The organism is Actinomadura sp. NPDC023710 (assembly GCF_040639875.1).
Classification (GTDB): Bacteria; Actinomycetota; Actinomycetes; order Streptosporangiales; family Streptosporangiaceae; genus Spirillospora; species Spirillospora citrea.
The window spans coordinates 1-113,571 of the sequence record NZ_JBFAGB010000015.1 but is presented as its reverse complement, the minus strand read 5'-3'; the positions used below and the strand labels follow the sequence as shown (position 1 = coordinate 113,571).

Annotated in this window: 110 protein-coding genes, 4 tRNA genes and 1 pseudogene (1 of these 115 only partly in view); 70 read left to right on the top strand and 45 right to left on the bottom strand. The window is 69.2% G+C overall.

Annotated features, from left to right (window positions below):
- A protein-coding gene (gene rarD / locus AB0H37_RS19320) for an EamA family transporter RarD (RefSeq protein WP_360614115.1) crosses the window boundary here: on the bottom strand, positions 1–678 show its 5' portion. 213 nt of this gene lie to the left of the window's left edge; only the first 678 of its 891 coding nucleotides appear in the window; it begins with the start codon at positions 676–678; its stop codon lies off the left edge, out of view.
- Between the two features lie 73 nt (positions 679–751).
- Between rarD and msrA the strand changes: the two genes are divergently transcribed.
- From msrA to AB0H37_RS19305, 3 genes are read left to right on the top strand one after another with little or no spacing between them, the layout of a single operon-like run.
- Positions 752–1,402, top strand: coding sequence for a peptide-methionine (S)-S-oxide reductase MsrA (gene msrA, locus AB0H37_RS19315; protein WP_360614113.1), 651 nt, complete (start codon positions 752–754; stop codon positions 1,400–1,402).
- Between the two features lie 45 nt (positions 1,403–1,447).
- Positions 1,448–1,759, top strand: coding sequence for a hypothetical protein (locus AB0H37_RS19310; protein ID WP_329085014.1), 312 nt, complete (start codon positions 1,448–1,450; stop codon positions 1,757–1,759).
- Positions 1,735–2,151 carry a PIN domain-containing protein gene (locus tag AB0H37_RS19305; RefSeq protein ID WP_329085016.1) on the top strand — a complete coding sequence of 139 codons (417 nt, stop codon included), beginning with the start codon at positions 1,735–1,737 and terminating at the stop codon, positions 2,149–2,151. The genes AB0H37_RS19310 and AB0H37_RS19305 overlap by 25 nt, the downstream gene beginning before the upstream one ends.
- A 186-nt stretch (positions 2,152–2,337) precedes the next feature.
- Here the strand turns inward: AB0H37_RS19305 and AB0H37_RS19300 are convergent, their stop codons facing one another.
- The 4 genes from AB0H37_RS19300 to AB0H37_RS19285 form a co-directional block, all read right to left on the bottom strand.
- Positions 2,338–2,808: an NUDIX domain-containing protein gene (locus tag AB0H37_RS19300; protein ID WP_329085018.1), complete on the bottom strand. Its 471-nt coding sequence runs from the start codon at positions 2,806–2,808 to the stop codon at positions 2,338–2,340.
- A gap of 3 nt (positions 2,809–2,811) precedes the next feature.
- Positions 2,812–3,558: a helix-turn-helix transcriptional regulator gene (locus AB0H37_RS19295; protein WP_360614110.1), complete on the bottom strand. Its 747-nt coding sequence runs from the start codon at positions 3,556–3,558 to the stop codon at positions 2,812–2,814.
- A gap of 1,129 nt (positions 3,559–4,687) precedes the next feature.
- On the bottom strand, positions 4,688–5,311 hold the full coding sequence (locus AB0H37_RS19290) for a maleylpyruvate isomerase N-terminal domain-containing protein (RefSeq protein ID WP_360614108.1): 624 nt from the start codon (positions 5,309–5,311) through the stop codon (positions 4,688–4,690).
- Positions 5,308–6,195, bottom strand: a complete 888-nt coding sequence (locus AB0H37_RS19285) for an NAD(P)-binding domain-containing protein (RefSeq protein ID WP_360614106.1) — start codon at positions 6,193–6,195, stop codon at positions 5,308–5,310. Before AB0H37_RS19285 ends, AB0H37_RS19290 begins: the two co-directional genes overlap by 4 nt.
- Positions 6,196–6,313: 118 nt before the next feature.
- On the opposite strand from AB0H37_RS19285, the gene AB0H37_RS19280 reads away from it, so the two are divergent.
- Positions 6,314–7,327, top strand: coding sequence for a helix-turn-helix domain-containing protein (locus tag AB0H37_RS19280; protein WP_360614104.1), 1,014 nt, complete (start codon positions 6,314–6,316; stop codon positions 7,325–7,327).
- Between the two features lie 145 nt (positions 7,328–7,472).
- Complete coding sequence (locus AB0H37_RS19275; RefSeq protein WP_360614103.1) at positions 7,473–8,570, top strand: hypothetical protein; 1,098 nt, start codon at positions 7,473–7,475, stop codon at positions 8,568–8,570.
- A 307-nt stretch (positions 8,571–8,877) separates the two neighbouring features.
- On the opposite strand, the gene AB0H37_RS19270 is transcribed toward AB0H37_RS19275, so the two are convergent.
- Positions 8,878–9,369 carry a hypothetical protein gene (locus tag AB0H37_RS19270; RefSeq protein ID WP_360614101.1) on the bottom strand — a complete coding sequence of 164 codons (492 nt, stop codon included), beginning with the start codon at positions 9,367–9,369 and terminating at the stop codon, positions 8,878–8,880.
- Between the two features lie 462 nt (positions 9,370–9,831).
- On the opposite strand from AB0H37_RS19270, the gene AB0H37_RS19265 reads away from it, so the two are divergent.
- Both AB0H37_RS19265 and AB0H37_RS19260 read left to right on the top strand, forming a co-directional pair.
- Entirely contained in the window at positions 9,832–10,461 is a 630-nt protein-coding gene (locus tag AB0H37_RS19265) for a hypothetical protein (protein ID WP_360614099.1), read from the top strand.
- Positions 10,462–10,579: 118 nt separating this feature from the next.
- Positions 10,580–11,134: a flavoprotein gene (locus tag AB0H37_RS19260; RefSeq protein ID WP_360614097.1), complete on the top strand. Its 555-nt coding sequence runs from the start codon at positions 10,580–10,582 to the stop codon at positions 11,132–11,134.
- Positions 11,135–11,157: 23 nt separating this feature from the next.
- Here AB0H37_RS19260 and AB0H37_RS19255 read toward each other — a convergent pair whose 3' ends face one another.
- Positions 11,158–11,802: a Type 1 glutamine amidotransferase-like domain-containing protein gene (locus tag AB0H37_RS19255; protein ID WP_360614193.1), complete on the bottom strand. Its 645-nt coding sequence runs from the start codon at positions 11,800–11,802 to the stop codon at positions 11,158–11,160.
- Positions 11,803–11,935: 133 nt separating this feature from the next.
- On the opposite strand from AB0H37_RS19255, the gene AB0H37_RS19250 reads away from it, so the two are divergent.
- The 3 genes from AB0H37_RS19250 (at position 11,936) to AB0H37_RS19240 (ending at position 14,163) form a co-directional block, all read left to right on the top strand.
- Complete coding sequence (locus tag AB0H37_RS19250; RefSeq protein ID WP_360614095.1) at positions 11,936–12,472, top strand: DUF2716 domain-containing protein; 537 nt, start codon at positions 11,936–11,938, stop codon at positions 12,470–12,472.
- 362 nt (positions 12,473–12,834) lie between these two features.
- Positions 12,835–13,686 (top strand): helix-turn-helix transcriptional regulator, encoded by an 852-nt coding sequence (locus AB0H37_RS19245; RefSeq protein WP_329085037.1) that lies wholly within the window; start codon positions 12,835–12,837, stop codon positions 13,684–13,686.
- A gap of 102 nt (positions 13,687–13,788) precedes the next feature.
- Positions 13,789–14,163 (top strand): DUF397 domain-containing protein, encoded by a 375-nt coding sequence (locus AB0H37_RS19240; RefSeq protein ID WP_360614093.1) that lies wholly within the window; start codon positions 13,789–13,791, stop codon positions 14,161–14,163.
- Between the two features lie 6 nt (positions 14,164–14,169).
- On the opposite strand, the gene AB0H37_RS19235 is transcribed toward AB0H37_RS19240, so the two are convergent.
- Positions 14,170–14,805: a hypothetical protein gene (locus tag AB0H37_RS19235; protein ID WP_329085039.1), complete on the bottom strand. Its 636-nt coding sequence runs from the start codon at positions 14,803–14,805 to the stop codon at positions 14,170–14,172.
- A gap of 303 nt (positions 14,806–15,108) precedes the next feature.
- Here AB0H37_RS19235 and AB0H37_RS19230 point away from each other — a divergent pair, with 303 nt between their 5' ends.
- Positions 15,109–15,261, top strand: coding sequence for a hypothetical protein (locus tag AB0H37_RS19230; protein ID WP_360614091.1), 153 nt, complete (start codon positions 15,109–15,111; stop codon positions 15,259–15,261).
- A 282-nt stretch (positions 15,262–15,543) separates the two neighbouring features.
- Here AB0H37_RS19230 and AB0H37_RS19225 read toward each other — a convergent pair whose 3' ends face one another.
- The 3 genes from AB0H37_RS19225 to AB0H37_RS19215 all read right to left on the bottom strand — a co-directional run bounded on the left by AB0H37_RS19225 (position 15,544) and on the right by AB0H37_RS19215 (position 19,543).
- Complete coding sequence (locus tag AB0H37_RS19225) at positions 15,544–16,374, bottom strand: ABC transporter permease subunit (RefSeq protein ID WP_179837764.1); 831 nt, start codon at positions 16,372–16,374, stop codon at positions 15,544–15,546.
- Positions 16,371–18,845: an alpha/beta fold hydrolase gene (locus tag AB0H37_RS19220; RefSeq protein WP_360614089.1), complete on the bottom strand. Its 2,475-nt coding sequence runs from the start codon at positions 18,843–18,845 to the stop codon at positions 16,371–16,373. Before AB0H37_RS19220 ends, AB0H37_RS19225 begins: the two co-directional genes overlap by 4 nt.
- 89 nt (positions 18,846–18,934) lie before the next feature.
- Positions 18,935–19,543 (bottom strand): TetR/AcrR family transcriptional regulator, encoded by a 609-nt coding sequence (locus AB0H37_RS19215; RefSeq protein WP_179837762.1) that lies wholly within the window; start codon positions 19,541–19,543, stop codon positions 18,935–18,937.
- A 120-nt stretch (positions 19,544–19,663) separates the two neighbouring features.
- On the opposite strand from AB0H37_RS19215, the gene AB0H37_RS19210 reads away from it, so the two are divergent.
- Positions 19,664–22,267 (top strand): MFS transporter, encoded by a 2,604-nt coding sequence (locus AB0H37_RS19210; protein ID WP_360614087.1) that lies wholly within the window; start codon positions 19,664–19,666, stop codon positions 22,265–22,267.
- 70 nt (positions 22,268–22,337) lie between these two features.
- Positions 22,338–23,159 carry a YceI family protein gene (locus tag AB0H37_RS19205; protein ID WP_329085051.1) on the top strand — a complete coding sequence of 274 codons (822 nt, stop codon included), beginning with the start codon at positions 22,338–22,340 and terminating at the stop codon, positions 23,157–23,159.
- Between the two features lie 214 nt (positions 23,160–23,373).
- Here AB0H37_RS19205 and AB0H37_RS19200 read toward each other — a convergent pair whose 3' ends face one another.
- The 5 genes from AB0H37_RS19200 to AB0H37_RS19180 all read right to left on the bottom strand — a co-directional run bounded on the left by AB0H37_RS19200 (position 23,374) and on the right by AB0H37_RS19180 (position 30,874).
- Positions 23,374–24,408: a hypothetical protein gene (locus AB0H37_RS19200; RefSeq protein ID WP_360614085.1), complete on the bottom strand. Its 1,035-nt coding sequence runs from the start codon at positions 24,406–24,408 to the stop codon at positions 23,374–23,376.
- Positions 24,409–24,592: 184 nt separating this feature from the next.
- A complete protein-coding gene (locus tag AB0H37_RS19195; RefSeq protein ID WP_329085055.1) occupies positions 24,593–25,696 on the bottom strand; it encodes a 2-oxoacid:ferredoxin oxidoreductase subunit beta in 1,104 nt (367 codons plus the stop codon).
- On the bottom strand, positions 25,689–27,530 hold the full coding sequence (locus tag AB0H37_RS19190) for a 2-oxoacid:acceptor oxidoreductase subunit alpha (RefSeq protein WP_179837759.1): 1,842 nt from the start codon (positions 27,528–27,530) through the stop codon (positions 25,689–25,691). The genes AB0H37_RS19195 and AB0H37_RS19190 overlap by 8 nt, the downstream gene beginning before the upstream one ends.
- 424 nt (positions 27,531–27,954) lie before the next feature.
- On the bottom strand, positions 27,955–29,136 hold the full coding sequence (locus AB0H37_RS19185) for a hypothetical protein (protein ID WP_360614082.1): 1,182 nt from the start codon (positions 29,134–29,136) through the stop codon (positions 27,955–27,957).
- A gap of 670 nt (positions 29,137–29,806) precedes the next feature.
- Positions 29,807–30,874 (bottom strand): hypothetical protein, encoded by a 1,068-nt coding sequence (locus AB0H37_RS19180; RefSeq protein ID WP_229810609.1) that lies wholly within the window; start codon positions 30,872–30,874, stop codon positions 29,807–29,809.
- A 356-nt stretch (positions 30,875–31,230) separates the two neighbouring features.
- Here AB0H37_RS19180 and AB0H37_RS19175 point away from each other — a divergent pair, with 356 nt between their 5' ends.
- The 4 genes and pseudogenes from AB0H37_RS19175 (at position 31,231) to AB0H37_RS19160 (ending at position 34,335) form a co-directional block, all read left to right on the top strand.
- Positions 31,231–31,602 carry an NADH-quinone oxidoreductase subunit A gene (locus AB0H37_RS19175; RefSeq protein WP_329085062.1) on the top strand — a complete coding sequence of 124 codons (372 nt, stop codon included), beginning with the start codon at positions 31,231–31,233 and terminating at the stop codon, positions 31,600–31,602.
- 66 nt (positions 31,603–31,668) lie between these two features.
- A pseudogene (locus AB0H37_RS19170) lies at positions 31,669–32,112 on the top strand (NADH-quinone oxidoreductase subunit B family protein); the annotation flags it as partial.
- Between the two features lie 710 nt (positions 32,113–32,822).
- Positions 32,823–33,389, top strand: coding sequence for an NADH-quinone oxidoreductase subunit C (locus AB0H37_RS19165; protein ID WP_179837754.1), 567 nt, complete (start codon positions 32,823–32,825; stop codon positions 33,387–33,389).
- Positions 33,382–34,335, top strand: coding sequence for a complex I subunit 1 family protein (locus AB0H37_RS19160; RefSeq protein ID WP_179837753.1), 954 nt, complete (start codon positions 33,382–33,384; stop codon positions 34,333–34,335). The genes AB0H37_RS19165 and AB0H37_RS19160 overlap by 8 nt, the downstream gene beginning before the upstream one ends.
- A 62-nt stretch (positions 34,336–34,397) precedes the next feature.
- Here AB0H37_RS19160 and AB0H37_RS19155 read toward each other — a convergent pair whose 3' ends face one another.
- A complete protein-coding gene (locus tag AB0H37_RS19155; RefSeq protein ID WP_329085069.1) occupies positions 34,398–34,994 on the bottom strand; it encodes a helix-hairpin-helix domain-containing protein in 597 nt (198 codons plus the stop codon).
- 333 nt (positions 34,995–35,327) lie between these two features.
- On the opposite strand from AB0H37_RS19155, the gene AB0H37_RS19150 reads away from it, so the two are divergent.
- The 7 genes from AB0H37_RS19150 to htpX all read left to right on the top strand — a co-directional run bounded on the left by AB0H37_RS19150 (position 35,328) and on the right by htpX (position 42,653).
- Positions 35,328–35,897: an NADH-quinone oxidoreductase subunit I gene (locus AB0H37_RS19150; protein WP_360614079.1), complete on the top strand. Its 570-nt coding sequence runs from the start codon at positions 35,328–35,330 to the stop codon at positions 35,895–35,897.
- Positions 35,894–36,451: an NADH-quinone oxidoreductase subunit J gene (locus AB0H37_RS19145; protein WP_360614077.1), complete on the top strand. Its 558-nt coding sequence runs from the start codon at positions 35,894–35,896 to the stop codon at positions 36,449–36,451. Before AB0H37_RS19150 ends, AB0H37_RS19145 begins: the two co-directional genes overlap by 4 nt.
- Entirely contained in the window at positions 36,451–36,852 is a 402-nt protein-coding gene (gene nuoK / locus AB0H37_RS19140) for an NADH-quinone oxidoreductase subunit NuoK (protein WP_329085074.1), read from the top strand. Before AB0H37_RS19145 ends, nuoK begins: the two co-directional genes overlap by 1 nt.
- Positions 36,849–38,729, top strand: a complete 1,881-nt coding sequence (locus tag AB0H37_RS19135) for an NADH-quinone oxidoreductase subunit L (protein ID WP_360614074.1) — start codon at positions 36,849–36,851, stop codon at positions 38,727–38,729. The genes nuoK and AB0H37_RS19135 overlap by 4 nt, the downstream gene beginning before the upstream one ends.
- Positions 38,726–40,234, top strand: coding sequence for an NADH-quinone oxidoreductase subunit M (locus AB0H37_RS19130; RefSeq protein WP_360614072.1), 1,509 nt, complete (start codon positions 38,726–38,728; stop codon positions 40,232–40,234). Before AB0H37_RS19135 ends, AB0H37_RS19130 begins: the two co-directional genes overlap by 4 nt.
- Positions 40,234–41,721, top strand: a complete 1,488-nt coding sequence (locus AB0H37_RS19125) for an NADH-quinone oxidoreductase subunit N (protein WP_179837748.1) — start codon at positions 40,234–40,236, stop codon at positions 41,719–41,721. Before AB0H37_RS19130 ends, AB0H37_RS19125 begins: the two co-directional genes overlap by 1 nt.
- Before the next feature lie 77 nt (positions 41,722–41,798).
- On the top strand, positions 41,799–42,653 hold the full coding sequence (htpX, locus tag AB0H37_RS19120) for a zinc metalloprotease HtpX (RefSeq protein ID WP_229810623.1): 855 nt from the start codon (positions 41,799–41,801) through the stop codon (positions 42,651–42,653).
- Positions 42,654–42,759: 106 nt separating this feature from the next.
- Here htpX and AB0H37_RS19115 read toward each other — a convergent pair whose 3' ends face one another.
- Positions 42,760–43,248, bottom strand: coding sequence for a YajQ family cyclic di-GMP-binding protein (locus AB0H37_RS19115; protein ID WP_179837746.1), 489 nt, complete (start codon positions 43,246–43,248; stop codon positions 42,760–42,762).
- A gap of 127 nt (positions 43,249–43,375) precedes the next feature.
- On the opposite strand from AB0H37_RS19115, the gene AB0H37_RS19110 reads away from it, so the two are divergent.
- A tRNA-Tyr gene (locus AB0H37_RS19110) sits at positions 43,376–43,457 on the top strand.
- Between the two features lie 360 nt (positions 43,458–43,817).
- Positions 43,818–44,405: a hypothetical protein gene (locus AB0H37_RS19105; RefSeq protein WP_360614070.1), complete on the top strand. Its 588-nt coding sequence runs from the start codon at positions 43,818–43,820 to the stop codon at positions 44,403–44,405.
- 99 nt (positions 44,406–44,504) lie between these two features.
- Here AB0H37_RS19105 and AB0H37_RS19100 read toward each other — a convergent pair whose 3' ends face one another.
- The 13 genes from AB0H37_RS19100 to AB0H37_RS19040 form a co-directional block, all read right to left on the bottom strand.
- Positions 44,505–45,896: a tyrosine-type recombinase/integrase gene (locus AB0H37_RS19100; RefSeq protein ID WP_360614068.1), complete on the bottom strand. Its 1,392-nt coding sequence runs from the start codon at positions 45,894–45,896 to the stop codon at positions 44,505–44,507.
- Positions 45,896–46,084, bottom strand: a complete 189-nt coding sequence (locus AB0H37_RS19095; RefSeq protein ID WP_360614191.1) for a helix-turn-helix domain-containing protein — start codon at positions 46,082–46,084, stop codon at positions 45,896–45,898. The genes AB0H37_RS19100 and AB0H37_RS19095 overlap by 1 nt, the downstream gene beginning before the upstream one ends.
- Positions 46,085–46,109: 25 nt before the next feature.
- Entirely contained in the window at positions 46,110–47,504 is a 1,395-nt protein-coding gene (locus AB0H37_RS19090) for a replication initiator (protein WP_360614066.1), read from the bottom strand.
- Positions 47,505–47,601: 97 nt separating this feature from the next.
- Positions 47,602–47,757, bottom strand: coding sequence for a hypothetical protein (locus AB0H37_RS19085; RefSeq protein ID WP_360614064.1), 156 nt, complete (start codon positions 47,755–47,757; stop codon positions 47,602–47,604).
- A 139-nt stretch (positions 47,758–47,896) separates the two neighbouring features.
- Positions 47,897–48,307 carry a hypothetical protein gene (locus AB0H37_RS19080; protein ID WP_360614062.1) on the bottom strand — a complete coding sequence of 137 codons (411 nt, stop codon included), beginning with the start codon at positions 48,305–48,307 and terminating at the stop codon, positions 47,897–47,899.
- A 19-nt stretch (positions 48,308–48,326) separates the two neighbouring features.
- Positions 48,327–49,169 carry a DUF2637 domain-containing protein gene (locus AB0H37_RS19075; protein ID WP_360614061.1) on the bottom strand — a complete coding sequence of 281 codons (843 nt, stop codon included), beginning with the start codon at positions 49,167–49,169 and terminating at the stop codon, positions 48,327–48,329.
- A complete protein-coding gene (locus AB0H37_RS19070; RefSeq protein WP_360614060.1) occupies positions 49,166–49,459 on the bottom strand; it encodes a hypothetical protein in 294 nt (97 codons plus the stop codon). The genes AB0H37_RS19075 and AB0H37_RS19070 overlap by 4 nt, the downstream gene beginning before the upstream one ends.
- 95 nt (positions 49,460–49,554) lie before the next feature.
- Positions 49,555–50,895 carry an FtsK/SpoIIIE domain-containing protein gene (locus AB0H37_RS19065; RefSeq protein ID WP_360614058.1) on the bottom strand — a complete coding sequence of 447 codons (1,341 nt, stop codon included), beginning with the start codon at positions 50,893–50,895 and terminating at the stop codon, positions 49,555–49,557.
- Between the two features lie 14 nt (positions 50,896–50,909).
- The gene (locus tag AB0H37_RS19060) at positions 50,910–51,272 is read right to left on the bottom strand and encodes a hypothetical protein (RefSeq protein WP_360614056.1); all 363 of its coding nucleotides are present in this window, start codon (positions 51,270–51,272) and stop codon (positions 50,910–50,912) included.
- A gap of 136 nt (positions 51,273–51,408) precedes the next feature.
- Positions 51,409–52,233 carry an integrase gene (locus AB0H37_RS19055; RefSeq protein WP_360614054.1) on the bottom strand — a complete coding sequence of 275 codons (825 nt, stop codon included), beginning with the start codon at positions 52,231–52,233 and terminating at the stop codon, positions 51,409–51,411.
- 10 nt (positions 52,234–52,243) lie between these two features.
- Positions 52,244–53,089: a sigma-70 family RNA polymerase sigma factor gene (locus AB0H37_RS19050; RefSeq protein ID WP_360614052.1), complete on the bottom strand. Its 846-nt coding sequence runs from the start codon at positions 53,087–53,089 to the stop codon at positions 52,244–52,246.
- A 122-nt stretch (positions 53,090–53,211) separates the two neighbouring features.
- Positions 53,212–53,625: an ATP-binding protein gene (locus tag AB0H37_RS19045; protein WP_360614050.1), complete on the bottom strand. Its 414-nt coding sequence runs from the start codon at positions 53,623–53,625 to the stop codon at positions 53,212–53,214.
- A 73-nt stretch (positions 53,626–53,698) separates the two neighbouring features.
- Positions 53,699–54,484: a Scr1 family TA system antitoxin-like transcriptional regulator gene (locus AB0H37_RS19040; protein ID WP_360614048.1), complete on the bottom strand. Its 786-nt coding sequence runs from the start codon at positions 54,482–54,484 to the stop codon at positions 53,699–53,701.
- A 180-nt stretch (positions 54,485–54,664) separates the two neighbouring features.
- On the opposite strand from AB0H37_RS19040, the gene AB0H37_RS19035 reads away from it, so the two are divergent.
- The 3 genes from AB0H37_RS19035 (at position 54,665) to AB0H37_RS19025 (ending at position 59,222) form a co-directional block, all read left to right on the top strand.
- Positions 54,665–55,243 (top strand): dienelactone hydrolase family protein, encoded by a 579-nt coding sequence (locus tag AB0H37_RS19035; protein WP_360614046.1) that lies wholly within the window; start codon positions 54,665–54,667, stop codon positions 55,241–55,243.
- Positions 55,244–56,456: 1,213 nt separating this feature from the next.
- Positions 56,457–57,797, top strand: a complete 1,341-nt coding sequence (locus AB0H37_RS19030) for a serine/threonine-protein kinase (RefSeq protein ID WP_360614045.1) — start codon at positions 56,457–56,459, stop codon at positions 57,795–57,797.
- A 66-nt stretch (positions 57,798–57,863) separates the two neighbouring features.
- Positions 57,864–59,222 (top strand): DNA methyltransferase, encoded by a 1,359-nt coding sequence (locus tag AB0H37_RS19025; protein ID WP_360614043.1) that lies wholly within the window; start codon positions 57,864–57,866, stop codon positions 59,220–59,222.
- 6 nt (positions 59,223–59,228) lie between these two features.
- Here AB0H37_RS19025 and AB0H37_RS19020 read toward each other — a convergent pair whose 3' ends face one another.
- From AB0H37_RS19020 to AB0H37_RS19010, 3 genes are all read right to left on the bottom strand, one after another.
- Entirely contained in the window at positions 59,229–60,017 is a 789-nt protein-coding gene (locus tag AB0H37_RS19020; protein ID WP_360614042.1) for a hypothetical protein, read from the bottom strand.
- 215 nt (positions 60,018–60,232) lie between these two features.
- Positions 60,233–62,605 carry a hypothetical protein gene (locus tag AB0H37_RS19015; RefSeq protein ID WP_360614040.1) on the bottom strand — a complete coding sequence of 791 codons (2,373 nt, stop codon included), beginning with the start codon at positions 62,603–62,605 and terminating at the stop codon, positions 60,233–60,235.
- Entirely contained in the window at positions 62,586–62,831 is a 246-nt protein-coding gene (locus AB0H37_RS19010; protein WP_360614038.1) for a hypothetical protein, read from the bottom strand. Before AB0H37_RS19010 ends, AB0H37_RS19015 begins: the two co-directional genes overlap by 20 nt.
- Positions 62,832–63,329: 498 nt before the next feature.
- Between AB0H37_RS19010 and AB0H37_RS19005 the strand changes: the two genes are divergently transcribed.
- Positions 63,330–63,896, top strand: coding sequence for a helix-turn-helix transcriptional regulator (locus tag AB0H37_RS19005; RefSeq protein WP_360614036.1), 567 nt, complete (start codon positions 63,330–63,332; stop codon positions 63,894–63,896).
- A gap of 725 nt (positions 63,897–64,621) precedes the next feature.
- Here AB0H37_RS19005 and AB0H37_RS19000 read toward each other — a convergent pair.
- The 6 genes from AB0H37_RS19000 to AB0H37_RS18975 form a co-directional block, all read right to left on the bottom strand.
- Positions 64,622–65,119, bottom strand: coding sequence for a hypothetical protein (locus tag AB0H37_RS19000; protein ID WP_360614035.1), 498 nt, complete (start codon positions 65,117–65,119; stop codon positions 64,622–64,624).
- A 152-nt stretch (positions 65,120–65,271) separates the two neighbouring features.
- On the bottom strand, positions 65,272–66,486 hold the full coding sequence (locus AB0H37_RS18995) for a tyrosine-type recombinase/integrase (RefSeq protein WP_360614033.1): 1,215 nt from the start codon (positions 66,484–66,486) through the stop codon (positions 65,272–65,274).
- Positions 66,487–66,809: 323 nt separating this feature from the next.
- A complete protein-coding gene (locus AB0H37_RS18990) occupies positions 66,810–67,373 on the bottom strand; it encodes a dihydrofolate reductase family protein (RefSeq protein WP_360614031.1) in 564 nt (187 codons plus the stop codon).
- Between the two features lie 610 nt (positions 67,374–67,983).
- A complete protein-coding gene (locus AB0H37_RS18985; protein WP_360614029.1) occupies positions 67,984–68,550 on the bottom strand; it encodes a peroxidase-related enzyme in 567 nt (188 codons plus the stop codon).
- Between the two features lie 344 nt (positions 68,551–68,894).
- A complete protein-coding gene (locus AB0H37_RS18980; protein ID WP_360614027.1) occupies positions 68,895–69,074 on the bottom strand; it encodes a hypothetical protein in 180 nt (59 codons plus the stop codon).
- Between the two features lie 250 nt (positions 69,075–69,324).
- On the bottom strand, positions 69,325–69,687 hold the full coding sequence (locus AB0H37_RS18975) for a hypothetical protein (protein ID WP_360614025.1): 363 nt from the start codon (positions 69,685–69,687) through the stop codon (positions 69,325–69,327).
- 528 nt (positions 69,688–70,215) lie between these two features.
- Between AB0H37_RS18975 and AB0H37_RS18970 the strand changes: the two genes are divergently transcribed.
- From AB0H37_RS18970 to AB0H37_RS18960, 3 genes are all read left to right on the top strand, one after another.
- Positions 70,216–70,644 (top strand): hypothetical protein, encoded by a 429-nt coding sequence (locus AB0H37_RS18970; RefSeq protein ID WP_360614024.1) that lies wholly within the window; start codon positions 70,216–70,218, stop codon positions 70,642–70,644.
- 503 nt (positions 70,645–71,147) lie between these two features.
- Complete coding sequence (locus tag AB0H37_RS18965) at positions 71,148–71,945, top strand: GNAT family N-acetyltransferase (RefSeq protein WP_360614022.1); 798 nt, start codon at positions 71,148–71,150, stop codon at positions 71,943–71,945.
- A gap of 1,907 nt (positions 71,946–73,852) precedes the next feature.
- Positions 73,853–74,014, top strand: coding sequence for a hypothetical protein (locus AB0H37_RS18960; RefSeq protein WP_329085139.1), 162 nt, complete (start codon positions 73,853–73,855; stop codon positions 74,012–74,014).
- 217 nt (positions 74,015–74,231) lie between these two features.
- Here AB0H37_RS18960 and AB0H37_RS18955 read toward each other — a convergent pair whose 3' ends face one another.
- Positions 74,232–74,840 carry a cadmium resistance transporter gene (locus AB0H37_RS18955; protein ID WP_329085141.1) on the bottom strand — a complete coding sequence of 203 codons (609 nt, stop codon included), beginning with the start codon at positions 74,838–74,840 and terminating at the stop codon, positions 74,232–74,234.
- Positions 74,841–75,730: 890 nt separating this feature from the next.
- On the opposite strand from AB0H37_RS18955, the gene AB0H37_RS18950 reads away from it, so the two are divergent.
- On the top strand, positions 75,731–76,459 hold the full coding sequence (locus AB0H37_RS18950; RefSeq protein ID WP_360614019.1) for a hypothetical protein: 729 nt from the start codon (positions 75,731–75,733) through the stop codon (positions 76,457–76,459).
- A 41-nt stretch (positions 76,460–76,500) separates the two neighbouring features.
- On the opposite strand, the gene AB0H37_RS18945 is transcribed toward AB0H37_RS18950, so the two are convergent.
- On the bottom strand, positions 76,501–77,532 hold the full coding sequence (locus AB0H37_RS18945) for a hypothetical protein (RefSeq protein WP_360614017.1): 1,032 nt from the start codon (positions 77,530–77,532) through the stop codon (positions 76,501–76,503).
- 79 nt (positions 77,533–77,611) lie between these two features.
- On the opposite strand from AB0H37_RS18945, the gene AB0H37_RS18940 reads away from it, so the two are divergent.
- The 4 genes from AB0H37_RS18940 (at position 77,612) to rpmG (ending at position 79,541) form a co-directional block, all read left to right on the top strand.
- Positions 77,612–78,739, top strand: coding sequence for an acyl-CoA dehydrogenase family protein (locus tag AB0H37_RS18940; protein ID WP_179837734.1), 1,128 nt, complete (start codon positions 77,612–77,614; stop codon positions 78,737–78,739).
- 80 nt (positions 78,740–78,819) lie between these two features.
- Positions 78,820–78,892: transfer RNA gene (locus tag AB0H37_RS18935), tRNA-Thr, on the top strand.
- Between the two features lie 293 nt (positions 78,893–79,185).
- Positions 79,186–79,259, top strand: a tRNA-Met gene (locus AB0H37_RS18930).
- Positions 79,260–79,376: 117 nt separating this feature from the next.
- On the top strand, positions 79,377–79,541 hold the full coding sequence (gene rpmG, locus AB0H37_RS18925; protein ID WP_067812252.1) for a 50S ribosomal protein L33: 165 nt from the start codon (positions 79,377–79,379) through the stop codon (positions 79,539–79,541).
- A gap of 418 nt (positions 79,542–79,959) precedes the next feature.
- Here rpmG and AB0H37_RS18920 read toward each other — a convergent pair whose 3' ends face one another.
- Entirely contained in the window at positions 79,960–80,532 is a 573-nt protein-coding gene (locus AB0H37_RS18920; protein ID WP_360614015.1) for an NUDIX hydrolase, read from the bottom strand.
- Between the two features lie 320 nt (positions 80,533–80,852).
- On the opposite strand from AB0H37_RS18920, the gene AB0H37_RS18915 reads away from it, so the two are divergent.
- From AB0H37_RS18915 to AB0H37_RS18890, 6 genes are all read left to right on the top strand, one after another.
- On the top strand, positions 80,853–81,575 hold the full coding sequence (locus AB0H37_RS18915; RefSeq protein WP_360614013.1) for a TIGR00730 family Rossman fold protein: 723 nt from the start codon (positions 80,853–80,855) through the stop codon (positions 81,573–81,575).
- A gap of 393 nt (positions 81,576–81,968) precedes the next feature.
- Positions 81,969–82,406 (top strand): MaoC family dehydratase N-terminal domain-containing protein, encoded by a 438-nt coding sequence (locus tag AB0H37_RS18910; protein ID WP_179837730.1) that lies wholly within the window; start codon positions 81,969–81,971, stop codon positions 82,404–82,406.
- Complete coding sequence (locus AB0H37_RS18905; protein WP_179837729.1) at positions 82,406–82,831, top strand: MaoC family dehydratase; 426 nt, start codon at positions 82,406–82,408, stop codon at positions 82,829–82,831. The genes AB0H37_RS18910 and AB0H37_RS18905 overlap by 1 nt, the downstream gene beginning before the upstream one ends.
- A 104-nt stretch (positions 82,832–82,935) precedes the next feature.
- Positions 82,936–84,003 (top strand): UDP-N-acetylmuramate dehydrogenase, encoded by a 1,068-nt coding sequence (locus AB0H37_RS18900; RefSeq protein WP_179837728.1) that lies wholly within the window; start codon positions 82,936–82,938, stop codon positions 84,001–84,003.
- Between the two features lie 238 nt (positions 84,004–84,241).
- On the top strand, positions 84,242–84,823 hold the full coding sequence (locus AB0H37_RS18895) for a TMEM165/GDT1 family protein (RefSeq protein ID WP_360614010.1): 582 nt from the start codon (positions 84,242–84,244) through the stop codon (positions 84,821–84,823).
- An 80-nt stretch (positions 84,824–84,903) separates the two neighbouring features.
- Positions 84,904–85,605, top strand: coding sequence for a GntR family transcriptional regulator (locus AB0H37_RS18890; RefSeq protein ID WP_360614009.1), 702 nt, complete (start codon positions 84,904–84,906; stop codon positions 85,603–85,605).
- A gap of 69 nt (positions 85,606–85,674) precedes the next feature.
- Here the strand turns inward: AB0H37_RS18890 and AB0H37_RS18885 are convergent, their stop codons facing one another.
- A complete protein-coding gene (locus AB0H37_RS18885; protein WP_360614189.1) occupies positions 85,675–86,736 on the bottom strand; it encodes an adenosine deaminase in 1,062 nt (353 codons plus the stop codon).
- 269 nt (positions 86,737–87,005) lie between these two features.
- Between AB0H37_RS18885 and AB0H37_RS18880 the strand changes: the two genes are divergently transcribed.
- The 3 genes from AB0H37_RS18880 to AB0H37_RS18870 all read left to right on the top strand — a co-directional run bounded on the left by AB0H37_RS18880 (position 87,006) and on the right by AB0H37_RS18870 (position 89,387).
- The gene (locus AB0H37_RS18880) at positions 87,006–87,992 is read left to right on the top strand and encodes a hypothetical protein (protein WP_360614007.1); all 987 of its coding nucleotides are present in this window, start codon (positions 87,006–87,008) and stop codon (positions 87,990–87,992) included.
- A gap of 132 nt (positions 87,993–88,124) precedes the next feature.
- Complete coding sequence (locus AB0H37_RS18875; protein ID WP_329085168.1) at positions 88,125–88,634, top strand: SigE family RNA polymerase sigma factor; 510 nt, start codon at positions 88,125–88,127, stop codon at positions 88,632–88,634.
- A 3-nt stretch (positions 88,635–88,637) separates the two neighbouring features.
- The gene (locus tag AB0H37_RS18870; RefSeq protein WP_179837723.1) at positions 88,638–89,387 is read left to right on the top strand and encodes a hypothetical protein; all 750 of its coding nucleotides are present in this window, start codon (positions 88,638–88,640) and stop codon (positions 89,385–89,387) included.
- A 175-nt stretch (positions 89,388–89,562) separates the two neighbouring features.
- Here AB0H37_RS18870 and AB0H37_RS18865 read toward each other — a convergent pair whose 3' ends face one another.
- The gene (locus AB0H37_RS18865; RefSeq protein WP_360614004.1) at positions 89,563–90,774 is read right to left on the bottom strand and encodes a pyridoxal phosphate-dependent aminotransferase; all 1,212 of its coding nucleotides are present in this window, start codon (positions 90,772–90,774) and stop codon (positions 89,563–89,565) included.
- Between the two features lie 256 nt (positions 90,775–91,030).
- On the opposite strand from AB0H37_RS18865, the gene AB0H37_RS18860 reads away from it, so the two are divergent.
- The 23 genes from AB0H37_RS18860 to AB0H37_RS18750 form a co-directional block, all read left to right on the top strand.
- A tRNA-Trp gene (locus AB0H37_RS18860) sits at positions 91,031–91,103 on the top strand.
- 122 nt (positions 91,104–91,225) lie between these two features.
- A complete protein-coding gene (gene secE, locus AB0H37_RS18855; RefSeq protein ID WP_089315420.1) occupies positions 91,226–91,480 on the top strand; it encodes a preprotein translocase subunit SecE in 255 nt (84 codons plus the stop codon).
- 80 nt (positions 91,481–91,560) lie between these two features.
- The gene (gene nusG, locus AB0H37_RS18850; RefSeq protein ID WP_360614002.1) at positions 91,561–92,466 is read left to right on the top strand and encodes a transcription termination/antitermination protein NusG; all 906 of its coding nucleotides are present in this window, start codon (positions 91,561–91,563) and stop codon (positions 92,464–92,466) included.
- Between the two features lie 314 nt (positions 92,467–92,780).
- Positions 92,781–93,212 (top strand): 50S ribosomal protein L11, encoded by a 432-nt coding sequence (gene rplK / locus AB0H37_RS18845; RefSeq protein WP_179837720.1) that lies wholly within the window; start codon positions 92,781–92,783, stop codon positions 93,210–93,212.
- A gap of 60 nt (positions 93,213–93,272) precedes the next feature.
- Positions 93,273–93,989, top strand: a complete 717-nt coding sequence (gene rplA / locus AB0H37_RS18840) for a 50S ribosomal protein L1 (RefSeq protein ID WP_179837719.1) — start codon at positions 93,273–93,275, stop codon at positions 93,987–93,989.
- Between the two features lie 245 nt (positions 93,990–94,234).
- Complete coding sequence (locus AB0H37_RS18835) at positions 94,235–95,800, top strand: AMP-binding protein (RefSeq protein ID WP_360613999.1); 1,566 nt, start codon at positions 94,235–94,237, stop codon at positions 95,798–95,800.
- 91 nt (positions 95,801–95,891) lie between these two features.
- Positions 95,892–96,764 (top strand): hypothetical protein, encoded by an 873-nt coding sequence (locus tag AB0H37_RS18830; protein WP_360613997.1) that lies wholly within the window; start codon positions 95,892–95,894, stop codon positions 96,762–96,764.
- Positions 96,765–96,927: 163 nt separating this feature from the next.
- Positions 96,928–97,779, top strand: a complete 852-nt coding sequence (locus tag AB0H37_RS18825; RefSeq protein WP_218935421.1) for a hypothetical protein — start codon at positions 96,928–96,930, stop codon at positions 97,777–97,779.
- Positions 97,780–97,868: 89 nt separating this feature from the next.
- A complete protein-coding gene (locus AB0H37_RS18820; RefSeq protein ID WP_329085185.1) occupies positions 97,869–98,747 on the top strand; it encodes an LppX_LprAFG lipoprotein in 879 nt (292 codons plus the stop codon).
- Positions 98,748–99,070: 323 nt separating this feature from the next.
- A complete protein-coding gene (rplJ, locus tag AB0H37_RS18815; RefSeq protein WP_179837715.1) occupies positions 99,071–99,637 on the top strand; it encodes a 50S ribosomal protein L10 in 567 nt (188 codons plus the stop codon).
- A gap of 54 nt (positions 99,638–99,691) precedes the next feature.
- On the top strand, positions 99,692–100,081 hold the full coding sequence (rplL, locus tag AB0H37_RS18810) for a 50S ribosomal protein L7/L12 (protein WP_329085187.1): 390 nt from the start codon (positions 99,692–99,694) through the stop codon (positions 100,079–100,081).
- A gap of 610 nt (positions 100,082–100,691) precedes the next feature.
- Positions 100,692–101,816 (top strand): ABC transporter ATP-binding protein, encoded by a 1,125-nt coding sequence (locus tag AB0H37_RS18805; RefSeq protein WP_229810605.1) that lies wholly within the window; start codon positions 100,692–100,694, stop codon positions 101,814–101,816.
- 152 nt (positions 101,817–101,968) lie between these two features.
- Positions 101,969–102,667 carry an ABC transporter permease gene (locus tag AB0H37_RS18800; RefSeq protein WP_229810621.1) on the top strand — a complete coding sequence of 233 codons (699 nt, stop codon included), beginning with the start codon at positions 101,969–101,971 and terminating at the stop codon, positions 102,665–102,667.
- On the top strand, positions 102,668–103,516 hold the full coding sequence (locus AB0H37_RS18795; protein WP_089315409.1) for an ABC transporter permease: 849 nt from the start codon (positions 102,668–102,670) through the stop codon (positions 103,514–103,516).
- A gap of 4 nt (positions 103,517–103,520) precedes the next feature.
- Positions 103,521–104,825, top strand: coding sequence for an MCE family protein (locus AB0H37_RS18790; RefSeq protein ID WP_179837713.1), 1,305 nt, complete (start codon positions 103,521–103,523; stop codon positions 104,823–104,825).
- The gene (locus AB0H37_RS18785; RefSeq protein WP_329085190.1) at positions 104,822–105,853 is read left to right on the top strand and encodes an MCE family protein; all 1,032 of its coding nucleotides are present in this window, start codon (positions 104,822–104,824) and stop codon (positions 105,851–105,853) included. The genes AB0H37_RS18790 and AB0H37_RS18785 overlap by 4 nt, the downstream gene beginning before the upstream one ends.
- Positions 105,854–106,930, top strand: a complete 1,077-nt coding sequence (locus AB0H37_RS18780; RefSeq protein WP_329085192.1) for an MCE family protein — start codon at positions 105,854–105,856, stop codon at positions 106,928–106,930.
- Between the two features lie 15 nt (positions 106,931–106,945).
- Complete coding sequence (locus AB0H37_RS18775; protein WP_360613994.1) at positions 106,946–108,223, top strand: MCE family protein; 1,278 nt, start codon at positions 106,946–106,948, stop codon at positions 108,221–108,223.
- Positions 108,220–109,572, top strand: a complete 1,353-nt coding sequence (locus AB0H37_RS18770; RefSeq protein WP_360613992.1) for an MCE family protein — start codon at positions 108,220–108,222, stop codon at positions 109,570–109,572. Before AB0H37_RS18775 ends, AB0H37_RS18770 begins: the two co-directional genes overlap by 4 nt.
- Positions 109,569–111,053: an MlaD family protein gene (locus AB0H37_RS18765; RefSeq protein ID WP_360613990.1), complete on the top strand. Its 1,485-nt coding sequence runs from the start codon at positions 109,569–109,571 to the stop codon at positions 111,051–111,053. The genes AB0H37_RS18770 and AB0H37_RS18765 overlap by 4 nt, the downstream gene beginning before the upstream one ends.
- A 10-nt stretch (positions 111,054–111,063) precedes the next feature.
- Positions 111,064–111,552: a nuclear transport factor 2 family protein gene (locus tag AB0H37_RS18760; RefSeq protein ID WP_179837707.1), complete on the top strand. Its 489-nt coding sequence runs from the start codon at positions 111,064–111,066 to the stop codon at positions 111,550–111,552.
- The gene (locus AB0H37_RS18755; protein WP_360613988.1) at positions 111,549–112,694 is read left to right on the top strand and encodes a hypothetical protein; all 1,146 of its coding nucleotides are present in this window, start codon (positions 111,549–111,551) and stop codon (positions 112,692–112,694) included. The genes AB0H37_RS18760 and AB0H37_RS18755 overlap by 4 nt, the downstream gene beginning before the upstream one ends.
- A gap of 597 nt (positions 112,695–113,291) precedes the next feature.
- Positions 113,292–113,571 (top strand): hypothetical protein (locus AB0H37_RS18750; RefSeq protein WP_143227393.1); only part of this gene is annotated, 280 nt, incomplete at its 3' end.

Below are 113,571 nucleotides of genomic sequence, written 5' to 3'. Positions count from 1 at the left end.
CGCAGTGTTGAACAGCATCAACGGCACGGCCGTCACGATCCCGGCCCCGGCCAGGAGCACCGCGTGCCCCACGCCGTGATGCCCGAAGGCCGCGTCGCCCCGTCCCTCCAGCAGCAGCACGAACCCCAGCGCCGGCAGGAACGTCACGGTCGTCTCGACCGCCAGGCTCTCGGCCGAAGGCATGTCGGCGAACTTCTTCAGCAGGCCGTACACCGCGAACGCGAACGCCAGTACCAGTGCGATCCAGGGAGGCCGACCGTAGTCGACCGTCAGCGCGACCACCGCGGCCGCCCCCATCCCGACCGCCGCCCATTGCCACCGCCGCAGCCGCTCCTGGAAGATCACCACACCGAACACAACGCTGATCAGCGGGTTGATGAAGTACCCCAGCGCGCACTCGATCGTGTGCCCGCTGTTGACGGCGTAGATGTACGTCCCCCAGTTGACGCTGATCACCAGCGCCGCCAGCGCCAGCAGCGCGCCCCGCCGCCATCCCAACGTCCGCAGCCACCCCCGGCTCCGCCGCACGGCCAGCACCGCGACCACCGCGACCAGCGACCACATGATCCGGTGCGCGAGGATCTCCCCGGCCCCCGCCGGCTTGAGCAGCGGCCAGTAGAGCGGAAACAGCCCCCACATCACGTACGCCGCGACCCCGCACACCATGCCCCGCTTCACAATGGCAACATATCAACAGGTAATCAACCAAAGGGAACAACGGTGCTGACAGGCGGCCGAGTAGCCTGGACGCATGTTCGGCTTTGCGAAGACCCAGATGGTCGCTCCGGAAAAGGCACTCCCCGGCAGGGACGAGCCCATCCCGGTGCCGCCGCGCCACGAGGTCCTCGACGCCCCCCTCGCGCCGCCCTACCCCGACGGCGCCGAGATCGCCGAGTTCGCCCTCGGCTGCTTCTGGGGCGCTGAACGCAAGTTCTGGGAGACCCCCGGCGTCGTTTCCACCTCGGTCGGCTACGAGGGCGGCTACACCCCGAACCCCACCTATGAAGAGGTCTGCAGCGGCCTGACCGGCCACACCGAGACCGTCCGCGTCGTCCACGACCCCGCCAAGGTCACCTACGACGACCTGCTCCGCGTCTTCTGGGAAGCCCACGACCCCACCCAGGGCATGCGCCAGGGCAACGACACCGGCAGCCAGTACCGCTCAGCGATCTTCCCCCGCACCGACGTCCAGCAGAAGGCCGCCGAAGCCTCCCGAGACGCCTACCAGCAGATCCTCACCAACGCCGGCTACGGCCCCATCACCACCGAAATCACCACCGCCCCCGACTTCTACTTCGCCGAGGACTACCACCAGCAGTACCTCCACAAGGCCCCCGGCGGCTACTGCGGCACAGGCGGCACAGGCCTCTCCTGCCCCGTAGGCGTAGCCCCCGCCGAGTAGCGGCCACGACTGAAGTTTTGCTACTTGAGGTAGTAAACTGCGGGCATGACTGCGGAGGAGAAGGAGTTCGGGCTGGGTGAAGGCCCGGCGGTGAAGGCGAGCGTCTCACTGAGAGCAGGAAACATCCGTGCTGTCCGTGAACGGGTGGGGGCCCGCGGCTTCTCCGCCTACGTCGACGCCGCCGTCGAGCGTCAGATAGAGCGGGACCTGCTCGAAGAGGCGCTGCAGGCCAATGAGAACGCCTCGGGGCCGATCCCGCAGGCGCTTCGCGACGAGGCCGCAGATCTCTTCCGTGCGGTCAAGGCGGCACCCGAGTTGCAGGAGGGCGCCGAGTGGGCCGGACACGAAGCAGGCTGAGTGCGGGGACGCTCGTCCTCGACTGCGAGGGCCTGGTCAAGTGGTGCGGGGCCGATCAACGCGTCACCGCTCTGGTCCGCGAAGCCCAGGACAACGACTTCCGCGTGGTGATCAGTGCGCTCACTCCGATCGAAGCCCAGGACGTCCGGACCAAGCCGGACAGGCTCCGTTGGTACCTGTCCAGGCTCCGCATCGAACCGGTCACCGAGGAGATCAGCCTGGCGGCCGTCGACCTCCTTCGTGCTCACCGCCTTCACGGGCATAAATACGCGATCGACGCGGTCGTCGCCTCGACCGCGCTCCAGGCTCCCAAACCCGTCGTCCTGCTGACCTCCGACGAGGACGACATGACGACCCTCTGCGGAAAGGCCATCAAGGTAGTAGCCGTATGACCCGCCCCGCCCCCCAGCCCCGGCTCATGTGCACTGACGGCTACCACCAGCAGTACCTCTCGGACAATAAAACCCCGGAGGCCACTGCGGCATAGGAGGCACGGGCCTCTCCTGCCCCGTAGGCGTCGCCCCCGCCGAGTGGCGCCTGACCTGCAAAACGCGCCGGGCTAGGGATGGCTCGCCGCCTTAGCCGAGGTGAGGTGAACCGCGATGCTCGCGGTAGTGGCGCACCCTCAGCCGCTGCGTGTGATGCATGGGCAAGTCGTCCAGCTCGGCGGCTGGCACCCATCGGACCTCTAGAGACTCGTCGCTGACGTGCAGCTCGCCGCCGAGTAGCCGGGCCGTGAAACAGACGTTGAACTGTCGGCGTACCTCGCCGTCTGAGTACGCGATGATGTGCCGGGGGTCGGTGTAAGTGCCGACCAAGCCCGTGATCTCGATGTCGTATCCGGTCTCTTCCTTGACTTCCCGGACCGCTGTGTCCGGGAGAGACTCGTCCAGGTTCATCCCCCCGCCGGGCAGAGCCCAGAGCCCGGAGTCGGCTCGTCTCTGCATGAGCACTTCGCCGTGCTCGTTGGTGACGACTGCGGAGGCAGCGACGACCATGGAGTTCGGGGCCGGTGCGGAGGGATCGTCGTAGTACTCGGTACGCGCCACGGCTCACTCCTTGACGGCCTGGCGGGAAAGTGCCCACACCGCCTCAAAACTCTCGGCGTAGCGGTCGAACACACCACCCTCCGGCTCTCGGCGTAGATGCCAGACTGGCGCGGCGTAGGCGTTCAAACCGAACACGTGCGTGTTGACGAGCATCTGGTCGTCACCGCGATAGATCGAGTTATAGAGGGTCGTCGTGTGCTGATGCACCTCGACCCCCGGTGTGCCGATCAGCGGGGCGTAGTGCATGACGGCCACACGGCAACGACTCTCGATGCCGTGCCCGTACCTCTCCTCGTCGCCGCGCTCGCTGACCGCTGGCGCGTCGGCATCGCCTAAAAGGATGCGCACACAGCATCCTGCGGCGGCCTTCTCGCGCAGGAGGTCATTGAAGTCGGGCCACTGCTCATGAATGAAGACACCGGCGTAAACGAGGATCTCGATCCGTTCGCGGGCCTTGGTGAAGAGGGTTCGCCATAGGTCGAAAGGGGCGTCGGCGCGGGTGTCGTGTAGGGCGATCAGTTCGGGGTGGAGTCCCCGCCTGCGGCGGCCCTGTTCCAGAGATGGCCATAGATAGGCCATGTCCTCGCGGAGAGCGCGTGCGGCCTTGTAGGCGGTGGTCCGGTGTGGAGTCCTGCCCGTGCTGACCCATCGCTCGGCGGTCTTGGGGTCCACGCCTACGGCTTCGGCGAACTGGGCGTAGTTGAGTCCGGCACGTACCAGGGCGGTGCGTAGTCGCTCGTTAACGGCCATGGGACGTTATATGTCACCAAGACGTCCCTAGGGTGCCCTTCTGCGAAGTTCTGGTGTCCCTATGTCCTGGCGAAGCCTTGACGTGCAACGACACCACGACGAAGGGACGACTCCCCATGGCAATGGAAGCTTCGGAGGTGACGGAGGCGCGGCGGTTGCGGGTCTGGGCGCTGGCGAAGGCGCTCAGGTCGCACGGGTACGCGGTGGAGATCGCTGAGTCACTTCCGCTGCTGGCGGTTTCGGCCGCGTGTGGGCCGCCGGTGGGGGTGCGTTGTGATCTGCGGGCGATCTGTGGGGGTGAGTTGTGGTTCGTCTTCGCTGGTGGTGGTGCGATCGCTCCGGCCGATGATGCGCACGTTCCTGACGCGGTGGTGGCAGTGAAGGGCCGGCTAGCCGCGCGAGCCGATGGGTAGGCACGCGTCGGCCGGTGCGGTCACCTGGTACGGACGCGCAACCGGGACATGGTGGGCTCTGGCCACCTCGCAAGATGGTGCGCGGCTGGTGGAAGCGGCCACCCCTGACGAATTGCGGGAAGCGCTGCGGAATCCGGCGGCCTGGCCGTGGCCTGTCCACAAGTTCGTTCCCGCATCTCAGCGCCAATCAAGCGCCTCCGGGAGGCCACAAGAGGGACGACTCTATGGGGCGGGCTCAGAAGTCGTCCCTCATTCATGGCGGTGACGCGCGGTCTTGAGCCGGGGAGCATGACCGTTGTTGTCGTCCGCCGCCCCGCCTCTCTGCCTTGCCCCCATGGCAGAGAGGCGGGGCCTTCTAAAGATCTGCTGCGACAAGTCGGGGCCGCGGCTTCCCTTTCGCGCTGACATGGTCGGCCGGTCGATGGCCGAAGGCCACCCGGAGGGGCGACCGAAGAGAGTCAGCCGGCGTCGTGTCGGCAATTCCGTCTCAAGCGTCGCCCGTCCTGGAAGCCGCTGCCCGGCACTTCATGCGGCGGGCCCTCGCGCGGGGCCTTCCTCAGCTTGGGCGGTGTGGTACGAGCGGGCCGTCCACGGTGGGGCGGTGAGGCGTCGCCACAGCTCGGGGGCGTGGGCGTTCCACAGCGCGGGGGCCTGCCGCGGGAGCACGGCGCCCCGCGAAGATTCGTGTCCTCGGTGAGCGCGGCGCCGCCAGCTGGTCAGCGCACGGTGCCGTTCCACTGCCAGTTCGCCTGCCGGGGCCGCTCCGGCAGCGGAACGCGGCCTGTGCACCACAGCAGGGCGTCGGATGGAGCGTGCGCCGTTGGCGCGTCGGGGAAGAGCCGGTCGAGGACGGCGGCGCTGGCCTCGTCGGGCGGTGTCCACCGTACGCCGAGGGCGTGGGCGATGTCGTAGGTGTGGCAGACCAGCTCCGTGATCCCCATGGCGGCGAACCCGGTGCGGTCGGAATGGCCCCAGGGATGCCAGGCGCGCGCATCGGCGGGCGTCTCCCGGACGGCGGAGGTGAGGAGGGAGGTGGCGATACCGATCCCTTCCAGGCAGGCGGGAATGGGGGCGCCGGCGTCGAGTGAGGCGAAGAGGGCGATGTAGCGGTCGCTGGGCCGGGCGATGAGCAGGCCGGCGTAGCCGATCAGCCCTAGGGCGAGGTGATCGAGCGTTTCGCGGCATGTCCAGTCCAGGTCGTGGGCCGGGCGTGTCCAGTCCGAGCCGGCAGCGCCGGACAGGAGGTCCAGGCACTCGTCGGCGGTTGCCCGCAACAGGCCCGTCCAGGGCGTCGTGGGTGCCGGGGCCGGACCGCTGTGTGCGGTCGGTGCCGTGGTCACTCGCCCTCCTCTTCTCGCGGCTTCAGGACCTCGATCACGCTGGCATAGCTGTCGAGGCCGTGGCCGGCCGCCTTGGTCTTCTCCATGAGGGTCTTCATCAGCTCGGGCAGGGCGTTGTCGACGCCTCGGGAATCGGCGGTGTGAATGAGATGGCCGATGGCCGCGATCTGCACGTCGACGGTGGCGTCGTCGCCCGGGTAGTGGCCGGCGTCCACCTGCGGCGCGTACGTGGTCAGGAACACCGACACGGTCCTCAGCCAGCGCAATGCGATGGAGGTGAAGTCGGTGGCCGCGACGCCGTCCGCGCCGACCAGCGCGGTGCCGTGCAGCCAGCCGGTCATCGTGGACCACATCAGGCCGAGCAGGGCGACGTCGTAGAGAGAGGCCAGCCCCGGGTTCTCCCCGAGGTGGAGGGGGTCGCCGAGGGCCGCCAGCGTCGGACGGTGTGACTGGAAGACGGCCTGGGGACCGCTGTACAGGAACATCACCTCGGCACCGCCGACGCCGGGCGGCGTGGTCATGATGGCGCCGTCGAGGTAGTCGGCGCCGCGCTCCCGGGCCCATCCGACCGCTTCGTGCGCCTGCTCCGGCGCGCCGGAGGTGAGATTGACCAGCGTCTTGCCCGCCAGCGCGCTCGCGTCCTGGTCGAGGACGCCGTACAGCGCGTCGTAGTCGAGTACGCAGGCGATGACGAGCGGGCTCGCCGCGACCGCCTCCCCGGGCGTCGCGGCAAGGAGCGCGCCGCGCTCCACCAAGGGAGCGGCCTTGTGCGGCGAACGGTTCCACACTGTGGTCGGGTGACCGCAGTCCAGCAGCGCGGCGGCGAGCGCCGAGCCCATCGACCCCAGCCCGATGACGGTCACGGCCTGCTTTTCGGAATCCATCTCACGCCCCTGGAGTGTCCTGGAAGAACATGTGTGGATCACGTTCGCAGGGAGCCTGGTACCGGACCAGTGACAGTAATGACGGGTGTCACCAAATTCCTGCCATAGCATTCGGGGCATGGGTGCCGGTTCTGTCGCTGTGGTCGTGACCGAGGACATCGACGTCCCCTCCTGGGACCTCTACGAGCTGAGCATCCCGTGCACCGTCTTCGGCAAGCCCCAGGCCGACCTGGCCGACCCCTGGTACGACCTGCGGCTGTGCGGGACCGGAACGCCGGACCGGGACGGCGCGGCGGCCGGCGCCGGGCTCGCGCTGCGGACCCGTTACGGGCTGGACGATCTCGCCGGCGCCGACACGGTCATCGTCCCCTCGGTGCCCGACGCCTGCGTCGAGGACGGCGCGCCGCTCAGTCCGGCGCTGATCGCGGCGCTGCGCCGCGCGTACGACGCGGGGGCTCGCATGGTCTCCCTGTGCACCGGCGCGTTCGCACTCGCCGAGGCCGGGCTGCTCGACGGCCGTCGAGCCACGGCCCACTGGATGCACGCCGCCCAATTGGCGGAGCGCTACCCGAAGGTCCAGGTCGACGCCTCGGTGCTGTACGTGGATGATGGTGACGTGCTGACCAGCGCGGGGCTGACCGCCGGTCTCGACCTGTGCCTGCACCTGGTCCGCCGCGACCTCGGCGCCCACGTCGCCAACCAGCTCGCCCGCCGGATGGTCGTAGCCGCCCACCGCGCCGGCGGCCAGGCGCAGTTCATCCCCATGTCCGTGGCCGGCACCGATGACGAGGGAGTCGGTCCCGTCCTCGACTGGGCCCGGGCCCGCCTGGACCGTCCGTTGACGGTCCAGGACCTGGCGCGGCGCGCCGCGATGAGCCCGCGGACCTTCTACCGTCGGCTCCAGGCCGCCACCGGGACGACCCCGGTCCAGTGGCTGCTCAACGAGCGCCTGGGACAGGCCCGGCACTTGCTGGAATCGACGGACCTTTCGGTCGAGCGGATCGGCGAGCTGACCGGCCTGGGCACGGCGAACAACCTCCGCCACCACTTCCTCAAGCATGTCGGGATCCCGCCCAGCGAGTACCGCCGGGCCTTCCCCCGCACGGTGCCTGAGCCGTCCGCCCGTCCCTGACACTCGTTGGCCTGGACGGTAGCTCATGTGAACGGATTTGTCTGTTTGAGCGGAGCGATCTTGGGATAGGTAGATCCCGATAGCTTGCCAGTAAATGGCGGCAAGATCGTCGCTAGGGTGCCGCCTAACCGCCCCGGGAGTATTCATGGCAGTACATCGAGTCCTCCGCGTCACCACTTGGGCCGCCGCCTTCTCCGGCCTGCTGCTCACGCCGTCCACCGCGGCTGCGGCACCCCTGGAATGGGAAAATGTGCCCACCCCGCCTCTCGACGGTCTCGGGGTGGTGACCGAGATCGCGGCGGCCGGGCCGCAGGCCGCGTGGGCGGCCGGGATCGAGGACGCGACGTCGAGCGGGAGACCCGTCATGCTGGCGTGGAACGGTCGGCAGTGGCAGCGCCAGGTGCTGCCGCCGGGCACGGGCCAGGTCGTCGACCTCGCCGCCGCCGGACCGCGGAACGCCTGGGGCATCTACCTGAACGAGGACGGCTCGCCGGCGCTGCATTGGAATGGCACCGCCTGGCGCAGGGTCGGTTACCCGGCCGGGGTCAAACCCACCATGCCGTCCCCTCTGCCCACGTATCTGCAGATCGTCTCGGCGGCGCGCGGCGGGCCGGCCTGGTCGCTCGGGTACGACTCACAGGCGAAGAAGGCCGTCGCCCTGCGCTTCCAGAACGGACGTTGGGTGCGCCGGAAGACTCCGGTGCCGATGGTCAGTGCTTCCACCGTCGCCGTCCGGTCGGCGAAGGACATCTGGATCGCCTGCACCTGTGACATCCCGGGGGACGGCCCGACCGAGGCCATGCTGCATTGGAACGGCACCAAGTGGAGCACGATCCGGTACCCGTCCAAAGAGCAGACCTACATCGCGAAGATCGTGCCGGTCTCGGCCACGAGCGTCTGGGCCTACCGTGCCAGCACCGGCTATGCGACCCCCGAGCTCATGCACTGGGACGGGAAGAGCTGGACGTCGACGACGATCCCCGCGTCCCCGTACGCCTACCACTTCCCCGCGCTCGCCGACGACGGCGACCAAGGCGCCTGGGTGTCGGTGAGCACGGTCGACGACGACAAGAGCTACCTGCACTACAGCGGCGGCCGCTGGACCGCCGAGAGCGGCGAGGGACGCCCCGGCACCGCCGTCTGGATCCGTGACCTGGCCCGGGTGCCGGGAACGCGCTCGATCTGGTCGACCGGCCTGCCCAGTTCCCTCGCCGGCCTCCCGTTCATCGAGCGCCGACGCTGACCGAGCGGCCAGCGTGCGATGGGCACCTCCGCAAGGTCCTGACGGCATAGGTGGCAGGGCCTTCGCCGTCCCGAGGTGTGATTTCCGCCGATGGGAACCAGGTCTCGGAGCCCGGCGTCCCGGCCGTTGCTCTCGTCCACTTCCCCGGAAAGACGTGCTGGCCTCCCTCTCCCGTTCCGGGTAGAGGGAGGCCAGCGGACTTCCAGGGGATCGATAGAACGATCCTTCGGGCGACGCGGAAGCGTCTCCCTTCCCGAGCGGGGCGCGGGAAGGGCCCTGAGAGCACAGGTGTGGCGCGGCTCTCTTGTCAGTCGAGCGAACCGACCCACACGGACGAGACGTAGTAGCGGTCCGTGGTGGTCAGGTGGTCGGGCATCCTGGTCTCCAGGTCCAGGAAGAAGTCGACCTGGACCTCTTCGTCCTCGCCGAAGACCTCGCGAACCCGAGCGTCCTGCAGCGCCTTCCGGGCGATCTCGTCCGGGCTGTCGCCGGTCACGTCATCGATCACCAGGAGCCGGCTGCAGGCCGTCTCCCGGTAGATCAGCGGGACGCATCCGAACGCCTTGTCGCCGTCGTGGGCGCTGACGCTCAGGTTGCCTTCCCAGTAGAGGTCGTCGGAGTTCAGCGCAGCGGGCGGATACTTCCACGGGCCGCCCATCGAGCCCCAGGTCTGGAGGCGGGTGTTCGGCGGGAAGGCCCCGCGCGCCGCGTCCAGTGCCCTCTTTCCGACCTCTTCCCAGCTGTTGCCGGTGATGTCGTGCACGCGGACCACGAACGGCCCGATGCGGTAAGGGTTCATGAGTGATTTCCCTCGTGTTCGGGACGACGGAGTCGTCCATGTCTGGTTTGCGCGTGATCTACAAAGGACGGTCCGAGCGCGTTCCACCTGTGCAAGCGGACTTAGGTCGGTGACCGTCCTGCGGTTGGCGTTCGTCGTGCGTGTGACGGCGTCCGAGAGCCCGGGCGCGGATGCCGTGCTCCGTCCTGGGACGGGCCGGTGACCGCGACGAAGGTGCTCGACGCGATCATGTGCGGGGCGAGTGACGCTTCGGCTCTGGGGCCTGGCCCTCCACGAAAAGGTCACCAGGTGAAGGTGGCCGCCGGGCGGTAGTCGCGCTTTCCTCATCCAGGCGTCGCCCGAATCTCTGGAATCGGTGCTCGACCAAGCTCTGACGGGTGAGAGCCGGTGGCTGGCGACGGTCATTCCCGGACGGTTCTCTCTGAAGCACGCCTAGGGCGTCATTACAAAGGAGAGATACCAATGAAGGTCATTACGCTGCTCATCGCTGTCCTGATGACGATTGCGGCCGCGTACGCCGCCCGCAAGATCGATTACCGGTTGGCCTACCGCATGCTCAGGAAAATGCGTGCGCGCCACATCGCCACCGGGGCCGCTGCGTTCGGCGTGACGTTCGCCGGCGTGGTCGTCTTCGAGGCACCGGGGTGGGACTTCCTCACCTGGAGCTGGTGGCAGGCCATCGGCGGAATCGGCAACCTCTCACTCGGGCTGACGCGCGGCACCGCCGTCGTGGGGATCGTGGTCAGCGTCGCGATGATCCTGGCATTCGTCGCGGCTCTTCCGGTCTTCGCGATGGTGGAGGAACTCCAGTTCCGCAACGGCGCGGAGAACCAGACGGCCGGAACGCGGATCCTCTTGGCGCTCGCCTTCGGATTCATGCACCTGGCCGCTGGTGTTCCGGTGGCCGGCGCACTCGCGCTCTCTCTCACCGGTGGGGTGCTCACCTGGGTGTACTTGCGCGGCGTTCGGCGCGCCGAGTCCACCGAACCGAAGTTCAGGTCCGCACACGGGTTGCTCGACTCGATCCTTGTGCACACCGTCCACAACGTCGTGGCCGTGATCGCGGTCGTGATCGCCCTGCCGCTCGCCTGAGCGCAGGAACACGGGGGTGTTCAGACCGGGCTCACGGCCTGGTCTGAACACCCTTATCTCGCCGTTTCCGCAGCCCCGCACAGACGGGACGGTTCGCTACCTGACGTAGTTTGCTGATGTGGATGCGGACGAGGAGCACGGATTCGGTGAACGGCCTGCGGCGAAGGTGCTCTACGCGATCGCGTGCGGGGCCGGTGCGGCGTCCGATCTGGAGAGCTTCGTGCGGCCGGCTCAGGGGGCGGGCTGGCATGTCCGGGTGATCGCGACCCCCATGGGCGCCAAGTTCCTGGACCTGGACCGGCTCGCGGCACTGACCGGTGGCCCGGTGCGGACCGCTTTCCGGCAGCCGCACGAGACGTCGAACGGCCTGCCGCCCGCGGATGCCGTGGTGGTGGCTCCGGCCACGTTCAACACGATCAACAAATGGGCGCTGGGCATCACGGACACGGTCGCCGTGGGCATGCTCTGCGAGCTCGTCGGGATGGGCGTGCCGACGCTGGCGGTCCCGCAGGTCAAGGCCGAGCTGGCCGGGCATGTGGCGTTCGGCCGGAATCTGGACGCACTCCGCTCGATGGGCGTCCACGTCCTCTTCGACCCTGCCGCTCCCGCGCACGCGCGCATGCCGGATTGGCAGGACGTTCTCACGGAGTTGAGCGGCATCCTCAACGGCTGAACCGGCGGCGTCCGGAGGGCGGGTCAGTGGACGGCGGTGGCATTGCCGTCGATCACGATGGTCTGGCCGTCGCGCAGCGTGCGGTGGGCGATGCCCTGCGAGCGGTAGTGGTCGGCGACCGTGCCGAGGATCTCGGATTCAGGATGTCCGGGGGAGTCGATGTGCGGTACCACGGCGTAGTCGATGACGGCCAGGCCGTCGAAGCGGGCCGGGGCTCCGTACGCGGTGTGGACGGCCTGGGGATCGTCGCACCGCTCCAGCCCGTGCAGGTCCGGGGCCAGGACGCAGGCGCCGGCGCTGTAACCGGCGTAAACGACGGCGTCCTGCTGCAACAACTCGGTTATCGCTCGGTCGGCGCCGCTTCTCGCCAGGGCCTGACGTAGGACGAAGACGTTGCCTCCCCGGACCCAGAGCAGGGGAAACGCGCGGAGCTCGGCCGCGACGCGGTTCTGATCCTGGTCGAAGAACGCACGCAGATCGACCTCCTCCGGCCGCAGTCCGAGGTCGGTGAGCGCGTGGATCTCGCGCTCGGCCGCGGCACGACGCTCGGCCAGGGGCAGGGCGTCGACGGCATTGGCGATCACTGCGGCCCGCGCCCCGCCGGGGCTCTCCAGCAGCCGCAGCATCCGCTCCGGATGCTTCCCGGTCCGCCACGAGGACAGATACATGCGCACCCGAGAACCCTAGGCCCGCCATAGATCACCAGTGCACCTTCACGGTGGGGGAAGATGGGGGCGACGGTGCCGCAGCGTGGACGACCGGTGCCGAGTGAGTGTGGCTGACCGAACCTGGGAGTGTCAGATGACGGATGGTCCGCCGACGTGGGCAGGGCTCTCCGACTCCGAGTCGTTCCAGGTATGGGACGCCTACGGGGAGTTCGCCTCGTTTGAGCGTACCTACGACTCCGGCCGGTGGCCGAGCATCCGTGAGCCCGTCCCGTCCGTCACGTGGGACCTTGCTCAGGAACGTCCCACATCTCCAACGGGGGCCTGGGGCCCCGCCGTAGAACCCGACGACGTCAACGCGCTGCTCAATGATGCCTTCAAGAGTTGCGTCGAACGGGAAGAGTGGCTCTACGCCCTGGACTGGCAGCATCCTTGCTACCGGTTCTGGCCTCATCGCATGACCGAGCCGGAGAACAAGAATTCCTGGGTCGTCCCCGTCTTTCCTGACGACGACTACTACATCTTCCTGGCGCAAGACTTCTCGTTCGGGACGTTCGGACATCCGTGGGAAGCCAGTCTCTGCGTTTACGGCGAACGGCTGCTGGAGGCTGTCGAGGCACGGAACAACAACGTCCTGAGCAGCGTCCTCCGTCGCGACGGCCGCATGCTCTGAAGGCATGGGCAGGGGGCAGCGCTGTCGTCGGCCCAACTGCTTGAAGGCGGCCGTGGCCTGGGCCCTGGAACGACGGCCTAACCGCACAAGGGAGCCCGGTCCGTGCCCGGCCGCGTGGAACCGGGGTGCGGACGGGATGCGGGTGGGTCGGCTGAGCCTGGATTGCGGGTACTTGGCAGTGTGGGTACTGGACGTGTCGCATGTGACGGTTTGTGTTCTTTTGTGGACGCCAAGTCTTCGAGGTTGGGCAAATCCTCGGGGCGTTCCCGCCCCGGGCGGCTATTGGTGCACTAGTCTTTGCGCCCTAGGCTCTTGGGAAGGTAGCTGTCTGCCTTCTGGCAGATCAGTGGAAGGTGTGGGGCATGCCGGACAGTCCGACTGTTCACCAGCGGCGCCTTCGGATCGAGCTGCGCAGGGCGCGCGAGGCCGCCGGGTTGACGCAGGAGCAGGCGGCGAAAGCCCTGGAATGGTCGCTTTCGAAGATCATTCGCATTGAGGGCGGAACGGTCAGGGTCGCCGTGAGCGACGTGCGCGTCATGCTCCAGCAGTACGCGGTGGCGTCGGAGCGGTTCGACGAGTTTCTCGGGCTGGCGCGGGCGGCACGTGAAACGGCCTGGTGGAACGCCTATCGCCGGGTGCTCAGCCCGCAGCTGGCGGAGCTGATCGGCTTCGAGTCGGCAGCGGGCGTCTGCCGGGAGTTCCAGCCTCTGATCATCCCGGGCCTGCTGCAGACCAGCGCCTATGCCGGCGAGATCCTTTCGAGCCTGCGCAGCGGGGACGCCCCCGAGCAGATCGCCGAACTGGTCGAGGTGCGCCTGCGCCGGCAGGAGATCTTCGAGGGCGACGCTCCTCCCCGGTTCTTCTTCGTCGTCGACGAGGCGGCCATCCGGCGGCTGGTCGGCGGCGCCGCCGTGATGCGCGCCCAGCTGTCGCACCTGCTCGACATGGCGAAGCGCCCCAATGTGACGATCGAGATCGTTCCATTCGGGAAGGGCGCCCATCCGGGGCTGAGCGGCCCGTTCAAGCTCATTGAGTTCCTCGAACCCGAAGATGACGACGTTCTCTACCTGGAAGGCGCGCAGGGGGAACTGATCGGCCGGGACTATCGCGAGGAAGTCGTCCGCTACCGCGAGAAGTTCGAGGTGCTGCGCCGCGACTCGCTCGGGCCGGAAGGTTCGGCGGTCCTGCTCAACACGGTCGCGGAATCACTGTGAATCGCGCCCGCGGTCACCGTTCGCGCGGGTGAGTAGTACTCCTATGGCCTGATCTTCGGCCAACACTTACACTCTGACCTTGACAGAGCACGACGCAGGACCGTGGTGCGCCTGGGATCGTGCGCCGAAGGGCATGGCCGAGCCAGAGGACGTTCACCCGAACGGAAGGTCGCCGTTCCGCAACCGGGTCGTCCTGCGGGAACTCCTCCACGGTTGTGCCCCGCAATTCTGGCGGCCGCGTCCGGCGGCAGGCGGTCGGAAGGGGCGGGTGTGGACGGGACGGAGGGCTCGCGGGTGATCTGGAGAAAGAGCAGTCGTAGCGGTGCGGGGGACTGCGTCGAGATCGCCTTTGACGGCGCCTGCGTTCTGATGCGCGATTCCAAGGACCGTCCCAGCGCCGTCCTGGCGCTCACGAAGGCGCAGTGGCTGCTCCTGCGGCGCTCGATCCGCAGGAGTCACGACGGTTCCCCGGACTGAGCGGCGTCACGCCGCGGACACCGGGAGCGCAAGCCGGTCCGGCGGCATGCGGTCGGCGTGGTGGATGTAACCGCTGTACGGCTTCTCCTTGACCGTTACTTCGAGCCGGAAGAACTCCGAGGGCTTCAGGGCGCAGAAGCCGCTTCCCACGACGTCCTTGTACAGGGTGTCGGACACCACCAGGGCGAGGTCGCGGTCCTGGTGCTCGCTGAGATGTTCGCGCAGCGGTGCCGCGTCCAGTAAGCGGGAGACCACGACGGGGGCGTCGCCGGCCGGGCCGAGCGGTCCCTCGATCACGGTGCCGTGGTGGAGGGCGAGCCGCATGCGCAGGCGGGTGGGCCTCTCCCTGTTGAGCTCGGCGAGCGCGCGTTCGAGGTCGGACGTGAAGGCGCCCACCACGTGGGGAATGTCGACGCCGGCGGGCATGACGACGAGTTCCCCGTCCCCGCCGGGCTGGCGGTACCAGCCGCCGGTGCGCAGCCCGGTCCGTCGCGCGCAGCCGTTGAGCAGCCTGCGGAGGTCCTTCTGAGCGGCGAGCTGCCGCTGCGCGTCCAGGTGACTGTACTTCTCCAGGTCCACGGCGAGGAGCAGGCGGTACACGAGCCCGCTACCACCGGTGGACCAGGGCCGTCGAAGCATCATCTGCCGTCCTCGAAGCCGCCGTCGGTTCGATTCTGCCCGATGCATCCTGCTATGTGCAGAGAAACATAGGTCGGTTAGCAACATGGCACTTCGCCGGTAGCTTACGCTACGGAGCGGCCGTCCACTTCTCAAACCTGTGACCTGCGAAGAAGGCTTCGCTCGTGGTGGGTCGTGATCTGGGGTGTGGCGTGAAGGAACCTTGCGCAACGCCACATGGCAGATTCATGCGGGGCCGTGAACGCCTCGGCTCAAGCACCCGCGCGCGGAGAGTCGACGAGGCGCCGGCTTGCGGCGGCTGGACGGGTGACCGTCACAGCGGAGTTCCAGGGCGTGGACGGAGCGCGCCTGGTCTTCGCCTTCGAGGCCCTCGACGACCTGGGCGCAGTCGTGGGAGACGGCCGCATCGAGCGGGCCGTCGTCGGGAGGGAGAGGTTCCTTTCGCGGTTCTCCAGGTGAGGGTCAGTACGGCAGGAGGCGGCCCGAAGGGGTCCGCAGGTCGGGTGGGCTCGGTTGACGTGGGGGCCTGGGGCGCTTGATGAGCTGCTGCCGTGCCATGGTGATCATCTCCCCCCGCCGGGCTGCCTTTAAAACCCGGGGATCGAGCCGTTTACCTCGTAAGACGCGGCCGGGCCGGACGAGGTTCGCTGAGCTTATGTCACCGACACTGCCTGTTCGACCGGTTTTCGGGGAGTAATGCTCCACGGTTCGCGTCCGGAGGACCGCGGAACGTGTCCGGGATCAGGAGACGATGTCGCGCGTCCGGAAGCGGCGGAAGGCCAGCGCGAACAGGACGGCGGCGTAGGAGACGGAGATGGCGGCGCCCTTGGCCATGCCCGCCCACTGGATCTCGGGCTGCAGGGCGTCCATCCAGGAGTACATCCAGTGCGTCGGGAGGAAGTCGCGCCAGGAGCCGAGCGCGGTGACGGCGTCCAGGATGTTGCTGACGATGACGAGCCCCACCGCGCCGCCGACCGCGCCGAGGGGGGAGTCCGTCGTCACCGAGAGCAGGAACGCCAGGGCGGCGACGACGAGCTGCGCGACGAGGGAGTAGCCGATGATGATCGCCATGCGGCCGAGCGCGGTGCTCACCGGGACGGTGCCGCCGGTCGGGAGCTCGACGTCGCCCCAGCCGAACCCGGCCGTCCCCGCGACGAGCGACATCAGCGGCAGGCTGACGACGGCGACGACCGCGTAGGAGAGGGCGACGATCAGTTTCTGGCGCAGCAGCCGGGCGCGCGGCACGGGCGCGGCGAGCAGGTAGCGCAGGGACGACCAGCCCGCCTCGCTCGCCACCGTGTCACCACAGAACAGGGCGACCGCGACCACCAGCAGGAAACCGGTCGAGACGAACAGGGCGAAGAGGGCGAAGTTCAGCGCGGACGACGTGGCGACGTCGACCAGGCTGGGGACGCCGTCCGGGCCCGGATCTCCGCCGATCTTGAACGCGCCGACCAGCACCCAGGGCAGGACGAGCAGGAACGCGAAGGCCACCAGCGTGCGGCGGCGCCGGAACTGCCGGACGGCCTCGACCCGCAGCGGGAGGGTGCGCCGGACGTGGTAGGCGGTCATGAGCCCTCCCCGATGATCTCCAGGAACGCGTCCTCCAGGCGGCGGCCGGACCCGGTGATCTCGGCGACCGGGCCGGCGGCGACGCGGCGGCCGCCCGCCATGACGACGGCGTGCGTGCAGGTCTGCTCGACCTCGGCGAGCAGGTGGCTGGAGACGATGACCGTCCGCCCGGCCGCCGCGTACCGGACGAGTACCTCCCGCATCTCGCGGATCTGGGGTGGGTCGAGGCCGTTGGTGGGCTCGTCCAGGACGAGGAGGTCCGGCAGCCCGAGCATGGCCTGCGCTATGGCGAGACGCTGTCGCATCCCCTGCGAGTACGTGCGGACGGCCCGGTCCAGTGCCGAACCCAGGTTGGCTATCTGCAGCGCCTCGTCCAAGTGGGCCTCGTCCAGGGGACGGCCGGTGGCGCGCCAGTAGAGGTCCAGGTTGTCGCGGCCCGAGAGGTGGGGCAGGAACCCGGGCCCCTCTACAAAGGAGCCAAGGCGGGACAGTACAGGTGCGCCCGGGTACACGCGGTGCCCGAAGATGCGGATCGAGCCGGAGTCTGGATGGATCAGGCCCATCAACATGCGCAGCGTCGTCGTCTTTCCTGCACCGTTCGGACCCAGGAGTCCCAGCACCTGGCCCTTCTCCACCCGGAACGACAGGCCGGAGACGGCGAGATGCCCGTTCTTGTACGCCTTCGTCAGCCCCGATATCTCCAGGGGCACGTCGCTGTCCGTTTCGACGTCGCGCCTACGGCGTCCAGGGAGAAGGATGGCGAGCGCCAATGCGACGGCGGCGACGGGCAGAGCCCACACCCAGACGGGCAGGGGCGCCGGCGCGGCCTTCAACGACGGGACGGACGGGACGGTCAGCGGCGACATCACCTGCACTTTGTAGGACGACGGCTCGGCAGGCGTCGCGAAGCCCATGTCGGTGGTGGCGACGACCAGCCGGAGCCGGTGCCCGCGGTCGAAGCGGTAGTCCATCGCCGGAAGCGTCACCGTGACCTCGCCGCCGGACACCCGGAACGGCGCTGCCAGTCGCCGCGCCGGAGCGGCGGCCCCGCCCGGCGAGACGTCGTAGAGCTTCGCGAACAGCGGCCCGTCCCCGCTGACCTTGAGCCGGACGGTCGGGGCGCCCGTCAGCCACAGCGGACGGTCCAGCGGATGGGTCTCGAACGTGGCGGTCTGCCCTGGCATGTCCGAAGGCAGCTGCCCGCCCAGGGAGCCTCCCAGCGACCCGCCCAGGGATCCGAGCGCCCCCAACCCCGGCAGAGCGGAGATCGACGCGGGTGATCCGCCCGCCGGATTGAAGATCGTCTGCTCGCGCCCGGTCAGCGGCTGGGCCGACGCACCACTGGAAAGCCCCGGATACCGCCCTGTCGACGCCTTGTCCACGACGACCGCCTGGGTGGAGGAGTCGAGGCCGCCCGCCCGTGTCACCGTGAACCCGTCCGAGGAAGGCTTCGACGACCGCATGAGCCGGGCGTCGAAGAAGTCGCGTACGAGCCCCTCGACCCGCGCGGTCTCCGGGTCGCCGCCGTCGTGCCCGCCCTGGAACCACACCACCGACACCGGCGCGCCGTTCCGCGCGATCGCCCGCGCGTTGGCGTCGGCCTGGTCGAGCGGGAACAGCGAGTCGGACTGCCCCTGGACGAGCAGCGTCGGCACCCTGATCCGGTCGGCGACGGATGCGGGGCTCGACCGCCGCAGCATCGCGATCGCCGATTCGGTGGGACGGCCCTTCTCCGCCACCTCCTGGTACATGTCGCACACGGACGGCAGGAAGCGCCCGCAGGCCGTTCGTTCCGCGCTGCCGGTGAAGAACAGCCCCGCCCACAGCTTCTTGAACACGCCGTCCGTCGGTTTCGCGCCGGAGGCGGCGTCGGGGAAGAGCGCGTCGGAGAGGCTGTTCCAGGTGATCTGCGGCGCGATGGCGTCCACCCGTCGGTCGTAGGCGGCGGTCATCAGCGCGATCGCGCCGCCGTAGGACTGGCCCGCCATCCCGACGCGGGGGTCGCCGGGGCCGTCGAGCCGGACCTCCGGCCGCCGCGCCAGCCAGTCGATCAGCTGCCGGGCGTCCTTCACCTCGTAGTCGGGCGAGTTGAGGGCGATCTCACCGGTCGAGCGCCCAAAACCCCGCGCCGACCAGGCCAGCACCGCGTACCCGGCGCGGGCGAGGTCGCGCGCCTCGCCGGCGACGTCCCGCTTGGTGCCGCCGAAGCCGTGCCCCAGCAGGACCGCCGGGCCCTTGGCCCGTCCGACCGGCTTGTAGAACGTCGTGTCGAGCGTGACGCGCTGGTCGTCCTTCGGCCCGTCGACGACGTTGACGCGCTGTTCGGAGGTCTGGACGCGGGCGTCGCCGTCGGCCGTCGCCCCCCAGGCAGCGGCCCCGCCCGCCAGTGCCACGGCGACCGCCGCCGACGCCCAGCGCGCGGGCCGTCCCGTCCTGTCCCACCGCGCCCTGAGCGCGCCCGCCCGCCCCATGACCAGAACCCTATGCGCGCCCCGCGCCCGCCCGCTCCGCCCCGAAGCCGATCTTGCCTGCTCCCACCGGGGTACGCGGCCCCCGGGAGCTACGTCTCGCGGTGGACGGGCGGGGCGAGGGCGGCGGTGAACATCGCGGTGAGGCGGTCGGTGAGATCGGCGGGGTCGGCGGCGCGCAGGTCGCCGAGGCCGACCAGGCGCCGCACCGGCCCGCCGCCCATGATGATCGTGGACGCGAGCAGCGCCCGCGCCCGCGCGTCGGGCCCCTCCAACTGCGCCACCATCGGCTGGACGATCACGTCCTCCAGGTAGCGGAGCAGGATCTCCTTGACCTCGGGGTGGCCCGCCGACCGGTCCAGTATCCGGGACATGGCGGTGACCGAGCGCTGGTCGACATGCCGGACGAAGTGCTCGGCGAGCCGGCGCGGCAGCCCCTCGGGGGCGCCCGCGATGACGCCGCGGATGACCGACTCCCCGGCCAGCACCTCGCCGAACAGCGCCGGCTTGGACCCGAAGTACCGGTGGACCAGCGCCGTGTTCGCCTCGGCGCGCGCGGCGATCATGCGGACGGTGACGCCGTCGTACCCGTGCTCCCCGAACAGGTCGCGGGCGGCGCCCAGGATGCGGCGCCGGGTGGCCTCCCGGTCGCGCTTGCGCCGCCGCGCGGCCGCGCCGCCGGCCTGTTCCTCGCCCCGCATTCCGCCAGCCCCCGGTCGCCGTTACAGTCAGTGTCCATTATGGCCTGAGTTGCAAGTAAACAAGCGTCTACATACAGTCTGTGCAAAGCACAGGTAATTCATCGGAGTTGTGGGGGCAGGGTGGCTCAAGCGAGCGTGGCGTCGCACGGCCCGGCGGCGCCAGAGCCAGCGAGACCGCAGTACACGCACCGTCAGATCCTGGAGATCCTCGCCGGCCTGATGATGGCGATGCTGACGTCGATGATCTCGACGTCGGTGGTCGCCACGGCGCTGCCGACGATCGTCGGGGACCTCGGCGGCCAGGAGAAGCTCTCCTGGGTCGCGAGCGCGTCGCTGCTGACCATGACCGCGTCCACGCCGCTGTGGGGCAAGCTGTCGGACATCGCCGGTCGCAAGCTCATGTTCCAGACCGCGCTGCTCATCTTCGTGGCGGCCTCGGTGGGCGCGGGGCTGTCGCAGAACATCGGCCAGCTCATCGCGGCCCGCGCGTTCCAGGGCCTCGGCGTCGGCGGCCTGTCGGCACTGGCCCAGGTCATCCTCGGGGACGTCGTCGAGCCCCGGCAGCGCGGCCGCTACGCCGGGTTCATGGGCGCGGTGTTCGGCGTCTCGACCGTCGCCGGGCCGCTGCTCGGCGGGTTCATCGTGGACGCCGACAGCCTCGGCTGGCGCTGGTGCTTCTACGTGTGCGTGCCGCTCGCGGTCGTCGCGTTCTTCGTCATCCAGAAGGTCCTCAAGCTCCCGAAGGTGCGCCGCGACACCCGCATCGACGTGTTCGGCGCGTTCACCATCACCGGCAGCGCCGCCGTGCTGATGCTGGTGCTGTCCATGGGCGGGACGGAGTTCGAGTGGAACTCCCAGTGGACCTACATCCTGCTCGGCGCCGCCGCCCTGCTGCTCGTGCTGGCGATCGTCGCCGAGCGCGTCGCGCGCGACCCGATCCTGCCGCCCCGGCTGTTCCGCAACCCCACGTTCCTGCTGACCTCGCTCGTCTCCGTCTGCGTCGGCATGGCGATGTTCGGCGTGATGATCTACATGCCGCAGTACCTGCAGATCGTCAAGGGGATGAGCCCGACGACGTCCGGCCTGATGACGCTGCCGCTGGTCGTCGGGATGCTCGTCACCTCCACCGGCTCCGGCCAGGTCGTCACCCGGACGGGCCGCTACAAGATCTTCCCGGTGGTCGGGCTGCTGTGCGTCGCCGGCGGGCTGTACCTGCTGTCGCTGCTGCACACCGACTCGCCCAAGGTCATCGTCGGCGCCGACCTGGCCGTCCTCGGCGTCGGAATGGGCCTCAGCCTGCAGATCCTCATCCTCGCCGCGCAGAACGCCGCCGCGCCCGCCGACCTCGCCTCGACGACGTCCGGCGTCTCGTTCTTCCGCAACCTCGGCGGCGCGATGGGCGTGGCCGCCTTCGGCGCGATCCTCACCAACCGGGTCGCGGACGAGATCACCAGCGGCTTCCGCTCGGCGGGCATTCCCGTGCCGGCCGGCGGCGGCGCGTCCGACCTCGGCTCGCCGGAGGAGATCAGCAAGCTTCCTCCGCAGGTCAGGAGCATCATCCAGGACGCCTTCACCGACTCCCTGGAGACCGTCTTCCTCGTCGGCATCCCCGTCGCCCTGGTCGGCTTCCTCGCGATGCTCGCGCTGAAGGAGCACCCGCTGCGCGGCTCGGCGCACCGCGGCAAGGACGCGCCGCCGCCCGAGGCGCCCCTGACCGACGTCCCCGCGGAGAGGGGCGTCGTGCGCCCGCCGTCGGCGGCGGTGCGGACGGGCGCGGCCGCCGCGGTCGGCGCCGGCCGGCACGCGCGCGGCAACGGCCACCTGGACGACGGCCGCTTCGCCCCCGCCGCCGCGCACCCGGGCCCGCCGGAGGCGCCCGCCCACGCGGCGGCGGCCCCGGCCGCCACGGAGCTGGCGGCCCAGGCGAAGCTCCTCGCCCAGCAGATCGAGCAGGACGCCAACGGCGGCGTCCCGGTGCGCGGCGTGGTGCGGACCCGCGACGGGGAGCCCGTCCCGTCCGCCGCCCTCACCCTCATCGGCGTCGACGGCCACCAGCTCGCCCGGGCGACCACGCGGGAGGACGGGCGGTACGCGCTGCCGACGCCGGGCCCCGGCAGCTACGTGCTGATCGCCGCCACCGGCGGGCACGAGCCGCAGGCCGCGACCCTCGTCGTCGGCGACCGGCCGATCGAGTTCGACCTGCTGCTGGCCGGCAGCGGCGGCCTCGCCGGAACGGTCCGCAGCGCCGACCGCGCCCCCATCGTGAACGCGATGGTCGTCATCACCGACGTGCGCGGCGACGTCGTCGGCACCGGCCGCAGCGACGCCGACGGCCGCTACACGTTCTCCGACCTCATGTCCGGCGCCTACACGCTCGCCGTCAGCGCCGCCGCGCACCGCCCGGTCGCGATGCCGGTGGAGGTGACGGGGAACGGCCAGACGCGGATGGACGTGGAGATGCCGCCCGGCGCCCGGATCCGCGGAACGGTCCGCAACGAGGCGGGCGAGCCGGTCGGCGAGGCGCGGGTCACGCTCGTCGACGCCGCCGGCAACGTCATCGCCATGGTCATCACCGGATCGGACGGCGAGTACGCCTTCACCGACCTCACCGGCGGCCAGTACACGATGATCGCGTCCGGATATCCTCCGGTCGCGACCGGTCTGTCGCTGTCCGGCGGCGGGCTGGACGATCACGACCTGAAGCTCGGCTACCCCGACGAGTGACCGACACGAGCGAGCCCGGGCCGCCGCAGGCGGCGGCCACGAGACACGGAACCTGGAGTGCGGGTCGTTGATGGACGCGAACCGAGGTCTGCGCGGAACGGTGCGGACGAAGGACGGCTGGGCGGTGCGGCACGCCATCGTCACGGTCATGAACCTGGCGGGCGACCAGGTCGCGCGCGAGCAGACCGGGGAGGACGGCGTGCTCGCCGCCGGCCCGCTGCCCGCCGGCACCTACACGGTGATCGTGACGGCCATGGGCTTCCATCCGGCCGCCGCCACGATGATCGTGTCCGGCGCGGGCACCGCCGACATCGGGAAGGTCGTGCTCGGCCGGGCGGGCGGCGCCGAGCTCCCGCCGCCCGGCATCTGGACGATCGACCCGGCGCACTCCAACATCGGCGCCGTCGCGCAGCACATCGGCCTGTCCAGCGTCCGCGGCCGGTTCGCCGCCTTCGAGGGACGCATCGAGATCACCGAGCCGGTGGAGAACTCCCGCGTGACCGCGCGCATCGAGGCGGCGTCCATCGAGACCGGCAACAAGATGCGCGATGACCACCTGCGCTCGGCCGACTTCCTGAACGCCGACGTCCACCCCGCCCTCACCTACGAGGGCCACGGCCTGACCAGCGTCGGACCCGACCGCTGGACGGTGCACGGCCACCTCACCCTCAACGGCATCACCCAGCCCGTCGACCTCGACATGACCTACCTCGGCACCGGCCCGGACCCGTGGGGCGGCACCCGCGCCGCCTTCCGTGCGACCGCCGAACTGCCCCGCAAGGACTTCGCCATCCGCTTCAACCAGATCGTGGAAGCGGGCATCTCCCTGGTAGGCGAGAGCCTGAAGGTCGAACTGGAGATCCAGGCCCTCCACGGAGAAGCGCTGCCGTAGGACGCCATCGCGGGTCCAAGCCGCGCTCTGACCTAAGCCACTACCGCGACCACGCGACAACTTCAACGGTCGCGATCGCGTCCGAAGGCAGATTCGAGCGAAGCAAGAATCTGATCGCGCAGCGAGCCCCAAGGCGAGTCGGAGCGATGCCAGCGATCGCCCGCGTTTCTCGACGATGGAGGGCCGCCAGGCCCGAAGGAGGAGAGAAACGCAATCAGCTCGCGCGGCCCTTGAGCTGGCGGACCAGGGCGTTCGCGGAGGTGCGGTCGGGGGAGCCGGTGACGACGACCTTTCCGTCGGTGATGGCCATGTCGACGCGCGGCAGCGTGACCAGGCGGTCGCGGACGACGAAGGCCAGGTCGCGGCCGACCGTCGCGCGGGTCAGCTCGGCGAACGCGCGGCGGTCCCCGGGCCGCAGCGTCACCGCCACGTCGTACCCGCCCGGCTTCACCCGCGACTTCTGCACGCGCAGGTCGGCGACCTTGTGGATCGCGATCCCCTGGGTGAGCCGGTAGCAGGTCAACCCGGTGGCGGCCTGTCCGGTGATGCCCTGCGTCCCGGCGGGGCACTGCCCCGGCAGCACCTGCGCGACCGGGTAGATGTGCAGCGGGGCGGCCAGCGTCACCGGGCGCGTCCGCATCGAGGACGCGATCATCCCGCCGGTCACCGCGACGGCCGCGATCAGCAGCCCCAGCGTGAGCACCATGACCAGCAGCGCCGACCGGTGCTGGTCGGCGGCCCTCGCGGGCGCGACCTCCCGGTACGCGCGGCCCTGCCGCCGCGCCGCCCGGCTCCGCTTCATCTCCGCGGCTTCCCGCTGCCGCTGCGCGGCCCGCGCCCGCCGCCTTTCGGCCTCCGTGCCCGGCGGTCGCGCGGCCGCGGGCAGAACGGCCGTCGTGGCCTGGGAGCGCCGGCCTCCGTCGCGCAGGCTCTCCTGACCCAACGCCTCGGCGGGGTCGCGGCCCGGCTCAGGCCCGGCCTTCAGGGGACGGGTGTCGCCGGGCGGGACGGTCTCGCCGGGCGGGACGGAGGCGGGAGTTCGAGGCCGCGTCGTCGGTTGGGGCCGCGTCGTCTCGGCGGCGTCTTCGGGGATGAGCGGGGAGGGCGGGGGCGGCCACGTCGAGCTCTTGGCCGGGGTCGCCGGTTCGGCGGACGAGGCGGGAGGCGCCGGGGCGGGTGCGGGTTCCTCGTCCCGTTGACGACCCCTGTTACGGCGCGGTATGACCCGCATCGTCACCTCCCGGTTCATGATCTCCTCAGTCTGTCAGGCGAGGACGCCGCCGCGCAGGACGTCCCGCCCGGAAGACCACCGCGGATCGCCGGACGGCCGGCACGTGAGGAAACGTGCCCCGTTCGGGGGCCTCCAAGCATGCGCAGGCCCGGCCCCCGGGTGACGCGGGGCCGGGCCTGCGGAGACGTCCGGGAGGACGCCGTCAGTCGATGCGCCAGGTGTCGCCGCTGCCGAGCAGGGCCGCGAGGTCGCCCTCGCCCTGGGCCTGGACGGCCTCGTCGAGCTGGGCCCGCATCAGCTCGTCGTAGGACGGGCGGTCGACGTCCCGGAAGATGCCGATCGGGGTGTGCTCGAACGCCGGCTGGTCCAGCCGCGAGAGAGCGAACGCCTGCGACGGGTCCGGGTTGTGGGCGTCGTGCACGGCGATCTCGGCCGGGTCCACGTCCGCGATGTTCACGACCTCGAACGACCCGGACGGGGCGCGGCGCAGCGCCTTGTCACGGTCCGCCCCGAACACGATGGGCTCGCCGTGCTCCAGCCGGACGGTGACGTCGTCGCGCACCGCAGGGTCCTTCAGCGGGTCGAACGCGCCGTCGTTGAAGATGTTGCAGTTCTGGTAGATCTCGACGAGCGCGGTGCCGCGGTGCTGCGCGGCGGCCCGCAGCACCGAATGCAGGTGCTTGCGGTCGGAGTCGATGGTGCGGGCGACGAACGTGCCCTCCGCGCCGATCGCGAGCGACAGCGGGTTGAAGGGGGCGTCGAGCGAGCCCATCGGCGTCGACTTGGTGATCTTGCCGAGCTCCGAGGTCGGCGAGTACTGGCCCTTCGTCAGCCCGTAGATCCGGTTGTTGAACAGCAGGATCTTGAGGTTGACGTTGCGGCGCAGCGCGTGGATCAGGTGGTTGCCGCCGATGGACAGCGAGTCGCCGTCCCCGGTCACCACCCACACCGACAGGTCGGGACGGGACGTGGCGAGGCCCGTCGCGATCGCGGGCGCGCGGCCGTGGATCGAGTGGAACCCGTAGGTGTTCATGTAGTACGGGAACCGCGACGAGCAGCCGATGCCGGAGACGAACGTGATGTTCTCGCGGCGCAGCCCGAGCTCGGGAAGGAACGACTGGACGGCCGCGAGGACCGCGTAGTCACCGCACCCGGGGCACCAGCGCACCTCCTGGTCGGTCTTGAAGTCCTTCATCGACTGCTTCCCGTCCGCCTTCGGGACGAGGGAGAGCAGGCTGCGGCCGTTCCCCGAGCCGTTGCCGTTGCCGTTGGCGGAACCGTTGCCGTTGGCCCCGTTGTCACTCACTGTCGATCACATCCTGGATGACGCCCTGGAGCTCTTCGGCCTTGAAGGGCAGGCCGCGGACCTGGTTGTAGCCGATCACGTCGATGAACAGCCGGCCGCGCAGCAGCAGCGCGAGCTGGCCGAGGTTGATCTCAGGGACGATCACCTTGTCGTAGGAGCGCAGCACCTCGGCCAGGTTCGCCGGGAACGGGTTGAGGTGCCGCAGGTGGGCCTGTGCGATGGGACGCCCGGACGCCCGGACGCGCCGGACGGCCGCGGAGATGGCCCCGAACGTCCCGCCCCAGCCCATCACCAGGACGCGGGCCGCGCCGGACGGGTCGTCCACGGCGAGCGGCTCGATGTCGCCCGCGATCCCGTCGACCTTGGCCTGGCGGAGCCGGACCATGCGGTCGTGGTTGGCGGGGTCGTAGGAGATGTTGCCGGTGACGTCGGCCTTCTCCAGCCCGCCGATCCGGTGCTCCAGCCCGGCGGTGCCGGGGACCGCCCACGGGCGGGCGAGGGTGGCCGGGTCGCGCTCGAACGGCTGGAACTCCTCCTGCGACGGCTCGGCGAAGTTCGGATCGATCTTCGGCAGCGTCGCCACGTCCGGCAGCCGCCACGGCTCGGAGCCGTTGGCGAGGTAGCCGTCCGAGAGCAGGATCACCGGTGTGCGGTACTTCACCGCGATCCGCGCCGCCTCGATCGTCGCGTCGAAGCAGTCCGACGGGGACTGCGGCGCGATCACCGGGACGGGCGCCTCGCCGTTGCGGCCGTACATGGCCTGCAGCAGGTCGGCCTGCTCGGTCTTGGTCGGCAGCCCGGTGGACGGGCCGGCCCGCTGCACGTCGATGACCAGCAGCGGAAGCTCGGTCGCGACGCCGAGGCCGATCGTCTCGCTCTTCAGCGCGATGCCGGGCCCCGACGTCGTGGTGACGCCGAGCGACCCGCCGAAGGAGGCGCCGAGCGCCGCGCCGACCGCGGCGATCTCGTCCTCGGCCTGGAAGGTGCGGACGCCGAACCGCTTGTGCTTGGAGATCTCGTGCAGGATGTCGGACGCCGGCGTGATCGGGTAGGAGCCGAGGAAGATCGGCAGCCCGCTCTGCACACCCGCCGCGACCAGCCCGTACGCCAGCGCCAGGTTCCCGGTGATGTTGCGGTAGAGCCCCGGCTCGTGCTCGGCCGGCTTGATCTCGTACTGCACCGAGAACGCCTCGGTGGTCTCGCCGTAGGACCAGCCCGCCTGGAAGGCCGCGATGTTGGCCTTCATGATCTCGGGCTTGCTGGCGAACTTGCGCTCCAGAAAGGCCAGTGTCCCCTCGGTGGGACGGTGGTACAGCCACGACAGCAGGCCGAGCGCGAACATGTTCTTCGCGCGCTCGGCGTCCTTCTTGGAGATGTCGAAGTCCTCGAGCGCCTTCACCGTCATCGAGGTCAGCGGCAGCGCGTGGACCCGGTACTCCGACAGCGAGTCGTCCTCGACGGGGCTGGCCGCGTAGCCGACCTTGGCGAGGTTGCGCTTGCTGAACTCGTCGGTGTTGACGATGAGGTCGGCGCCGTTCGGAAGATCCCCGACGTTCGCCTTGAGGGCGGCGGGGTTCATCGCGACCAGGACGTTGGGCGCGTCGCCCGGCGTCAGGATGTCGTGGTCGGCGAAGTGCAACTGGAAACTGGACACGCCGGGGAGGGTCCCGGCGGGGGCGCGGATTTCGGCCGGGAAGTTCGGCAACGTGGAAAGGTCGTTGCCGAACGCCGCGGTCTCCTGGGTGAAGCGGTCGCCGGTCAGCTGCATGCCGTCGCCGGAGTCTCCGGCGAAGCGGATGATGACGCGGTCGAGCTGCTGGACCTGTTTGGTCACAGAGGAAGACCTCCTCGACGCGCAGCATCCGTCCTGGGGGAGGCACCCAGGATCGTGATGCTACTTAGGCTTACCTTCATGGTATGTCCGGGACGGGATGGGTTGGCGGGGACGGGCCGCACACTGGGATGACCGCGCAGGAAGGACGCGCGTTCCTCGTCCGGTGCCGTTGGCCGCGCGTCATGGAGGCGAGCGACGGGCGGCGAACGCACCGCAGGTCCTATCGGGCGATACGACCTGGACGGGTCCCCGGGTTCATCCCGAACACAGGCAGCTGCGCTGGCGGCACAGGTCGACGTGCAGACGCCGGACCAGCAGCGCGGGACTCGTCGAGGAGCATCCGCTCCCCAGAGGTGTGGAGTTCACGACCCGAAGTGTAGACAGCCGGAATCCCGTTCGACCGCACCGCCCCTGAACGTGGGGTTCACGGTGCCCCTGGTGTCTGTGATGTGGCGATTTCTGGCCGCTCGGAGTGCTTGACCGACGGCTCGCCCGACACCGTCGGACCCGGCGTGCCCGGAGCCGCCTTCGTCACCGCCTCGCGCTCGCGGTCGACGCGGGCGAGGAGTTTCGGCACGTCGGCGACGTCGACGGCCTCGCCGACCACGCGCGCCTTCGCCTCGTAGGGGTAGGAGCCGGGGTTGTCGAGGGCGGCGCGCATCCAGTGCCGCCACAGTTTGCTCGTCACGGTGCAACGCAGGACGAGCGACCGGTTGGCCGGGACCGGTCCGGACCCCGTGCACATCCCGAGCGGCCTTCCCCTGGACGAGATCGCCGCCCGCAGCGCCGCGCGCGCGCCGTCCGGCACCGCCGCGGGTTCGGTGAGCGTGGCGGGCATGTTCACCGTGCAGCCGCTGGTGTTCTGGTCGCAGTTGCTGAACGCCAGCGTCCCCGGCGTGAAGCGCAGGCCGGGATCGGCCGCGCCGCCGAGCCGGGCCACCCGCGGACGCAGCTCGGCGAGCAGCGTCGCCGGGGCCGCCACGGGCGCGACGGTGAAGCGCTGCGCCGCCTGCCCGTCCGGCCGCACCGCCAGCAGCCGGTACGGGGCCTCCGCCGTGAGCACGTACTCCGCGCCGGACGCCTTGACCTTGAAGGCGCGGACGCCGTTCACGCTCTCCGTGGGCGGTTTCGCCGGGGCCTTCTTCAGCGACCTGGCGATCGCCTTGGGGCCGAGGACGTCCGGGACGTCGAAACCGGGCACCGACGCGGGCGCCTTGGACCAGCGTCCCGCGTAGTACTCCGGGTGCGCGACGCCGCTCGCGTAGGTCTGCCAGAACGCCGTCCCGGCCTTGATGTAGGTGTCGCCGCCGATCGCGACGACCTCCGCCGTCAGCACGCCCGCGGTGAGCGTGCCGCTCGCCGCCCCCGCCGGTGTCACGCGCAGCCGCGCCTGGACGGGCCGGCCGCTGATCGTCAGGGTGCCGTCGTAGCGCAGCCCCGTCCCGGAGCTGAGGGCCTGGCCGGCCGCGACCGTCCACGCGGGAGGCGGAGCCGCCACGGTCGCCTTCGGCTTCTTCTTCGGGGACTCCCCGCCCCCGGTGAGCGCCACGGCCGCCACCGCTCCGACCACGACCACGACGGCCGCCGCGCCGGCGACGACCACCACGCGCCGGCCCCGCGGCCCGCGCGGCCGTCCCGGCGGGACGGGGCCACTCGGCGAGAACGCCGTGCCCGGTTCGCCGGGAGGGCCCGCCAGAGGCGGGAAGTCAGCGCCGGGCGAAGCGGCGGAGGCCGGCCCCGGGGGGACGAAGGAGGGCGTACCGCGCGGGTCGGTGGGGGTCGCACCCGGATCCGACCCGGGGGGAGCCGTGCCGGCCGCGTCCGGACCGGCGGGGGAGCCCGCGCCGGGCGGGGCTTGGCCGCCGGCGACGCGTACGTCCCCGGGGTGGGGGCCCTGCGGGCCGGGGGCGCCCTGGTTCGGGCGGCCGTCCGGGCGGGGGGCGGCGCCCCCGGAATCGTCCGGGGACGGGGGTCGGGAAGAGGCCGTCGGTGACGGCTCGTCCTGTTCAGCGCTCACTCGGGGCTCACTCTGCTCACTTCCGGGGCCAGGTACCGGCCCGACCGTCAGACACAAAGCAAGGGATCATGGAGGCGTCCCCCGGTGGGTGCCGACGGGCTCGGGAACGTTCCGGGGGGAAGGGCGGCCGCCGGGCCCTGGAGGGGCCGTCCACCAAGAGCATAAGGGTGCCCGGCGGCGCGTCCTCCCGGAAGGGGAGGAGCGCCGCCGGGCACCCCTGCGGTCGAGGATCAGCGCGCGAGGCGCCTCACCTGCGGCGTCATTCGCTGTCGAGACCGTTCTGCAGACCGGACACCTCTTCGGAGGTGGCGCCGATCACCTTGTACTCCGCGTGCTTGTAGAAGGTGCCGCCGGTCGCCTTCGCCCAGCTCGTCCACGCGCTGCTGACGACCCGGCAGCTCGTCCACTGGGAGAGGCTGCTGGTGATCGTGACGTGGGCGGTGCAGTTGCCGAGGTCGCGGCCGGTCAGCGTGCCGGCGGTGAGCCGGAACCGCACGTCGATCGTGACGGGCTTCTCCACGTCGTACGGCGGCCGGATCTTGGCCTCGACCGTGCAGCCGGAGTTGCCGTTGCAGCCGCCCCTCTTCCACTCGTCGACCGTCGGCTTCGACGAGGCGTTGAAGGAGTCCTTCAGCTCGCCCATGCTGGTGCGCATGTCCGAGATCAGGGACGAGGCGTCGCTGGAGTCCTTCGGGGTGACGTCGAGCGCGACACGCGGCGTGGTGGCCTCGTAGCGCAGCAGCTCTGCGTCGTCCTCGTCGGTGATGTAGAGCGTGGAGGAGAAGGTGCTGAACTTGAGCGCCTTCTTGCCCATCCAGGTCGTCTCGATCGGCTTGACGCGCGACAGCCGGGCCGAGCGGATCTTGCTCGCCAGCGCCGTCGGCGACAGCTGCTCCTTGAAGTCGAGGTCGAGCTCGTCCGCGCCCAGCCGGCCCCACTGATCACCCGAGGTGAGGTAGTAGGGGGTGTCGGTGGAGGAGATCTGCCGCGTCCAGTAGCTCCGGTCGCCCTTCACGAACAGCTTGCCGTCGGCCGACAGCACGGTGACCTGGTCGCTGTTCCAGGTGACGGGCCCCATCGCGCGGCCGCCCTTGGTGACGTTCAGCTCGCCGCGCAGCGTCTCGCTGCCGCCGAACGTGCCCTTCAGCGAGACCGCGCGGGCGGCGTCCATGTTGGTCGCGGCCGCGGTCAGCTTCTCTTCGGGGGACTTGCCGCTGCCCTTGGCCACCACGAACACCACGACCGCGATGATCACAAGGAGGACGACGCCGCCGCCGACGAGGCCGATCACCAGGCCGCCGCCACCGCCGCGCCTCGGCGGCGGCATCGGCGGGCCCATCGGGGCGCCGGGGGGCGGGGGGAAGAAGGGGGGCGGTGTTCCGGGACCTCCGAAGCCGCCGGGCGGGGGCGGCCCGCCCGGACCGCCGGGTCCGCCGGGACCGGGCCCGCCCGGGCCCGCTGGCGGCGGCGGAGGCGGCCAGGAGGCCCCACCCGGGGATTCCCAGCCCGGGGGAGGCGGGGGGTTGCTCATCCGGTCACGTCCTTCCAGGTCAAAACCGACCCATGCGAATCTAGTGTGCAGCAAGAGCATGACACTGTGATCCTCCAGGGGGGAGGTACGAAGTCACACTCCTCGATGCTGCTTCGCGAGATACTGGATGTGACGCACGCGAGGAGGATCTGGTGCATAACTATTTCGACACATATGTCGTCCTGGCCGTCTTGCTCCTCGCGGGCGCCGCTCTCGTGGGGGGAGCGCTGGCGGCGAACCGGCTGCTGCGGCCTCATCGTCCCACGGTCGAGAAGTTGACGACGTACGAGTGCGGCGTCGACCCGGTCGGCGAGGGCTGGGCCCACTCCTACGTGCGCTACTACGTCTTCGCGTACCTCTACGTGGTGTTCGCGGTGGACGCGGTGTTCCTCTTCCCCTGGGCGACCGTCTTCTCCGCCCCGGGCTACGGGGCCACGACGCTCGGCGAGATGTTCGTCTTCCTGGCGTTCCTGGCCGCGGGGCTCGCGTACGCGGGCAAGAAGGGCGTCCTGTCCTGGGTCTGACGCCCCGAGCGCTGTAACAATGGCGTCGTGGGCACCATCGATCTTCCCCCGCCGAGCGTCGGGCCGCTGTCGCGGCTCGCGCCCAAGCCGATCAGGTTCGTGCTCAACTGGGGCCGCCGCTACTCACTCTGGGTCTTCAACTTCGGCCTGGCCTGCTGCGCCATCGAGTTCATCGCGACGTCGATGAGCAGGCACGACTTCATCCGGCTCGGCGTCATCCCGTTCGCGCCCGGTCCGCGGCAGGCCGACCTGATGGTCGTCTCGGGCACCGTCAGCGACAAGATGGCCCCCGCGGTGCGCCGCCTCTACGAGCAGATGCCCGAACCCAAGTACGTCATCTCCTTCGGCGCCTGCTCCAACTGCGGCGGCCCGTACTGGGACTCCTACTGCGTGACCAAGGGCGTCGACCAGATCATCCCGGTCGACGTCTACGTGCCCGGCTGCCCGCCCCGCCCGGAGGCGCTGCTGCAGGGCATCGTCCACCTCCAGGAGAAGATCGCGGCCGAGTCGCTCGGCGACCGCTACGGCGGGGCCGGCGACGGCGGGGAGCCCGTCGCCCCGCCGCCGGCGCCGCGGCCGATCCCGGCCACCGTCCTGCGCCGCCCGCTCCAGCCGCCGCCTCCGCCCGACCGGCACGAGACCTTCGAGCACTGGAACAGCCTGGAGGACGAAGGCCAGGAGGCCCCGGAGAACGCGGCGACGGAGCAAGAGCCGGCGGAGCAAGAGGCCGCGGAGCACGCGCTGACGGACCACGAGGCCACGGAGAACGAGACGCTGCCCGTCCGCCATCTCGGCGATGCGGAGGCCACGGCCGAGGCCCGGCCGGAGCCCGAGGCGGCGCCCGTCAAGCCGACGGACACCACGCAGCCGGTCCGGCACCTCACCGAGGCCGAGGCCGAGGCCGCGGCGAAGCCGGCACCTGAGCCTGGGCCGCCCGTCGAGCCTCCCGTCGATCCGACCGGCATCACCCAGCCCGTCTGGCACCTCGGCGAGGCCGACGCCTCGGCCGAGCCCGGACACGAACCGGAGCCGGAGGGCGCCACGCCTCCCGGCGGGCCGACCGACACCACGCAGCCCGTTCACATGGTCGAGGACCAGGACGTCACCGCGCCCGTCCCGGCGGTGGAGGACGACGATCCCGGCCCCGACCCCTCGCACGATCCTTCGATCATCCCCGGACTGGTGGAGGACGACCACGACGACCAGATCGGACGTGACCGATGAGCCCGCAGCCCCCGGGAGCGGAACTCGCGGACGCCTGGACGGGACGCTTCGGCGACGAGGTCACCACCGAGGAGACCTTCGGGGGGCTGGCCGTCGGGGTGGCGCCCGAACTCTGGGTGGACGCGCTCACCTTCGCGCGCGACGAGCTGGCCTGCGGTTTCTTCGACTGGCTGACCGGCGTGGACGAACTGGAAGAGGGCTTCGCGGTCGTCGTCCACGTGTACTCGCTGGAGCGCCGCCACCACCTGCTGGTCCGCACGCGCGTCACGAAGCGGGCGCCCGTGCTGGCGACGGCGACGGGCGTCTACCGGGGCGCCGCGTGGCACGAGCGGGAGACGTCGGAGATGTTCGGCATCCTGTTCGAGGGCCATCCGAACCTCGTCCCGCTGCTGCTGCCGGACGGGTTCGAGGGCCATCCGCTGCGCAAGGACTTCGTCCTCGCCGCCCGCGTCGCCAAGCCGTGGCCGGGCGCGAAGGAACCGGGCGAGTCCGGGCACGGCGCGCCGAGCCGCCGCCGCGTCCGTCCGCCCGGGGTCCCGGAGGGCTGGGGGCCCCATGCTTGAGATCGTGGTCAAGCTGGTGCTGGTCGCGGGCGCCTTCGCGGTGCTCCCGCTGCTGGTGGGGCAGGCCGAGCACAAGGTGATGGCGCACATGCAGGGCCGCCTCGGCCCCATGTACGCGGGCGGTTTCCACGGCTGGGCGCAGCTCGTCGCCGACGGCGTCAAGTTCGCCCAGAAGGAGGACGTGGTCCCGCGCGACGCCGACCGGTGGGTGTTCAAGCTGGCGCCGGGCGTGGCGATCGTCCCGTACCTGCTGGTGCTGCTGGTGGTCCCGGTCGGGCCCGGCGGGCAGGTCGCGCTCGACCTCGGCCCCGGGGTGTTCTTCGCGCTCGCCGTGATGGGCGTCGGCGTGATCGGCGCGATCATGGCGGGCTGGGCGAGCGCGAACAAGTACTCGCTCCTCGGCGGGATGCGGGTCGCGGCGCAGCTGATGTCCTACGAGCTGCCGATGGTGTTCGCGGCGTCGTCGGTGGCGATGGCGGCGGGAACGCTGTCACTCCAGGGCGTCGTGGAGGAGTGGCGCTGGTGGTGGCTGCCGTGGCAGGCGGTCGGCGGCGTCGTGTTCTTCGTCGCGGGCCTGGCGGAGCTGCGGCGCCCGCCGTTCGACATGCCGGTCGCCGACTCAGAGATCATCTTCGGTCCGTACACGGAGTACGGCGGGCTGCGCTTCGCGCTGTTCATCCTGGCGGAGTACGCCGGGATCGTCGTGCTGTGCGCGCTGACGACCGTGCTGTTCCTCGGCGGGTGGAAGGGCCCGTTCCTGAACACCGAGCTGGGCTGGCTCTGGACGCTGCTGAAGGTCGCCGTGCTGGCGTTCTGCGTGATCTGGCTGCGGGTCAGCTACCCGCGCATGCGCGAGGACCAGCTGCAGAAGCTCGCCTGGGCGTGGCTCGTCCCGCTGTCGCTGGCCCAGCTCGCGCTGACCGGCGTCCTCAGGGTCGCCCTCTGAGTCGCCCATCACCGAGCCGATCACCGAGCCGCCCATCACTGAGCGCCGCCGGCGCCCGGCCGTCACCTGAGGAAGATCGTGAAGTCGGCCAGCTGGGGGAGGACGTCCGGCGGGACGTCGGCGTCGACGGCCATCTCCTCGACGGAGACGAACCCGCCCGTCTGCGCGCGGCGGCGGACGATCCGGTCGGCGATGTCCGGGGTCATGCCGGGCAGCGCCTCGATGATCGCGCGGGGCACGTGGTTGACGTCCACGAGCCCGCCGTCGTCGTAGGTGCGCGGCACGTCGGGGCGGCCGATGCGCAGCTCGCGGGCGAGCGGCGGGTCCTCGGAGGCGAGCGCGCGGGCCTGCTCGCGCAGCGTCCGCCGGTACTTGGCGACCTCGATCGCGTGCTCGTTCAGCACGCTGCGGGGGATCTCGCGGGGGAAGACCGACGACCGGACGGCGAACGCGTGCCCCGTCCCGGCGATCCACAGCAGGAGCATCACGAACGAGCCGAAGACGATGAAGAACGGGTTGCCGGACTGGAGCATCATCAGCACGGCCGCCGTGCCGGCGCCGTAGCCGGCGGCTGTGCCCCCGAGCCCCAGGGACCGCCGGTGGACGGCCGCGTACAGGAACGAGACCGGCGTCCCGAATCCGAGAGTGATGAAGGGCACGAAAGCCCACAGGATGCCGTGGGCCGTCTGGGGGCTGGGCACCGGGATGGGCGACGGCAGGGGCGGCTGCGGAGGCACGGGCGGACCCGGATACGGGGGGCGCCAGCCGGGCGCCGCGGGCGGACGCCGCGGAGGCGGCGGCCGGCGGTGCGGGGAACGAGGCTGGTCAGACGCCGGTCGAGGGGGGTACTCGGGCTCAGGGTCGTAGGGATGCTCCGCGTGATGACCCACATGCCCTCCCCAGCCGTAAGCCTGCTCCGTGGCACACGACCTATACCTCGTTGGACGAACGCGGAACCCGCCGCGTTCCCCCCGCGCCGATCGTGCGCAATCATGGGGCGCGTGGGACGGCTACCAGGAGGCGGACTGGCCAAGGGGCTGGCGGTCACGTTGCGGACGATGACGCGGCGGTCCATAACGCGCCAGTACCCCGAAGTGCAACCGGATCTGCCGCCGCGCGGCAGGGGCGTCATCGCGCTGTTCGAGGAGAACTGCACGGTGTGCATGCTGTGCGCCCGCGAGTGTCCCGACTGGTGCATCTACATCGATTCGCACAAGGAGACGCTCCCCGCCGAAGGCGGCGGACGCCCCCGGACCCGTAACGTCCTCGACCGGTTCGCGATCGACTTCGCGCTGTGCATGTACTGCGGCATCTGCATCGAGGTGTGCCCGTTCGACGCCTTGTTCTGGTCGCCGGAGTTCGAGTACGCCGAGTACGACATCGCCGAGCTGACGCACGAGAAGGAACGGCTGCGGGAGTGGATGTGGACCGTCCCGCCGCCGCAGGCGCACGACCCGTCCGCCGAGCCGCCGAAGGAGGTGGCCGCGGCGGAGAAGGCCGCCGCGCGGGCCGCCCGGCCGCCCCGGACGGGACCGCCCCGCGAGCCGGGGGAGCGCGGATGAGCGGCCAGGAGATCGTGTTCACGCTGCTCGGCGTGGTGGCGGTCGGCTCCGCGATCCTCGTGGTCACGACGCGGCAGCTCGTCCACGCGGCGCTGTGGCTGGTGGTGTCGTTCGGCGCGCTCGCGGGCGGCTACCTCGTCCTCACCGCCGAGTTCGTCGCCTGGGTGCAGGTCCTCATCTACGTCGGCGCCGTCGTGGTGCTGCTGCTGTTCGGGGTCATGCTGACGCGGGCGCCGATCGGGGAGTCCGCCGACCTGGACTCGGGGAACCGGTGGGCCGCGCTGGCCGTCGCCGCCGCCACGGCCGCCGTCCTGGTCACCGTGATGGTCATGGGGTTCGGCGACGCGCGGACGCCGCTGCGCGCGGGAGGCGGATCGGCGGAGGAGCTCGGCGGCGCCGTGTTCCGGACATGGGTGCTGCCGTTCGAGGTCCTGTCGGTGCTGCTGCTGGCCTCGCTGGTCGGCGCGATCGTCCTGTCGCGGTCGGACATCCGGGCCCGTCCGGGCGCCGCCGCGAAGCCGAACGCGAAACCCGGCGGGAAGGGCGACGCCTGATGCATCTCGCCTACCCGACGGTCGTCGCCGCCCTGCTGTTCTCCGTCGGTGTGTACGGGGTGCTGGCGCGCCGCAACGCGATCCTCGTCCTGATGTCGGTCGAGCTGATGCTGAACGCGGTGAACCTCAACCTCGTCACGTTCGACGTCTGGTACCGGGACCGCCTGCACGGCGGCCAGGTCCTCACGCTGTTCACCATCGTGATCGCCGCGGCGGAGATCGGGCTCGGCCTCGCGATCGTGCTGCTGGTGTTCCGCAACCGGCAGATGATCGACGTCGACCGGCTCCGCGCCCTCTCCGAGGACGCGGAGGAGGCGCGGCCCCGTCCGGACGGGCTCGCGTCAGCGGGACGGGAAGCCGGCCCCGAAACGGCACCCGAGCGCGAGGAGGCGCCGTCGTGATCCTGCTCGCGTCGCTCGTCGCGCTGCCGCCGTTCCTCGCCGCGTTCGCCGGGATGCTGTCCGGCCCGTCCCTGACCCGGCTGCTGCGCGGCGCCCCCGCGGGCTCGCCGCCGCGCACGGGCTCGCCGCTGCGCAACGGCCCGGCGCTGATCGCGTGCGCGCCGGTCGCGGTGTCGCTCGTCCTGTCGGCGATCGTCGCGTTCGCCGTCTGGCGCGACCCGGGCGAGCGCACCGGCACCCTCACGCTGGTCGACACCGGCTCGGTGCCGATCGGCGTCGGCCTCCAGGTGGACGGCCTGGCCGCGGTCGTCGGCCTCATGGTCTGCTGCGTGGCGCTCGCCGTGCAGGTGTTCTCGGTCGCGTACATGTCCGGCGACCGCCGGTACTCCTCCTACGCCGCGTTCATCTCGCTGTTCACGTCCGCGATGCTGCTGGTCGTCTACTCCGGCGACCTGCTCGTCCTGTACGCGGGCTGGGAGGTCATGGGCATCTGCTCGTACTTCCTGATCGGGCACCACTGGGAGGAGCGGGCCAACTCGCGGGCGGCGGTCAAGGCGTTCCTCGTCACGCGGCTCGGCGACGTCGGCTTCCTCATCGGCGTGATCGTGCTCGGCGTGGGCGCCGGGACGTTCCAGATCGACCGGATCGTCCGGATGTCCGGCGACCTCCCGCAGTCCACGGTGACGGCGGCCGCGCTGCTGCTGCTCGCCGGGGTCGCGGGCAAGAGCGCCCAGTTCCCGCTGCACACCTGGCTCCCGGACGCGATGGCGGGCCCCACTCCGATCAGCGCCCTCATCCACGCGGCGACGATGGTCGCGGCGGGGATCTACGTCGTGGCGCGGCTGTACGGGGTGTTCCTCGCGGCACCGTCCGCGCTCGCCGTGCTGGGCGCCGTCGCGGTGGTCTCCATGGTCGGCTCGGCGTGCGCGGCCCTCGCCCAGGACGATCTGAAACGCGTCCTGGCGTACTCCACGATCAGCCAGCTCGCCGTCATGGCCGCGGGGCTCGCGGTGGGCGCGAAGTCGGCCGCGATCTTCCACCTGCTGACGCACGCGGCGTTCAAGGCGCTGCTGTTCCTGGCCGCCGGGTGCGTCATCGTCACCGCAGGGTCGAACATGCTCGCCCACTACGGCGGCCTACGGCGCGGCATGCCCCTCACGTTCTGGTCGATGACCGTGGGCTTCGCCGCCCTCGCGGGCGTCCCGCCGTTCAGCGGATGGTTCAGCAAGGACGCCGTCATAGAGGCCGCCCAGCACGCCGCCCTGCATGGCGGCGAGGTCACATCGGGTGGGATCGCGTGGCTGGTCTATGTCGGATTGCTCGTCACGGTCGTCCTGACGGCCGCCTATGCGATGCGTGCGTGGTTGATGACGTTCTTCGGTGAGCGACGCGGCACATACGAGATCCGCGACCCGGCACGCATCATGTCGTGGACCGTGGCGGCGCTGGCCGTCCCCGCCGCGATCCTCGGATTCTTCGGCCTCGGGGCTCCGGAGCTGCGTCCCCAACTCGGAGCATCGCTGCTCAGCGTGCTGCTGCTCGCCGTGGGGGCGGGCGGTGCGTTCCTTGTGTGGAACCGCGACCCGGCATTGGACCCCGCGCGCGCGCTCGGCCCCGTCCGTACCGTCTTCGCGCGGGCCTTCTTCGTGGACGAGCTCTATGCGGCGGCCATCGTCCGGCCCGTCCAGGCGCTGGCGCGTCACGTCGTCCTGTTCGACCAGCGACGCGTGGACGCCGCCGTCGTCGGCACCGGACGGGGCGCGGGCCGCCTGGGCGGCCTGGTCAGATTCGTCCAGAACGGAAACCCGCAGACCTACCTCACCGGCCTGCTCGCCGGTGTCGCCGCCATCGCGGCCGCGGTGGTGATCTTCCAGTGATCTTCGTGCTGATGATGGCGATCCCGCTGCTCGGGGCGCTGGCGATGCTCGTCCCGGCGAACCGGTTCCTGCGCACCGGCTTCGCCGTCCGCGCGTTCGGGACGGCCGTGTCCGCCGCCACCCTGCTCGTCGCGGTCTCGGCCATGTCGGCGTTCGACTTCGGCGACACGTCACGCATGCAACTGGAGGTCGACCGGCCCTGGGCGCCCGCCATCGGCCTGCGGTTCCACCTCGGCGTGGACGGCATCTCGCTGCCGCTCGTCGTGCTGACCGCCCTGCTGACGTTCCTGTGCTTCCTCTACACGCTGCGGCACCCGCCGGAAGGCGGCCGGATCCGGCTGCTCACCGCGCTGCTGCTCGTCCTGGAGGTCGGGATGCTCGGCACGTTCGTCGCGCTCGACCTCGTGCTGTTCTTCGTGTTCTTCGAGACCGTCCTGGTCCCCATGTACGCGGTGATCATGCTGTGGGGCGGGACGGGACGCCGTGCCGCGGCCACGAAGTTCATCCTCTACACGCTCCTCGGCTCCGGGCTCCTGCTCGCCGGGATGCTGCTCGTCGGCGCCAAGGCCGGCACGCTCGACATGACCGACCTGGCCGCCCGGCACGGGTCCGGCCTGTCGCACGGCCTCCAGGTCACGGCGTTCGCCCTGATGGGGATCGGGTTCGCGGTCAAGGCGCCGATGTGGCCGCTGCACACCTGGCTTCCGGACGCGCACACCGAGGCCCCGACGGTCGGGTCCGTCCTGCTGGCCGGGGTGCTGCTGAAGATGGGCACCTACGGCCTCGTCCGCGTCGCGCTCCCGCTCGCCCCGGACGGCGCGCGGGTCTGGGCGCCGTGGCTCGGCCTCCTCGCCGTCATCGGGATCGTCTACGGCGCGCTCGCCTGCCTCGCCCAGCGCGACCTGAAACGGATGATCGCCTACTCGTCCGTCGGGCACATGGGGTTCGTCCTGCTCGGCATCGCGACCCTCACCCCGGTCGGCATCAACGCCGCCCTGTTCGGCAACATCGCGCACGGCCTCATCACCGGCCTGCTGTTCTTCCTCGCCGGCTCGGTCAAGGAACGCTGGGGCACCGGCGACATGAACGCCCTCGGCGGCGGCATGCTCAGCACGTCCCCGCGGCTGGCCTCCATCCTGACCTTCGCGTCCGTCGCGTCCCTCGGGCTCCCCGGGCTCGCCGGCTTCTGGGGCGAGGTGCTCGCCCTGATCGGCGCGTACCGGCCGCACGCCGACCTGCCCCGCGAGACGTTCGTGACGTTCATGGCCGTCGCCGCGCTCGGCACCGTCCTGACCGCCGCCTACTTCCTGCGCATGCTCGCCAAGCTCACCCACGGGCCGTCCGACGCCGTCGCCGCCCCCCGCGGCCCGGTCGCGTCGGTCTCCCTCCAGGAGTACGCCGCCTGGGTGCCGCTGATCGCGCTGACGCTGCTGGTCGGCCTCTGGCCGAAGACCCTGCTGGACGTGACCACGGGTCCGGTCCGCGCGCTGCTCGGAGGCGGCTGATGATCCAGGACATCGACTACGCGGCGGTCGCGCCGCCGCTGGTCCTCGCCGTCGCCGCGATCGGGCTGCTGCTCGCCGACGCCTTCGACGCCCCCCGCCGCGTCCTGTCCCTGCTGTCCGGCGGGTCCCTCGCCACCGCGCTCGTCGCCGTGATCGCGCTGGCCGCCGGGGACCGCCGCGCCACCTTCTGCCTGCCGGACGGCCTGCGCTCCGGCGGCCCCGCCTCCTGCTCCTACGTCGCGGACGACTTCACCCTGCTCTTCCAGGGGATCATCCTCGGCGCCGCCGTCATCGTCGTGCTGCTGTCCCTCCAGGAGATCACCGACTCGAAGATCCCGGTGGGGGAGTACCACTTCCTGCTGCTCGCCGCCGTCATCGGCGCCCTCACCCTGGTCGCGGCCCGCGACCTCATCCTCCTGGTCGTCGCGCTGGAGACCCTCTCCCTCCCGGTGTTCGCGCTGGCCGCGCTGCGCCGCTACGACGGGACGTCCTCCGAGGCCGCGCTGAAGCTGTTCCTCGTCTCCGTCGTGTCCACCGCGGTCATGCTGTTCGGCATCAGCCTCGTGTACGGCGCGACCGGCGCCATGCACCTGGACCGGATCGCGCCCGCCCTCGCCCGGCTGCCCGCCGACCTCGACCCCGTCGCCGCGCTGGGCTCCGTGCTCGTCCTCGCCGGGTTCGCGTTCAAGGTCGCCGCCGTCCCGTTCCACTTCTGGGCGCCGGACGTCTACCAGGGCTCCCCGCTGCCCGTCGCCGCGTTCCTCGCCGTGGTCTCCAAGGCCGCCGGGTTCGCCGGGCTCGCGATCGTCCTCGCCCTGGGCCTGCCCGCCTACGGGCACGTGTGGGGCCCCGTCGTCGCGGTCCTGGCCGCGCTCACCATGACCCTCGGGAACCTCGCCGCGCTCCGCCAGCGGACCGCCATCCGCCTGCTGGCATGGTCGTCGGTCGCCCAGTCCGGCTACATGCTCGCGCCCCTCGCGGTCGGCTCGCACCGCCTCCCCGAGGCCGTCGCCGCCACCACCGCCTACGTCGCCCTCTACGCCGTCATGAACATCGGCGCGTTCGCCGTCGTGATCGGCTTCCACCGCCGCGGCACCGCCACGGGCCGCCGGGACACCCTGGACGACTACCGCGGCCTCGCCCGCCGCAGCCCCGCCGTCGCCACCGCCCTCGCCTTCTTCCTCATCTGCCTCGCCGGCCTGCCCCCCGGCGTCATGGGGCTGTTCGCGAAGGTCGTCGTGTTCCGCGCCACCCTCGCCGGCGGCGTCACCTGGCTCGCCGTCGTGATGGCGATCAACACGGTCATCGGCCTCTACTACTACCTCGCGTGGGCGGTCCGCCTCTTCACCCCGTCCGCCACCAGCGAGGACTACGACGCGGCGCCCGGTCTCGGCGTCCGTGTCGCCATCACCGCTGCGGCCGCCGGCGCGATCGTGCTGTCCGTCGCGCCGCAGATCGTCCTGCAGACGGTCGCGCAGGCCACGTAACCGGGGAAACGTCTGGGAACGTTCCCCCAGGTCAAACCGTTGATGTTCATGCCGGGGTCGACGGGGAGGCAATGCAGGTGCGGTTCAACGGCGTCAGAACGGCAGCATTGATCGCTGCGCTGTCGGCATTGATGCTGGTCGCCGGCTGGGCGTTCGGCGGCACGGCCGGTCTGACGATCGCGCTGGTCATCGCCCTCGGAACCAACGGCATCGCGTACTTCTTCAGCGACCGGATCGCGCTCCGCTCGATGCGCGCCCACCCGGTCGGCGAGGTCGAGACGCCGGTGCTGTACCGGCTCGTCCGGGAGCTGTCGACCTCGGCCCGCCAGCCCATGCCGCGCCTGTACGTCTCCGAGACCCGCCAGCCCAACGCGTTCGCCACCGGCCGCAACCCGCGCAACGCCGCCGTCTGCTGTACCCGCGGCATCCTCCAGATGCTGGACGAGCGCGAACTGCGCGCCGTCCTCGGCCACGAGCTGTCCCACGTCTACAGCCGCGACATCCTCATCGCCTCCGTCGCCGCCGCCATCGCCACCGTCATCACCTACCTGTCCCACCTGGCGATCTTCCTGCCGATCGGACGGTCCGAGGACGACGACGGCCCCGGCATCCTCGGCGCCCTCCTCATGCTGGTCCTCGGCCCGGTTGCCGCAGCCGTCGTCCAGATGGCCATCAGCCGGACCCGCGAGTACTCCGCCGACGCCGCCGGCGCCCGCCTCACCGGCGACCCGCTGGCCCTCGCCTCCGCCCTCCGCAAGATCGACGCCGGCACCCGCGCGCTCCCCCTGCCGCAGGACCCCGAACTCGCCACCACCAGCTCCCTGATGATCGCCAACCCCTTCCAGGGCGCCGGCATCGGCAAGCTCTTCTCCACCCACCCCCCGACCGCCGACCGCATCGCCCGCCTGGAACGCATGGCAGGCCACCGCTGAGCGTCCGCGGAATTCGACCGAACCACTCTGGACCCCGCCGCGTCATAACACACAAGAGCGCGCCGGCCACTTCTGCGGGGGATGGGGCCGGCGCGCTCCCCTCGTCCTACCGGTAGTTGACGAACTGCAGCGCGACCTCGAGGTCCTTGCCCTTCAACAGGTTGATGACCTGCTGGAGGTCGTCCTTCTTCTTCGAACTGACCCGCAGCTCGTCCCCCTGGACCTGGGCCTTCACACCCTTCGGCCCCTCGTCCCGGATGAGCTTGCCGATCTTCTTCGCGTCCTCCTGGGCGATGCCCTCCTTCAGGCCGACGCCCAGCTTGTACACCTTGCCCGACAGCTTCGGCTCACCCGCGTCGATCGCCTTCAACGAGATCCCCCGCTTGACGAGCTTGTCCTTCAGCACGTCCAGCACGGCGTTCGCCCGCTCCTCGGTGTTCGCCTGGATCTCGATCGACTCCCCGGACCACTTGATCCCCGCGTCCACGTTCCGGAAGTCGAACCGGTTAGCCACCTCCTTGGCGGCCTGGTTCAACGCGTTGTCGACCTCCTGCCGGTCGAGCTTCGACACGATGTCAAACGACGAGTCGGCCATCGCCCACACATCCCCTCAGCAGCAGCATCACGATCTACAGAGCGTATCGACTCCCCACGCCCCGCACGCCCCGCCTCGATGTCACACCCACCCCGAGGGTCCGCTATCCTTTCCAGCGAAACACCACGGCGGGTTGCCCGAGTGGCCAATGGGAGCGGACTGTAAATCCGTCGGCTTAGCCTACGCAGGTTCGAACCCTGCACCCGCCACACCAGCAGAAACAGCCCCTGATCAGGTAGAACCCGGTCAGGGGCTGTTCTCGTTGTGTCCGGCCGTCTCTGATCGTTAACGGGCTTCTACGGCTGCCTGTGCCGAATACGTGCCGAAGTTCTAAGCGCCGCTCAGACCGAGTCTGGCGGTCGGTTCGCCCAGCACCGTCATCGCATGCCGCCTGATGACGATGAGGTCGAGGAGCTGCACGGGCGTAGACATGTATCCACTGTCAGCACTCCCGCTCTGACCGACAAGCCGCTCGGGCGGCGCATTGCCGATCGGCGCCGACCAGCGACGGTCCTCTGAGAACGACCGCCAGGAAGAGCGGTCCACAAAGAAAACTCGGAGGACTCAACGTGTCTACCAAACGACGCGGGGCCATCGCGCTGCTCCTGGCGCTGCTGGCACTGCTCGCGAGCGGCTGCGGTCTCGGCGAGACCGACGGCCGGCCGCTGACCTACGCCGAGGTCTGCGCGAAGGACGCGAAGATGCTGGCGAACCTGCCCGGCACCGATGCCCTGACGCGGGCCCTGGAATCCCAGAGGGAGTCGGAAGACGTCTACGCCGTCATCTGGGTCGACGTCCATCGCCTCCAGGCACCCGGCTGTCCCGGCAGTTCCGAAGCCGATCCCCAGGGCATGGCGATCGAGAAGACCATGCTGACCTTCGCGCTCGACAAGGTCGAGCCGGCAGTCTTGAGCAAGACCATCTACCGGCCGGTCTCTTCCGAGTTCGCGGCGGTGATCCGTCTCTCCGGCTCCAAGGAGACCGCGCTGGAGAGTTTCCACCGGCTGATGGAAACGGTCGACGGGGATCTCACGAAGACCGGCATCGGCGGGAATGGCCCGCTGAGCGACACCTCGGTCTCCGGCTATCTGTTCGTCGGAGCACGAGGGTACGGTCACTGGCCCGACCGGGACTCCCGGCTCGGTCCTGGCCGATGAACTCCTCCCAGCGTCACTGACGGCGCTGGGACGCCAGTCGAGGGCGGGACGGATCACAACGATCCGCCCCGCCCTTCCATGTCGTGCGAGTCCCCCCACCTAAGGGTGATTTGGCCTGGTCGCTTCACTGATTCGGCGCTTGGCGTCCTCCTCCTGTCCGGCCACGCACTTGGCGTACACGCGCAGCAGGACGGCGACGCTATGCCCCGCCCACTCGGCCACTTGCGCCGGAGGCACCCCAGCCCCGAGCCACGTCGACACCGCCGCGTGCCGCAGGGCGTACGGGGTCTCAGCGAGCGGCGAGGCGGCCTCACGCTCGCTCAGCGCGCTTGCCCTGGCCTTGCGCCAGGCCCCGAGGTACGTCCGGTCAGTCATGATCCCGCCGCGCGGCCCGACGAACAGCCGGCCACCGGCCGGGATGTTGAACTCCTTGACGTGGTGGCGCAGCAGCGTGACGAGCTCCGGGTGAATCGGCACGGTCCGGGTCTCGCCGGGCGCCCGATGCTTGAGAGGCTGCCGGTCCCGCGGCTTCCCGCTGTTCGTCCACCGCGAGCCGCTCCGCGGTTCGGCGTGCGTCAGCCGCATCTCGCCCCACCCGTCATCCGGCAGGCGCACGAGATGATCCCGCCGCAGGTCCACCGCTTCCTCTGGCCGCAGCGCGGCGTAGTACAGGACGCCGAAGAAGGCCACCATGCGCTCACCGCGCTTGCCCTGCCCCCGGACGGCATCGAGGAGCCGCCGCGCCTGGTCGGGATTGGCGACCACCCGAAGGTCTAGCGTCTGCGCCACGCGTGGCCGAGTCCACCGCACCAGGGTCAGCGGGTTGACCGGCAGAACGCGCCGCTCACAGGCGTACTCCATGGCGTTGTTGAACGTCGCCCGCTTCCGTGTGGCCGTGCTGCCCGCCGCCGGAGTCCCGTCCTGCCGACGACTCAGCCGGCCGAGGACTTGCCGAGCGAGCTGGGGCCCCTGCCGGTCGGGCCCGAAGTCGCTCATGTCGACCGTGTTCCGCTCCAGCCACCGGACGGCCGAGGCCAGGTGTTCCGGCGGTTCGGTCTCGCCGTTCTGCAGACGCCCGCTGTACGCCCACGCCCGCAGAGCCTCACGCAGCAGGCCGCCCGCCGGAGCGCCTTTGCTCGTGATCAAGAGTGCCTCTGTCGCGTCCGTGAGGGCCTCAGCGATGCCCCGCCGATGGTTTGGGGAGGCGTACGGCCACTTGGCCGCGCAGTAGTCGAGGGAGAACGTGAACCAGGTGAGCGCCTTCTCTTCCCGCTCCCAGGAGAGGGGACGGCCGGTCTTCAGGGAGAACGCCTCACCCTTCCGGGCAGCCGTGAGGAGGGACGAGCGGAAGCTGTCAGCCTGGGCCGAGTTCCGGAACGGCTCTTTCCATGTCTTTCGAGCGACCTTCCACCGCACGGTGTAGGTGGTGACGCGCTTGCCCTTGTAGACATCGGTTTTGTAGACCCGGACGTCGTACGTGATGTCGTCCATCAGGCGGCGTCCTCGCAGGCCGACAGCCAGCGATCGAGGTCCCGCCGGCGGATGCGAAGGCTGCCGTTCGGCAGGACGATGCAGAGCGGTGCGCGTCCCTTCTGACGCCAGTCATAGAAGGTCGACCGAGAGATCTGAAGCTCAGCGCAGACTTCAGGGACGGTGAGCGTGTCGCGGGACGCGGACATGGCCACGTGATGCCTCTCCATGGAGTCAGGAGCCAGACGGGTCGAGGTGAGGGAGCGGCTTGCCGGTGAGTGCGGCGGTAAGGAGGGCTTCGCCGGGTGTCATGCCTTGGCCGAGGTAGCGCCAGTGCGCGACGACGAGGACCTGGTCGTCGTCGAAGGGCAGACGTCCGGTTGTGGGCTCGTCGTGTTGGTGCCGGTTGTGGTCGACGCGGGCTTGGCGGAGTGCGCCGAGGGTGGTGGAGTAGCGGCGGGATTTGGTGGAGAAGTGGCCGCGGAAGCCGAGCATGTGCGCCCACTCGGCCAGGCGGAGCCCCGCGTACTCCTCGATGGCGCCGAGACGGAGGCATTCGGCGATGAGTCGCCGGGCGTGGCTGCTGACGGGGAGGTCGGTCAGTTCGTCGGTTGGTCTGATGCGGCGGTCGAGGGTGCCGACGCATTCGGCGGCTTTGGTGGCGTACTTGGCGATGTAGCCCGCCACCGCCGTATCGGTGAGTTCCCCCGTGGTGGTGATCGGCCGGACGTCGACCTGTGAGCCCCAGGCATGCGTCAGGGCCGGGACACCGCCCGCCGCCGGAGTAGAGACGGTGACCGCGCCCGCCGCATGGTCGACGGCCGCCTTGAGCAGGTCGAGGGTCGCCCAGGCGGGCGGTTGCGCGTCAGGGCCGCCGGGACCGTCCAGCCGAATCACGGCGTGGAAGTGGACCAAGCCGCGCCGCTGATACTCGGCGACCTTGGCGAACGACACCGTGAGGACGTCCCGCAGGTCGGCGACCCGCAGGCCCGCCGACCGGGCGACGTAGCGCCGGAAGGCCAGGGCGAACCGGCGCCACAGCTCAGGAGCGTGGGCGTTCCACAGCACCGCGCCCGCGTAGTCGAAGCAGTCGGGGCAGATGGGTTGCCCGAGGCGCGGGTCTGCGTCCCCGTGTCGGACGGTGCAGGAGACCGGCCGCCCATGCGGACAGGCCCCGCCATCACGCCGGGGACGGCAGGCGACCACGCCGCCGGCCTTGCCGGTGCGGCGGGAGTGGACGGGCCCGAACGAGGGCGCGGTGAGCGTGACGAACGCCGCCGGATGCTGGGTGACGGTGTCCGGGACGCCCTTGCCGCCGACCAGGCCCGCGCGGACGAGTTGGTAGGTGTCCGCGCGGTAGATCTCGGCGCACGCCGGGCAGCGGGACGCGCGCCGGGTCTTGCATGCCACCCGGAGTGTGCCGCCGGGTTCTTGGGCGGTGGAGTAGTGGCGGAGGATCTCGCCGGTTTGGGGGTCCAGGTGGGTGACGCGTCCGCGGAGGTGGACGGGTTGGGCGCATCCGCCGATGGAGTGTGCGCGGGCGGCCCATCGGCGGAAGTCGCGGCGGTTGAACCGCGTGGCCATGTCCCGCGCGGCGATCTCGGAGACGTGTGGAGCAGCTTGCGGCACGATGGACGGGTCTCCCTATCCGTTCAGGTGGCTAGTGGGGACGGGCCCCCGGCGCGGCTCTCTTGCTTGGCGGCTTGTGGCCGCGCCGGGGGCGGAGCTAGAACGCCGACACCAGCAGCGAGAGTGCGTCGGCGAGCAGGGCCAGGCCCTCGAAGAGAGCGCGAATGGCCTGGGCGGCGGATCCGGGATGCCGGAGGGCGAACAGGCCCAGGACCAGCCAGAAGCAGGCGAAGGCGCAGCGGCGCAGGAACATCGAGTGCCCTTCTGTCAGGTGTGGCCGTGGCCGTTGCAGTCGGGGCAGGTGGACCCGTCGGAGGCGACCCCGCCCCCGCCGCACGTCCCGCACTGCCACCGGCACACGCCCCAGCGGCGACGAGTTGTCCGAGAGCGCATCAGGCCGCCCGCCCCTCGTCACCGCCCTGGTCGGGGTCGAGGCGGATGTTGTCGCGGTAGCTCATGTGGGCGTTGTGTTCGTCCATCTGCCGGTCGGGGATGTGGACGATGCGGTAGGAGATGCGGCCGAAGGACTTGTGAGCGCCGTAGTGGCCGCCATGGCAGCGGTTGTCGTAGACCGGGACGCCCAGGAGCGCGGCGGCTTGGTCGACGAGGGCGACCCCTGCGGCGTCGTCTCCCTCGTTGGTGAAGACGTGGTAGTCCCCGCCGTACTCCTTGACCGGAACGGCCGGGTTGGCCTCCAGGAAGTCGGCGAGGGCACGCAGGCCGTTGATGGTCTGGTGGCGGGCGAACAGGTCACCGGGCACAGGAAGAGAGATCTGGCCGTTCGGGGCGGTGGACGCGGTCATGGCAGGTTCCTCCACAGGGTCAGGCGACGGGTGCGGTTGCGTGGGGGTGTTCGGTGCGGAGCTGGCGGAGCAGGTCTGAGGCGAGTTGGTTGGAGACGCCGAGCCGGGCGCGCAGCGCGTCACGGGTGATCGGCCGCCCGTGCCGGCTTTCGTGCTCGGAGGCGACGCGGCGGGCGAAGTCGACCAGCGGGGCGGCCGGAGCGGGATCGGGCGCGGGCACCGCGGTTTCCTCGGCGGCCGGGGCTGCGGCCGGGACGGGGACGGGGATGGAGGTCTGGCCGTCCTGCTCGTCGCGGTCGCGGTCGCGGGGTTCGTCCTGGGCAGCGGGGACGGCTGCGGCGACGGTGGGGTGTTCGTCCTCCCAGACCACCCACGGGGACGGCGGCGAGGACGAGACGGACGAGGACGGGGCCGGGGCCGGGGCCGGGTCGGGACGGCCGAAGGACTCAGGGACGGGCGAGGTGCGGGCCGCCGCCCGGGTGCCGGCCTTTCGGCGTTCCAGCATCGACACCGCGACCAGGAATGCGCCCGCAGGAGTGCCCGCGGTGATCCAGCCCCACACCGAGGGATCGGCTTGGGCGAGGTTGGCAGCGAGGGAGAGCAGGATCCCGCCGACTAGGACGACGGTCGGCCAGGACAGCCGCCCCGTTTCCCGCCCGGTGCTCTTGTCTCGCTGACGTTCCCCAGCCGCCATGACGCACGTCAGGTCGATGCAGACCGCAATGGCCCACGCCATCCACCCGCCTTGACCATGCTCGGTCGCCGTGTCGCGGATGTGGGTGAACGACCCCGCCGCCGCGATCCCAGCCAGCACCACCACCGGCCCCGAATCAGCCACCGCGCCGAACAGACGGCGACTCATGCGGCCCGCCGGTCGGTGACGAGGGCGAGCAGGGCGACCAGTTCGGGGTCACAGCGATGGAGGTCGGTCCAGTCGTCGGCTTGCGCCGGGGACGAGGAGGCGAACGACTCGGCGCACTGCTGGCACCGGGCGACGTGCAGTGAGCGGAACTCGTCCCACTCGACTCCAACCGGCCACACGTCCCAGGACGACACCGACGCCATCCGGGACGAGGACGGGGACGAGGGGGACGGAACGGCGACGAACCGGGGACGAGGGCGGGGACGAAGGGGACGGACGCGGGCGACCATCGGGCAGCCTCCAGGGACGGTTTTGGGCAGGGGGCGGTAGGGACGTGGCGTAATCAGGGCTCACGCCGAGCCGGAAGGTGAGGTAGGAGAGGTGTCTACGCGGCGGGGCGGACGACCGGGGCGGAGCCGACGAGGGTCTCCCAGTCAGGGGTCAGGTGCGCGAAGTCCCGCGCGGCTTGCTCGGCTTCGCTCTCGGGGACGTAGACCGAGCGGGCGCGGTGCCATGAGCCGTCTTGGCCGGCGACGATGCACACACCCGGGGTCTCGGCGGGGATGGCGCGGGCGGCGTCTAGGGCGGCCGGGTCGAGGTCGCCGAGCGCCATGTTCGCCGTCTCCGGGTCGTTCACGTGGTGGCACACCCGCCCCGACAACTGGGCCCGCAGCGCGGTGACGCCCGGACCCAGATCGGAGCCGACGCGCTGCCCGCACACGACCAGGTAGACCGCGAACGCCCGCCCAAGCTGGGCGACCCGCAGCAGCGCGGTAGCGGTCTTGGCCACCTGCTCTTTCTCGGACTTGTCGGCCATGAGGAACAGTTCGGCGACCTCGTCCACCAGGACCACGATGGGCACCGGCCGCAGATCCTCAGGCAGCGTCCACACGTTGCGGGCACCATGCGCCCGGCAGGTGGCCATGCGGTTCTCGACCTCGCCCACCAGATCGACCAGCAGATCCACCGACTCTTTGCGGGTGGTCGCCAGCGCCGACAGCCGAGGCGCGTACGGGGTGAACTCGACCCCGCCCTTGAGGTCGAAGCCCACCAGAGCGACCGGTTGCGGAGCCAAGCCCTTGAGCAGGGCGTTGGCCAGGTTCGACTTCCCCGACTGCGTCGCGCCGACGTTCAGCCAGTGCGGCACCGCACGGAAGTCGATCACCCAATCCCGGCCGTTCTCCAGCTTCCCGGGACGCACGGTCAGCAGCTCACCGGTCTCCGGTTCGGTGACCGCCTCGACCAGCGGGTCACGCATCGTGGCCCACAGGGTGACGCGACCGGGCCGGACGTCGACCACCCGGACGGAGTGCACACGCCAGGCGTGCGCGATCCCCTCGGCCGCCTTCTCGTAGTCGGCGGGGACTTGCCCGTCGTGCAGGCGCAGCCGCATCCGCCACCCCAGCCGGGTAGGCCGCAGCAGGCCGAGGCGGGGGGAGCGCTCGACGTCGACCCGCCGAACCCGCCGCTTGTGCTCGACCACCGTCGCCGCAGAACGCGAAGCAGGCCCGACCACGGGGATGGCGTCCAGGGTGAGGCGGAACCGGCGCCGGTTGCGGGTGAGCTTGCAGCCCGACGCGACGTGATGCCACGTCAGATACACCAGCACCGCACGGGCCGGGAAGCCGACGCCGTACCAGAACGACACCGGGTGGACCCGGCGCCAGGCCCAGAGCCCGGCCGCCGCAGCGGCCAGGACCCCGAGCACCAGGACGAAGTCAGTCATGACGGCCGCCCCGTTCAGGCCACGCCCGCCGGAGCGGACGAGTCCGACGCCTGAACTGCGGACACGGGGGCGATGCGCTCAGCCCGGTAGGCAACTCCCCACCGCTTCTCACCGCCGAGAACCGCCTCCCAGGGGAACGCGACCAGCCCGACCGGCGTCACGACCTCCCCGAGCGTGATCGACTGGTCCCCGGTCACCGCGACGTTGAGCAGGTCAACGCGCCCCATCGGGCCAGCGGCCGACAGCCCGACCGTGAACACCGTCTGCCCGTTGCGGTCCGTCTTCACCTCCCCCGTGTCCTGGTTGACCAGCTTCGGGCGCGGCGGGGAGACGCAGACGAACGTCAGCGCCGACACGTCCACCGGGATGTTCCGCAAGGTTCTCTCCTGTCGTCCACCCCCCTAGACACTTCCATCCGACCCGATCCGCGAGCGGACTGTCTAGGGGGGTACACGTAGAACATAGGCGAGGAATCGGCGACTGTCTAGGGGGGTCTACAACCTTGCTCGAAGTTCAGTCTTGGACGGTCCAGTAGACGGCGCTGGCATCGTCGGATGCCTTACCGCGCGGCCACCGGCTCCCGTCCGGGTCGGTCGACTCGACCTCGCGTGTCCGTGCGATCAGCCCTCGCGGCCCGTCCTTGCGGAGGACGCCGAGCAACTCCGCCCAGCCCATCAGTTGGAATCGGTCGACCAGCCGGCTAGCGCCGTCACTGAGCAGCGCGACCGCCGCCAGCTCGGCGAGTGGTGTCGACCCGGTCAGCGCCTCGTGTGCCGCCTCCGGCTTGGTGCTGGCCACCCAGAACCCGCCGGGCTGGTTGCGGTAGGAGGCGAGCCGTTCGACCCGAGTCCGCAGGCGTTTCGCGTGCTCGTCGCTGCCGACAGCACAGGGCCCGGCCGGTTCGTCCAACCGTGCGATCACGTCGGCGAGCCGATCGTCGCTGACGGCGGTCGGCGCCTGGTCGAGGCGATCGAGGACGAGAACGGAGTCCGAGAGCACCAGGTGTTCAAGGAGCCCGTCACGGACCCTTGCGAGCGCCACGGTTGCCGAAGGGGAGCCCGGGTGGCCGAGATCGCACGACGTCGCATGCAGCGCGTTGACGCGGTCGATGCTCGTCGCGAGCGCCTCGGCCAGGCCCACGGCGACGTCACCAGCCGCAGCCAGCAGCAGCCCGCCGAGGTTGCGCGCGTACCAGGCGACCGAGTGCGAACACCCCGACTCGACACCCGCCGGAGTGCCGGCACCGTCGACCACGAGCAGCAGCCCAGGCGCCGCCGCCGCGAAATCCTCGTTGTCCCGCTCAGGGTGCCCCGGTTCGCTGGCGATCAGCACGCGCATACGTTCCTCGTCAGGTCGAGCCTTCGTCGTGCCGGTAGATCGGGGTCAGCAACTCGGTCCGCACCGGCTCATGGGTGTCCGCGGTGTACTCGGTGCCGACCACGACCGAGAACCGTTCGTTGCCGACCTGCCCCCACAGGCTCCCGATATCCGTGGTCAGCAGATGGACCACACCGAGCGACCCCTCAGGATGGATACCGGCGATGGCCAGGAAGCTTCCCTTGCCGTCCGGCCGAGGCAGCCGCCCCAGATAGCCAACGTCATAGTTCCGGGCCGGATCGTCTTCCTGTCCGGACCGGTGTCCTTCGCCGGTCCGAGTGTCGCGAAGCAGCCACCCGACCTCGTCCCGCTCCCACTCAAGGACGGGGTCCTTGCCGTAAGCCTCGTGCATCGCGGGGGACATCCGAGGCCCGCAGATCACCAGCATCCCGGAGCGGTTGAGGTCAATCCCGCCATCGAGCCCGACATGATCGGACTTCACGGTCAGGTCGAACGTCCGCGCCAGGTCTTCCAGTCGCTGCCCGGTCTTCAGGTCGTCCAGGGCGACATACGTCCGATCGCTCGCAGGGTCGGGCCGCAGGGGAGTAACGACGGTGACCTCACCCGACCCCAGGAACGCGCCCTCAGGCGCCGGCCCCGTGTGCCGGATCTGATGGATACGCCCGCGGCTCAGCCCCGCCGCCTGTGCGATCTGCGCGTACGACATCCCCTGCGCATGCAGGTCCTGAATCAGCCGCCGCCGCAGCCGCGCCAGTTCGGTGACCTCCTGCTGGGCTTCCGCCAAGCGCTCAGTCGCCGCCCGAAGCAGTTCGTACGGGTCCTCGATCTGCGCGATGCGCTCCAACTCGCCTGGCATGACACCCCCTCCGGCATCCACCAGGGAGTCTAGGACTCTAGACACAGCGCCGGAAAGCTCACGCCCCGTCGAGGAGCTGACAACGCGCAGACGCCGCCGCCGACGCGGTATCGGCGGACCGCTCACACCGCGGCGCCGACGACGTCCGCCCAGACTCGCCGTCCGACCCGGACAAGTTCGCTGCCCCATGCTTTGGAGACCGCTTCGACGAGGAAGAGCCCACGTCCGGACACGGCATCCGAGCCGCTCGGTTCGTCGTTCACCGCTGGTTGCGTCTGGGCTCCCATGTCGACCACGGCCACCCGGACGTGCCCGCCGTGCAACTCCAGTTCGAGGACGAAGTTCCCGCCGTCCTCCCCACTCGCCGTGTGCTCCACGGCGTTCGTGCACAGCTCACTCACGACCAGTTCGACCAGCCCGGCAACCTCGTCCGGGACACGGTCAGCGATGAAGGCCCGTCCGAAGGCTCTCGCCTCACTGATCGATTCGGGTCGGCCCGCGAACAGCCGGGACAAGCGCGTCACGTCGATCACCACCCGCGCGTCTAGGGGGCTGAACACCCCGGGGGAGACGCAGCGTATGACAGGTCTAGGGGCCTATTCAATACGCTCAGTGAATAGAACGCAGAACTTTCCGCAGATCACCGGCCGCCCGGTCCACCAGCACCCGAGCCTCGTCCCCGAACACGGCCGACCGCTCGAACTCCTCGAAGATCTCCACGTACGCCCGCACCTCGTCCTCGTCGGTCAAGGTCAGCTCACGCGTGAACGTCTCCACTGACACCGCCGCATCGTCGTACACCGAGAACCCATGCAGCGGCACACGCGACACCGCCGCCCCCGGGACGATCCCCAGCCGCACGTTCGCCCGCCCCGACACCTCCGCCAGGTGGGCGAGCTGCCCCGCCATGCACTCACCCGACCCCGGCCACGTCCGCAAGACGGCCTCCGCCACCAGGACCACGAACCGGCCGCCCTCGTCCTCCAGCACCGAGACGCCGGCGACGGCCGCCCCGATCGCAGCCGCATACTCCGCCGTCCACAACAGCCGAGGCATCACCACAGGCTCGAACGCCCGGACAACCCGAGCCCCCGCAAGCAACTCCACACCGGCCCCACTCCGGAATGACACTCCCGCATCCACTCGACGGGACGTCTCCGCATAAGCCTCACGCACCAGACCCAGCAGCCGCTCAGCCTCAGCTGGTCCAACATCCAGGGCCCCGACCAACCGGGCAACCACCTCCGGATCAGAAACCCGCCGCCCGGTCTCCACCCGAGACACCGTCGGCTGAGGAACCCCAGCCCGAGCCGCCAGGCCAACCCCCGACAACCCCGCCGAGGTCCGAAGCCGCCTCAACTCCCGCCCGATCTCCTCTAGCCGCTCAGCACCCATAACCGAGCGTTCTACCACCCCAGAACCCCACCGACGACCACGCCCAGCAGAGCCGCGCGGGGCTCACCGGCGCAGAGGCCGTACTCGAACTCCGCGCGACTGGAGACCGCGGGTGTGAGCGCTGCGGGTCATACTCGTGCCGCGGCGCTATCCGGGCGCTGTCAGCAGGAGGGGAGCGACATGGCTGAGGTGCTGGTTTTCCACCACGGGCACGGGCTGACCGCAGGCGTCCGCGAGTTCGCCGAGCGTCTGCGACGGGCCGGACACACTGTCCACGTCCCGGACTTGTTCGAGGGGCGGGTATTCGACAGCCTCGAGGAGGGCATCGGCTACGTCGAGAACGCCGGGGTCGGCGCGATTATTGCGCGCGGCACCGCCGCCGCCGAGGCCCTGCCCACGGAACTCGTCTATCTCGGGTTCTCGCTCGGCGTCCTGCCCGCGCAGAAGCTGACCCAGACCCGCCCTGGCGCAAAGGGTGCGCTTCTGTTCGAGGCATGCGTCCCGGTCTCGGAGTTCGATGGTGTCTGGCCCCAGGACCTCCCGGTCCAGGTCCACGGCATGGACGCAGATCCGTTCTTCGTCGGGGAGGGCGACGTGGACGCAGCCCATGCGCTCGTCGAGACGGCGACGGATGCCGAACTTTTCCTCTATCCCGGCGACAGACACCTGTTCACCGACAGCAGCCTTCCCACATACGACAGGCATGCCGCCACCCAGGCCACCGATCGGGTGCTTGGATTCCTCGACCGCATCAAATAGCCCGAGCACACGCCAGCCAACGCCTCCCCAACTCGGGGTCGTCCCTCGAGAGGAACCACACCCGCCGCTGAACGACTACGTCCAGGCAACCAGGGATGCCCTGCCGCTAGATGGCAGGACGCCTACATCACCGAGCGCGGCGACTAGGCCCGCCGAGCATTCGCAACCCTCGGATGAGGATCAGACACTGCCCGATCTCAACGCCGTCGAGGGTCCCATCGAGACCGACGAGGCCCCCGACGCCATCCGCCAGGCCGCCGCCGACTACGAGACCGCCGTCCGGCAAATCACTGGCAAGCCCCGTTCAAGCTGACCATCGAGACCACCAAGTCGATGCCTACTGGGCCTACTGGCTGGACGGTGCCGGCGACAAGGTCCGGCTATGGCTCAACCTCCGCCGCGCCAGCTTCACCAAGGTGGCCGCCCGTCAATCCGCCCTGCATGAAGTCCTCGGCCACGGTCTCCAGGGCGCGAGCTGGCCAGCCTGAGCCGCCGCCGAAGAGGCCCCCCGGGTCCGCCTGATGTCGGTGCACGCCCTGCAACAAGTACTCCTGGAAGGACTCGCCCAGGCGCTTCCCCTGTTCATCGCCCTCGATGACAATCTGCTGGCTACGCCCACAAGTTTGACCAATACAACCAACTTGTCCGCGCTGAGTTGTACGTAACCCTGAACCAGGGCACGAGCATCGCCGAACCCGCCGATCACGCCCGCTTCCGCATGCCATGGACCACAGAGACCGCGATCGCCGACGTCCTCACCGGCAGGGGAGCTAACCCGCAACTTCGCTCATACCTGTGGACCCACCCCGCCGGAATCGACCGGTTCGCCAACCTCGCCGGCGCCGACAGCGCAACCAGAACGACGGTCCTCCAGGCCGCCTCCCGAGACCCACTCACCCCGAGCGACCTCACGGCACTCTGGCCAGCAGGTCCCGCCATCGGCGGCCAAGGCACCTAAACCCCTGGTCAGCCAGCGTGCCCGTCTGCCAAATGAGGACTTTCTCTACGTCTTCAAGGGCGCCCGCTCCGCGGCCGCCGACTGGGTTGGGGTGAGGCGGGCGTGCGGCCTGTTCCGGCCGATCCCACCTCACCCCAACCCAGTCTTGGCTTGGCGTAGTGGTTCCCACGAGAACGCGCGCAGAGAACTGCGTGTTGCAGAGGGGAACTTGTGCAGGTTAGTGCCTGGGCCGACAAGAATCACTACGCTGAAGTCATGGCCACACGGGCGCACAGGGTGCCGCATCAGGACCGCTATCGTCTTGAAGCTGTCCCCCTTGGTCGAGGGGGCTTCGCAGAGGTCTTCCGCGCAACAGCGAAATCGGATGGACACGTCGTAGCACTGAAACGGGCGCGTTCATTTGGCATGGCCGGCGAGCGATTGAAACGGGAAATCGAAGTCCAGCGCTCCTTGGCTCATCCAAATATCATGCCCATCCTGGACTCCGATCCAGGCTTCACCTGGTTCACGATGCCTGTTGCAGAAGGAAACTTGGACAAACTTAGGGCGTCCTTAGATGAAGAGGACCTGGCGTCCATACTTCTTCATGTCGCCGATGCGTTGCAGGTTGCTCACGACGAACAATTGATCCATCGTGATATTTCGCCAGGAAATATTCTGGGCTTGCAGGGGTCTGGCGCCTCACGCTACCGCTGGGTCGTTGCAGATTGGGGTCTCGTGCACCGACCACCACGCGGATCATCTACCCCCCTGACCAAGGCGGGTGTAGGCATGGGCACTGAAGGATTTGCTGCGCCAGAGATATGGCGAGACGCGACGTCCGCGACCCCTGCCGCTGACGTCTACAGCCTAGGTCGGGTCGCGGCGTGGTTCCTCACTGGTCAGCGTCCCTCTCCTGGGGAACCTCTCCTTCCGGAGGGGCAGTTCCAACATTGGCGGGGTTTTATCCGGGCCTGCACTGAATCGCGAAAAGAGCAGCGCTTGGCCACAATGGCGGATTTGAAAGTCAGGCTGGACATCGTCTTTGCTCTCCGTGACGAGCCCCCGGCAACCCAGGCTCGTAAGCTTGTAGATAGATTGCTACTTGGATCAGACGCTCACTTGGACGCATTGACATCTCTTGCTGCAGATCACGTTGATAATTCAGCGCTATTCATTGACCACCTAGCCCGCGTTCCGACTGGTCGGGTAAAATCTTGGGTTGCCGACAAACCGCAGGAAGCGGCACATCTCGCCCAGCAGATGGTGCGACACCTACTTCACAGCCCTTGGGAAGATCGCGACCCACGCTACGCGGGAACTCCCCTAGCATTTGTGCACAGCGTCCTACAAGCGCTGATAAACCACCGTCGCATCGGCTTGGCGGAGGATCTTGCAGAAGATTTTTTTGCAGCTGAGGCAAGATGGCAACACGGGGCTCAGCGGATACGTACCATCGAGTGGATGGCGGATCTTAACGAAGAGGCAGGAACGGCGATGGCTCGCGCGTTTGCTGACCGGCCAGCAGTGATAGCTTACTATCAGCAGCCAGCCTCGTGGGCCTGCCAGAGTACTGCTCTTGGAGCTGTCTTGCGCTCACCGGTCACAGGGCAGTGACTGAAAGTAAAGATCAAATGCACCTGCCACCGTGGCGTTGGGCCCTACACCGTGGTGAAATAGAGTATGCACTCGACGGGATCACAAGACTCCAGCACCAACAAGCCGACAGGTACTCAAGCGCTCCCGACGGACCTCGGCGCCTTCCCTGAAGCAGTAGGCTCCGGCCGGGGCCGGAGCCATGGTACTAGCTCCAAAGCGCCTTTCGACCGATGGTTTCGCTACCCCGCCGGCTTCGCAACCGACTATGTTTCTCTGTTGCTTGATCAGCTTGAACTGCCATCGCAAAGCCTCATCGTTGATCCGTTCGCCGGTTCCGGCGTTACAGGAACAGCTGCACGCAACAACGGGCTCCGCTTCCTGGGGATCGAAGCCCATCCGTTGATTGCCGAGCTGGCGCAGCTGAAACTGCAGAGGCCTCCGGCGCCTCCAGATGACCTACTTCGCGCCAGTGCCGAACTGGTCGGCTTGGTGCGCGAAACGATAGATAGCGGCGTTGCAGTCTCGCTTGATTCCGAGCCGGAACTCGTTCGACAGTGCTTCACCGAACCTGTTCTCGCGGAACTGGTCACCCTACGCTCACTCGTAAAGAACGATGCGAGTGTATGGGCTCCGTACCTTAAGTGGGCAGTACTGGGGACGCTGCGTGATGTCGCTTCCGCACGTGTCGGATGGCCGTATCAGCGGCCAGCCGAGCAACGTCAGCCGCGCTATAAAAGCGCGCTCGCTCGATTCGAGAGTCGGGCCTCGCTAATAGCGGGAGACCTGTTGAGGTCGGAACCGGAAGAGGCAGAGGGAATAGTCGTATGTGGTGATTCCAGGCAGGCGCAGATGTGGAACACCGTGCCCCCAGAAGGAGCGCAAGGCTGTGTCTCATCGCCGCCGTACCTGAATAACTTCGACTATGCGGATGCTACTCGCCTCGAACTCTACTTCTGGGGAGCCGCTACTAGTTGGTCAGAGATGTGCGCATCCGTACGAGCTGAGATGATTACCGCGACAACTCAGCAGAGCAGCGTCCCTGCGCTTAGGGAAGCAGTAGAAGGGCTCAGCGCGTTTGCCACAGCAAAACAGATAATGAGCCTAACGCAGGAGCTTGAAGATCAGAGAAAGCTGCGCAAAAGAGGCAAAGAGTACGATCGCGTCGTGCCGGACTATTTTCTTGCCATCGCTCAGGTTCTGGAGCGAATGGCGGCTGCACTCGAACGAGGGGCCCCAATAGTGTGGCTTGTCGGCGACAGCGCACCCTACGGAGTCTACATAGATACGCCAAGATTGATCGGCGAGCTAGCGTCAGAGATTGGCCTAGTCATGGAGAAGGACGTACTGCTGCGGCATCGCGGAAAACGGTGGGGGGGTAACTCCGTACGACACAACGTTGAGTTGTCTGAGCGTCTAATACTTCTACGAAAATCGGACTTTTGAGTGCGATCAGGGGTGAGGGGCGCGTGCACTCTCGAATGCTCCGAGCAGTTCTCGTCGCAGCCGAAGAGTGTCGGATGCTCGCTCAAACACCATCGACTGATTAGCGAGCTTTCCCGCTTCAGATCTGAAGGTAGAAACAAGCTCATCGAAAGCAAACTGCAGCTTCTCAGACGTCAGCGAATTGCGTCTCGCTAGGTCTCTTCCAAGAAAAACAACAACCTCATCCCGGTATCGTTCCGGGACATACAGGAGGCCGTCATCGTCTCTTGAGTCACGATCGATGACGAGGCGATGCGCTAGACGTCGCCGAGCCTCCGTGAGGCCATAACCCTTTTTAAGTTGCAACTCAGAGCCTGATCGGCCACGGCTCACAGAAATCAGTTCAGCAAATCTCGTGGCGGATGCGAAGACGGCTCGATCGATCTCAGCACTCTCTCGATCCCGCAACCGCCGAACTGCACGGGCGGTGCTCGTCGATCGGTTGAGCAGAAGGGTGAGCACGACACCCACGGAGATAGCCTGTAGAACCTCGTTGCCTTGACCTATGCGCAGTGCAATAACCTGATTAATGCGCTGGCGTGACCATTGTCGATAGGCGTCGAGCGCTTTGCTTTCGGCTTCGTGGATATCGTTAAGGGTTAGAACCGAAACTTCTGAGGTGCCGAGGGAACCTAGAAGCGAAAGAAGTAGACGGGCTTCAATTCCGACAAGGAATCGCCCCTCGCCTGCATCAGTAACCAAGGGCTCCCCCAGGCGTCGCGCGTCTCGCTGGAGAGCTTCGGAGATCTTCGGCAAGTTAGCGAGTCTTTCCCGCAACTTGTGGCCTCTCACCAACGGGTCAAAAAATGGCTGACACCTTTGTAGGTCCGCAGCCTCGTCACCGAGTTGATTTTCGTAAGTCACCTCCCAGAGGCGAGTAAGCAACTCAAGCAAGTGCTTAACTTCGTTTCGCGTGAGAACTGCCGACAAGCCGAAGATCTTACGCTCAGTAGTTCTCGACTCCATGTTCGTCAAGTAACGAGCCCCTCCGCAAAGTAGCCGCGCGTTTCTAGCTGCCTGATCCTCGAAGAGAGTACTTCGTCGGTACTCACACCGTCAGGCCGCGAACGTGTACTGAGTGGAAGAATCACTACGACCTGATCGTTAGGATAGGCGCGTTGCCTGTCCTGTAGGTACTCCGCAAGCAACTCCATGCGGTCCACATCAATGAAGGCACTGAACTCGTCTAGCGCAATGAGACGATTTAGGCCGCGACGGTCCATATCAAGCTGGGCGAGGCGAGCTCGTGTGAACGCCAGAGTCTGCTCGCCGCTCGAAAAAGCATCCAGAGGCCTTGTCTGCCGTTGACCATTTACTGACCAAGAGGCAGACATGGAGCTAAGGTCGAGTTCCACGTCGTAACCGTCAGGAAACAATGCCTCGCGCACTTGCTCATTGTTAAACCACTCGTTGATCTCCTTCTCAAGCCAACTGTGTACCGCGTGTGACCAAGTTCCTGTGTTAGTGCCGGCGTTGCGCAGCCTCTCTGCTAGGTATCGCAGCGCCTGAATGATTCCGAGATGAGCCTGCTCATTGTTCTGCAGCCGTTCACGGGCGCGGTCGAGAACCCCAAAGAGTTTCGCCAGCGACTGAACCCGGGAACTCAAGGAGGCATCTGCGTCGGGCATTAGACTGGGGGCTCCGTTCCGAAGCCATCCGAGATCGCCACGGTCCTTGATCTCGGAGATGGTTGCTTCGACATTGGCGATTCCAGTCTTGACGACCTCGCGTCCCCTGGCCGCGCGTTCGGATGCGTGTCTTACTTTCTCTCGTAGTTGTTCCAGTGCCTCTGTTTCGATGGACTGACGTCCTCGAAGACGTGATGGATCTACGTCGAGCCCTTGGCAAAGCTGAACGAGACGCGCTGCCAGAGCCTCCTCACTCTGTCCGCCACCGAGCAGGCTTCGCGCATGCCTCAGACGGGCGACACGTGACTCTTCTTCGCGGCTCTTCTCCTCTGTAGAGTTGCGCATCTCCAATAGTTCATTAAGGGAGTGGATAGCCTTATTCGGCAAAGTAGCCGCGGCATTGCGGAGCCGCTGCTCTGCCCGGTCTCTGTTGACTTTCAGGGTCTCAGCCTCGGCTAGCATGCCCTGGAGGTCGGAGTATTTCTGCACCGCAAGCCGAGCTTCCTGTATGTCCCCTTCGAGGCGCTCAGCATTCGACGTAGCCACCCTGGTCTTCAAGAGTCCGATTTGCCGCGTAAACGCATCGAGCAACTCTTGCACAGTCCAAGTACCGTGCTCCGACGAAGCATCGATCAGCACTTGCTCACCCAGTTCGGCGTCTGAGGCCTCTCCCAGTGGTTGAGTCAAGCGGTGCAGGAGTTCGACTATTACCGGCGTGACATGGATCTTCGGTCTCAACTCGATCAGGTCGGTTAGCCGTCGCTCCGCTGCCCTTAGACCCTCGGCTATAGCTTGTCCGGTTGCTTCGATATCTAGTTCGCCAGCAGCTTGGATGAGCGAATTTCTTGCTTGTGAATACTTTTGATTCTGGCGAGTCAGGTGTTTCTCGGCGTTGGTTAGTTCGCGCTGCGCCTCTGCATCGCGATGCTTACGATCGCTGGCAGCTATGATCTGCTGGTTGAGTTGTTCGCGTTCGATATTCAGCTGATCGAGGCGTTGCGTTATCTCATTTATCTGCTCATCGAGTTCAGAACCATGCCCCGTAACCTCTTCGAGCCGATCGGAAGTCTCTACTGCGGCAGTTAGGGTCTCAATCCTTCGCTCGCGCTCGCTCAATTGACGCTTAAGCTTGGCCAGTTCCGATTCAGCCGCACTGAGATTCGCTGCGTCCGCAGGAAGGCGCAGGATCTCGGACGGTGGAAGCATCTCTTGCAACGCACCCAAGACAATCTCAACCGCGCGTTGACGTTCAGCCACAAGCGAGTATGCACTCTCCAGCATTGCAGCTTCCCTGGAGACGCGGGTGGCCAGGGTCTGAGGGAAAGTTTCACCTACTACTATACGTTCGACTTGGAGAATTTCAGCAACGTCTTTGCTGGTTGCAACTCGATCGTCTATTCGTATTGTTCCGATAAGTTCTTCCAAAGGTTCCGGCGTTTGAGGCCACCTCGTGGGATCCATGTCCCATGTGATTCTCTCTGCCCCTTGCAAACTGCGGACTTCGATATCCGCATGTATCAGCTGATCGCGAAAAGTGCGCCACGATTGCGTGTTATTGGCGAACGGCTGGCCTCCGCCGCACAACTCTAGAAGGCGAATAGCGCTACTTTTGCCGATCCCGTTGTATCCTTCGATTCTGCAGAGCTTAATGTCTGGAATGTCGTTAATGATGCGAAGGCCGCGGCGGCAGTGAGCGTTAATCTTGAACTGCATCACTCACGATCCTCTCAAGAGTTGAGTGCTCATCGAAGTTATCTGCAAGAAAAAGCTGTATCAGGTTTAGATCGATTTCGGGTATCGCTTCGTCGTTGTCAGGGTTCTCAGCTCCTCTTTCTTTCGCTGCTTCGGTTATTGCTTCTAGCAGTTCTTGAATTGGCTGCCCTTGGGGTCTTGGCACTAAACGCCCCTTATCTACGCCTGCCAGGATGGTTGCTGGAGGCACTCAGTCAGCTTAGTACGAGAGCCCACTCTGTGGATGGCTGTGCGTGGCAAAATTCGTTACGGTCGCTGTGCTCGGTCTTGCTCGGCAAGAGGTCCTACGTGTGGTCATGAGACCGACTAGAGGACACGTAGGTGGATCACCAGGTAGAGGAGGGACTGGCGGGCTGGTCGTATGTCTACCACTTAGGCAGCCCTGCGAGCTTGAGCAAAGTTGTCGACTTCGGTAGGTCTGTGATCAGGGAAGAGGAGAGGTGTAGCTCTCGGGGATCGCCTGCCCGAACAGGAGGGTCGGGTCTCGATGCGCGAAGCCGCGCAGAGCGACTATGTCAGTTGGACGAGGGTGAAGCGGGGGCCTCGCGGCCCCCAGCCCCCCGCGGGCCGGCGGGTACGCCCGCGCGAATCTGTCTGTCGCAGCGTCTCGCCGTTCGCGCGGGCGCACCCTCCGGGAGGGATGGGGGTGCTAACGGGCGGTGCCAACAACGGGATCGGATGATCGCGGATGGGTGTGGGCGTCCGGGCGGTTGCGATGCTGGTCAGCGCGCTGTATGGATCGTCCTGGACGTTGCTGATCTTGCGATGGATCAGATGGCGTGCAGTCGAGCTCATGGACACAGCTATTACTGTGAGGCCGCATTCGGCCACCCTGGGTGGTCGGCAGGTGGTCACTGGCAAGGTTGCGCACATGAGCGGTCCAGCAGTCGTCGGGTACATCCACGACCAGATGAGCCTGTCACAGCTGCATTTCACGTACGCCGACCTTGAGCGGCTGGCAGGCATCCGGGAGCAGCGTCTTAGCCAGTGGAAGCGCGGGACTCAACCTTCCTACCGCGACGTGCAAAAGCTTGGTCGGGCTCTGGCGGAGTACTACCCAGGAGCGCGTATCGGGGCGTTCCAGCTGCTGGAGGTGGCTGGGTATGCGCCCGAGCCTGACCCGAGCATGATCGCCTTTGCTCAGGACGTGCGAACATGGGACGCGCTGACGTTGGAGTTTCGCAAGGCTTCCAGGTGGGAGCGACTGAAGGCCATCCAGGCCATCGAGGACTTGCTCGTCAAGAAGAAGGCTTGACGCAGCAAGGGAACGCATGCCTCGGTGCCTCGGTGGAGGCCACCGGTTCGCGCGTTGGCCGTTGGCAAGGTTCAAGCGCCCGAGCCTTCCTGGGCGACGCCCCAAGGCGTGTGCCGAATACAGGCCGAACTTCGATCAATTACCGGGAACCATGCAGGTCAGCGGGGTTGGGCGGTGGGACTGTAAATCCGTCGGCTTAGCCTACGCAGGTTCGAACCCTGCACCCGCCACCACCACGTAGAACGGCCCCTGACCAGCTAGAACGCTGTCAGGGGCCGTTCTCGTTGCTTCCCGGTAGCTCCCGACCGTTCCCGGTGATTGCCGGGTGTTCACGGGACAGTCGCGGGACAGGTTGTGTGTGGGCTGTGACCTCCAAGGGGCCAGTCAGCACGTCGCCCATCCCGGACACACGCTCAATGCTCCAGCAGGCGCAAAAGCCTCAGCTGCTTCGGTTCCCGCCTCCGGCTCAGGGCTCGACTAAAAGGTGTGCGGCCCTGCCACGGGCGAGGACCACCACGTCGCCGCCGAGCTTGGTCATGCACACCGACCCTCACGCGGAGGCCCAGTTGCCGCCTGTCGTTATCAGCTCACCAAACTAGCCACCCGGGCGCCCCAACCGGCCGTATCCCGGTTAGACAAGACGGAGCGGGAGGGAACCGATTCCCCTCCCGCCCCTAAGGTTTGCCGTAACGCTCACGGCGGTTCGATGCGGCTTGAGCCCTCACTCAAGCCGCAGTGATCCGGTCTGGCTCGAAGACGAACTCCAGGATGCTCCCGTTCCACAGGTCCTCCGGGAGGTTCTGTCGCGCAGACTGGAAGAATCGCTCGCGGGTATCGCCGGGTTCGACCGTGCCCATGCCCTCAGTGAATGCCTTCCGCAGCAGCGAGCCGAGTTGCCTCTCGGCCGAGATGACGACGTGGTAGTCGGTTTCGGTGAGCTGGTTGGCCCCCACCGAGTAGCACACGACCACCTCGTCCGCTGCAACTTCGCGCCTGCGCAGCTCACGAAGCTCTGCCATCGTCCGCTCGTAGAGGTCACTGCGGGTCTCCACCGACGTGGTGAACTTGAACGTGTAGGTGTTGTGCACCCAGACGGTGCTCGTCACCTGTTCGGAGCCCACCATCACCACAGGAAGCGGGCATAGGCCCGCAATCGTGATGACCGCGAAGTACTCAGTCCCACTCCCGTGATTCGGAGAAGCAGCCGAAGTCTGGTTTGTCATGAGATGTCTCCATTTGGATCGTCCGCACGTTGGTGCGGTCCCCCTTCCTAGACAAAGAGGGCAGTGGAGACAGTCCTGACCACCCAGGAACACGCAATGGGTCTTCCTCAGAGTCACCCTGAACGAATAGCTCCATCTACTTCGAGACACCCCTAGTCGTCGTCCTTGAGAGCGTCCTCGATACGGCCGTTCCACATGTGCTCGTGGCCGTCGATGCACCCGGCGTAGACCCGTAGCAGCACGTCGACGCCGTGCCCGGCGCGGCGGGCGACCTCGGGCGCCGGGACGCCGGCGTTCAGGGCGAGCGTGACGCCGCTATGGCGGAGGTCGTAGGGTCGCCCGGCCAGGGGAGAGGCCACCTGTGTGGGCGTGAGCGCCATGTCGCGGGCGAGCTGCCAGACGCGCCCGTACACGCTCTCTGAGAGCGGCCCACCGCGCCCGCCGGAGAACAGCCGACCGTCGGGCGCCGTCCCGTGCTCGGCCAGGTGGCGGCGCAGCAGCCGGACGAGTTCGGGCGGGATGGGGCGAGCGGTCTTCTTTGCCCGGTGCTTCAGCTGCCGTTCCTCGTGACTCGTCCCGGTGTCCGTCCACTCCGACCCGACACGGGGCGAGTTGCCGCTGAGCAAGAGCTGCCCCCATCCCTCCTCGGGCAGGTCGATGCAGTCGCCCCTACGCAGGACTTTGGCCTCACCGGGCCGCATGTAGGCGTAGTACAGGCAGCCATAGAACGCGGTGAGTTCGGGTCGCTTGTCCTCGATCGCGGCCAGGAGTGCCCGGACCTGCCGAGGCCGGGCCACCACGTTGCGGTTGACCTCCTCAGCGATGGCCGGGGCTTTCCAGGCCACGCGGTCGATGGGATTCGCGGGCAAGATGTCGAGTTCTACGGCGTAGTTGAGCGCGCCGTAGAAGATCGCTCGCTTCCTGGCGACGGTCTTCGCCGCGGCGGGCGTGCCGTCCATCTTGAGCGCGATCGTGTCGAGTGCCGAGCGGATGAGTTGGGACCGCTGCTCTTTCTCGTTGAGCGTGACGACCCTCAACGAGTTGTCCTGTAGCCACTTGAGCGCGGCGGCCTCCTTGCCGGTGAGCTTGGTCGTCTCGCGGCGGACCTTGTGGAAGGCCCAGCCGTACAGCGCGGCGCGTAGAACCTTGTCGTCTGGCTTCCCGCGCTTCGTGGTCACTAGGACGGACGTGACTGTCGCGAGTGCATCGGCGATGCCGGTCCGGGACTTGGCGGCAGCGTGCGGCCACTTGAGATCTACGAACCGGCACGCGAGGTCGAACCACGTGACCGAGAGTTGGGCCCGGACCATGGACTCGGGAAGGCCCGTCTCCGTGTCGAACCCCTCTCCCTTCCTCGCGACTTGCATGATGTTTTAGCCGGTCTGCGGCGTTGGGGCGGGCTGTGCGCGTGGGGGTAGTCGTTCTGGGGTGGGCGATCGTGTGTCGGGGGCCGACAACCGCGACCAGGACGACACCCGGGTGAAGCCCACGGGGGCGGAACCAGCCGTGCTCGGGAACACACTTGACGAACCCCACCGACGCACCCGCGGGGTTCCAGAGAACGTGTGTCCGTGTGTCGATCCCTTACACGCGCGGCCTGTGATCCGGGACAGGTATCACGATCGCCTCGGAACACAGCGCCGCGAGATCCTTGGGTGGCCCGATGCACGGGCGATCCGAGGTTGGGTATTCAGCGCCTGGTCTCGTACCTGGTCAGGAGTACGCCGTCGGGGAAGGTCCGGGTCTCCACCAGGGTCAGGTTCACCCAGTTGTCCAGCGCCGTGAAGAACGGCGTGCCGCTGCCCACCAGGACCGGTGCGGTGAGCAGCACGTACTCGTCGATCAGCCCGGCCCGCATCGCCGCCGCGGCGAGTGTGGCGCCGCCGATGTCAATGGGGCCGCCATCCTCGGCCTTGAGCCGGGTGATCTCGGTGACCGCGTCGCCGGTGACCAGGCGGGTGTTCCAGTCGACCTTGTCGATCGTGGAGGAGAACACCACCTTCGGCATGTCCCGCCAGCGGCGGGCGAACTCGATCTCCGCCGGTGTGGCGCCGGGCTGCTGGTCGGCAGTCGGCCAGTGGGAACTCATCGTCTCCCACAATCTGCGCCCGTACAGCGCCAGGCCCGTCGCCCCCACCCGGTCGGACCACCACTGGAACAGCTCGTCGCTCGGCACGCTCCAGCCGAGGTCGTCGCCGGGCGCGGCGATGAAGCCGTCCAGGCTCAGGTTCATGGCGAAGGTCAGTTTCCGCATGGCGTCAGCCTCCTGTGAGTCGGTTGTCGGCGTACAGACCAGCACGGCGCGGAAAAATCAGCGGTCAGGCCACGCCGAGGCCGGTTCGCTTCGGCGTGATCACCGTCGTTGCTACTTCTGAAAAGCGGACGGTCGCGCCGTCGACCTTCCCAGCACCGCAGCGCTTGGCCTCCACAGATCAGTCCAGGGGTGGCTACGCGACCGGTCTACTGCAGGGCGACTGTGAGGACGACGGCTTGGGCGGAGAGCGATGATGACTCTGGCATCAACCATTCTCGGGATACCGTTCGGCCAGGCGACGTCTGAGAGCGGCTCGCATACGCGCCGACGCGCCGGGCAATCCGGCTGGGCGTTGCACCTCGTTCGGTTCCAGTTCCCGCCGGTGCGCGAGCGCCAGGACAGCCGCGTATGGGTCTGCTCGTGGAGGTCAGCAATCGAGCCTCAAGCTCGGCCAGCACCTTGCGCAGCACCTGACGATCAGCGTTCGGGTGCTCTGCAGGCAGTCGCAAGAGCCGGCTGTCGTTCCACGCGTTATCACGCTTCGAACACAGCTCTCCCAGGACACGCGCAGGCGGCTACTCCCAGGGCGCTCACCGGCGCAATTGCCGACTTATGCCTCGGCGCGTGCCTCCGGACGGCCGAGTATGGCCAGGTATCCGCCGCTGACGATCGCGTCGGCGGACGCCGCGTATTCCGCGGTGTCGTCGGGCAGGGTCGTGCCGAGGCCGTCCACGTACCGGTTGAACATGCAGAACGCGGCGGCGATCAGCACCGTGTCGTGCACCTCGACGTCGGTCGCGCCCTCGGCGCGGGCGGCGGCCACGTCCTCGGGCCGCACGTCGCGCCCGCTCCGCTGGACGGCGCCGGCCACCCGCAGCAGGGCCTTCAGCTTCGCCGGGACGGGCGCGCTCTCGAGGTCGGCCCGTACCTGGTCGACCAGCGCGATGCCCTCGGGGAGCTGAGCGGCGGCGAACGCCGCATGCGAGGTGGTGCAGAACTCGCAGTCGTTGAGGGCCGAGACGTAGGAGGCGATCAGTTCCCGCTCGCCGCGGCTCAGCGAGCTCGGGCCGCGCAGCAGCACCTCGGCCAGCTCGCTCAACGGACGGGCGGTCTCGGGCCGGTAGGCGAACAGCGAGATGATTCCGGACGCGTCGTTCCCCAGGGCGATATGCGGCATCGGTTCTCCAATCGTCGTCCCCGCGTCGGGGGAGCGATTCGCACTCCGTGCACAAGGAAGTGTCTCGCATCGGGCGCGCCCAGGGCAGGGGTAAGAAGGTGCCAACTCCGGACATGCCGACATTCGGCTTCGCGGGGTCAATTAGGCTGGCGGCCCGTCCTCAGCACCATGCCAGAGCGGCCATGCGGGGCCTGTTCACCAGCGTGCCTCTGCACGGTCACTTATATCTGCTGGTGCCGCTGGCCCGGCGTGCCGGGCGCTCGGCTACGAGGTGCTCGTGGCGACCCCGGACCGTTTCGTGGCTACCGCCGCGCGGTCCGGCCTGCCCGCCACGTCCTGCGGTGCTACAGGTGCTCCAACGCACCGTCCAGGATGTCTAGCTGCGATGATCCTTCCCGGCGTTCGGTGACCTCCAGTCCCCGAAGATGCTCCCTCTGCTCGGTCAGTGATCGGAGGAGTTCCCCGACGAGGCAGATTGCCTCTGCGACGCTTTCGACGCCGGAGACGGTTTCCTCCAGCGTCAACGAGTCCCCATTAGTGCGGACACACGCCATGGCCATCTTGGTGCAATGCGCGAGATCGCTGAGCACAGGCCGAACAATCAGTTTCTTAGTGTGCCTATCCTTGGGGCGTCATTTAGATGACCTATCCCAGGAAATAGGCGCTGTTGCATGCTCATCATTTGCTTGGCTGACCGGCATCGCCCGAACCCACAGCATCGCCCCGGTGTCCACGACCGCATCTCTGGCGTACACCCACAGCCCTTGTCGGCGGTCAGGTGCCCGGGCCGGGTGCGCGAGGGCCGGACCCGGCGGGCCGCACCGCGATCGCCTCGACGACCTCGATCAGCCGGGTGCAGTCGTCGACGTTGCCGGCGGTCACAGTGAACGCCAGCGGCAGGCCGCGCGCGTCGCAGCCAGATGGGACACTGCTGGTCAGCCCGCTGCGGGCCCGCCCAGTGCCTGCCCGGCCGCCGGTGATGCCGGTTTCGTCCCCGGCTGTTCCCCTTCTTGCGGGCGCCGAGGCGTGCTGGTGGGCGCGCACGATGGTGGAGCCCACGCACACCGCCGACCAGTCCGCGCTCCAGCGGCGGAGCTGCTGGTAGAGCGTCGGCCACGGCTCATAGCGTTCGGGCACTTCTCGCCAGTAAACCTGCCGCACATTCGCCAAGCTCGTCCCGTGACTCCCCTTGCCTGACGTCTGCCGCACCGCCCGGCGATTTTCGCCCTACGATCGCCACAGCCTGCCTGAGGCGGGTTGCGTGGTTGGGGCGATCACTGCCGCGCGGCACCGGTGCTCGGACCGTGGCCGACCCTGCGCTCCGGGTCCGCTTGCCCTCGCATGATCGGGGGAGCTGTCGCTGATCCGAGCAGGCTGAGAACGTCCCAGCTCAGCAACTCCGGCGGGCGTGCAATTGGCGTGCAATTGGCCAGGGTGGCAGCGGACAGTGGCGGTACGAGCGAAAGCCATGTCAGCCGCTGAGACGACCGGGATCGGTTTGCTTCCCAAGCTGACAGCGCGGGTTTGATCCCTGTCGCCGCCCCCAGTTGTGCGAGCCGAGCATGGTGTCTCTGAGTGCGATATTGTCTCGCGTCGCTGGACGCGGCGGCCCTATGCTCAGGGTGAGCACCGTTACCTTCATAGGTGGTTCGGGAGGCGTGCCGGATGACCGGCAGAGATGATCCCCGACTGGGCGTGATTAGTCGGCTCGTCGCGGAATTGAGCGCGTTGTTGCAGGAACCGATCGAGGTTGTAGGGCTTTTGGACGACCGTTTCCGAGACGGCGAGGGCTTGGGCTTGGATTTTTGCGTAAGTATCCGTAGTTCGCCTCCGCAAGGCAATGGCTTCCAATTGTGCTGGGAAGGAGTGCTGGGGAGTCAACTCATCCAGGACGGGAGCCATCGCGCCAGCGTCACGCTCTTCCTGTACAGCAGGAACCGGCGACTCGGGATGATGGAGGATAGAGAGGGCAGTAGCTTGGAGATCGACTACGAGGGTTCGTTGGAACATGGCGGCTGGTGGGGAACTCCCAGGTGGCTCGCGGACGAGTTTGGTGAGTTCCTCGGGTACGAATCGTACGGCGACGCCGAGTAGGTCGAGCGTGCACGCCCCACTTGCTGTTACCAAACTTGATTGGATGAGTTTCGGTGATTGTCCGCCAGTGAGGCGGGTCTGATAGGTCTGTGCGGGTGCACGACTCCGCCGAGACCCCGCCCCCAGGCACGTGGACACGGTCGCGTGCCGCAGAGCGTACGGCGTCTCGGCCAGCGGCGAGGAGGAGTCGTCTCCGCATACGCATCAAGAACCGGGTCAGCGAGTCACTCAACCCCACCAGGTCCACGTCCAGCCCCGGAATATCACGTGACACCACGGGTTCGATGAGGTTCGCGGGGCGCCGTGAACTCCGCGACGACTTGCGTTGCGGGGGTGCCCTGTTCGGCGCGAGATCATGAGCGGATGAGGGATTTTCTGAGGGAACCGATGCTGTCGCCTCCGATGTCGACCGGCCCCGGTCAAAGCGTGCTTCTGACTCTCCTGCGCAGTCGGCGGCCGATCTCGATGGCTGCCCCTTCTCCCGTGTCCTTCAGGGGGCGGCGGTGGCGCTGACCTCCGGCTGGTCTCTGGCCGATGACCCGGCCGAGTTCGACGCGGGCGAGGAATTCCTGCTCGCGCGGGCGGCGACCAACCTGCCCCTGCTGATCGCGCTGTCCGCCGTCCGCCGCTCGGGTGGTGGGCGGACACCATCGCTGTTCGGCTGGTGGACGGGCCATGAGGGAGCAGTCGGCGGCGCGTTCGTCCGTCCGTCTTTCGGTCCCCTGCTCCTTGGTGACATGCCGGTGGAGGCTGCTGCTGCGTTGCCCGGGCAGTTGGACGGCAGGCCCCATACGTGGGAGGGGCGCAGTGACCTGGCTGAGGCGTTCGCGGCGGAATGTCCTGGGCAGCCGGTCGGCCCTCGATCGCGGCTGCACCGGCTGGAGACGCTCTGCCCGTGTTCGACGCCGGACGGTTTCGCGCGCCCCGCGACGCCGGCGGATCATGACCTGCTGGACCGCTGGTACGAGGCCGTCACCCGGGGCCACGGCACGCTCGGCGCCGTGGCCGGCCGAATCGCCTCCGGCGACCTGAACGTCTGGGAGACCGGTGGCCGCGTGGTGGCGGTGGCCGGTCACGGGCCCCGGTTCGGCACAGCGGTGCGTCTCGACCCGATCTACACCGCGAGCGAGCATCGGGGACATGGCTACGCGACCGCACTGGTGGCCGCCATCACCCGCTCACTGCTGGCCACTGGTGTGACCGAGGTCGTGCACGTCACGACCCCAGCGAACCCCGCGGCCTACCAACGTCTCGGCTACCAGCCCGTCGCTGACTATGTGACGTTCTCGCGCTTCGCCTGAGCCCATGCCCTGGACGGCGGTGGCGACCGCCTCCAGCAGTCAGGCATACGGCCCGGCCGCGGCGGCCGGTACCGCGGGGACATGCTGCTCATCGTTCGTGGCCGCAGAGGTCCTTCCTGTAGGCAGTGGAGTCCACGGCTCCGCTGGAAGATCCGCGGCGTGCGCGCCGGTCACAGGCGGTGCGGAGCGCCAGCCGGCTCCGCGCCGATCGCCCACCCCAGGGTCGCGGCGCCGCCCTAGGCGTGTCGACGCCGGGGCGTGAAGGCCCGTTCGGCGACGGGCATCGGGGGTGAATCTGGTCGGGTGACACCAAGAGCCGGCCCGTCGAATGGGCGTCGTGGCATAAAAGAAGACGGCGGGAGGATGCACCTGCCCGCCGTCGATTGGGAAGCGATGGGGGTGGCCCCTTCGCCCGCTGGTAGCGATAGAGAGGAGCACCTCTCTCCGCGAGTAAGTTCAGCAGCATGGCCGCTGACCTCATCGGGGGGATGCCACTCCCACCGTTGTGCATGGGGTTTCAGGTCGGGCGGACCTTCGACCTCACGATAGGGTGTCTTGCCCGAGACACCGTTTTTACTTGGATGTAGAACGAGAGTTGCCGGCCCTCGTTCACACCCGCATACACCCACGTCTTCTCACGTGTGATTCCTTGGGTGCGAAGTAAGAGTTAGCCAGCTCTCGACGGGCAGTGTACCGCATGCCCCTCGCCGGACAATACGGTGGTCGGGCCGCAGGATCGATGCCTTGGTTCCGGAGGAGCAGGGAAGCGTGGCACGCACCGGGCGGTCAGTTTCAGGTTCTGGAATATGCGGAATCATCGACAACAACAAGCTGGTGGTTCGGATCCGACGCCGTAGCGGGATCACCCTCCGACCAGTGCGAACACAATCAGATGTTGCTCGCTTTTCGAGATCCTTCGCGTGCGGATGGGCGCAACTGGGCGTATCTGGATTCCAGCGTTCGGGAGTATGCGCGCATGGACACCGAGGACTCGGGCTGGGAAAGTACAGGGGCTTCGGATAGATCGGAGGGCCCGACATCCTGAATTCAGGGCCGAGGTCCTAGCCGCCGCTGAAACTTGCCGTAGGCGGTGGAGTCGGCAAATGCGCCCCGCTCAGCCTGGAGGGTCTGCCTCTCGTCAGGCGCCCCGAACTCGCGAGGTGCTCTCGGGGGATCGCCTCCAGGACCGGACGAGGACCTTGATCGCCGGACGGACCTTGCGTCCGCGTTACGTGACGCTCTTCCGATTGGCGGGAACCCAGGCCCTGGCGGAGGCAGCGGTCGCCTCCGGCGGTCCGGCATAGGAGATCCGCTGAGGCGGCCGGTACTGCGGTGCGGGACGCATTGCTCAAGGTCCATGGCCGCGGATGTCCTCGGTCACCTCCCGGACTGTGACTGAGGTGCAGAAGCCGGCCCGCATCGCCGCGATCGGCACTGGAGCGGCCGCCTTGGTCGCCGTCCCGGCCATCGCACTCTCGGTCTCGGGTGCCGGCCACTCCGGCACCGCCGGGCCGGTGGCGGCGCACGACAAGGTCGCCCGGGCCGCGAGCCCGCACTGCGACCCCGGCTGGCCCGTCAAAGGTCCAGCGCAAGGTCAACTACCGCAAGTCGACGGGCGAGCGGGACAAGCTGATCAGCAAGTCGAAGCGGTCGGTGAAGCGCACCTACACCCTCACCAGGCAGGCGAGCACGAAGTGGAACGTCAGCGTCGAGGCGTCCGCGTCGTTCAAGGCCTGGATCTTCGCCGAGGTGAACGTGAGGTCGCCGGCTCCGTGCGCTCATCCCGATGCGCGCGGCCGTACTCGCGGTCGCCATGAGCCGCTTGCGATGGGGCACCCTCCACGGACAGTCCATTCTGCGGACTCGGTCCGCAGACAACCGAAAAACAAGAGAAAAGAGGAAAGGCAATGGCAGGCTCCAAGATCACACGACGCCAGGTCATCGCAGCGGCAACTCTCGGTGCGGTGCTCGCGGTGACCCGTGACAAGGACGAGGAGCAGGGTGACACCACCACCCCGCAGGAGACTCCTCGCTCTGGCGAGTCCACCGAAGAGCAGCCGAACCGCTGATCGCAAAGCATTCCAGCCGGGCCCCCTCGATGAGGGGGCCCGGCCCTTCTCTTAGGCCTGGCAGGGTTATCCCTGGGTGGACGTTGCGAAGAGGTTGTCTCGTGGCGAACCAGATCGCGACCGAGTTGTTCCCCCTTTTCTTGAGCTGGAGCTCTTCCCGCCGCAGTCCGCCCCCCTCTTCGCGGGCGTGGGCCGACGGCAAGAGGAGGGACGAGGGTCACATGCCCAGGGCGTGGCGGAGGTCGTGGGCCGACTCCAGGACGATCAGTGCGCCGATGGTGATGAAGGCGACCGGGACGAGCCATCGGCCGTGCTGGTCGAGAAGGTCGATGACCTTCTTGTGCGAGCCCAGCCAGGACGCGGCCAGGCACCACAGGGCCACGCCGGCGGCGAAGACAGCGACGGTGACGACGGTGGGCGCCGGGCCGATGGTGCGGAAGACCGGGGTGTAGGCCGAGATGTTGTCGGCGCCGTTGGCGATCGTCACGCCGGCGATCGGGAGCAATCCCGAGGCCACCGCGGGAGGGCCGTCGTGGTCGCGGGAACGGACGGCCGCGACGAGCCCGCGGACCCCCAGGGCCAGCGGGACGAGGCCGAGCAGACCGATCCACTCGTCAGGGACGATCGTCAGGCCCAGCGCGGCGACCACCGAGACGAGGACCAGGGCGGCGATGCCCGCGTACTGGCCCGCCCAGATCTGCCAGGGCCTCGGGGATCCCGTCGCGCGCCCGGACAGGAAGAGGACGGTCAGGACGATGAGGTCGTCGACGTTCGTCGCCGCGAACATGCCGCACGCCGTCGCGATCGTGCCCGCGATTCCGTCCACCTGCCGGAACTTACCGGAGCGGGGAGAAGGTCGGGAAGGCGACGTTCGTGGCGGGCGGCCGCATCTTGGAAGTGGTTCGGAGGATCGTGGCGGGCGCCGAAACTCCATACATCCGTCTGTGACGTCTCCGCGCCTTCGGTGGTCGGCATCCTCGGAGCCGGGTCGAAAACCCAACCTCCGCTTAATGAGAATTCGCAGAACGGCCGCTGCTTGACGTCGGCGGGCCGAGTAACAGCGTTGGCCGGGACCGAACGAAGGGGATCTGTGTTCGGCTCGCGGTAATACCTGTTGTCCGCATGTGGGCAGGTCAGGCCGAATGTCCGCGCGAAGTCAAAGGCGGGATCAGCCCGCCATGTTCGCGCACGAGTGGGCGCTTGTCGATGTGGAGACCTCCGGGCTGCGGGCCGTCCAGCACAGGGTTCGTCGTTGGAGGTGGTGACGGTGGGCAGGGACGGCCGAGCGAATGAGGAGTTCTCGACGCCGTTAGACTCCGATGCGATCCGGGGCCGGTACATGTCCACGGGCTGACCGCCGCCAGGCTGAGAGGTACGCCGCGATTCGAGAACGTCACCCCGGCGCGTCGCGGAAATGTTTCGTGGACGGGTGCTCGCGGCCCACAACGCGCCTTTCGACTACGGATTCCTGGCCGAGGAGTTTGTCGCCGTGGCGGCGATCGACGGCGTGGCGACGTTCGGGGTACTGGGGGGCCGTCGAGGTCACCGTGGGTCCGGGTGACGGCGAGCGGACTCGGCGTCGACGTCGAGGACTGACCGGCGCCGGGATCGGCGACCACATCAGGACGTGCGGGGGAACGCGGGGTAAGGGAATTGGTCTAGCGGCCCGCAACGGGCGGGACAGCGGGTAAACCTGCATCTGTGCAGGTGAGTTATGTGAGTGTGGCGACGCCGGGACGGGAGAACGAGGACTTCGTGGCGGCCGGGCCCGGGTGGGTGGTGCTGCTGGACGGCGCGACGGCGCCGCAGGGGGTGGACAGCGGGTGCCGGCACGATCCGGCGTGGCTGGTGCGCAGGCTCGGCGGGCGGATCGCGGCGCTGCTGGCGCTGGAGGACGGCAAGCCGCTGCCCGACCTGGTCGCCGAGGCGATCAAGGTGACCGGGGAGGCGCACACCGAGACGTGCGACCTCGGGAATCCGGACAGCCCGTCCGCGACCGTGTCGCTGCTGCGCCGCCGCGGCGGGGTCGTGGAGTGGTACGTCCTCGCCGACTCGCCGATCGTGGTGGACGTCGGCGAGATCAGGGTCTTCCGGGACGACCGGGTCGACCATCTGCCGAGCTACACCCTGGAGGGCGTGCGGCGTTCGCGCAACAGCCCCGGCGGGTTCTGGGTGGCGAGCACCAGGCCGGAGGCCGCGTACGAGGGGCTGACCGGTGAGGTGCCGGTCGAGGGGCTGCGGCGGGCGGCGGTGCTGAGCGACGGCGCGTCCAGGCTCGTGGAGCGGTTCGGCCAGATGGGGTGGGGCGATCTGCTGCGCCTCCTGGACGAGGAGGGCCCGCGGGAACTGGTCAGGAGGACCAGGGCCGCGGAGGCGGCGGCGACCGCCGCCCGCGGAAAGCGGTACGACGACGCCACCGCCGTCTTCGTGCGCTTCGACACCTGACCGCGGCCGCCCTTCCGCCAACGCGTCGGGGCCGCCCCGTCTCAGCGCGTCGGGGCCGCGATGTGCGGCCACCAGGCGTCCAGGTCCTCCGGCAGGTGCATGCCGTCCACGCGGAGGGTGGCGGGCATGAGGGGGAAGCGTCGTCCGGCGGGGAACGTGCGCTCGTAGGACGGCGGGTCGATCACGACGACGCGGGTGCCGTTCACGACCGGGATGTCGGCCGGTACGCCCTCGTTCCAGATCCACTCGCCGTGCGCGTCGACGAGGTTCCACGGGCTGGAGATGACCGGCGGCCCGGGCGGGGCGTCGGCGTTCAGGAAGCAGGCGATGATCTCGGGGGCGGGACGGTCGCCGGTCAGACCGCCGGGACGTCCGATGAGCGCGCCCCCGAGCAGGACGTGCAACTGGAAGTTGTCGCCGATCCCGCCGATGGTGACCGTCCAGCCCTTGCGGCTCGCGCGGTCGAGGACGAGGAGGCGCTCGCCGTCCAGGACGCGCAGCAGCGCCTGGTAGTGCTCCATCTGCCCGAGGTACTGGGAGGCCTGCCCGGCGGCGAAGGTGAGGAAGTCGCGGTCGGCGAGGCCGGCCCGCACCGAGGGCCCCATCTGCAGGACGGTGCAGCCCGCCATCGTGAACTGCGGCAGCGCGAACCACGACATCATCGCGGTCACGGCGCCGTCCCCGAGGTGCGGCGCGACGGTGTCGAAGACCTGCTGGGACGGCTGCTCCTCCTGCATGTCCGGCGGCGGCTTGCCGGCGGCGGCCTGGTCCCACGCGTTGGCGAACGCCAGCGCGGCGGCGGTGACCTCGGAGAGGCGGTGGACGAGGGGCTCGCCGACGGCGGCGGGGTCGGCGCCGTTCTCGATCCAGGCGCCGGAGACGATGGCGAGCCAGCCGCCGAGGTTCGGGGGCGCCTCGGCGATGCCCTCGGCCAGGCGGGGCAGCGCGGCGGTCATCTCGGCGGGGGAGGCGGTCTGGAATACCTGCATGAGCTGCGGGAGGAGGTCGCCGAAGGAGCGGTCCTCGACCATCGCGGCCCGGACGATCTGATCGACGAGAGGCTGGAGCGACATAAATGATCAGCCTGGCACATCGGGGGCGCAGGGCCGGAACCCGCCCACCATCCTGGAATCTGATTCTAGAATGACACGCATGGAGCCACAGGATTTCGCCGACGTGCTCAAGGCCGTCCGCAGCTTCGTCCGCGACCAGGTCGTCCCGCGCGAGGAGGAGATCGAGGAGACCGACGCGATCCCGGAGCAGGTGCGGCGCACGTCCCGCGACATGGGCCTGTTCGGGTACGCGCTGCCCGAGGAGTACGGCGGGCTCGGCCTGTCGCTGAGCGAGGAGGTGCGGCTGGTCTTCGAGCTCGGCTACGCCAGCCCCGCGTTCCGCTCCATGTTCGGCACCAGCAACGGCATCGCCGGACAGGTCCTGGTGAACTCGGGGACGGCGGCGCAGAAGGACGCCTGGCTGCCGAGGCTCGCGTCCGGCGAGGTCATCGGGGCGTTCGCGCTGACCGAGTCCGAGGCGGGGTCCGACCCGAGCGCGCTGACCACGACCGCGGCCCGCGACGGTGACGACTACGTCATCGACGGCGCCAAGCGGTTCATCACCAACGCGCCCGAGGCCGACGTCTTCATGGTCTTCGCCAGGACGGGCGGCCCCGGCTCCCGCGGCATCTCCACCTTCCTCGTCGAGAAGGGCGCGGACGGCCTGCGCGTCGGTCCGTCGGACGAGAAGATGGGCCAGCGCGGCGCCCACACCGCCGAGGTCTTCTTCGACGGCGTGCGCGTCCCCGCCGACGCCCTGGTCGGGACGGAGGGGACGGGCTTCCGCACCGCGATGGCGTCGCTCGCCCATGGACGAGTCAGCATCGCCGCCGTCTGTGTGGGTCTCGCCCAAAGGATCCTGGACGAGACCGTCGCGTACGCGAAGGAACGCAGCCAGGGCGGTAAGGCGATCGGCGAGTACCAGCTCGTCCAAGGGCTCATCGCCGACTCCCAGACCGAGCTTTACGCCGGACGCTCGATGGTCCTGGAGGCGGCCCGCGCCTACGACGCCGGCGAGGACACCAAGCTCGGCCCGTCCTGCGCCAAGTACTACTGCTCGGAGATGGTCGGACGGGTCGCCGACCGCGCCGTCCAGGTCTATGGGGGCATGGGCTACATGCGCGGCGTCGCCGTCGAGCGCTTCTACCGCGACGTCCGCCTCTTCCGCATCTACGAGGGGACGAGCCAGATCCAGCAGCTCGTCATCGCCCGCAACCTGCTGCGCTGACCAGCGCGGACACCGTCGCGGGATTCTGGTTCGCACCACGCGCCCAGGCCGTGTATGGTTTCACTGCGCGAACGACGCAGGCCCCTTTAGCTCAGTCGGCAGAGCGTCTCCATGGTAAGGAGAAGGTCTACGGTTCGATTCCGTAAAGGGGCTCACGACATCCCGGCCGCCATCCGCACTCCGGACGGCGGCCTTCGTCGTACCGGGGGCACGGCCGCCGCCGGTCCGCGGCGCCGGCCGTCCTGATTCGCTCCATACCTGGGCCTGTGGTACCGTCCCACCGGTTCTAGCAGGACGTTTCGCAGCTCATCGGTGCACCCGGTAACCTGGGGGACGGTCCCGCGGAGCCCGCGGAACCGGTTCCCCGATGCTCATCCGGGTTCTCGTGTTCCCAGGGCTCGGTGCGCATCCGGTATCCTGGCAATCCGGTCCACACCGACCATCACGGCGGGGTAGCTCAGTCAGGCAGAGCAAGCGGCTCATAATCGCTGTGTCGCCGGTTCAAGTCCGGCCCTCGCTACTACCCAGGTCTCTCACCCCTCGACGGGGGTGAGCAGGCTGGGTCGAATCGCCGGCCGTCCCCCGGGACGGCCGAGGTCCGAAAGTCCATGTCCCTAGCTCAGAAAGGCACTCCATCGTGGCTGCCACCGACGTCCGGCCGAAGATCACGCTGGCCTGCCAGGAGTGCAAGCACCGCAACTACATCACGCGGAAGAACCGGCGCAACGACCCGGACCGCCTGGAGATCAAGAAGTACTGCCCCAACTGCCGCACGCACCGTGCGCACCGGGAGACCCGCTGACCGAGGTCCCGGACGGAGAAGTACTGCCCGCCGCGCTCGACCGCAGGGCCAGGACCCACCGTCCGAACAGGGAGATCCCGCCGGTCACGGACTCACCGTCCGGCCCGGGAGCCCCGTCCACGGCGCGAGTCCGCCCCGCAGACCCCGCAGACTTCTTCGCACGCTTGCCCTGACACGAATCAGCCCGTTCTCGCAGTGAGACCCGCGAGAACGGGCTGAACGTCGTCCTGGTGCCGCCCGTCCGCAAGAAGCGGATCAGCGGTGCTGATCCACCCGGAGCGACGGCCGCCCGCAGCGCAACAGGGCACTGCACAGGTCCCGAGGACCGATCGGCAGCTCAGCTGCCGACCGGTCCCCGGGCAGGTTTCACCCGGGCACTTCCCAGGCAGGGTTCACCCGGTTGGTTCCCGGGCGGGCTTCACGGACGGTTGGTCTTGTCCGTGAGCATGTACTCCTCGATCTCGTTCAGCTCCGGTTCGGCCATCTTGATCAGGCCGGCCTCGACGAGCCACCGGACCCAGGAGAACGTGAGACCGGGCCTGCTGGCCCACTCTTCGTCAGTGAGCTCGTTCCTGACGCGCTGCAGGGTGCGCTGGGCCAGATCCTGCAACTGGGCCTTGGAGACCCATCGCACGTTGTGGAACGAGCCCCGATCAGGGGTGAGGCACCCTTCCACCTCGGCAACGTACAGCTGCCAGAAGTGGCCGAGTCCGAACGGGCCGTCCCCGCGCTTGCACGGGTTGGAACGCCACACCGGCTCTTCGAACAGCGGTCGCAGCGATGTGACGATCAGGCCCGTTTCTTCGCGGACCTCTCCGTGCGCCGCTTCGTCGAAGTCGGCGAAGTCGTCGGTGACATGCCCGCCCACGCCGGACGCGCCGCGGCCGTCGGAAATGTCGCCGATCAGCACACCCAGCTGCGGATCGGTGACGATGACGGCGACAGAATGACCGTCGCATGGTTTTTTGGGCTTATTCGGGGCAGCGTTCATCGCTGCTTCACTCCCTCTTCTTCTTGTTTGTCGGATATCTCGCGGCACTGTGCCGCAGTCAGGACAGTCCAGGACCGGCGACCTTTGGCAATGGTCGGGTGTGCCCCGACGGGCGACGCCTCCAGGCCGGTGCGCGCACTGATCATCGCGGTGCGCACGCAGGTCAGCGCGGCGCGCACCGCGGGTCGTCGACCGCCGGAACTCGTCCGCCATCGGGGGTTGCGGCCGGCCCGCAGCATCGGACGATCAAGAGCGTGCCCGAGATTCGGGTGCACTTGCGACGTCTCGGACGGCGCAAGGAGCTTCAACGGAGAAAAGAGATGACAGAACCGATTTCTCCCTCAGCCGGTTCGGCTGAGAGGCACGGCCTTCACCTGACCACCTCCGGCGCCCCCGAGCCCGCCCTGGTCGAGCCCAGCTCGTTCCTGGGTCGGCGGGCGCAGGCCGAGTTCGAGAAGGGCTTCCGGGCCCTCGACGGCATCGGCAAGCCGGCGGTCACCGTGTTCGGCAGTGCCCGCACCGAGCCCGGCACGGAGGAGTACGAGCTCGGCGTCGGCATCGGCGCCGCGCTGGTCGCGAAGGGATTCGCCGTGATCACGGGCGGCGGTCCCGGCGCGATGGGCGCCGCCAACAAGGGGGCGCACGCGAGCGGCCTCTCGGTCGGCGTGGGCATCGAGCTGCCCAACGAGCAGCAGCTCGGCCCCGACCTCGACATCGAGGTCAAGTGCCAGTACTTCTTCACCCGCAAGGTGATGTTCGTGAAGTACTCGGACGCGGTCGTGGTGCTGCCGGGTGGTTTCGGCAGCCTCGACGAACTGTTCGAGGTGCTGACCCTCGTCCAGACCCGGAAGATCCCCTGGCGGCCGATCGTGCTGGTCGGCCGGAAGTACTGGGGAGGACTGGACGCCTGGATCCGGGAGACCATGCTGCCCAGCGGCAAGATCTCCCCCGGGGACCCCGACCTCTACCGTCTCGTCGACACGGTGGACGAGGTCATGGACCTCATGCCCGAGAACGCCGTCTCCCAGGACGGCGTGAAGTAGGGATCCCGCCCCCCAGGCAGGGTTCCTGAACGTCAATGGACTCCCGGCCGGGCAGCGCTCGCTGTCCGACCGGGAGTTTCGTCATGCGCAACGCACTTCCGTCGCCATCCCCAGGGAGTCGTCGCGTCCTGCCCTGCCCCCGCGGTCCGCAGGCTGCTCAGATCGCAGGCCGCTCAGTTGGCAGGTCGTTCAGATCGCGGGCCGTCAGATCGCCACGGCCGGCCCGTTCTGGCGGTGAGACCCGCGCGGACGGGGTGAATGTCGTTCTGTTACCGTCCGTCCGAAGAGACGGAACCAGCGCGCTCAGAGGGCGCCCGGGCACCCCCGGCCGGCGTAGCGGTGCGGCCGGCGAGAGTCCGCGGGGCCCTGGTCCATCTGGAGGGAACGGACTGCATGGCACTCAACCGTGATTTCATCGGGCGGAGCTTCCCGCCCAGCGAGCCCTACGAGGTCAGCCGGGTGAAGATCCGCGAGTTCGCGGACGCGATCGGTGACCGCAACCCGCTCTACCGCGACCGCGAGGCGGCCAAGGCGGCCGGGTACCCCGACGTCATCGCGCCCCCCACCTTCCCGATCGTGGTCTCCCTCGGCAACCCCGGACTCGCCGACCCCGACCTCGGCCTCAACTACGCGATGGTCGTGCACGGCGAGCAGCGCTTCGAGTACACGCGCCCCCTGCGCGCCGGCGACGTCATCACCTGCACCTCGACGATCACCGAGATCAGGTCGATCGGCAACAACGAGAAGATGGTCGTGGAGACCGAGATCGCCACCGTCGAGGGCGAGCCGGTCTGCAAGTCCTACAACACGATCGTGGAGCGGGGTGCCTGATGACCGCCAAGGTGAACTACGCCGACGTCGAGGTCGGCACCGAGATCCCCAAGCAGACCTACGCCGTCGACCGCGCCAACCTCGTCATGTACGCGGGCGCGTCCGGCGACTTCAACCCGATCCACTGGCGCGAGGGCGTCGCCAGGGCCGTCGGCCTCCCGGACGTGATCGCGCACGGCATGTACACGATGGCGCAGGGCGGCCGGTTCGTCACCGACTGGGCAGGCGACCCGGGCGCCGTCGTGGACTACGGGGTACGGTTCTCCTCTCCGGTCGTGGTCCCGGACGAGGGCGGCGCGACGCTGGAGATCAGCGGCAAGGTGGAGGAGAAGCTCGACGACAACAAGGTCGTCGTGGCGCTCACCGCCAGGTCCAACGACCAGAAGGTCCTCACGCGCGCCAAGGCGGTCGTCAAGCTCGCCTGAGCGCGGTGACGCACCGGCCGGGGCCGCCCCGGCCGGTGCGCACGTCAAGGGGACGAGGGCGGGCCGGCCCGGCGGCGCGGGGCAGGGCAGGAGGGGGAGACGACGTGGCGGTGTTCGCCGAAGACGTGAACCTGGCCGGATACACCACGCTGCGGCTGGGCGGTCCCGCGCGGCGCTTCGTCGAGGCGACGACCGAGGCGGAGCTGGTCGCCGCCGTCCGCAAGGCCGACGACGAGGGCGAACCGGTCCTCGTGCTCGGCGGCGGCAGCAACCTCGTGGTGTCCGACGACGGGTTCCCCGGCACCGTCGTGCACGTCGGGACCCGCGGCACCGAACGCGTCGCAGCCGAGGGCGGCAGGGTGCTCCTGCGCGTCCAGGCCGGCGAGGACTGGGACCCGTTCGTCGCCCGCTGCGTCGCCGACGGGCTCGCCGGCGTCGAGTGCCTGTCCGGCATCCCCGGCCGCGTCGGCGCAACGCCGATCCAGAACGTCGGCGCCTACGGGCAGGACGTCAGCGAGACGATCGTGGAGGTCCGCGCCTACGACCGGGAGGCCCGCGCCTGCGTCACCCTCGACCGCGACGCGTGCCGGTTCACCTACCGGCACAGCGTCTTCAAGGGCAATGACCGTTATGTCGTCCTGGACGTGACCTACGCCCTGGACGAGGCCGAGGAGTCGCAGCCCATCGCCTACGCCGAACTCGCGCGGAGGCTGGGCGTCCGGCCGGGGGACCGGGTCACGCTGAAGGAGGCCCGCGACGCCGTCCTCGAACTGCGGCGCGGCAAGGGCATGGTCCTGGACGCGACCGATCCCGACACCCGCAGCGCCGGGTCCTTCTTCACCAACCCGATCCTCGACCCGGACCAGCTCGCCGAGCTCGAACGCCGCGTGGCCGAACGCCTCGGCCCGGACGCGACGTTCCCGCGCTATCCGGAGGCCGGCGGCCGGGTGAAGACGTCCGCCGCCTGGCTCATCGACCGCGCCGGGTTCACCAAGGGCCACGCGCGCGGACCGGCCCGCATCTCGACCAAGCACACCCTCGCCCTCACCAACCCGGGAGGCGCCACCGCCGCCGACCTGCTCGCGCTGGCCCGCGAGGTCCGCGACGGCGTCCGGGACGCGTTCGGCGTCGAGCTGGTCAACGAGCCCGTCATGATCGGCGCGAACCTCTGACCGCAGGTCCGAGGGCTCTGACCGCGGGCCGCCGGAGCCGCCTTGGTAGGGTGGACGGCGTCGAGGGGGAGTAGTCCCAATCGCGTGATCGACATACTGGCGCCGCCGACGGCGCCCGGTCACGCGGGCCCGATGCACATCGCGGCGGACGAGACCTTCGGCCCGGCAGTCATGCCGGGCCGAGGTCGTGCGCGCGAGCCCCCGCCCTTCGCCCGGCAGCACGAGCGAAAGGGATCAGGTGACCGCCTTCCTCATCAGCCTGGCCGTGATCTTCGTGGCCGAGCTGGGCGACAAGAGCCAGCTCATGGCCATGACGTTCGCGACCCGCTTCCGGGCGCTCCCGGTGCTGATCGGCATCACGGCCGCGACCGCGATCGTCCACCTGGCCAGCGTCGCCCTCGGCGCGGCCCTCGGCGCCGCGCTACCCACCGGCCCGATCTCGATCATCGCCGGCATCGCGTTCCTCGGCTTCGCGCTGTGGACGCTGCGCGGCGACGAGCTGGACGACGACGAGCGCGACAAGGCGCGGCGCGCCACCGGATCGGCGATCCTCGCCGTCGGCGGGGCGTTCTTCCTCGCCGAACTCGGCGACAAGACGATGCTCGCCACCGTGACCCTCGCCGCCGACCACGGCGGCCTCGCCGGGCTGACCGGCGTGTGGCTCGGCTCGACGGTCGGGATGGTCGCCGCCGACGCGCTCGCCATCGTCGCCGGCCAGATGCTCGGCCGCAGGCTGCCCGACCGCGTCATCAAGTACGGCGCCGCAGCAGGGTTCGCCATCTTCGGCGTCCTGCTCCTGTTCGAGGGCATCACCGCGTGACCCGGCGGGAACACTCACTCCAGGGCCCTTGAGCAACCGCGAGGCTCCACCGCGGCAGGGTCCGGACGGGAGTTACCACCGTGGCCCTACCCGCCTCCCTTCCCCCGCCGCGGCAGGCGCTCGGCACGCGGCTCCAGCTGAGCGACGAGGCCGCCGCCCGCATCCGAGAACTGATCATGGACGGGCGCATCCGGCCCGGCGACCACCTCCGGCTGGAACGGCTGGCCCTGGAGTTCGGCATCAGCGTCACGCCCGTCAGGGAGGCGTTGAAGTCGCTGCGCAGCGAGGGCTTCGTCGTCCTTGAGCCGCGGCGCGGGTTCGTCGTCGCGCCGCTGTCGGAGCGGGACGTCCAGGACCTGTTCTGGGTGCAGGCGGGCATCGCCGCCGAGCTGACCGTGCGCGCCGCGCCCCGGATCGGGCCCGCCACCCTGGCGCGGCTGGACGGCCTCCAGGACGCGCTGGCGCGCGACAAGGCCGCGCGCCGCCCCGACCTCATGGAAGAGCGCAACCACCTCTTCCACCGGGAGATCAACCTGGCCGCCGACTCACCGAAGCTCGCCTGGTCGCTCGGCACGGCCGCCCGGTACGTGCCGCGCGGCCTGTACGGGCGGCTCGCCGACTGGCCGGACGTCGCCGTGCGCGACCACGGGCGGATCCTGGCGGCGCTCCGGGACGCGGACGCCCGCACGGCCGGCGAGGAGATGCGCGCCCACATCGTCCGGGCGGGGGAGCTGCTGGTAGCGCACCTCGAACGCCGGGGCCTCTGGCGCCCGGCCACATGACCGCCACCGCGGCGGGCCGCCAGACCGCCACCGCGTCCGGCCGCCAGACCGCCTCCGGCGACACGACCGCTACCGCGGCGGGTCGCCGAGCCAGGCGTCGACGCCCGCCAGCAGCCGGCGCCGCACGTCCTCCGGGGCCGCCGAGGCCCGGATCGACTGCCGGGCCAGCTCCGCCAGCTCGGCGTCGGTGAACGCGTGGTCGGTGCGGGCCAGCTCGTACTGGCGCGCCAGCCGCGAGCCGAACAGCAGCGGGTCGTCGGCGCCGAGCGCGATCGACGCGCCCGCCTCGAAAAGCCGCCGCAGCGGGACGTCCGCCGCCGTCGCGGCCACGCCGAGACCCACGTTCGACGCCGGGCAGACCTCCAGCGTCACCCCGCGGTCCACGATCCGCTCCAGGAGCCGCGGGTCCTCGACGGCGCGGACCCCGTGCCCTATCCGGTCGGCCTCCAGCGTCTCCAGGCATTCGCGGACGCTCGCCGGGCCGAGCAGCTCCCCGCCGTGCGGGTTCGACAGCAGCCCGCCGCGTTTGGCGATCCGGAACGCGCCCTCGAAGTCGTAGGCGCGGCCCCGCCGCTCGTCGTTGGACAGGCCGAACCCGACGACGCCCTTGCCGGTGTAGCGCACGGCGAGGCGCGCGAGGGTCTTGGCGTCCAGCGGGTGCCGGGTCCGGTTCGCGGCGATCACCACGCCGACGCCGACGCCGGCCGCCTCCGACGCCTGGCGCGCGGCGTCCAGCACCAGCTCCACGGTCGGGGTCAGGCCGCCGAAGCGCGCCGCGTACCCGCTCGGGTCGACCTGGATCTCCAGCCAGCCCGATCCCTCCGCGGCCTCGTCCTCGGCCGTCTCGCGCAGCAGCCGGCGCAGATCGTCCGGCGTCTGCAGGACCGAGCGGGCGATGTCGTACAGGCGCTGGAACCGGAACCAGCCGCGCTCGTCGGTCGCGCGCAGCCGGGGCGGCCAGTCCTCGACGAGGGCGTCCGGCAGGTGGACGCCGTGCAGGCCGGCGAGCTCCACGAGCGTGGAATGCCGCATCGACCCGGTGAAGTGAAGGTGCAGGTGCGCCTTGGGGAGCAGGGCCACGTCCGGGCGGGCGGGACCGCGCGCGGGCGCGGGTTCCCGGGGGTCCGGCATGGGACGGTGCTCGACCGGACGGGCTGAAACGGTACGTGCCTCCATGAGCCAATGTTGCCGGATCATCGTCCTCCTCGAACGCCCGCCCCGGCAGTATCACCTCACCGGACTACCTCGCATGACTCGCGGCGGCCATCACGCCCCATGGGCATCCCCGAAAAAAGTTGGGAATCCCGTGCAACCCCTCACCGGCACCGTGCGTATACGAGGGGCGCCAGAGAGAGACAGGCACCCCCCAGAGCAACACCCCGCGTCAGAAGGGATTCACGATGATCACGCTGAAGGCCGCCTTGATCGCAGCGTCCGCCGTCGGGACCGTGGCCGTGGGCGGCGGCGCGACGTGGGCCATGACCGGCTCCCACCACGAGGCCGGCCTCCAGTCGAACGGCGCCAAGGCCCCCGCGGTGGAGCGCAAGGTGCAGGACGCCGCGCCCAAGAGCGCCCCGACGTGCCTCCCGGCCGACCTCCCGGCCAAGCCCGGACTGCCCAAGGTCCCGGCCGACGGGGTGAAGAAGCAGGTCGAGCAGCACCTCAAGCAGAACCCGGCCACGAAGAACCTGCCGGAGGGCCGGCTGCCGAAGGCGGGCGTTCCCGGCAAGGACCTGCCGCAGGCCGGCATCCCGAGCACCGAGCTCCCCGGCGTGAAGGCCCCGGACGGCAAGACCCTCCCCGCGAAGCCCGGTGTTCCCGCGAAGCCGGGTGTCCCCGCCAAGCCCGGTGTCCCGGCGAACCTGCCCACCTGCGTGCCGTCCACCGGCGACCTGCCCGGCGGCGCCCCGGCGGCCAAGCCGGACGCGGGCGTGCCCGCCGCGCCCGCCAAGCCCGCGGTGCCCGCGCTGCCCAAGCTCGACTGCAGCACGCTGAAGCCCGCCGTGAAGGTCGGCAGCACCGTCGAGAAGACCGTGATGACCGCCAAGGGCCTGCGCTACGTGTCGGCCGTCCCCGGCTCCGCCGACCTGCGCAAGGCGCAGATCTGCGCCGTCACGCAGAAGTGGACCGGCAAGGCCGGCCAGTGGCTCACCGTCGAGACGCTGAAGACGCGCGCCGGCATGACGCAGGAGCAGCTGCGCCAGGCGCTCGGCCTGCCGCAGGGCGGCACCCCGCTGACCATCGCCGGCCTGGCCGCCTGGCAGAGCCCGAACGGCAACGGCGTGCTGCTGTTCGACCCGAACGGCTCCTCGCTGTTCATCAACGGCAGCCCCGTCCTGGCCGGCGGGACGAAGGACGTGGCCGCCGCCCTGCGCAAGGCGGGCTGACACCCGGTAACGGACCAGGGCGACATCAGTAACACCTAACACAACACAGACGTGGGCGGGCGGCCCTGGCGCGGAGGCCGCCCGTCCCGACAACACAAACTGCCGGAACCGCTCTAGCCGGGACGGAGCACTGTGGGGCGTCGAGACGACGAGTCGTTCGTGGAGTTCGTGGCGGCACGCGGCGATGCCCTGCTGCGCACCGCGGCACTGATGTGCGGGGCCCGGCAGGACGCCGAGGACATCCTGCAGACCGCGCTAGAGAAGGCCTACCGCCAGTGGGGGCGGCTGGAAGCCGGCAGCGATCCCGAGCCGTACGTCCGCCGGATCCTGGTCAATCTGGTGATCAGCCGGTCCCGGCGGTGGAAGGTGCTCCGGGAGATCCACATGGCGCGGCTCCCGGAGACGCCGGCCGAATCGCCGAACCATTCCGTCGAGCTGAGGGGGACCCTCATGGACGAGTTGCGCAAGCTCGGCCCCCGGCAGCGCGCGGTGCTGGTCCTGCGCTTCTGGGAGGACCTCTCGGAGGCGGAGACGGCACAGGCTCTCGGCTGTTCGGTAGGAACGGTGAAGAGCCAGGCTTCCCGGGGGCTCGCCAGGCTCCGGGAACGCCTCGACAGGAACCTGGCTCCTTTGGGGAGATGAGCGATGGATCTGGAGAGTGAACTGCGGAAGGCCATGGCCGAGCAGGTGGCCGGGGCGACCGCGTCACAGTCGCTCGTCACCGACGTCAAGCGGCGCCACCGCCGCCGCAAGGCCCGCGTCCACGCGGCCGCAGGCGTCGCGGCGGCCTCGGTCGCCGCCCTGGCCCTGGTGCCCACCTATCAGTCGTTCCGGGCCACACCGGCCGGAGACACCGAGACGACCCGTCCCAGCAACACCGTCTCGGCTCTTCGGCTACCGGAACGACCTCCCGCCTCGGGCCTCCCCGAGTCCCCGTCTCCTCAGGGGAGGCCCGAGGCAGGAGCCTCGCAGAAGCCGGAGGCGCGCGGCCCGTCCGGCGACGGGCAGGCCCCGCCCAAGCCGGGCGCGGGCGGCGTCGCGGGCGCGCTGCCGAAGTGGATCACGTACCTGCCGGACGGCCTGGCCGCCACCGGCCCGTGCGCGGTCTCCGGCGACGCCGACCGCACGACCACGACCTGCGCGTGGCGCGGCAGCGGCGGCTGGGTGGAGATCGCGCTCGTGAAGGGCGGGCTGACCGGCCCGCAGGACCTGATGCGCGCGCCCGGCATCCCCGGCCGCACGTCCGTGCACGGCATGCCCGCGCTGACCGGCGACCGTCCCGATTCGTCGCGGCAGATCTCCTGGCTGGCACGGCACGGCGTCGGAGTCACCGTGACCGCCTCCGGCTCCGCCAAGGACCGGCTCATGCGCATCGCGGAGGGCGTGCGCCCCTGAACCCCGTTCCGGCGGGGCGTCCCACGGCGGAGAGGGGCCGTGCGCGGGACGTCCCGCCGGACTTCCCGGGACGGGAACCGGCGGAACCCGTCCCATACGAAACCGGCCCCGGGAGTTGTGCGCCCGGGGCCGGTTTCGTGTACGCCGGTTCGCTCACACGGCGTGCCTGTGGGGGTCAGCCCGCCTCGGACAGCAGCTTCGCGACGCGCGAGACGCCCTCGACCAGGTCGTCGTCGCCCAGCGCGTAGGAGAGGCGGAAGTAGCCCGGCGTGCCGAACGCCTCGCCCGGCACCAGCGCGACCTCGGCCTCCTCCAGGATCAGCGACGCCAGCTCCACCGACGTCTCCGGACGCCTGCCGCGCACCTGCGTGCCGAGCAGCGCCTTGACCGACGGGTAGGCGTAGAACGCGCCCTCCGGCTCGGGGCACACCACACCCGGGATCTCGTTCAGCATCCGCACCATCGTCTGCCGGCGCCGGTCGAACGCCGTGCGCATCTCCGCGACCGCCGACAGGTCGCCGGTCACCGCGGCGAGCGCGGCGGCCTGGGAGACGTTCGCCACGTTGGACGTCGCGTGCGACTGCAGGTTCTGCGCGGCCTTCACCACGTCCGCCGGGCCGATCAGCCAGCCGACCCGCCAGCCGGTCATCGCGTAGGTCTTGGCCACCCCGTTCAGGACGAGCGTCCGGTCGGCCAGCTCCGGCACCACCACGGGCATCGAGTGGAACTCGGCGCCCCCGTACACGAGGTGCTCGTAGATCTCGTCGGTGACGACCCACAGGCCGTGCCCGTCCGCCCAGCGCCCGATCGCCTCGATCTCGTTGCGGCTGTAGACCGCGCCCGTCGGGTTGGACGGCGACACGAACAGCAGCACCTTCGTCCGGTCGGTGCGGGCCGCCTCCAGCTGCTCGACGCTCACCTTGTAGCCGGTGGTCTCGTCGGCGACGACGTCCACGGGCACCCCGCCCGCCAGCTTGATCGACTCGGGGTAGGTCGTCCAGTACGGCGTCGGGACGATCACCTCGTCGCCCGGGTCGAGCAGCGCCGCGAACGCCTCGTACACCGCCTGCTTGCCGCCGTTGGTCACCAGCACCTGCGACGCATCGACCCGGTGGCCGGAGTCGCGCTCGGTCTTCTCGGCGATCGCGGCGCGCAGCTCGGGCAGCCCGCCCGCGGGCGTGTACTTGTGGAAGCGCGGCACCCGGCACGCGGTCACCGCGGCCTCGACGATGTAGTCGGGAGTCGGGAAGTCGGGCTCGCCCGCGCCGAAGCCGATGACCGGGCGGCCCGCCGCCTTCAGCGCCTTGGCCTTGGCGTCGACGGCCAGCGTGGCGGACTCGGAAATCGCGGCGATGCGCTTGGAGATGCGAGGACGGTCGATGCTCATCCCCCTATCGTTACAGACGGCGCGCCGGGACCCGCAGCCATATATCCAGGCCGGTCGGACGGGTCGCCGCCGCGGCCTCCCGGCGGTCCCCCGGTATCCGGTTCGACGCGGGCCCCTCCGGCACGTAGACTCCTCCTCCAAGTGACGTGTCGCCGGTATACGCGCCTGTCCGCACGCGGGCACAGATCAGGCCGTAAGCTGGGACCCGGCACCCACCCGATCCCGTGGTCGGGGTTCTCCTTAGCCGGAGAAGCGAAGGGCAGTGGCTCAATTGGTAGAGCTCCGGTCTCCAAAACCGGCGGTTGGGGGTTCGAGTCCCTCCTGCCCTGCGAGGTGCGGTGCGCGCACCCGTGCCGGCCGCGCCATGGCGTCGCCGTGGCACTCCGCGGCACGGGACCGCGCGGCAACCACAGAGTGGTTGGATCACGACCTATGAGGTGAACGGCGGCAAATGGCGACTGAGACTCGCGACGAGCCCGAGGCCAAGGACGAGGGCAAGGGCAAGAACAAGTCCCCTTCCAAGCGGACCTCGCCCGCGCTGTTCGTGCGCCAGATCATTGCCGAGCTGCGCAAGGTCATCTGGCCGACGCGGCGAGAGCTGATCACCTACACGACCGTTTCGCTCGTGTTCGTGCTGGTCATGGTCGCGATCGTCTCCGGCGTCGACTACGGGTTGCAGAAGGGCATCTACGAGCTCTTCGGCTGACGCCGCCCGGCCAGGGCCGGATGCCGGGCCCCGCCGTACCTTCGCAAGTCCATCACCGCAGACCGAGAGAAGAGTTGACCGTGTCCGAGCCCTCACAGCCCTACGACGAGGCCGTGGAAGAGGCCCAGTCCGCTGCGGCTGCTGCGGCCGACCAGGCGGCCGAGCCCGCCGACGAGACGGCCGAGGCGGTCGTCTCCGCCGGTGACGCCGAGCCCGCGGACACGAAGCTCGAGGGGGAGGGCCCCGCGCCGGACGCGGCCGAGGGCGCCGCCGAGCTCGCCGAGTCCGTCGAGGGCGAGAAGCCGGCCCCGTCCGCCGAGGACGAGGCCGCCTCCGAGGAGGCCGCCGAAGGCGAGGCCGGCGAAGAGGAGGAGGCCGCCGCCGAGCCGCCGGCCGACCCGTACGCCGACTTCAAGATGCAGCTCCGCCTCCAGCCGGGCGACTGGTACGTCGTGCACTCCTACGCGGGCTACGAGAACCGGGTCAAGACCAACATCGAGACCCGCACGCAGACCCTCAACATGGAGGACTACATCTTCCAGATCGAGGTCCCGCAGCACGAGGTGACCGAGATCAAGGGCGGCAAGCGCCAGAAGGTCAACGAGAAGGTCCTGCCGGGCTACATCCTCGTCCGCATGGAGCTCACCGACGAGTCGTGGGCCGCGGTCCGCAACACCCCCGGCGTCACCGGGTTCGTCGGCCTGCTGAACAAGCCGTCCCCCCTCAGCCTGGACGAGGTCGCCAACCTGCTGGCCCCCGAGCCGGAGGAGGGCGTCGCCAAGACCGCCAAGGAGCAGGCCAAGGCCCCCGCCACCGTCGACTACGAGGTCGGCGAGTCGGTCACCGTCATGGACGGCCCCTTCGCCACCCTCCCCGCCACCGTCAACGAGATCAACGCCGAGCAGCAGAAGCTCAAGGTCCTGGTCTCCATCTTCGGTCGCGAGACGCCGGTCGAGCTCTCCTTCAACCAGGTCTCCAAGATCTGACAGCTCGAGTCCGACCCCGTCCCCGACACGTCCGGGCCGCTCCGGCCAGGCCGTATCCTGGACGGGCCGTCCCCGCCCAGGCGGGGACGGGTTCGGGTTCCCGGCCTCCGGTCCTCGGAGGCGGGCGCCCGTCGCCCCCGCTCGCGCGGGGATGACCCCAGTCGCTGTGCCCGTGAGGGTGCGGCTTCGCGCCCCGCGCACGCGGGGGCGCGGGGGGTCGGCCAAGGTCCCAACGCGGCGGTCTAGTTCCGCCCGCCGTGTTGCCCGGTGTCCGGGAGTCGGGACCACAGTGAAGAGGAACACGAGGGAGAGGCATGCCTCCCAAGAAGAAGAAGATCGCCGCGCTCGTCAAGGTCCAGCTGCAGGCCGGTCAGGCCACGCCTGCGCCGCCGGTCGGTACCGCGCTCGGTCCGCACGGCGTCAACATCATGGACTTCTGCAAGCAGTACAACGCTGCCACGGAGTCCCAGCGCGGCAACGTCATCCCCGTAGAGATCACCATCTACGAGGACCGGTCGTTCAGCTTCGTCACCAAGACCCCGCCGGCCGCGCAGCTCATCCTGAAGGCCGCGGGCGTGGAGAAGGGCAGCGGCGAGCCGCACAAGACCAAGGTCGGCTCGGTCACCCGCGACCAGGTCCGTGAGATCGCCACGACCAAGATGCCCGACCTCAACGCCAAGGACCTGGACGCCGCCGAGAAGATCGTCGCCGGCACCGCGCGGTCGATGGGCATCGAGGTCAAGTAAGCCGTCAGTGGGAGGGCCGGCGCTGGCCCCTACCACGAGTTCCAATCTGGAGGAACGCACATGAAGCGCAGCAAGGGCTACCGCGCCGCGGCGGAGAAGATCGACCGGGAGCGGCTGTACAGCCCGGTCGAGGCCGTGAAGCTGGCCAAGGAGACCGCGGTCACCAAGTTCGACGCGACCGTCGAGGTCGCCATGCGGCTGGGCGTCGACCCGCGCAAGGCCGACCAGATGGTCCGCGGCACGGTCAACCTGCCGCACGGCACCGGCAAGACCGCCCGCGTGCTCGTCTTCGCCGTCGGCGCCAAGGCGCAGGAGGCCGAGGCGGCGGGCGCCGACCTGGTCGGCTCGGACGACCTGATCGAGCGGATCCAGGGCGGCTTCCTGGACTTCGACGCCGTCGTCGCCACGCCGGACCAGATGGGCAAGGTCGGCCGGCTCGGCCGGGTGCTCGGTCCGCGCGGCCTGATGCCGAACCCGAAGACGGGCACGGTCACCATGGACGTGTCGAAGGCCGTCACCGACATCAAGGGCGGCAAGATCGAGTTCCGGGTCGACCGGCACGCGAACCTGCACTTCATCATCGGCAAGGCGTCCTTCGACGAGCGCCAGCTGGTGGAGAACTACGCCGCCGCGGTCGACGAGATCCAGCGCCTCAAGCCGTCCGCCGCGAAGGGCCGGTACGTCAGGAAGGCGGCGCTGACCACGTCGATGGGCCCGAGCATCCCGGTGGACCCGAACGCGGTCCGCAACCTGACGGCCGAGCTCGAAGAGGCCTGATCAAGCCTGGCGTAGAACGCCGTCGAGCAGGGCGCCCCCGGTACGACCGGGGGCGCCCTGCCCGCTTTTCAGGGCTGATTTAAGCGGGGGTGTCTTTTTGCGGGCGCTCCTCATGGGGCCGCCGTTCTCCATGGGGGCTACTAACGGGGCGACGTGCTTCGGGTCGCGTTCAGCGGGACGCGGCCGGCATCGCCGACCGGTCCGCCGCTAGATTCGGCGGCCCGGATCGTCGGCGAAGGGATGCCATGGGCGGGTTGCAGCGTCGGGACGTCCACCGGTTGTACGACGTGCTCGACGGGGCCGCGGAAGACGCCCCCGAGGCCCCGGCCGTGTCGGTCGACGGCACGACGTGGACGTTCCGGGAGCTGCGCGCCCGGACGGACGCGCTGGGCGCCCACCTGTCGGCGCGGTGCTCGCCCGGGGCGCGGGTGGCGCTGCTCGCGCACAACCGGCTGGAGTACGTGGCGGCCTACTACGGGGTCCCGCGCGACGGCAGGATCCTGGTGCCGCTGAACCAGAGGTTGCATCCGCGCGAATGGGCCGACCAGATCGTCCGCTGCGGAGCCGAGCTCGTCATCGGTGAGCCGGAGCTGCTGGAGAGGCTGGCCCGCGAGGGCGGGCTTCCCGGCGACCATCCGCCGCTCGTGGACGTCGCCGACCTGCCGTGGGACGGCCCGGCCCCCTCTCGGGAGGGCGACCACGATCCGGCCGGGGTCGCCTGGCTGATGTTCACCAGCGGCACGACCGGCCGGCCGAAGGGCGTGCGGCTCACCCACCGGAGCCTGCTCGCGGGCATCACGGTCACGGCTTCGGGGCGTCCCGTGCTGCCAGGTGACGTGTTCTGCACGCCGTTCCCCCTGTGCCATGTGGCGGGCTACCAGGTCGTCCTGCACCACCTGTTCCGGCGGCATGCCGTCGTGCTGCGCCGGTTCGGTCCGGCCGTCCTGGTGGAGGCGGCGCGCCGGCACGGCGTCACGAACCTCTCGCTCGCCCCCACGATGCTGGAGGATCTGCTCGCGCACCTGGACGGGGACCCGGTGGCTCTGGTGGCGCTGCGCGCCACCGTCCGGGTGATCGCGTACGGGTCGGCGCCGATGCCGGTTCCGCTGCTGCGCCGTGCGGACGCGGTGCTCGGCTGCGACCTGAACCAGGGGTACGGCATGACCGAGCTGTCCGGCAACGCGACGTTCCTGTCCCCGGCGGACCACCGTGCCGCCGTCGCGGGGCGGCCGGAGTTGGCGGCGTCGGCGGGCCGCCCGGGCGCCGGCGCGGAGATCGCCGTGATCGGCGAGGACGGGGCCCCGCTCCCGCCCGGTGCGCAGGGCGAGGTGGTCGTCCGCGGGCCACAGGTGGCGGACGGGTACTGGGACGATCCGCTGGCGACCGCCGAGGCGTTCGCGGGTGGCTGGTTCCGCACCGGCGACGCCGGCCGCGTCGACGACGACGGCTACCTGTACCTCGCCGACCGGCTCAAGGACGTGATCATCACGGGCGGGGAGAACGTCTCGTCGCGCGAGGTCGAGGACGTCCTGCGCACGGTCCGGGGGGTCGGCGAGGTGGCGGTGGTGGGGCTGCCCGATCCGCGCTGGGGCCAGTCGGTGTGCGCGGTGATCGTGCCGGACGGCGTCCCGCCGCGGGAGGAGGACCTGGTCGCGGCCTGCCGCGCCCGGCTCGCCGGTTTCAAGACCCCGCGGCGCATCGCGTTCGTGGCGGTCCTCCCGCGCACCGGGACCGGCAAGGTCCGCAAGACCGTCCTCCGCACCGAGCTGGCCACCCGCACCGAGCCGGCCGATCGGCCCGAAGGCTGCTGAACCGGCGGATACACGGCTTGCAGTCCGGAACCGGACAATTTGGTACCTGATTGTTTTGTTACCGCCGAGGAACCTGGTGTTGAATTGCCGCGTGAAGCGTCGTACCGATCGGGCCATCGCCATCTCCGCCGTGACCGCGGTGGCCGTCGTGCCCACGGCGATCCTGATGGTGGTGAAGATCGGGGGCGACTCCCCGAAGGATGCGGGGGCGCTGCCCCCCTCCGCGGCGATGGCCCAGCGCGACCCCGCCAACCCCAACGGCGCCGCGGCCGCCACGGTCTCCCCGGGCACGCCCGGCGCGCCGGGGTCGGCTCCCGGCGCGAGCGCGCGTCCCGGCACGCGCGCACCCGGAAACGGGGGCGCCGCGCACGGCCTGCCGACGGCGCCGCCCCAGCCCGGTCCGAGCCTGCACTCCTTCACCCGCAAGACGGACATGAAGGTGACGGTCGGGCCGAACGGCGACTACCAGCACGCCACCGAGACGGCCACGTTCACGCTGTGGCCGACGTTCGCGATGAGCGCCACCGGCGTCACGCAGACGATGAAGGGCGGCGAGCTGTCCAAGGTCACCCAGAAGGTGATCGTCCAGGGGAGCACGCTCAAGGGTTACGACGGGCAGAAGTGGACGCGGTCCACGCTGACGGCGGCGCAGCTGGGCAAGCTGCAGAACGACTCCGACCCCCGGCAGTTCACCTTCATGATCGGGACGCTGCCCGGCATGACGGCGGGCGAGCCGGACGCCGCCGGGCGGACGCGCTTCACCGCGCAGGCGCTCATGGGCGGCGTGTACGCGCTGCTTCCGCAGGACGCGGCGACGGCGTTCCGCAAGTGGGTGCCGGACGACACCGGATGCGGGCTCGATCTGCTGGCCGACAGCGAGGCCCGCCCGACCGCGATCAGCCTCGGCGCGCAGGCGCCCGGCGCGGGGTTCGCCGGGTCGATGACCTTCGGCTCCTACCGCTGACGCGGGCTCGGAACACCGGACCACCCTGACGTCAGATCAGGGGGACGGCTACGCCGTTGGTCGTACCGCGCGGGGGCCCATTCGTACCACCGGGGGATGCCTCGCCGTTAGCGCCCGAAGAGACTGGGAACACCAGCAGGGCGACAAGGGAGGCTCAACCCTCATGAACCGACGACTCGTGGTGGCGGCCGGCGGCACCGCAGTAGGTACCGCGCTCCTCCTGTCCGGATGTAACGGGGACGGGTCGGAGAACACCGGCAACATGAAGCTCAGCGCCAACCAGGCGTTGCTGAAGGCGTCAGAGAAGACCGGCAAGGCCGACACGTTCAAGGCCGACCTGACGGTGACGGGCACCGGCGACCGCGGCGGGAAGGTCCACGCCAACGGGCAGTTCCGGCTGCGCCCGTCGCTGGAGTTCAGCGCGAAGCTGGACGACTTCAGCCAGAACGGGCAGAGCGTGCCGGGCGCCAAGGGCCAGGCCGTCTTCACCGACAACGTGCTGTACGCGAAGGTCCCGCAGCTCGCGCAGTTCGTCAGCGGCGGCAAGCCGTGGGTGAAGATCGACGTGAACCAGATGGCGCAGCGGACGGGCTTTGACGTCCGGGGCCTGGTCGACCAGGTGCAGAAGGTGGACCCGGCCGAGCAGACGAAGATGTTCACCGGCTCCAAGGACGCCCGCAGGGTCGGCACCGAAACGGTCGACGGCGTCAAGACGACGCACTACGCCGGGACGGTCACCGTCGAGGACGCGCTGAACCGGCTGGACGCGCAGGCCCGCACGAAGGTCCAGCAGTGGCTGCCGAAGGACCGCGCCAACGGCAAGATCAACTTCGACCTGTGGACGGACGGTGAGAACCTGCCGCGCAAGCTCGTCTCCAAGGCCACCGGCTCGCAGGGCGAGAACGGCTCGGTGACCGTCCTCTACAGCGACTACGGCAAGTCGTTCAACGTGAACACGCCGCCGTCCGACCAGGTGGGGCAGCTGTCCCTCCAGGGCATCCTGGGCGGTAACTGAGAACGGTGAACCGCAGCGGGGTCATTTGCGTCTGATGTACCGTTCGGCTCCATCGCCCGGGCGCCAAGAAGACCAAGGAGACCCCCCTGATGATCCGTCGTTTCGCGGTAGGCACGGCGCTGGCCACCGGCCTCGCCCTCTCGCTGACCGGCTGTCTCGGGGACGCCGAGAAGACGGTGGACGACGCCGGCAAGGGACTGCGGCTGTCCGCCGCGCAGGTCCTCGGGAAGGCCGCCGAGAAGACCGGCCAGATCGACTCGTTCCAGGCCGACATGACGATGAAGTCGACCGGCTCGTCGACGGGCGCCGTGTCGATGAACGGCACGATGCAGTACCGCACGAAGCCCGATCTGGCCTACAGCATGAACTTCGGGCAGATGACGGTCGCGGGCAAGCCGATGTCCGGCATGGAGCAGCGGCTCGTCGGCCGGAACATGTACATGAAGATGCCGATGCTGTCCCAGCTCGGCGGCGGGACCAAGCCCTGGATCAAGATCTCGCTGGACGAGCTGGGCGCCAAGACCGGGATGAACATCGACGAGCTGCTCCAGCAGTCCCGGCAGATGGACCCGGTGCAGAACACCAAGATGCTGACGGCGTCCAAGGACGCGCGCGAGGTCGGCAAGGAGACGATCGACGGCGTCCAGACGACCCACTACACCGGCACGTACAAGATGGAGGACGCGGTCGCGAAGCTCTCCCCGGAGACGCGGGAGGCCTACCGCAAGAGCCTCGGCACGACCGGCCTCCAGGCCATGCACTTCGACCTGTGGGTGGACGGGCAGCAACTGCCGCGCCAGATGACGATGAAGTCGACGCAGTCGACCGCGGGCGACATGATCATGACGATGAAGTACCGCGACTACGGCAAGCCGGTCCAGGTCACCGAGCCGCCGGCGAGCGAGGTCACCGACTTCGGCGAGATCATGAACCGCCTCGGCGGCGGCGGTGGACTGCCCGGCACCTGATCCGAACCTGAGCGCGACCGAGGGACCGCACCCCGCCCGGGGCGCGGTCCCTCGCCGTGTCCGCCGATTTGGCCTCCTCGGTCAGGGCACGTATGCTGTCCCGTGCCGAAGACCGCCGGTCGTCACCTCCCGCGAGGTGACCGAAGGACCCGACTCAGTTCGGGCGGCCTGCGTAGGTGAGACGAGAGCTTCCCGCATGGCCTCCGTGTCGTGCCTGAACGCCCCGTGCGCCTGCGCCGGGGCGTTTTTTGGTGGATCGGCGCCCCAGTTCGTCCGCGGACTGCGGCGTGGATCGGACCACCCAGGTAATCGGAAGGAGGGCTATGGCCAAGGCCCACAAGGACGCGGCGATCGCCGAGCTCAAGAACGAGTTCGAGAGCTCCAACGGCGCCGTGCTGACCGAGTACCGCGGGCTTTCCGTCGCGCAGGTCAAGGAGCTGCGCGACAACCTCGGCGAGACCGCGCGGTTCCGCGTGGTGAAGAACACGCTGACCAAGCGCGCCGCGAACGAGGCCGGCGTCGACGAGCAGTTCCGCGACCTGCTCGAAGGCCCGTCGGCCATCGCGTTCGTCCGCGGCGACGTGGTCGAGGCCGCCAAGGGCCTGCGCGACTTCGCCAAGACGAACCCGATGCTGGTGATCAAGGGCGGCTTCATCGACGGTCAGTCGATGGACGCGGCCGAGATCACCAAGCTGGCGGATCTTGAGTCGCGCGAGGTGCTCCTCGCGAAGCTGGCCGGTGCGATGAAGGGCTCGATGGCGAACGCCGCCGCGCTGTTCAACGCTCTGCCGACGCAGGCCGCCCAGCTCGCCGAGGCGCTGCGCGCCAAGCGCGAGGCCGAGGGCGAGACCGCCGAGGCACCCGCCGCCGCCGAGGCGTCCGCCGAGTAGGCAACCCGCGGTTCCGTACCACCCCAGATCACAAGCCATAGCGGAGGAATCATCATGGCGAAGCTCAGCACCGACGACCTGCTCGACGCCTTCAAGGAGATGACCCTTCTCGAGCTCTCCGAGTTCGTGAAGCAGTTCGAAGAGGTCTTCGACGTCAAGGCCGCCGCCCCCGTCGCCGCCGTTGCCCCGGGCCAGGGCCTTCCGGTCGGCGGCGCCGAGGAGGCCCCGGTCCAGGACGAGTTCGACGTCATCCTCGAGGGTGCCGGCGACAAGAAGATCCAGGTCATCAAGGAGGTGCGCGCCCTGACGAGCCTCGGCCTCAAGGAGGCCAAGGACCTGGTCGACGGCGCGCCGAAGGCGCTGCTGGAGAAGGTCAACAAGGAGACGGCCGACAAGGCCAAGGAGGCCCTGGAGAAGGCCGGCGCCTCGGTCACCGTCAAGTAACGACGCTCCAGAGCTCCGGAGCCCGCGCGGCTCCCCCGCTCTCCAGGAGGCGGTCACCCCGATGGGGTGGCCGCCTCCTTCCGTTTGTGCGGGCGGGAGGCGGGGAGGCGCCCGTCAGGCGACCGACGGGCGGTCCTGTCGCGGAACGTGGACCCGCGGTCCGGAAGGGCCCGTTTTCTGTACCGAGGTGACAAACACCTGCGGGAAACCGTGTGTCCGGGCGGGTTGTGCGGGTTCCGGCCCGCGGCGTAGCGTCCCGTCTGACGCTGTGGCCACACCCGGCCGCTCACGTCCCCCCAGTGCGGCGGGCCGCACGGTCGCGGTCGTCCCGGCACCCCGGTCTTGAGGCTCCGGCTCTTGGACCACTAGTCTCATAGGCGCCGTAAGTAACGATTGTCTTACAACGTCGCATTTAGCCGCTGATCTGGGGGGGAACCCCTTCCATTTGGACGGGGGGCCGCTACGGTAGTGGCACCCGTCACGCCTACCGGACGGTAGCAATGCGGCGGACACGCGGTGTGACGACAGAACGCGGTGTGATGACAGAAAGAGCCTGAGTGCTACTCGCTCATTGGTTCGGGATTCCCCCGGCCTGGACGAAAGGTGACGAGTGGGCGTCGAGATCAGAGTCGAGGGTCTGACGAAGTCCTTCGGCCGCCAGGTGATCTGGCAGGACGTGTCGCTGACCATTCCCGCAGGTGAGATCTCCGTTCTCCTGGGTCCGTCCGGTACCGGAAAGTCGGTCTTCCTGAAGTCCCTCGTCGGGCTGCTCAAGCCCGACCGCGGGCACATCTGGATCGGCGACAGGGACCTGCCGTACCTGCCCGAGTCGCAGCTGTACGACACCCGGAAGCTGTTCGGCGTCCTGTTCCAGGACGGCGCCCTCTTCGGCTCCATGAACCTGTTCGACAACATCGCGTTCCCGCTCCGCGAGCACACCAAGAAGTCCGAGTCCGAGATCAAGCGCATCGTCATGGAGAAGATGGACCTGGTCGGTCTCCTCGGTGCCGAGCACAAGCTTCCCGGCGAGATCTCCGGCGGCATGAAGAAGCGCGCCGGCCTGGCCCGCGCGCTCGTCCTGGACCCCGAGATCCTGCTGGTGGACGAGCCGGACTCCGGCCTCGACCCGGTCCGCACCGCGTTCCTCAACCAGGTGTTCATCGACCTCAACGCGCAGATCGGCGCGACGTTCCTGATCGTCACCCACGACATCAACACCGCCCGTACCCTCCCGGACAACATCGGCCTGCTGTACCAGCGGCACCTGGCGATGTTCGGGCCGCGGGAGATGCTGCTGTCCAGCGAGGAGCCGGTCGTCCGGCAGTTCCTCAACGCCAGCAAGATCGGCCCGATCGGCATGTCCGAGGAGAAGGACGAGTCCGAGCTGGAGGCCGAGGCGAAGATGGGGCACGACCCCGGCAAGCTGCCGCCGATCCCGCCGCAGCAGATGCCGAGCAACGGGCTGATCCGCACCGGCATGCACGCGCCCGGCGCGTGGTGCGCGGCGCACGGCGTCACGCCGCCGCCCGGCTCGTTCATCGACGACCTCGGCCGCAACTGGGTGGAGGAGTGGCCGCGGTACGTGGCGTCCATGACGCCCGTCGGCGCCCCCTCCGGCGGCGCACACGGGGCGCCCGGCGGCATGCCGCCCGCCGGTCCTCCGCCCGGCGGTCCCGGGGACCGGTTCCCCGGCAACCCGCCGCCCGGCCGGCCGGGAGCGGGTGCAGGCTACTGATGTCCACTCCTGGTATCGGCGCGGACCAGCGAGGGGCAAGGAAGGGCGAGGGCTCTTCGGCGACGTTCCGCAAGATCGGGGACGGCGCGGCCAACGTCGCGATCAAGGAACCGGGACGGTTCTTCGCCCTGTGCCTGGACACCGGCCGCGCGATGTTCCAGTGGCCGTTCCAGTGGCGCGAGTTCATCCAGCAGGCCTGGTTCATCGTCAGCGTCACCGTCGTCCCCACGATGCTGGTCGCCATCCCCTTCGGCGGCGTGCTGTCCCTCCAGGTCGGCGGGCTGATCCGGCAACTCGGCGCGCAGTCCTACACCGGCGCGACCGCGGTGGTCGCGATCGTCCGGGAGGCCAGCCCGCTGGTCACCTCCCTGCTGGTCGCGGGCGCCGCCGGGTCGGCGATGTGCGCCGACATCGGCTCCCGGAAGATCCGCGAGGAGATCGACGCCATGGAGGTGCTGGGCATCAACCCCCTGCACCGCCTGGTGGTGCCGCGGATGCTCGCCTGCGCGTTCGTCGCGCTGTTCCTCAACGGGCTGGTCTCGGTGGTCGGCCTGCTGGGCGGCTACTTCTTCAACGTGATGCTGCAGGGCGGCACCCCCGGCGCCTACCTGGCCTCCTTCAACGCCATCGCGCAGCTGCCCGACCTGCTGCAGGCCGAGTTCAAGGCGTTCGTCTTCGGCATCACCGCGGGCCTGGTCGCGGCGTACAAGGGCCTGAACGCCAAGGGCGGGCCGAAGGGCGTGGGCGACGCGGTCAACCAGACCGTCGTCATCACGTTCATGCTGCTCTTCCTGGAGAACTTCCTGATCTCCACGCTGTACTTCCAGTTCGTCCCGTCGAAGGGGATGTAGATGGCTGCCCCTGGCAAGACGGGCAAGGCCGCCCGGCGGGTGGTGAGCGCACCGCTCGACCGGCTGGACGACTTCGGCCACCAGATGTCGTTCTACGCCCGCGCGTTCGCGTGGGTGTTCCGGGTGCTGCGCCGGTACCGGACGGAGGTGCTGCGGCTGCTGGCCGAGGTGAGCCTCGGCACCGGCGGCCTCGCGGTGATCGGCGGCTCGGTGGTGATCGTCGGGTTCATGACGTTCTTCACCGGCAGCCAGGTCGGCCTGCAGGGCTACGAGTCGCTGAACCAGATCGGCACGGCCGCGTTCACCGGGTTCGTCGCGTCCTACTTCAACACCCGCGAGATCGCGCCGCTGGTGTCGGCGCTCGCGCTGTCGGCGACGGTCGGCTGCGGGTTCACCGCCCAGCTCGGCGCGATGCGGATCTCCGACGAGATCGACGCGCTGGAGGTCATGGCCGTCCCGTCGATGCCGTTCCTCGTCACCACCCGGATGCTCGCCGGGATGATCGCGGTCATCCCGCTGTACATCGTGGGCCTGCTCGCCTCCTACGGCGCGACCCGGGTCATCGTGACGATGTTCTACGGCCAGTCGACCGGCACCTACGACCATTACTTCCATCTGTTCCTACCGCCGTACGACATCTTGTGGTCGTTCGGAAAAGTGATCGTTTTCGCGGTGCTGGTGATGCTGATCCACTGCTACTACGGCTACCACGCCTCCGGCGGCCCGGCGGGCGTCGGCGTGGCGGTGGGCCGCGCGGTGCGGACCAGCATCGTGGTGATCAATGTGGTCGACCTGATGCTCGGCATGGCGATCTGGGGCACCACCACCAGCGTCCGGATCGCGGGGTGACCACATGAGTGAGCGTTTGCGTTACCGGGTCCTCGGCACGTCGATGATCGTCGTGATCATCCTGCTGCTGGCGCTGACCGTGGCGCTGTACAACAAGGCGTTCACGCCGACGCTCGAAGTGAAGGTGCGGAGCGAGCGGGCGGGGCTGCAGCTGCTGCCGCACTCGGACGTGAAGGTCCGCGGCCTGATCGTCGGAGAGGTGCGCGGCACCGACGCCGACGCGCAGGGAGCGACGCTCCACCTGTCGCTGGACCCGGGCAAGGCGAAGCTGATCCCGCGGAACGTCCAGGCGCGGCTGCTGCCGAAGACGCTGTTCGGCGAGAAGTACGTGGACCTGGGGATCCCGGCGCAGGCGGGCCCGCTCGGGCTGCGCTCGGGCCAGGTGATCCAGCAGGACCGCTCCCAGGCCGCCGTCGAGATCGACAAGGTGCTGAACGACCTGCTCCCGCTGCTGCAGGCGGTGAAGCCGGCGGAGCTGAACGCGACGCTGAACGCCCTCGCGACGGCGCTGCAGGGCCGCGGCGACCAGATCGGCCGGAACCTGGAGGAGGCCGACGAGCTGCTGCGGAAGATCAATCCGCAGCTCGGCACGCTGGTGCACGACCTGAACGCCCTGGCCGACGTCTCCGACATCTACAGCGCCGCGGCGCCCGACCTGCTGCAGACGCTCCGCAACCTGAACGTCACCAGCAGGACGATCACCGACAAGAAGGCGACGATCGAGCAGCTGATCCCGGCGACGACCGCGCTGGCCCAGGACGGCGACGTGTTCATGCGGCAGAACGCCCCGAAGATCATCGGCTTCAACATCGCGAACCGGGACGGGCTGGACCTGATCGCCCGCTACTCCCCGTCGCTGCCGTGCGTGTTCGCCGGGCTGATGAAGCTCAAGCCGGAGTCCCAGCGGGTGGCCGGCGGCAACGGGTCCAAGACCTTCAACCTGACGGTCGAGATCGTCAAGCCCGTGCCGGGCTACAAGTACCCGCTGGACAAGCCGGAGGCCAAGGACCAGCGCGACCCGCGCTGCTACGGGCTGCCGAACCCCAAGGTCCCGTCCCCGACCTACCTCGCGCTGGACGGCACGCAGGACGACCTGTGGTGGAAGAACCCCGATGACCCGAACGGCGGCGGGAGCCGCGGCCGGGCGCTGTCGAACGTCTTCGTGGACCCGGGCTCGATGAGCGAGAAGGACAAGATCAAGAACGTGCTCGGCCCGGTGACGCGGACCCGCGCCGACCAGCTGTCCGACGTCGCCGCGCTGATGTTCGGGCCGCTGCTGGCCGACGGATCGGTGGTGACGGTCAAGTGAGGACGACCAGTGCGGCGATCAAGCTGGGGATCTTCGTGGTCGTCACCTCGCTGGCCACCGGCGTGCTGGCGATGACGATCTCCAACATGCGGTTCCGGGAGACGACCACCTACAAGGCGATCTTCTCGGACGTGACGGGCCTGCTCGACAACGACGACGTGCGCGTCGCCGGCGTCCGGGTCGGCCAGATCGAGCACATCGAGCTGTACAGGGGCGACAAGGCCGAGGTGACGTTCAGCCTCCAGAAGGAGAACGTGTTCAAGGCGGGGCTGCCCACGTCCACCCAGGCGCAGATCCGGTACCGCAACCTGATGGGTCAGCGGTACCTCGCGCTGACCGACGGCGCCGGGCAGGCCAACGACTACCTCAGGCCGGGCGGGACGATCCCGGTCGCGCAGACCACGCCCGCGCTGGACCTGACGACCCTGTTCAACGGGTTCCGGCCGCTGTTCCGCGCGCTGGAGCCCAAGGACGTCAACACGCTCGCGATGCAGATCATCCAGGTGCTCCAGGGCGAGGGCGGGACGATCAACAGCCTGCTCGCGCACGTCGCGTCGCTGACCAACACGCTCGCCGACCGGGACAAGGTCATCGGCCAGGTGATCGACAACCTGAACACCGTGCTCGGCACCATCGACGAGCGGCACGACGAGGTCAACCAGCTGATCACGGACCTGCGCGGGTTCGTCGGCGGGGTCTCGGGGGACCGCAGGGCGATCTTCGACTCGGTGGCGGCGATCAACGAGCTGACCGGCACCACGCAGGACCTGCTCGCCGACGCCCGCCCGGACATCCGCAACGACATCGCGGGGCTGCGCAAGCTCACCGCCACGTTCGACGCGAACGGCAAGGAGCTCGACGCGGGCCTGCAGCGGACGCCGAAGCGGCTGGAGGGGCTGGTGAACATCTCCTCCTACGGCTCCTGGTTCAACATGTACATCTGCGGCCTCGACGCGCGGGTGCGGCTGCCGGGCGGACCGGTCTACCAGACCCCGGCGATCGTGAACGAGAACGCGAGGTGCAAGTAGATGAGGATCCCGTTCCGGGAACGCAACCCGGTCCCCATCGGGCTCTCCGCGTTCGCGATCATCATCGTGCTGGTGGTGCTGGCGATGAACCTGGAGAACATCCCGTTCATCTCCGGCGGCAAGACCCACACCGCCGCGTTCCGGGAGGCGGCCGGGCTGCGGGCCGGCGAGGAGGTCCGCATCGCGGGCGTCAAGGTCGGCAAGGTCACCGCGCTGGATCTGGACGGCGACCACGTCAAGGTCACCTTCCGGGTCGACGACGGCGTGCGGCTCGGCGACCGCACCGAGGCCGACATCAAGATCAAGACGGTGCTCGGCGCGCACTACCTCGCGCTCACCCCGCGCGGGCGCGGCAGGCTCGGCCGCAACGTCCCGATCGAGCGGACGCACACCCCGTTCGAGGTCGTCCCCGCGATCAGCGAGCTGAGCCAGCGCGTCGGCGCGATCGACGTGCAGCAGGTCGCCAAGTCGTTCGACGTGCTGTCGGACACCTTCAAGAACTCCCCGGAGGAGGTCAGGGCCTCCCTGCAGGGGCTGCGCCGGCTGTCCAACACGGTGGCGTCCCGCGACGACGAGCTGCACGAGCTGGCCGGCAAGGCCAAGGACGTCTCCAAGCTGCTCGCCGACCGCAACCAGGACTTCGCCAAGCTCGTCCAGGACGGCGACAAGGTGCTCCAGGCGGTGCAGGCCAGGCGCGAGGTCATCCACCAGCTGCTGATCAACACCGTGACCCTGTCGCAGCAGGTGAACGCGCTGATCAACGAGAACGACAAGCAGTTGCGCCCGATGCTGGACAACCTGGCCAAGGTCAACCGGATCCTGCTGAAGAACCAGAACAACCTGGACCGGATCCTCCAGCTGTTCGCGCCGTTCGCCCGGCAGTTCTCCGACGTGACGGGCACCGGCCGCTGGTTCGACTCGTGGATCCAGAACCTGATCCCGATCCCCGCCTCGATCCAGAACCCCCCGTCCGGCGGAGGCGCGACGACGAACAAGCAGGGCGCCCGCCCGGGCGGCGGATCGTCCGGCCCCGGCAAGACCGGCAACAGCGACAACCCGTTGCCCTTCCTCCCGTGAGCAGGCAGGTCACCAGTGCGTAACTCCACGAGCATCCTCCGCCTGGGCGGCGCGATCCTCGCCGTCGCGGTGCTGGCCGCCGTGCTCCTGCTGGTCCTCCAGGAGCCGAAGCAGCGCCACATGACGGCGTACTTCACCAAGGCGGTCGGCCTGTACAAGGGCGCGGACGTCCGCATCCTCGGCATCCCCGTCGGCGAGGTCACGGGCGTCGAGCCCGTCGGCGACGCGGTGAAGGTCGAGCTGAGCTACGACGCGAAGTACAAGGTCCCCGCGGGCGCGCAGGCCGCGATCGTCAACCAGACCCTCGTCTCCGACCGCTACATCCAGATCACGCCCGTCTACAAGGGCGGCGCCGTCCTCGCCGACGGGGCGACGCTGGGCACGAACCGCACCGCGGTGCCGGTCGAGGTCGACGAGGTCGGCGGGAGCCTGAACGAGCTGTCCAAGGCGCTCGGCCCGCAGGGCGCGAACGCGCCCGGCGCGAACGGCGAGCAGGGCTCGCTGTCGCGGCTGCTGCAGGTCGGCGCGGCGAACCTGGACGGGCAGGGCGAGGACATCCGGCAGACGATCGCCGACGCGTCCAAGGCGCTCAGCACGCTGAGCACCGACCGCGGCGACGTGGCCGAGACGATCAAGAACCTGCGGATCATCACCGACGCGATGAAGGCCAACGACCAGCAGATCAAGTCGTTCTCCGGGCACCTCAACGGCGTCTCCGGGCAGCTCGCGGGGGAGAGGGAGGAGCTGAGCGCGGCCCTCAACACCCTGGCCCCGACGCTGAAGAACGTGCAGCGGTTCGTCAAGGGCAACCGCACCGAGCTGGCCTCCAACGTCCGGCAGCTCGCGCAGATCACCGGAGTGCTGGTGAAGGAGAAGGGCGCGCTCACCGAGATCCTCACCGCCGGCCCGCTGGCGGTCAACAACCTGGCCCGCGCCTACGACCCGATCAGCGGCACGATCCACACCCGCGACAACTTCCGCCAGTTCCACAACCTGGCCGACTGGATCTGCTCGCTGGCGTACTCGGTGGGCACGCCCGCCAAGGAGTGCCTCGACTTCGTCACGCCCTACAACGGGATCGGCAAGGCGCTGACCGGGTTCGGCCTGGACCTGTCCTGGATCACCGCACTGACCACGCACTACGACCCGGTCCCCGTCCCACCGGACGCCTACGGACCGCGGGGCAGGTCCGGCGGGTCCGGCAAGACGAGCACCACGAACAAGACCGCGGCGACCGGGACCCAGAAGAAGCCCACGGACATCACGGCACTGCTGCCTGGAGGTGGCCGATGAGCAGGCGGTCGATCAGCACACGGTCGACGGGCGCACGGTCGCGGGGCAGGGTGCGGCTGCTCGGCGCCGCCGCGCTCGCGGGCGTGACGGCCCTGTCGGGCTGCTCGTTCAACGGCGTGGAGTCGCTGCCGCTGCCCGGCGGGCCCGATCTCGGCCCGCACCCGCGCACCGTGAAGATCGAGTTCGCGAACGTGCTGGACCTCGTCCCGAAGTCGGCGGTCAAGGTCAACGACGTGTCGGTGGGCAAGGTCGAGAAGATCGAGCTGGCCGGCGAGCCGGGCGGGCAGGGGCAGGGGGGCGGCTGGCACGCCGTCGTCACGGTCAAGTTCCGCGGGGACGTCAAGCTCCCCGACAACGCGATCGCGACCGTCAGCCAGACCAGCCTGCTCGGCGAGAAGTTCGTCCAGCTCGAACCGCCGAAGAACGAGGCGCCGGTCGGGGAGCTCGCCGACGACGACCTGATCCCGCTGAACCGCACGTCCCGCGGCACCGAGATCGAAGAGGTGCTGTCGGCGATGTCGCTGCTGCTGAACGGCGGCGGCCTGGAGCAGGTCTCCACGATCAGCCACGAGCTGCAGGCCACGATGGGCGGCCGGGAGTCCACGATCAAGTCGGTGCTGCAGCGGGTGAACACCTTCGCCGGGACGCTGGACCAGAACCGCGCCGCGATCACCCGGGCGCTGGACAGCATCGACCGGCTGACCGGCAAGCTGTCCGACGAGCGCAAGACGATCCAGGACACCATCGACGAGACCGGGCCCGCGATCGCCGTCCTCAACCGGAACCGCGCCGACCTCACCAAGATGCTGGTCGCGCTGAACAAGCTCAGCCGCACCACCACGTACGTGATCAACCAGTCCAAGGCCGACATGCTGGCCAACCTGCGGGACCTCGACACGATCCTGCGCAACCTCAACAAGGCCGGCTCCGACCTGCCGAAGTCGCTGGAGACGCTGATCACCTTCCCGTTCCCCTCCACGTTCGAGAACGTCATCGCGGGCGACTACGGCAACGTGAGGCTGACCGTCGACCTGGACTTCGAGTCCATCGCGCAGAACCTGCTCGGCGGCACCGACCTGGAAGGGCTGCTCGGCAGCGGCAAGCAGATGCGCGGCATGCTCCAGGTCCCGAACGTGACGCTGCCGGACTCCCCGCTGGGCGTCCTGCCGCAGACCCCGGGCGGCGGCCAGGGCGGCACGGGGCAGGGCGGGCTGCCCGGCCTTCCCGGCGGCACCACACAGACCCCGGGGAAGCCGGCCGGCACGAACGACCAGGGACGGCCGGGCGCGCTCGCCCCCGACCCCGGTGACGGCGGTCTGCGGACCCTGATGACGGGGGGCCTCTCGTGATCCTCAAGCGCGGCGTCATCGTCCAGCTCATCGCCTTCGCGGTCATCACCGTCGTCGGCGTGGCGATCGTCTCGGTCAACTACATCGGCATCGGCCGCGACCTGCTCGGCAAGCAGTACATCGCCTATGTCGACCTCACCGACTCCGGCGGCGTGTTCACCAACGCCGAGGTCACCTACCGGGGCGTCCCGGTCGGGCGCGCCGGCCCCATCGAGCTGACCAAGGACGGCATCCGCGTCAAGCTGCTGCTGGAGCGCGGCAAGCGGATCCCGCGCGAGGGCACCAAGGCCGTCGTGGCGAACCGCTCGGCGGTCGGCGAGCAGTACGTCGACCTGGAGCCCACCACGAAGTCCGGGCCCTTCCTGGACCAGGGCGACCCGTACACCATCCCGCGGAGCCGCACCACGCTGCCGGTGTCCACCGCCGAGCTGCTGCGCAACGTCGACTCCCTCGTCGGCTCGGTGAACACCAAGGACCTCGGCGTCATCGTGGACGAGCTGGACAAGGCGTTCTCCGGCTCCGCCTCGGACCTGCAGTCGATCCTGGACGACACCGACCGGCTGCTGAAGACCGCCAACGAGGCCTATCCCGACACCGAGCGGCTGCTGAACAACGGCGTGACCGTCCTGGACACCCAGCGCGGCCAGGCCGCCAACATCCAGGGATTCGCCCGCAACCTGAACGCGCTGACCACCTCGCTCCGCAACGACGACCCGGCGCTGCGCAAGACCATCGAGAACGCGCCGGGCGCGGTGAACGAGACCCACCAGGCCATCAACCAGCTCGCGCCGACGCTGCCCGTCCTGCTGGCCAACCTCACCACCACCGGCCAGGTCATCGCGTCCCGCAAGGCCGGCCTGCGGTCGCTGTTCATCCTCTACCCGGTGACGGTCGCGGGCGCGTTCACCGTCACGCCCGGCGACGGGACCCAGCACCTGGGCCTCGACCTCAACATCGACGCGCCGCCCGCCTGCACCGAGGGCTACGAGAAGGTCAAGCACCGCTGGCCGCAGGACACCTCGAAGAAGAAGCCGCGCCTGGACGTCGGCTGCAAGGCGCCCCACGACGCGCCCACGTCCGTCCGCGGTTCCCGCAACTTCCCGCGCGACGCCATCGCGCCCTTCCCGCAGGTCCCCCCGGGCGCCACCACCGGCGCGGGGTTCCCCGAGGGCGGCGCGTACGGCACCCGCGACGACGGCGACGGGGACGGCGGTGACGGCGACGGCGGCAAGACGGACGCCAAGGGCTCCGGCAAGACCAAGGCGAAGGCCGCGGCCGCCCCGACGGGCCAGCTCGCGAACGGAAACCTGTACCTGTCGTATCCGGCCGGTTCAGTCGAATTCGCTGGATACGATCCAACGACGGGTGCGGTCTACGGCCCCGATGGCAAGCGATACGTCATGCCGCGCAGCGCCGGTACACGCCAGTTGGGAGAGGAATCCTCGTGGAAGTGGCTCCTGCTCGGACCGCTGAGCCAGTGAGGCGGGCACGATGAGGCGCCGTCTACCCCTGATCACCGCGATCGCGCTGGGCGTCGTCGTGGTGGGGCTCGCCATCGCGTCCGGCTGGCTCGGCGTGGTCTCCCTCAGGAACAAGGACGAGGCCGACCAGAAGGCGAAGGCGATCCAGTCGGCGCGCCAGATGGGCGTCAACCTGATGTCGCTCGACGCCGCCACCGCCCAGCGCGACCTGGACCGCATCGTGGGCGGCACCACCGGCGACCTCAGGAACAAGCTGGGCAGCCAGTCGAACGCCTTCATGCAGCAGATCACCAAGGCCAAGGCCAAGTCGACGGTCAGTGAGGTCGACGCCGCGCTGGTCTCCATCGACGGCGACTCCGCCGAGGTGATGGTCTCCCTCACCGGGACCGTCACCAACGACAAGGTGCAGAACGGCACGCCGCAGGGCTACCGGTACCAGATGGACCTCACGCGGCTCGACGGGCGCTGGCTCGTGTCCGGACTGGAGGTTGTCCCGTGACGATCAAGGCGGATCGAGCGGCCAGGGCCGAGGAGGCCGCCGAGGCGGCGCGCCTGGCGGAGGAGGCCGCCGCGAAGGCCCGGGAGGCCGCGCGGCTCGCCCAGATCGCCGCGGACGAGGCGGCCGCCGCCGAGGCGGACGAGGAGCCGGAGGAGAGCGTCCCGGAGGAGACTCCGAAGGCCCTCAAATCCCCTAAGAAGCCCCGTCGTGGTCGGAAGGCGCCCGAAGTCACACCCGATGACGTCGACGCCGCAGAGGTGGACTCAGCAGCCGATGCGGACGCCGAGGCCGTCGTCGACGACGATGTGAACGTCGAAGCGGACGAGACCACGTCCGACGCCGACGCGAAGGCCGTCGAGACGACCAAGACCACCAAGGCCGCCGCGCCCGCCAAGACCACCAAGGCCGGAAAGACGACCAAGGCGGGCAAGAGTGCCGCGAGCACCAAGGCCGCCGAGGCGGAGGAAGACGCCGAGGCTGAAGAAGGCGCCGAGGTCGAGGAAGACGCCGAGGCCACGAAGCCTGCCAAGGCCACCAGGACCAGGCGTCTGAACCTCAAGAAGCCCCCCAAGGCGACCGACGAGGACACCGAGGGCGGCGAGGACTCCGAGGCCGACGAGGACGAGGACGACGACGAGCCGGCAGGCCGGTCCCGGCTGGGCGGCAGGTCGACCGTCATCGCCGTCCTGGTCGTCCTGGCGATCGCGCTCGCGGCCGGCACCACGGCGCTGGCGTTGAAGGTCCGCGAGCAGAACGCGACCGAGCAGGCGTCCAAGGAGGCGTCCTTCGCGGCGTCCCGCGCGGCCCAGAAGCTGTCCTCGTACGACTACCAGACGCTGGACACCGACCTGAAGGCCGCGTCCGCGACCACGACGGGCAAGCTGCACACCCAGTACGACAAGCTCGCCCAGCAGCTCAAGACCGTCGCCGTCCAGCAGCAGGCCGTCTCCAACACGACCGTGATGAAGGTCGGCGTCGTCAGCGCGACCCCCGACAAGGTCGTGGCGCTCGTCTACGCCAACCGGTCGTCGGCGACCAAGGGCGACAAGCAGCAGCGCCTCCCCGAGCCGCTGCGCATCAAGCTGACGATGGTCAAGGAGGACGGCAAGTGGCTCGCCTCCGAGCTCACCGTCCTCTCCTAGACACCTGTCCCTCCCCGGGCCTGCCCCTCCGAGGTCTGGATCTGTCGTTTCGGGGTCAGGCCCTGCCCCGCCGGGGTCAGGACTTGTCCCTCCCGGGCCTGGACGTGTCGCTCCGGGCCCAGGACCTGCCCCTGCAGGTCCTGGGCGCCCGTCTCTCCCGGGGTGTTCCAGACGCCCGGCACGGCCCCTGGACGAGCAACCGTTAACCCCCGCGGGCCGCACCTAGCCGAGGTCGCGGGCAGCGCGGCCCGCGGGCGCGCGACCCGCCGCCTGCGGCGATTCGCGGGCTGTCAACCCCGATCCCTAAACTATGGCCTTCCTCACTGCAGGTCAGGGCCTGAAAAGTCCAAGTCCGCTCTTGACTGAGAGGCGCTGAGGGGCGATGCTCCATGGCAACGTGATGCATACTGCGGCGCTAGAGTTGCGAGCGGTGTACCGGTTCGGCTACACTGCCCCTTTGCGCTGCCCTCTGACTATCCACGTGTGAGAGCACCCCTGTGAAGGTCCGCTTTGGACCTCTTTGAGCAGGTCTCGAACGTGGATCGTCTGGCGTGCGTGTCATCTGTTTTACGCCGCGAGCCCTCGGAAGGACCACTCTTGGCAGCCTCGCGCAACGCCTCGAATACCGCAACCGGTCCGAACCGCGTCTCCTTCGCGCGCATCAAGGAGCCGCTCGAAGTCCCGGACCTCCTTGCTCTGCAGACCAACTCGTTCGACTGGCTGCTGGGCAACGAGAGGTGGAAGGCCCGGGTCGAGGCGGCCCAGAAGGCCGGAAGTAAGAGCGTCCCGACGCAGTCGGGGCTGGAGGAGATCTTCGAAGAGATCAGTCCGATCGAGGACTTCTCCGGGACGATGTCCCTGTCGTTCCGGGATCACC

Bases quoted from the DNA above. Each gene is read 5' to 3' on its own strand.
- AB0H37_RS19180 (WP_229810609.1), bottom strand. From the start codon at position 30,874: ATGCCGCCGCCGAGGCGCGGCGGTGGCGGCGGCCTGGTGATCGGCCTC.
- AB0H37_RS18870 (WP_179837723.1), top strand. From the start codon at position 88,638: ATGGATCTGGAGAGTGAACTGCGGAAGGCCATGGCCGAGCAGGTGGCC.
- AB0H37_RS18910 (WP_179837730.1), top strand. From the start codon at position 81,969: ATGGCACTCAACCGTGATTTCATCGGGCGGAGCTTCCCGCCCAGCGAG.
- AB0H37_RS19000 (WP_360614035.1), bottom strand. From the start codon at position 65,119: ATGACAAACCAGACTTCGGCTGCTTCTCCGAATCACGGGAGTGGGACT.
- AB0H37_RS18820 (WP_329085185.1), top strand. From the start codon at position 97,869: ATGATCCGTCGTTTCGCGGTAGGCACGGCGCTGGCCACCGGCCTCGCC.
- AB0H37_RS18960 (WP_329085139.1), top strand. From the start codon at position 73,853: ATGGCAGGCTCCAAGATCACACGACGCCAGGTCATCGCAGCGGCAACT.
- AB0H37_RS19200 (WP_360614085.1), bottom strand. From the start codon at position 24,408: ATGAACCGGGAGGTGACGATGCGGGTCATACCGCGCCGTAACAGGGGT.
- AB0H37_RS19125 (WP_179837748.1), top strand. From the start codon at position 40,234: ATGATCCAGGACATCGACTACGCGGCGGTCGCGCCGCCGCTGGTCCTC.
- AB0H37_RS19035 (WP_360614046.1), top strand. From the start codon at position 54,665: ATGGCTGAGGTGCTGGTTTTCCACCACGGGCACGGGCTGACCGCAGGC.
- rplA (WP_179837719.1), top strand. From the start codon at position 93,273: ATGAAGCGCAGCAAGGGCTACCGCGCCGCGGCGGAGAAGATCGACCGG.
- AB0H37_RS18770 (WP_360613992.1), top strand. From the start codon at position 108,220: ATGAGCAGGCGGTCGATCAGCACACGGTCGACGGGCGCACGGTCGCGG.
- AB0H37_RS19245 (WP_329085037.1), top strand. From the start codon at position 12,835: ATGCCGGACAGTCCGACTGTTCACCAGCGGCGCCTTCGGATCGAGCTG.
- AB0H37_RS19160 (WP_179837753.1), top strand. From the start codon at position 33,382: ATGCTTGAGATCGTGGTCAAGCTGGTGCTGGTCGCGGGCGCCTTCGCG.
- AB0H37_RS19165 (WP_179837754.1), top strand. From the start codon at position 32,823: ATGAGCCCGCAGCCCCCGGGAGCGGAACTCGCGGACGCCTGGACGGGA.
- AB0H37_RS18760 (WP_179837707.1), top strand. From the start codon at position 111,064: ATGAGGCGCCGTCTACCCCTGATCACCGCGATCGCGCTGGGCGTCGTC.
- AB0H37_RS19005 (WP_360614036.1), top strand. From the start codon at position 63,330: ATGGGTGTGGGCGTCCGGGCGGTTGCGATGCTGGTCAGCGCGCTGTAT.
- AB0H37_RS18990 (WP_360614031.1), bottom strand. From the start codon at position 67,373: ATGCGGAAACTGACCTTCGCCATGAACCTGAGCCTGGACGGCTTCATC.
- AB0H37_RS18790 (WP_179837713.1), top strand. From the start codon at position 103,521: ATGAGTGAGCGTTTGCGTTACCGGGTCCTCGGCACGTCGATGATCGTC.
- AB0H37_RS19265 (WP_360614099.1), top strand. From the start codon at position 9,832: ATGAAGGTCATTACGCTGCTCATCGCTGTCCTGATGACGATTGCGGCC.
- AB0H37_RS18920 (WP_360614015.1), bottom strand. From the start codon at position 80,532: ATGAACGCTGCCCCGAATAAGCCCAAAAAACCATGCGACGGTCATTCT.
- AB0H37_RS19030 (WP_360614045.1), top strand. From the start codon at position 56,457: ATGGCCACACGGGCGCACAGGGTGCCGCATCAGGACCGCTATCGTCTT.
- AB0H37_RS19285 (WP_360614106.1), bottom strand. From the start codon at position 6,195: ATGGATTCCGAAAAGCAGGCCGTGACCGTCATCGGGCTGGGGTCGATG.
- AB0H37_RS18865 (WP_360614004.1), bottom strand. From the start codon at position 90,774: ATGAGCATCGACCGTCCTCGCATCTCCAAGCGCATCGCCGCGATTTCC.
- AB0H37_RS19055 (WP_360614054.1), bottom strand. From the start codon at position 52,233: ATGCGCGTGCTGATCGCCAGCGAACCGGGGCACCCTGAGCGGGACAAC.
- AB0H37_RS18780 (WP_329085192.1), top strand. From the start codon at position 105,854: ATGAGGATCCCGTTCCGGGAACGCAACCCGGTCCCCATCGGGCTCTCC.
- AB0H37_RS18995 (WP_360614033.1), bottom strand. From the start codon at position 66,486: ATGCAAGTCGCGAGGAAGGGAGAGGGGTTCGACACGGAGACGGGCCTT.
- AB0H37_RS19310 (WP_329085014.1), top strand. From the start codon at position 1,448: ATGACTGCGGAGGAGAAGGAGTTCGGGCTGGGTGAAGGCCCGGCGGTG.
- rplL (WP_329085187.1), top strand. From the start codon at position 99,692: ATGGCGAAGCTCAGCACCGACGACCTGCTCGACGCCTTCAAGGAGATG.
- AB0H37_RS19270 (WP_360614101.1), bottom strand. From the start codon at position 9,369: ATGAACCCTTACCGCATCGGGCCGTTCGTGGTCCGCGTGCACGACATC.
- AB0H37_RS19255 (WP_360614193.1), bottom strand. From the start codon at position 11,802: ATGTATCTGTCCTCGTGGCGGACCGGGAAGCATCCGGAGCGGATGCTG.
- AB0H37_RS19065 (WP_360614058.1), bottom strand. From the start codon at position 50,895: ATGACTGACTTCGTCCTGGTGCTCGGGGTCCTGGCCGCTGCGGCGGCC.
- AB0H37_RS19075 (WP_360614061.1), bottom strand. From the start codon at position 49,169: ATGAGTCGCCGTCTGTTCGGCGCGGTGGCTGATTCGGGGCCGGTGGTG.
- AB0H37_RS19095 (WP_360614191.1), bottom strand. From the start codon at position 46,084: ATGTCCGCGTCCCGCGACACGCTCACCGTCCCTGAAGTCTGCGCTGAG.
- AB0H37_RS19250 (WP_360614095.1), top strand. From the start codon at position 11,936: ATGACGGATGGTCCGCCGACGTGGGCAGGGCTCTCCGACTCCGAGTCG.
- msrA (WP_360614113.1), top strand. From the start codon at position 752: ATGTTCGGCTTTGCGAAGACCCAGATGGTCGCTCCGGAAAAGGCACTC.
- AB0H37_RS19050 (WP_360614052.1), bottom strand. From the start codon at position 53,089: ATGCCAGGCGAGTTGGAGCGCATCGCGCAGATCGAGGACCCGTACGAA.
- AB0H37_RS19225 (WP_179837764.1), bottom strand. From the start codon at position 16,374: ATGACCGCCTACCACGTCCGGCGCACCCTCCCGCTGCGGGTCGAGGCC.
- nuoK (WP_329085074.1), top strand. From the start codon at position 36,451: ATGCATCTCGCCTACCCGACGGTCGTCGCCGCCCTGCTGTTCTCCGTC.
- AB0H37_RS18915 (WP_360614013.1), top strand. From the start codon at position 80,853: ATGACAGAACCGATTTCTCCCTCAGCCGGTTCGGCTGAGAGGCACGGC.
- AB0H37_RS18835 (WP_360613999.1), top strand. From the start codon at position 94,235: ATGGGCGGGTTGCAGCGTCGGGACGTCCACCGGTTGTACGACGTGCTC.
- AB0H37_RS19040 (WP_360614048.1), bottom strand. From the start codon at position 54,484: ATGGGTGCTGAGCGGCTAGAGGAGATCGGGCGGGAGTTGAGGCGGCTT.
- AB0H37_RS18985 (WP_360614029.1), bottom strand. From the start codon at position 68,550: ATGCCGCATATCGCCCTGGGGAACGACGCGTCCGGAATCATCTCGCTG.
- secE (WP_089315420.1), top strand. From the start codon at position 91,226: ATGGCGACTGAGACTCGCGACGAGCCCGAGGCCAAGGACGAGGGCAAG.
- AB0H37_RS19295 (WP_360614110.1), bottom strand. From the start codon at position 3,558: ATGGCCGTTAACGAGCGACTACGCACCGCCCTGGTACGTGCCGGACTC.
- AB0H37_RS18945 (WP_360614017.1), bottom strand. From the start codon at position 77,532: ATGTCGCTCCAGCCTCTCGTCGATCAGATCGTCCGGGCCGCGATGGTC.
- AB0H37_RS19115 (WP_179837746.1), bottom strand. From the start codon at position 43,248: ATGGCCGACTCGTCGTTTGACATCGTGTCGAAGCTCGACCGGCAGGAG.
- AB0H37_RS19235 (WP_329085039.1), bottom strand. From the start codon at position 14,805: ATGATGCTTCGACGGCCCTGGTCCACCGGTGGTAGCGGGCTCGTGTAC.
- AB0H37_RS18940 (WP_179837734.1), top strand. From the start codon at position 77,612: ATGGAGCCACAGGATTTCGCCGACGTGCTCAAGGCCGTCCGCAGCTTC.
- AB0H37_RS19150 (WP_360614079.1), top strand. From the start codon at position 35,328: ATGGGGCGCGTGGGACGGCTACCAGGAGGCGGACTGGCCAAGGGGCTG.
- AB0H37_RS19025 (WP_360614043.1), top strand. From the start codon at position 57,864: ATGCACTCGACGGGATCACAAGACTCCAGCACCAACAAGCCGACAGGT.
- rplJ (WP_179837715.1), top strand. From the start codon at position 99,071: ATGGCCAAGGCCCACAAGGACGCGGCGATCGCCGAGCTCAAGAACGAG.
- rplK (WP_179837720.1), top strand. From the start codon at position 92,781: ATGCCTCCCAAGAAGAAGAAGATCGCCGCGCTCGTCAAGGTCCAGCTG.
- AB0H37_RS19100 (WP_360614068.1), bottom strand. From the start codon at position 45,896: ATGGACGACATCACGTACGACGTCCGGGTCTACAAAACCGATGTCTAC.
- AB0H37_RS19280 (WP_360614104.1), top strand. From the start codon at position 6,314: ATGGGTGCCGGTTCTGTCGCTGTGGTCGTGACCGAGGACATCGACGTC.
- AB0H37_RS19205 (WP_329085051.1), top strand. From the start codon at position 22,338: ATGGACGCGAACCGAGGTCTGCGCGGAACGGTGCGGACGAAGGACGGC.
- AB0H37_RS18800 (WP_229810621.1), top strand. From the start codon at position 101,969: ATGTTCCAGTGGCCGTTCCAGTGGCGCGAGTTCATCCAGCAGGCCTGG.
- AB0H37_RS19080 (WP_360614062.1), bottom strand. From the start codon at position 48,307: ATGACCGCGTCCACCGCCCCGAACGGCCAGATCTCTCTTCCTGTGCCC.
- AB0H37_RS18905 (WP_179837729.1), top strand. From the start codon at position 82,406: ATGACCGCCAAGGTGAACTACGCCGACGTCGAGGTCGGCACCGAGATC.
- AB0H37_RS19275 (WP_360614103.1), top strand. From the start codon at position 7,473: ATGGCAGTACATCGAGTCCTCCGCGTCACCACTTGGGCCGCCGCCTTC.
- AB0H37_RS18795 (WP_089315409.1), top strand. From the start codon at position 102,668: ATGGCTGCCCCTGGCAAGACGGGCAAGGCCGCCCGGCGGGTGGTGAGC.
- AB0H37_RS19220 (WP_360614089.1), bottom strand. From the start codon at position 18,845: ATGGGGCGGGCGGGCGCGCTCAGGGCGCGGTGGGACAGGACGGGACGG.
- AB0H37_RS19215 (WP_179837762.1), bottom strand. From the start codon at position 19,543: ATGCGGGGCGAGGAACAGGCCGGCGGCGCGGCCGCGCGGCGGCGCAAG.
- AB0H37_RS18825 (WP_218935421.1), top strand. From the start codon at position 96,928: ATGAACCGACGACTCGTGGTGGCGGCCGGCGGCACCGCAGTAGGTACC.
- AB0H37_RS19085 (WP_360614064.1), bottom strand. From the start codon at position 47,757: ATGTTCCTGCGCCGCTGCGCCTTCGCCTGCTTCTGGCTGGTCCTGGGC.
- AB0H37_RS18880 (WP_360614007.1), top strand. From the start codon at position 87,006: ATGATCACGCTGAAGGCCGCCTTGATCGCAGCGTCCGCCGTCGGGACC.
- AB0H37_RS18970 (WP_360614024.1), top strand. From the start codon at position 70,216: ATGACCGGCAGAGATGATCCCCGACTGGGCGTGATTAGTCGGCTCGTC.
- AB0H37_RS18885 (WP_360614189.1), bottom strand. From the start codon at position 86,736: ATGCCGGACCCCCGGGAACCCGCGCCCGCGCGCGGTCCCGCCCGCCCG.
- AB0H37_RS19070 (WP_360614060.1), bottom strand. From the start codon at position 49,459: ATGGTCGCCCGCGTCCGTCCCCTTCGTCCCCGCCCTCGTCCCCGGTTC.
- AB0H37_RS19145 (WP_360614077.1), top strand. From the start codon at position 35,894: ATGAGCGGCCAGGAGATCGTGTTCACGCTGCTCGGCGTGGTGGCGGTC.